71 protein-coding genes (2 of these 71 running past the window's edge) are annotated in these 115,343 nt (G+C 71.0%); 28 read left to right on the forward strand and 43 right to left on the reverse strand.

Annotation, left to right across the window (positions count from 1 at the left end; translation table 11 throughout):
• Positions 1–1,809, reverse strand: partial view of a type VII secretion protein EccCa gene (eccCa, locus tag ACQP2T_RS50325; protein WP_433511904.1) — the beginning only. Its footprint begins 2,190 nt before the window's first position; 1,809 of the gene's 3,999 nt are visible here — the first part of the coding sequence; its start codon is at positions 1,807–1,809; the stop codon falls past the left edge of the window.
• 130 nt (positions 1,810–1,939) lie between these two features.
• Here eccCa and eccD point away from each other — a divergent pair, with 130 nt between their 5' ends.
• From eccD to ACQP2T_RS50340, 3 genes are all read left to right on the forward strand, one after another.
• The gene (gene eccD, locus ACQP2T_RS50330) at positions 1,940–3,331 is read left to right on the forward strand and encodes a type VII secretion integral membrane protein EccD (RefSeq protein WP_433511905.1); all 1,392 of its coding nucleotides are present in this window, start codon (positions 1,940–1,942) and stop codon (positions 3,329–3,331) included.
• Between the two features lie 745 nt (positions 3,332–4,076).
• Entirely contained in the window at positions 4,077–6,428 is a 2,352-nt protein-coding gene (locus ACQP2T_RS50335) for a DNRLRE domain-containing protein (protein WP_433511906.1), read from the forward strand.
• A 147-nt stretch (positions 6,429–6,575) separates the two neighbouring features.
• On the forward strand, positions 6,576–6,833 hold the full coding sequence (locus tag ACQP2T_RS50340; protein WP_433511907.1) for a hypothetical protein: 258 nt from the start codon (positions 6,576–6,578) through the stop codon (positions 6,831–6,833).
• A 437-nt stretch (positions 6,834–7,270) separates the two neighbouring features.
• Here the strand turns inward: ACQP2T_RS50340 and ACQP2T_RS50345 are convergent, their stop codons facing one another.
• Positions 7,271–7,708: an NUDIX domain-containing protein gene (locus ACQP2T_RS50345; RefSeq protein ID WP_433511908.1), complete on the reverse strand. Its 438-nt coding sequence runs from the start codon at positions 7,706–7,708 to the stop codon at positions 7,271–7,273.
• A gap of 636 nt (positions 7,709–8,344) precedes the next feature.
• Here ACQP2T_RS50345 and ACQP2T_RS50350 point away from each other — a divergent pair.
• The 4 genes from ACQP2T_RS50350 to ACQP2T_RS50365 all read left to right on the forward strand — a co-directional run bounded on the left by ACQP2T_RS50350 (position 8,345) and on the right by ACQP2T_RS50365 (position 14,180).
• A complete protein-coding gene (locus tag ACQP2T_RS50350) occupies positions 8,345–8,728 on the forward strand; it encodes a YbaB/EbfC family nucleoid-associated protein (protein WP_433511909.1) in 384 nt (127 codons plus the stop codon).
• A 59-nt stretch (positions 8,729–8,787) separates the two neighbouring features.
• Positions 8,788–12,240 (forward strand): zeta toxin family protein, encoded by a 3,453-nt coding sequence (locus tag ACQP2T_RS50355; protein WP_433511910.1) that lies wholly within the window; start codon positions 8,788–8,790, stop codon positions 12,238–12,240.
• 65 nt (positions 12,241–12,305) lie between these two features.
• Positions 12,306–13,346 (forward strand): hypothetical protein, encoded by a 1,041-nt coding sequence (locus ACQP2T_RS50360; RefSeq protein ID WP_433511911.1) that lies wholly within the window; start codon positions 12,306–12,308, stop codon positions 13,344–13,346.
• 129 nt (positions 13,347–13,475) lie between these two features.
• The gene (locus ACQP2T_RS50365) at positions 13,476–14,180 is read left to right on the forward strand and encodes an endonuclease/exonuclease/phosphatase family protein (RefSeq protein ID WP_433511912.1); all 705 of its coding nucleotides are present in this window, start codon (positions 13,476–13,478) and stop codon (positions 14,178–14,180) included.
• A 141-nt stretch (positions 14,181–14,321) separates the two neighbouring features.
• On the opposite strand, the gene ACQP2T_RS50370 is transcribed toward ACQP2T_RS50365, so the two are convergent.
• Positions 14,322–15,260, reverse strand: a complete 939-nt coding sequence (locus ACQP2T_RS50370) for an RNA ligase family protein (protein WP_433511913.1) — start codon at positions 15,258–15,260, stop codon at positions 14,322–14,324.
• Between the two features lie 168 nt (positions 15,261–15,428).
• Between ACQP2T_RS50370 and ACQP2T_RS50375 the strand changes: the two genes are divergently transcribed.
• Positions 15,429–17,258 (forward strand): ABC transporter ATP-binding protein, encoded by a 1,830-nt coding sequence (locus ACQP2T_RS50375; protein WP_433511914.1) that lies wholly within the window; start codon positions 15,429–15,431, stop codon positions 17,256–17,258.
• Here ACQP2T_RS50375 and pta read toward each other — a convergent pair.
• From pta to ACQP2T_RS50395, 4 genes are all read right to left on the reverse strand, one after another.
• Positions 17,220–19,301, reverse strand: coding sequence for a phosphate acetyltransferase (gene pta, locus ACQP2T_RS50380; protein ID WP_433511915.1), 2,082 nt, complete (start codon positions 19,299–19,301; stop codon positions 17,220–17,222). The genes ACQP2T_RS50375 and pta overlap by 39 nt on opposite strands.
• 116 nt (positions 19,302–19,417) lie before the next feature.
• On the reverse strand, positions 19,418–19,549 hold the full coding sequence (locus tag ACQP2T_RS50385; RefSeq protein WP_433511916.1) for a DUF397 domain-containing protein: 132 nt from the start codon (positions 19,547–19,549) through the stop codon (positions 19,418–19,420).
• A 273-nt stretch (positions 19,550–19,822) separates the two neighbouring features.
• Positions 19,823–20,038: a DUF397 domain-containing protein gene (locus tag ACQP2T_RS50390; RefSeq protein WP_358536576.1), complete on the reverse strand. Its 216-nt coding sequence runs from the start codon at positions 20,036–20,038 to the stop codon at positions 19,823–19,825.
• Positions 20,023–20,862: a helix-turn-helix domain-containing protein gene (locus ACQP2T_RS50395; RefSeq protein WP_433511917.1), complete on the reverse strand. Its 840-nt coding sequence runs from the start codon at positions 20,860–20,862 to the stop codon at positions 20,023–20,025. Before ACQP2T_RS50395 ends, ACQP2T_RS50390 begins: the two co-directional genes overlap by 16 nt.
• A gap of 242 nt (positions 20,863–21,104) precedes the next feature.
• Here ACQP2T_RS50395 and ACQP2T_RS50400 point away from each other — a divergent pair, with 242 nt between their 5' ends.
• Positions 21,105–21,512 carry an ATP-binding protein gene (locus tag ACQP2T_RS50400; protein ID WP_433511918.1) on the forward strand — a complete coding sequence of 136 codons (408 nt, stop codon included), beginning with the start codon at positions 21,105–21,107 and terminating at the stop codon, positions 21,510–21,512.
• Between the two features lie 155 nt (positions 21,513–21,667).
• Here the strand turns inward: ACQP2T_RS50400 and ACQP2T_RS50405 are convergent, their stop codons facing one another.
• Positions 21,668–23,671 carry a leucine-rich repeat domain-containing protein gene (locus tag ACQP2T_RS50405; protein WP_433511919.1) on the reverse strand — a complete coding sequence of 668 codons (2,004 nt, stop codon included), beginning with the start codon at positions 23,669–23,671 and terminating at the stop codon, positions 21,668–21,670.
• Positions 23,672–24,113: 442 nt separating this feature from the next.
• Here ACQP2T_RS50405 and eccB point away from each other — a divergent pair, with 442 nt between their 5' ends.
• The gene (gene eccB / locus ACQP2T_RS50410; RefSeq protein WP_433511920.1) at positions 24,114–25,511 is read left to right on the forward strand and encodes a type VII secretion protein EccB; all 1,398 of its coding nucleotides are present in this window, start codon (positions 24,114–24,116) and stop codon (positions 25,509–25,511) included.
• A gap of 62 nt (positions 25,512–25,573) precedes the next feature.
• Here eccB and ACQP2T_RS50415 read toward each other — a convergent pair whose 3' ends face one another.
• From ACQP2T_RS50415 to ACQP2T_RS50425, 3 genes are all read right to left on the reverse strand, one after another.
• A complete protein-coding gene (locus tag ACQP2T_RS50415) occupies positions 25,574–26,668 on the reverse strand; it encodes a transglycosylase SLT domain-containing protein (protein ID WP_433511921.1) in 1,095 nt (364 codons plus the stop codon).
• Complete coding sequence (locus tag ACQP2T_RS50420) at positions 26,665–26,955, reverse strand: hypothetical protein (RefSeq protein ID WP_363997234.1); 291 nt, start codon at positions 26,953–26,955, stop codon at positions 26,665–26,667. Before ACQP2T_RS50420 ends, ACQP2T_RS50415 begins: the two co-directional genes overlap by 4 nt.
• Before the next feature lie 69 nt (positions 26,956–27,024).
• A complete protein-coding gene (locus tag ACQP2T_RS50425; protein ID WP_433511922.1) occupies positions 27,025–28,023 on the reverse strand; it encodes an ArsR/SmtB family transcription factor in 999 nt (332 codons plus the stop codon).
• A 453-nt stretch (positions 28,024–28,476) separates the two neighbouring features.
• On the opposite strand from ACQP2T_RS50425, the gene ACQP2T_RS50430 reads away from it, so the two are divergent.
• Genes ACQP2T_RS50430 through ACQP2T_RS50470 form a run of 9 tightly spaced genes read left to right on the forward strand, consistent with a single transcriptional unit; the run spans position 28,477 to position 37,507 of the window.
• Positions 28,477–29,439, forward strand: coding sequence for a DUF6772 family protein (locus tag ACQP2T_RS50430; protein WP_433511923.1), 963 nt, complete (start codon positions 28,477–28,479; stop codon positions 29,437–29,439).
• A gap of 7 nt (positions 29,440–29,446) precedes the next feature.
• Complete coding sequence (locus ACQP2T_RS50435; RefSeq protein ID WP_433511924.1) at positions 29,447–29,776, forward strand: hypothetical protein; 330 nt, start codon at positions 29,447–29,449, stop codon at positions 29,774–29,776.
• A gap of 14 nt (positions 29,777–29,790) precedes the next feature.
• Positions 29,791–31,347 (forward strand): ABC transporter substrate-binding protein, encoded by a 1,557-nt coding sequence (locus tag ACQP2T_RS50440; RefSeq protein WP_433511925.1) that lies wholly within the window; start codon positions 29,791–29,793, stop codon positions 31,345–31,347.
• 33 nt (positions 31,348–31,380) lie between these two features.
• Positions 31,381–32,433 carry a LacI family DNA-binding transcriptional regulator gene (locus ACQP2T_RS50445; protein ID WP_433511926.1) on the forward strand — a complete coding sequence of 351 codons (1,053 nt, stop codon included), beginning with the start codon at positions 31,381–31,383 and terminating at the stop codon, positions 32,431–32,433.
• Positions 32,430–33,356 carry an ABC transporter permease gene (locus ACQP2T_RS50450; protein WP_433511927.1) on the forward strand — a complete coding sequence of 309 codons (927 nt, stop codon included), beginning with the start codon at positions 32,430–32,432 and terminating at the stop codon, positions 33,354–33,356. Before ACQP2T_RS50445 ends, ACQP2T_RS50450 begins: the two co-directional genes overlap by 4 nt.
• A complete protein-coding gene (locus ACQP2T_RS50455; protein WP_433511928.1) occupies positions 33,353–34,231 on the forward strand; it encodes an ABC transporter permease in 879 nt (292 codons plus the stop codon). Before ACQP2T_RS50450 ends, ACQP2T_RS50455 begins: the two co-directional genes overlap by 4 nt.
• A gap of 2 nt (positions 34,232–34,233) precedes the next feature.
• Positions 34,234–35,271: an ABC transporter ATP-binding protein gene (locus ACQP2T_RS50460; RefSeq protein WP_433511929.1), complete on the forward strand. Its 1,038-nt coding sequence runs from the start codon at positions 34,234–34,236 to the stop codon at positions 35,269–35,271.
• Positions 35,249–36,277: an ABC transporter ATP-binding protein gene (locus ACQP2T_RS50465; protein WP_433511930.1), complete on the forward strand. Its 1,029-nt coding sequence runs from the start codon at positions 35,249–35,251 to the stop codon at positions 36,275–36,277. Before ACQP2T_RS50460 ends, ACQP2T_RS50465 begins: the two co-directional genes overlap by 23 nt.
• Positions 36,278–36,328: 51 nt before the next feature.
• Entirely contained in the window at positions 36,329–37,507 is a 1,179-nt protein-coding gene (locus tag ACQP2T_RS50470; protein WP_433511931.1) for a phospholipase D-like domain-containing protein, read from the forward strand.
• A gap of 54 nt (positions 37,508–37,561) precedes the next feature.
• Here the strand turns inward: ACQP2T_RS50470 and ACQP2T_RS50475 are convergent, their stop codons facing one another.
• The 3 genes from ACQP2T_RS50475 to ACQP2T_RS50485 are packed head-to-tail and all read right to left on the reverse strand — an operon-like array spanning position 37,562 to position 40,248.
• Positions 37,562–38,998: a lanthionine synthetase LanC family protein gene (locus ACQP2T_RS50475; RefSeq protein ID WP_433511932.1), complete on the reverse strand. Its 1,437-nt coding sequence runs from the start codon at positions 38,996–38,998 to the stop codon at positions 37,562–37,564.
• Between the two features lie 57 nt (positions 38,999–39,055).
• The gene (locus ACQP2T_RS50480) at positions 39,056–39,535 is read right to left on the reverse strand and encodes a DUF1707 SHOCT-like domain-containing protein (protein ID WP_433511933.1); all 480 of its coding nucleotides are present in this window, start codon (positions 39,533–39,535) and stop codon (positions 39,056–39,058) included.
• A complete protein-coding gene (locus tag ACQP2T_RS50485) occupies positions 39,532–40,248 on the reverse strand; it encodes a phosphotransferase (RefSeq protein ID WP_433511934.1) in 717 nt (238 codons plus the stop codon). The genes ACQP2T_RS50480 and ACQP2T_RS50485 overlap by 4 nt, the downstream gene beginning before the upstream one ends.
• Positions 40,249–40,542: 294 nt before the next feature.
• On the opposite strand from ACQP2T_RS50485, the gene ACQP2T_RS50490 reads away from it, so the two are divergent.
• From ACQP2T_RS50490 to ACQP2T_RS50510, 5 genes are all read left to right on the forward strand, one after another.
• Positions 40,543–41,379: an ABC transporter ATP-binding protein gene (locus ACQP2T_RS50490; RefSeq protein WP_433511935.1), complete on the forward strand. Its 837-nt coding sequence runs from the start codon at positions 40,543–40,545 to the stop codon at positions 41,377–41,379.
• Positions 41,369–42,190, forward strand: a complete 822-nt coding sequence (locus ACQP2T_RS50495) for an ABC transporter permease (protein WP_357942111.1) — start codon at positions 41,369–41,371, stop codon at positions 42,188–42,190. Before ACQP2T_RS50490 ends, ACQP2T_RS50495 begins: the two co-directional genes overlap by 11 nt.
• An 84-nt stretch (positions 42,191–42,274) precedes the next feature.
• The gene (locus ACQP2T_RS50500; protein WP_433511936.1) at positions 42,275–46,987 is read left to right on the forward strand and encodes an SDR family NAD(P)-dependent oxidoreductase; all 4,713 of its coding nucleotides are present in this window, start codon (positions 42,275–42,277) and stop codon (positions 46,985–46,987) included.
• Positions 46,984–50,853, forward strand: coding sequence for an SDR family NAD(P)-dependent oxidoreductase (locus tag ACQP2T_RS50505; protein WP_433511937.1), 3,870 nt, complete (start codon positions 46,984–46,986; stop codon positions 50,851–50,853). The genes ACQP2T_RS50500 and ACQP2T_RS50505 overlap by 4 nt, the downstream gene beginning before the upstream one ends.
• Complete coding sequence (locus tag ACQP2T_RS50510) at positions 50,850–52,010, forward strand: acyl-CoA dehydrogenase family protein (protein ID WP_433511938.1); 1,161 nt, start codon at positions 50,850–50,852, stop codon at positions 52,008–52,010. Before ACQP2T_RS50505 ends, ACQP2T_RS50510 begins: the two co-directional genes overlap by 4 nt.
• 11 nt (positions 52,011–52,021) lie before the next feature.
• Here the strand turns inward: ACQP2T_RS50510 and ACQP2T_RS50515 are convergent, their stop codons facing one another.
• Genes ACQP2T_RS50515 through ACQP2T_RS50565 form a run of 11 tightly spaced genes read right to left on the reverse strand, consistent with a single transcriptional unit; the run spans position 52,022 to position 91,642 of the window.
• Positions 52,022–52,702, reverse strand: coding sequence for a 4'-phosphopantetheinyl transferase family protein (locus ACQP2T_RS50515; protein ID WP_433511939.1), 681 nt, complete (start codon positions 52,700–52,702; stop codon positions 52,022–52,024).
• Positions 52,699–53,484 carry a thioesterase II family protein gene (locus tag ACQP2T_RS50520; RefSeq protein ID WP_433511940.1) on the reverse strand — a complete coding sequence of 262 codons (786 nt, stop codon included), beginning with the start codon at positions 53,482–53,484 and terminating at the stop codon, positions 52,699–52,701. The genes ACQP2T_RS50515 and ACQP2T_RS50520 overlap by 4 nt, the downstream gene beginning before the upstream one ends.
• A gap of 6 nt (positions 53,485–53,490) precedes the next feature.
• A complete protein-coding gene (locus ACQP2T_RS50525) occupies positions 53,491–54,549 on the reverse strand; it encodes an HAD-IIIC family phosphatase (protein WP_433511941.1) in 1,059 nt (352 codons plus the stop codon).
• Positions 54,546–55,703 (reverse strand): acyl-CoA dehydrogenase family protein, encoded by a 1,158-nt coding sequence (locus ACQP2T_RS50530; protein WP_433511942.1) that lies wholly within the window; start codon positions 55,701–55,703, stop codon positions 54,546–54,548. Before ACQP2T_RS50530 ends, ACQP2T_RS50525 begins: the two co-directional genes overlap by 4 nt.
• Complete coding sequence (locus tag ACQP2T_RS50535) at positions 55,700–55,951, reverse strand: acyl carrier protein (protein ID WP_433511943.1); 252 nt, start codon at positions 55,949–55,951, stop codon at positions 55,700–55,702. Before ACQP2T_RS50535 ends, ACQP2T_RS50530 begins: the two co-directional genes overlap by 4 nt.
• A 21-nt stretch (positions 55,952–55,972) precedes the next feature.
• Entirely contained in the window at positions 55,973–56,818 is an 846-nt protein-coding gene (locus ACQP2T_RS50540) for a 3-hydroxyacyl-CoA dehydrogenase family protein (protein ID WP_357942093.1), read from the reverse strand.
• 40 nt (positions 56,819–56,858) lie between these two features.
• The gene (locus tag ACQP2T_RS50545) at positions 56,859–66,563 is read right to left on the reverse strand and encodes an SDR family NAD(P)-dependent oxidoreductase (RefSeq protein ID WP_433511944.1); all 9,705 of its coding nucleotides are present in this window, start codon (positions 66,561–66,563) and stop codon (positions 56,859–56,861) included.
• Positions 66,564–66,604: 41 nt separating this feature from the next.
• Complete coding sequence (locus tag ACQP2T_RS50550; RefSeq protein ID WP_433511945.1) at positions 66,605–71,743, reverse strand: beta-ketoacyl synthase N-terminal-like domain-containing protein; 5,139 nt, start codon at positions 71,741–71,743, stop codon at positions 66,605–66,607.
• Between the two features lie 32 nt (positions 71,744–71,775).
• Positions 71,776–77,181: an SDR family NAD(P)-dependent oxidoreductase gene (locus ACQP2T_RS50555; protein WP_433511946.1), complete on the reverse strand. Its 5,406-nt coding sequence runs from the start codon at positions 77,179–77,181 to the stop codon at positions 71,776–71,778.
• 27 nt (positions 77,182–77,208) lie between these two features.
• On the reverse strand, positions 77,209–82,920 hold the full coding sequence (locus ACQP2T_RS50560; RefSeq protein ID WP_433511947.1) for a type I polyketide synthase: 5,712 nt from the start codon (positions 82,918–82,920) through the stop codon (positions 77,209–77,211).
• Positions 82,910–91,642 carry an SDR family NAD(P)-dependent oxidoreductase gene (locus tag ACQP2T_RS50565; RefSeq protein ID WP_433511948.1) on the reverse strand — a complete coding sequence of 2,911 codons (8,733 nt, stop codon included), beginning with the start codon at positions 91,640–91,642 and terminating at the stop codon, positions 82,910–82,912. The genes ACQP2T_RS50560 and ACQP2T_RS50565 overlap by 11 nt, the downstream gene beginning before the upstream one ends.
• Before the next feature lie 366 nt (positions 91,643–92,008).
• Here ACQP2T_RS50565 and ACQP2T_RS50570 point away from each other — a divergent pair, with 366 nt between their 5' ends.
• Positions 92,009–93,382: a condensation domain-containing protein gene (locus tag ACQP2T_RS50570; RefSeq protein WP_433511949.1), complete on the forward strand. Its 1,374-nt coding sequence runs from the start codon at positions 92,009–92,011 to the stop codon at positions 93,380–93,382.
• Positions 93,383–93,535: 153 nt separating this feature from the next.
• On the opposite strand, the gene ACQP2T_RS50575 is transcribed toward ACQP2T_RS50570, so the two are convergent.
• From ACQP2T_RS50575 to ACQP2T_RS50585, 3 genes are read right to left on the reverse strand one after another with little or no spacing between them, the layout of a single operon-like run.
• A complete protein-coding gene (locus ACQP2T_RS50575; RefSeq protein WP_433511950.1) occupies positions 93,536–94,759 on the reverse strand; it encodes a pyridoxal-dependent decarboxylase, exosortase A system-associated in 1,224 nt (407 codons plus the stop codon).
• Positions 94,756–96,309, reverse strand: coding sequence for an acyl-CoA ligase (AMP-forming), exosortase A system-associated (locus tag ACQP2T_RS50580; protein ID WP_433511951.1), 1,554 nt, complete (start codon positions 96,307–96,309; stop codon positions 94,756–94,758). Before ACQP2T_RS50580 ends, ACQP2T_RS50575 begins: the two co-directional genes overlap by 4 nt.
• A 9-nt stretch (positions 96,310–96,318) precedes the next feature.
• Positions 96,319–96,558 (reverse strand): phosphopantetheine-binding protein, encoded by a 240-nt coding sequence (locus ACQP2T_RS50585; protein ID WP_433511952.1) that lies wholly within the window; start codon positions 96,556–96,558, stop codon positions 96,319–96,321.
• A gap of 262 nt (positions 96,559–96,820) precedes the next feature.
• Between ACQP2T_RS50585 and ACQP2T_RS50590 the strand changes: the two genes are divergently transcribed.
• Genes ACQP2T_RS50590 through ACQP2T_RS50600 form a run of 3 tightly spaced genes read left to right on the forward strand, consistent with a single transcriptional unit; the run spans position 96,821 to position 100,627 of the window.
• Positions 96,821–98,527: a condensation domain-containing protein gene (locus ACQP2T_RS50590; RefSeq protein WP_433511953.1), complete on the forward strand. Its 1,707-nt coding sequence runs from the start codon at positions 96,821–96,823 to the stop codon at positions 98,525–98,527.
• A gap of 21 nt (positions 98,528–98,548) precedes the next feature.
• Positions 98,549–99,433: an LPD16 domain-containing protein gene (locus ACQP2T_RS50595; protein ID WP_433511954.1), complete on the forward strand. Its 885-nt coding sequence runs from the start codon at positions 98,549–98,551 to the stop codon at positions 99,431–99,433.
• Between the two features lie 39 nt (positions 99,434–99,472).
• Positions 99,473–100,627 (forward strand): cysteine desulfurase family protein, encoded by a 1,155-nt coding sequence (locus ACQP2T_RS50600; RefSeq protein WP_433511955.1) that lies wholly within the window; start codon positions 99,473–99,475, stop codon positions 100,625–100,627.
• Positions 100,628–100,680: 53 nt separating this feature from the next.
• On the opposite strand, the gene ACQP2T_RS50605 is transcribed toward ACQP2T_RS50600, so the two are convergent.
• The 15 genes from ACQP2T_RS50605 to ACQP2T_RS50675 all read right to left on the reverse strand — a co-directional run.
• The gene (locus ACQP2T_RS50605; RefSeq protein ID WP_433511956.1) at positions 100,681–101,676 is read right to left on the reverse strand and encodes a hypothetical protein; all 996 of its coding nucleotides are present in this window, start codon (positions 101,674–101,676) and stop codon (positions 100,681–100,683) included.
• Between the two features lie 106 nt (positions 101,677–101,782).
• A complete protein-coding gene (locus ACQP2T_RS50610) occupies positions 101,783–102,931 on the reverse strand; it encodes an ABC transporter permease (protein ID WP_433511957.1) in 1,149 nt (382 codons plus the stop codon).
• Positions 102,928–104,106 (reverse strand): ABC transporter permease, encoded by a 1,179-nt coding sequence (locus ACQP2T_RS50615; RefSeq protein ID WP_433511958.1) that lies wholly within the window; start codon positions 104,104–104,106, stop codon positions 102,928–102,930. Before ACQP2T_RS50615 ends, ACQP2T_RS50610 begins: the two co-directional genes overlap by 4 nt.
• A 2-nt stretch (positions 104,107–104,108) precedes the next feature.
• Positions 104,109–105,047 (reverse strand): ABC transporter ATP-binding protein, encoded by a 939-nt coding sequence (locus tag ACQP2T_RS50620; protein WP_433511959.1) that lies wholly within the window; start codon positions 105,045–105,047, stop codon positions 104,109–104,111.
• Entirely contained in the window at positions 105,044–106,036 is a 993-nt protein-coding gene (locus tag ACQP2T_RS50625; protein WP_433511960.1) for a right-handed parallel beta-helix repeat-containing protein, read from the reverse strand. Before ACQP2T_RS50625 ends, ACQP2T_RS50620 begins: the two co-directional genes overlap by 4 nt.
• A complete protein-coding gene (locus tag ACQP2T_RS50630) occupies positions 106,024–106,593 on the reverse strand; it encodes a hypothetical protein (RefSeq protein ID WP_433511961.1) in 570 nt (189 codons plus the stop codon). Before ACQP2T_RS50630 ends, ACQP2T_RS50625 begins: the two co-directional genes overlap by 13 nt.
• A complete protein-coding gene (locus ACQP2T_RS50635) occupies positions 106,590–107,378 on the reverse strand; it encodes an alpha/beta fold hydrolase (protein ID WP_433511962.1) in 789 nt (262 codons plus the stop codon). Before ACQP2T_RS50635 ends, ACQP2T_RS50630 begins: the two co-directional genes overlap by 4 nt.
• Positions 107,379–107,389: 11 nt before the next feature.
• On the reverse strand, positions 107,390–108,250 hold the full coding sequence (locus tag ACQP2T_RS50640) for a nuclear transport factor 2 family protein (RefSeq protein WP_433511963.1): 861 nt from the start codon (positions 108,248–108,250) through the stop codon (positions 107,390–107,392).
• Between the two features lies 1 nt (position 108,251).
• On the reverse strand, positions 108,252–108,677 hold the full coding sequence (locus ACQP2T_RS50645; RefSeq protein WP_358177345.1) for a phosphopantetheinyl transferase: 426 nt from the start codon (positions 108,675–108,677) through the stop codon (positions 108,252–108,254).
• The gene (locus tag ACQP2T_RS50650) at positions 108,674–109,579 is read right to left on the reverse strand and encodes an ACP S-malonyltransferase (RefSeq protein WP_433511964.1); all 906 of its coding nucleotides are present in this window, start codon (positions 109,577–109,579) and stop codon (positions 108,674–108,676) included. The genes ACQP2T_RS50645 and ACQP2T_RS50650 overlap by 4 nt, the downstream gene beginning before the upstream one ends.
• A 52-nt stretch (positions 109,580–109,631) precedes the next feature.
• The gene (locus ACQP2T_RS50655) at positions 109,632–110,498 is read right to left on the reverse strand and encodes an alpha/beta fold hydrolase (protein WP_357647221.1); all 867 of its coding nucleotides are present in this window, start codon (positions 110,496–110,498) and stop codon (positions 109,632–109,634) included.
• Positions 110,495–111,736: an NAD(P)/FAD-dependent oxidoreductase gene (locus ACQP2T_RS50660; protein ID WP_357942045.1), complete on the reverse strand. Its 1,242-nt coding sequence runs from the start codon at positions 111,734–111,736 to the stop codon at positions 110,495–110,497. The genes ACQP2T_RS50655 and ACQP2T_RS50660 overlap by 4 nt, the downstream gene beginning before the upstream one ends.
• A complete protein-coding gene (locus tag ACQP2T_RS50665) occupies positions 111,733–112,497 on the reverse strand; it encodes a nitroreductase family protein (RefSeq protein WP_433511965.1) in 765 nt (254 codons plus the stop codon). Before ACQP2T_RS50665 ends, ACQP2T_RS50660 begins: the two co-directional genes overlap by 4 nt.
• Entirely contained in the window at positions 112,494–114,803 is a 2,310-nt protein-coding gene (locus ACQP2T_RS50670; RefSeq protein WP_433511966.1) for a beta-ketoacyl synthase N-terminal-like domain-containing protein, read from the reverse strand. The genes ACQP2T_RS50665 and ACQP2T_RS50670 overlap by 4 nt, the downstream gene beginning before the upstream one ends.
• Before the next feature lie 29 nt (positions 114,804–114,832).
• Positions 114,833–115,343: the end of an aminomethyltransferase family protein gene (locus tag ACQP2T_RS50675; protein ID WP_433511967.1), read on the reverse strand. Its footprint extends 554 nt past the window's final position; the window shows 511 of its 1,065 coding nt (coding positions 555–1,065); its start codon lies off the right edge, out of view — the gene reads right to left on this strand; its stop codon occupies positions 114,833–114,835.

Genomic DNA, 115,343 nt, shown 5'->3' on the forward strand with positions numbered 1-115,343 from the left:
GCTGAACTCGTCCAGCACGATGAACAGCGTCGGCAGCGGGCTCAGCCGGGCGCCCTGCTCGCGGGCCTGCTCGTAGTCGCGTACCGAGGCGTAGTTGCCGGCCGAGCGCAGCAGTTCCTGGCGGCGTACCAGCTCGCCGTGCAGCGCGTCGTGCATGCGGTCGACCAGCGGGAGCTCGTCCTCCAGGTTGGTGATGACGGCCGAGACGTGCGGCAGCGTGTCCAGGCCCAGGAACGTCGCGCCGCCCTTGAAGTCGACCAGGACGAAGTTCAGCACCTCGGAGGAGTGGGTGATCGCCAGCGCGAGCACCAGCGTACGCAGCAGCTCGCTCTTGCCGGAGCCGGTGGCGCCGACCACGAGCCCGTGCGGGCCCATGCCGCCCTGCGCGGCCTCCTTGATGTCCAGCTCGACGGGCCGGCCGTCGGCGCCCAGGCCGAGCGGCACCCGCAGCCGGTTCCTGACCGGCCGGGCCTGCCAGGTCACGGCGGCCGAGATCCGGCGGGCGTCGCCGATGCGGAGCAGGTCGGTGAGCGTGGTGTTGGTGGCGAACGCGTCGCCCTCCTCCTCGGCCCCGCCGGCCGCGCCGGCCCGCATGGGCGCCAGCTGCCTGGCCAGCGCGCCGAACGCGGGCAGGCCCAGCACGTCGGGCCGGCCGAGCGCGGTCCTGACCTGCTTGCCCATGTCGTCCTCGACGACCCGGACCACCTCGTCGGCCGTGACGTCGAGATTCAGCGAGAGCTGCGCGGGCGCCTGTCCCGCCGACCCGCTGAGGTCGATCACGGTCACGCCCTCGATGGCGTCGGTGCCGAGCTGACTGCCCGCGGGCACCCGGCCGCCGTCCAGGATCACCAGGTGGTACGGCAGTACGTCCTGCGACAGGCCCCTGCTGAACCTCGGCCGATCCTTCAGCTCGAACCCGAGCAGGTCGTCGAGCTCCCCGAGGTCCCTGGTGACCAGCCTGACCGGGCCCGCCCCGTCCTCCTCCTCGGGATGGAAGGCGTGCGGCAGCCACTTGACCCACTCCCACTCGGCCGCGTGCTCGGGCCCGGTGCACACCGAGACCCGCAGGTCCTCGGGCGAGTGCAGGGCCACCGCCTGGGCCAGCGCGGCGCGGACCAGGCCGCGGACGGCCTCGGGCTCGCCCGCGAGCGTGATGCGGGCGAAGGAGTGCAGCGCCAGCGCGACCGGCAGGCCGGGGACCGTGGCGTGCGTACGGACGAAGCGGCGCAGCGCCCCGGCGGACATCGGGTCGAGGTCCTCGATCGGCCTGCTCTCCGGCGGGATGAGCGGCAGCGCGAGGCGCTGCGCGGAGGTGGCGATCCGCAGCTGGCCGAAGTCGTCGTCGCGGGGGCGCCGCTCCCACAGCCGCGAGGTCATGACCAGCGACCACAGTGTGACGGGGTCGGGATGGTTCCAGGTCATGGCCTTGCGCTGCTGCTCGGCGGCCTTGCGTACGCGCTTGCGCACCTGCTCCAGGTAGCGGTAGTAGTCGCGGCGCTGGCCGTTGACGCGGTTCTTGCGCTCGCCGGTGTTCCTGAGCATCTGGCCCATCGTCATGCCCACCATCGAGACGGCGAACAGGCCGCTGGAGACCATCATGATCGGGTTGCCCGTGCCGCCGCCGGTGAACATGAGCGCCATCGCGCCCGCCCCGGCGATCATCGGCAGGTACGTCAGGATCTGGGTCAGGCCACCGCCCGTGACCGTCTCGGGGATCTCGGGCGGCGGCTCCAGCAGTACCTCACCGCTCGGCTGCTCCGGCGGCCTGCGCCGGTCGGGCCGACGCACCACCCATGTGTTGCCGCTCACCGCACCTCACCGAACGGGCCACCAAACAACCCTCATAAAAGCCCGTCAGACCACGTATTCAGCGACATTTCAAATTTTCTCGACATATTTACGGCGGCGCGGCGGGGAGCCAGTCCATACACTCCTCCAAGTGAGCGCCACCGGAACCGATCTGTGCCGGGTCACGATCGTCACCCCTCGGGGGTCCCTCGATCTCGGCCTGCCCTCGGACATGCCGCTGGCGAGCATGCTGCCGACACTGCTGCGCATCGCCGGCGAAGGGCTGGCGGAGGCCGGGCTGGCCCACGGCGGCTGGGTGCTCCAGCGGGTGGGCGGGCAGCCGTTCGACGTGAACGTCACGCTGTCGGATCTGGCCGTGCACGACGGGGAGCTGCTGCACCTGCGGCCACGGGGACACGAACTGCCCGAGACCGTCTTCGACGACGTGGCCGACGCCGTCGCGACCGGCGTACTCGAACGCACCAGCCGGTGGCAGCCCGCCGTCACCAGGTCGTACGGGCTGCGGACCGCCGCGGTGGCACTGGGCGCGGGCGCCGCCGTCCTGCTGTTGACCGGCCCGCCGTGGACGCCCGCCGCCATGGTCGCGGCGGGGATCGCGCTGGTGCTGCTGCTGGCCGCGACGGCGCTGTCACGGGCCCTGGGCGACGCGGGCGCGGGGGCGGCGATCGGGTACGCGGCCTTGCCGTACGGATTCGTCGCCGGGCTGCTCGGACCCGATTCCCCGACCGGGCTGACCGGGCTGGGCGCGCCGCACCTGCTGGCGGCGTTCGGGGTCACGTTGATGCTGGCCACGGCCATCGGGTTCGCTGTCGCCCAGGGGTTGCCGACGTTCCTCGGGGTGGCCTTCGCCGCGTTCTGCGGCCTGCTCGGCGCGCTGGCGGTCATGGTCCTGGCCGTACCGGCGGCCGGGGTGGCGGCGTTGCTGGCCACACTGGCCGTGGGCATGACGACCGTGGTGCCGTCGGTCTCGTTCCGGCTGGCCGGACTGCCGCTGCCCGCCCTGCCGACGACCGCCGACGAGCTGCGCCGCGAGGGCGGTGACCTGGACGGCCGGATGGTGATCGACCGGACGATCGTCGCGGACGCCTTCTGCACGGGCCTGCTCGGCGGGGTGTCACTCCTCACGCTCGGCGCCCAGATCCTCCTGGCGGTGACGGGCACCTGGCCGGCGATCGCGATGAGCCTGTCACTCTCAGCCGCCCTGCTCCTGCGCGCCCGCGTCTTCGAAGGCCGGACCCAGCGGATGTGGCTGCTGACCTCGGCCCTGCTCGGCTCGGGCCTGCCGATCCTGGCCGTGGCGGTGGGGTCGTCGCGTGAGGTGGTGCTGTTCGGGGTGGTGCCCGGGCTGGTGGTGCTCGCGCTGCTGGTGGCCGGGGTTTCGCTCTGGCTCTCGGCGTCGCGGCCCACTCCGTTCTGGGGGCGGCTGGCCGACATCCTGGACATCGTGCTGATGATCGCGCTGCTGCCGTTGGCGCTGGCCGTACTGGATGTTTACGAGACGATCCGCGGGCTGGTCAGCTGAGGCGCGGGGCCTATTCGCAGGCCCGGATTCCTGCCTCGACTCCGATCACCAGAGCGGGGCGTTCGACGGCTCAGCAGGCCCTCTCACCCTCATCTGACACTCCAATTTGCCTATGAGACGGTCGGCGTTTTGCCTGGCCTGCCGGTTATATGCTCGATGTAGAGATTCGCCAATCTTTACTCGCCTATTGCACAGTTGTGAGCTTTATTGTAATTTTACGGGGCCCTTACAAGATCACCGAAAGGCCGATTGAATGGGGAACCTCTCCACGCCTCAGCGTCGACTGTTACAAGCCGTAGCTGGAAGCACTCTTCTAGTAAGCGCCCTGGCAATCCCACAGATTCCAGCGTCAGCGAGCCCGGCCCCAGGTGTCCGCCTCGTAGACGAGAATCCAAAGCAGCCTGTGGAGTTACTCGGAGCAGCGACCGAAACGATGCGCGCCGTCCGTCATCCAGATGGACGCATCACAATGGAAACCTGGTCCCAGCCTGTACGTGTCAAACAGTCCGCAGGAGCGTGGGCATGGATTGACACCACTCTGACCGAGCAAAACGGGATCCTCAGTCCCAAGGTCGCGAAGGCGGCTTCGGAATTCTCCGCTGGAGGTTCGGGGCACCCGCTCGTCAACTTCAGCCCGAATACCAAACAGTCCGTGAGCCTTAGCTGGCCCACCCCTCTGCCGCGCCCTACCATCGTGGGCAATAGGGCAACGTATGCCAATGCCGCAGGGGCAGGAGCCGATCTGGTGCTCACCGCCCTGCCTATGGGGTATCGGCAGGAGATCGTTCTTCGCGCGAAGCCTGCCAAGCCGATAGAGATCAACCTCCCTGTGAAGGCGAAGGGCCTGAAGTTCCAGACGCGCAGAGACGGCCGCGTCGAACTCGCCGACGCCTCCGGCCATCAGGTCGCGCGCCCCTTCAGCGCAAGCCTCTTCACAGGATCAGCGGATGGCCGACGAGCCCTCGCCACCAAGAGCAAGCCGGGACGAGCCAATCCCACACTGAAGACCGCCGACGATGGCCAGTCGCTTATTGTCGGGGTTGACAACTCCCTGCTCCAGGACCCGACGATCACCTACCCACTCACCATCGCGGCCACCGTCACGACGAGTAATGCCGATGCCGACGTGGCGGACGACGGTGCCGCCGCTGATCCGACGCGCCAGATCCTGACCGCTGGCACGATCTTTGGCGTCCCCAACAGGGTCTACCTGAGTTTCGACACCAAGGGCCTGATCGGCAAGAAGGTGGTGGATGCAAAACTGTCCCTGCTTAACACCGATGCGCCAGCTTGCGGAGATCCAGTCGGCGACGGCATCCAGGTGCGCCGGGTGACCAGCAGGTGGGACGCCAACAATCTCACCTGGGCGAACAAGCCGTCCTCGGCGGATGAAGGCGCACAAACAGTCACCAAGGCGTATGCGTCGGACTGCGGGCCTGACCAGCTCGAATGGCCTGTCACTGACATCATGCAGAGCTGGACTCTCGGCGGGAACTTCGGCCTCGAACTCCGCGCCGCCAACGAGACCGGTCCGGACGACAACTGGCGCTCACTGGCTTCGGCGGAGTATGGCGGACCGGACACGACGCCGAAGCTGACGGCCACGTTCGAGAGCTTCGGCAAGCCGACGATCGTCTACCCGGCAGGAGCAGACGGTGTCGAGGTGTTCACCGCCCCCGACCTGTGGCGTCGCGGCATGCCGATCGCGGAGGCCCAGGCTCACGCCCTGGACGTCGCCGACACGCGTGTCGAGGCAGGCTCGGACGCGCTCGCGCCGCCCCTGGTTGACATGGTCACGGGAGAGGTGGTGACACCGGCGGTCACTACCGGGGGCCGAGACGCCGCGTCCCAGCCGCTGATCGGCACGGCGTATCTGAGTAACGGCGGCGCGGAGTGGAGCTATGACAGCGGCTACGACGGCGCCGACGAAACAGACGAAGACGGCGACGGTGTACAGGGGGTTACCGAACCCTTCACCTTGAACTCCCGCGTTCCAATGGTGAGTAACAGCTCTGCCCGGCTCAAGACCATCGCCAGCGAAATCCTCACCTTGGACGGCCAGATCCCCGGCGCCGACAAGCTCATCGAAAGCTCCATCTGGGCGGCACGCAACCAGGTCATGGTGCAAGCCAGCGAGGTGACCCCGGAACTGCGGCTCGGCCTCGCGCAGCGTTACGGAGCAACAACGGTTTCCATCTGGCTGCGCCCAGGTCTGGAACACCCCACCCGCCTGATCGCGGGACCGCACGACCCCGACCCGGACGTCCGCACCTTCAAGTGTTCGAACGACAGCAAGGGCAAGGAGCTCGACTGCCGCTTGAAGGATGGGATCGTCAATAATTCTCGATGGAGCCTCGGTTTCGACTTCTACATCAACGGCGGCAGCCGCTTCAGAACTCCGACCGGAGGATCATGCAGCACCGGCTTCGCCTGGGGCACGAAGACCGACAACTTCTATCTCACAGCTGGACATTGCCTCCCCACCAACCTGCCGGCGGCCCAAGCGGCCAGGCTGACCGACTATGGCTTCGTCGCAGGCGATCGCATTCTTGGTGATCAGGCGGGCACCACGTATACCGACGGCAAGGGATCCGTTATCCGTCCGGCACCGCAAGGCGGCTTCCACGGAGACCTGGCCCGAATCAAGCTCACCGCGCGCACGCAGACGGCTTCCATTTTCACCAGCGACAACAAGTCGGACAGCGAGAAAACTCCGGTAGCCGGAAAGTGGAGCCGCAGCCCCAGGGAGAACGACGAGTACTGCACCGGTGGCTACCGAACGGGGCAGGAGTGCGGGTGGGTGGTCAATGATCCCACGGCAACAGCGGAATACCAGGCAGCCCCGGGAAGCCCCGTCGAGCAGGTGGTGCCCGTGGTGTCCGGTGGCCGGATAGGAACCTGCACCTGGCCCGGCGACTCAGGTGGACCCGTATACACCATCATCGGCAGCGGACCCGCCCAGGGGTACATTACGGCCAAGGGCATCATCAGCGGTGGGACCGATAAAGAATCCGGAATCTGCACCCAGTACTTCACTGATATCAGGCTGGCGACCAAGGCGTTCGGCGGCGACATCAAAAAACGCAAGATTACCTGAGGGAAGCCGGAGTCGATCATGGTGAGTCGCCTGGGAATGGCGTTAGCGGCTATCAGCGTTCTGCTGACTTCCGGGTGCGCCCGGCAGCCACACTGGTATCCCATCGAGTCCGCTATAGCCGACCCTGGCGGTCACACGATAACCGCCGTGATCCTCACCGGCAGGCCAGGCTCCGATGGAAGGTTCTGTGTGCAGGTCACCGATACCGAGGTCTCAGAAACCTCGGAGCAGGTTGTCCTGGGAGTCAAGGTTCGCGACGATTGTGAGCCCACCTTCCCATGGGAAGGTGGTCGCACATCAACGAACTTTGGCTTTGAGCGCAAGTATCAGTTCCACCTCAAGGCATCACTTGCAGGGCGCCATTTGGTGGACTCGGCAACTCAGCAGGAAATTCCCATTCTGTAGAACCAAACATGCCGTGCGGGCGACACGTCGAGCGCCCGCACGGCACATTCATTGCGTTCACGTCCAGGGAGATGGTGTGCGGGTGATCTAACCCAATGCCACTTGGTTGGCGTGGCAGCGGATCTGCATCCGGACAGACGCTAGTCGGAGGACGGCACGTGGGACAAGATCTTCGCGGCCGTCCTGTTTGGTCGAAAGGTCATGGAATCGGTCGGGGAACAGCTCACAGGCGGCCGGGTCGGGCTGCGGCTCGCTGATGACGGCAAGGCGGAAACCAGCGGCTCGGCGTCGGCATCCGCCTCGTCGCCAACGATCCGGACCGACCGACGCCGGTCGATCTGGTGGCCGGGCTGCTGGGCGAATGGATGAGCAGCCTGGCCGAGCGCAGTCTGTCCTTGAGCGTGCTGGACGGCCGCTTGGTGGCGGCGTTCACGCGGTCACAGGCCGATGTTGGCTTTGGCGCCCATGTAGGAGCCGGCGCCGGGCCATCCGGCCTGCGCCAGCTCGACGAAACGAGCGGAGAAGCCGATCGTCGGCAGGTCGGCCAGTGGCACGAACCGCACGCCGCGGATCGGCGTGGTGTCGGCGCCCTCGGTGACCGTGCCCACGGTGCCGCCGACTCGGGTGGCCTCGAACGTCAGGTGCACGACGTGGCTACCGCCACCGGGCAGGTGGTCGCACACGTACAGGAGCCGGCCGACCTCTACGTCGATGCCGGTCTCCTCGCGCATCTCCCGCACCAGGGCGTCGCCGATGGGCTCGCCGGGCTCGACCTTGCCGCCGGGCAACGACCAGGAGCGGCCGGTGTCGGTGTCCTGGTCCAGCAGCAGGATTTGGTCGTCCTCGATGACGACGCCCGTGACACGTACCTTCACGTCTGCATGGTCATCTGCCGTACAGGTGTCTCTGAGGTGAGCTTCTCGCAGATCCGCAGCATGTTCAGGTTCCCTGGGTTACGCAGCCGCACATACCCCTGCGGCGGGTGGAAGGCGCCGAGGTCGGCGCGTAGTACTCGGCTTGCAGCGCCATGAGGATCGGCTCCGTGTCGACCGTCCCGCTGTCGCTGAGCATGGCCTCTTGCATAAGGTCCCCTCCACGGGATGCGCCTGGCGAGTGCCTGAGGAAACCTATGGTGCCCTGTGGTTGCTCTCCGGCCGGCAGGATCGCTCACCTTGCTGAGCTGGCCGGGGCCTGTTACGCCAGTTTCACCCGGGCCTGACCCTGATCTGCCCCTCCAAGCCGAGCTGGCTGGCATACCCATCCCATGGGAGGTGCCGGGGACCGGTCGCTCGGGACCAACTAGGTCTAAGGCGCCAGGGCGAGGTTCCCGTCATCTATGCCTAAACAGGATTTTGATTGCAGAGTGGTCGAATCCCATACACCACGATTTTGAACCCCAAATGAACGCAGAGTAGGCATATGGCCTTTTTTGCGCGAATATGAGACGGAAGCCACCCGCATCGCTACAGTGCCATCCTGAATTGTTTCCTGTTGCCACCATCAGGAGTGCTGTGACAGATGCGTTTCGGGCAACGGTCGAGGAACTGGCTGGGGAGTACAATCAGCAACTCCTGCGAGTCCAGGAGGCGTACGGGCAGCTCGACCAGCTCCAATCCGTGGCCCGCTCCAAGGACGGCATGGTGGAGGTGACGGTCGGACCGCACGGTCAGATACGTTCTCTCGACCTGGACCCGCGCGTCTACCGCAAATTATCGCCCTCCGAGCTGACCGAAGCGATCATGGAGCTGATCGCCGAGGCCACGGGGGAAGTCGCCGAGCAGACCAGGCGGCTCATGCAGCCGCTGATGCCGGATGATCTGCCGTTCGAGCAGGCTTTCGGGGAGAACGCCACACTGGAGGCGTTCCTGCCCCGTCCGGTGGATCCGTCGACGTGAGCGACCACTCCGACCAGGGGTCGGCACTGCGCGGTCAAAGCGGTGGGGCTTGAGCGCCTGTGGGGTTCGACGGGTTTCTGGTGCCCGACTGCGTCAAGCCGTACGTCGGCTGGGTCGTGGGGATGGACTGGCCAGAAGGGGACGAATCTGGCTGCTTCCGGTTAGCGGACGCCTGCGTGACCGCCGCGCACCGACTGGTCGAGGGTTCGCCGGCCGACCAGCCGTGGAGTGCCACCAAGATAGGCGCTGACTGGGAGGGCGACGCCCATCTGGCCTTCGCCAAGCATGTCTCCACCGTGGTCGGCGGCCAGGTGGCCGACCTGGTCAACCAGCTGATCAACACCGCGGTCGCGCTGAACAACATCGGCGTACAGATCCAGTACGCCAAGTACATGATCGAGATCACGGTATGGCTGCTGGTCGGCCAGATCCTCTATCTGACGGCGGCCGCTCTGGCCAGCTCCGGGGCCAGCCTGGCGCTCATCCCGCCACGCGTACAGCTCGCCCGCCTGACCGTCGCCCAGATCGCCAAGCTGGTCCTGCGCAACATCGCCATCTTCGCCGCAATCGTGGCCGCCATGGACGGCGGTGTCCAAGGGTTGCAGATGATCCAGGGGCGTAGAGACGAGATCGACCTGCGCCAGCTCGGCGTCTCCGCGCTGACCGGCGGGGCGATGGGCGGCCTCATGGGGCTCCTGTCCGGCGGCCTGACCCGCCTGGCCACCCCGGCGCTGCGCGCGGGACTCACCCGGTCGGAGCTGAGCGTGGCGGAGAAGCTGCTGGCCGCCGCCAGTTCCTCCCTGTACGGCCAGGCCGCTCAGTACGCGGTGACCGGCGGCATCACGACGGCCGGAGCCATGCTGGCAGAGGGCGACTTCAGCTGGGACCTGCTGGCCAAAGGCATCACCTCCAGCGCGCTCGGCGCGGATGGCCAGCATGTGACCACGTCCCTGCATCATGGCGGCTTCGACGGCGGCTCGTCCGCGACCAGAGGCACGTCGCCCGACGGCGGCTCGCCCTCGGCCGGAGGCCCGTCTCCTGACGGTGGCTCGCCCCCGAACAGAGGCACGACCCTGAGCCAGGTCAAGGATCACGTCGCGGAGCCCGTTCACCAGGCTCCGCCGCCGCGACCCGAAACCATCGAGCCCCGCCAGGCGACCGATCAGGGTGGTGGAGCCGCCTCCCACCAGGCGACGGATCGGGGCAGCAACGGAAGCTCACCACGCCAGGAACCCGGGCGACCTCCCGTCAGCCGGATCGAGCGACTGCTCAACCACGACGCCACTCCGGCACGGCCGGACGCCGGACCCGACCACCCCTCATCCCGAGCCGACGCCCAGGACTCCACCTCGAGCCTGGAAGGCCGGGCGAACCAACCGCCCGCTTTCCACCATGCCCCCACCGAGCGGGAACTAAAGACGATCTTCGAAAAGCGGATCGTCCCCGAGATGCTCACCGGCGCCACGCGTTCAGCGGAACCCACCATGATCGTTGTCGGCGGGCAACCGGGCGCCGGCAAATCCACCACGATCGCCCGGCTGCACGACGGATTCCACGACCGTGGCGGCGTCCTGCAAATCATCGTCGACGAGTACAAGCAGTTCTATCCCGAATACGACCGGCTACGGGCCTGGAACGACATCGCCACCAACTCCATCGTCCAGCCCATCGCCAAGAAATGGCAGTCGATGGCCTTCGACTACGCCATCGCCAACGGATACAACGTGATCGTCGAAGCCACCCTGGGCAACCCCAAGGAGGCCGCCGCCTTCATCCGCCTTTTCCAGGATCACGGCTACCGCATCGAGACGGAACTCGTCGCGACCCCCCGAGCGCAGAGCCGATTATCGATTCTCACCCGCTATCTGGACGAGAAGGTGAACGAGGGCGCCGGCCGCCTGGTGCCCGGAAAAGACCACGACGTCAGATTCTTCGGATCCGCCGAGGTCATCGGCAGCCTGGAGTCGAGCAACCCACCGGCGGTGGTCGACGCGGTCCGGATCCGGCTGCGCAGCGGCGAAGCGGTCTTCGCCAACGAACGCGGCCCCGACGGAGCCTGGACCGGGGAGACCGGCGCGCAGGAGGCCCTCCGCGCCGAACGGGAACGGCCCTGGACTGCGACCGAACGGGCCGAGTTCACCCGCCGCCTGAACAACCTGCGCGCCATGCTCGAGCACCAGCAACGAGAGCATCCCGAAGACGCCCCGACCTATGACCGCATCTCCCGCGAGGCCGACGAGGTACAGGCCATGGCCGAGCCGTGGCTCAATCACGCGGGCGCCGGAGACTACCTCCGCGACCTCCTCGGGATGACACCCGGAACCGGGGACTGGTCACCGGAGAGGTCGCTGGAGTTCGAGCGCCGGATCGGGGACGTACTCTTTCACGACCCCGAGGCCAATGCCGCCGCCGACCGTACACTCGGCCGCCTGCGAGAGGTCCTGACCGCCCTGAACCGCGAGCTTTATCCGGAACTCCCGGAAGCCCGTACCGAACAGACCTTCTTCAAGGACGACCCGAGCAGTCCGGGCCAGGTCGGCCGGGACGCGGTCTCCTTGACCGACTTACGCCGGGACGGCAACCTGCGCATGCTGATGACCGCCATCTACAACGCCGGGTTCTACGGCAAGGACGAGCTAGCTCTGCAATGGAGTCTGTTCGAGCTGCGCACCGACCCCGACTGGCGCGCCATCGCCGCCCGCGCGGGTCTGGACGTCTCCCGCCTGGAACCCGTCATGGAAGGCGAGATCAACGTCCCCAGAGACGTCTTCGAGGTCTCCACTCTGGGCACACACGCGCCGGAGGCCGGCCGCGCCGCGAGGGAGTTCGAGGAGAGCCAGGTCGCCAGATGGTCACGCACCATCGAAGATCGGGAAGCGTACCGCATGACGCCCCAGGATTTCGTGGACCGCGACATACCCATGCACGCCCTCGAAATCGCCGCGCACCAACGCCACTTGAGGTCGCAGTTCGAGGCCACGGCGGCGGAAACCGGCGCGCCGCGCGCGGAACCGGCGTCCACCGAGGACGTACGTAACCTGTTCGACGATCCGGCGGAGGAGGAGAACTGGTCACGGCTCACCGACCCGCCGCGGAATGACGACAGCACAGATCCGCAGGCCCCGCTGGAGTGGATGCTGGGCACGGCCCGTTACGGAATGCATACCGATCACCCATGGGTGCGGCAGATATCCGGTGAAAGCCATCTTCCCCTTATCGCCGGGATATCGGGGACCGCCGCCCGGCTGCATTCACTTTTCCGTTGGATACGGCCGGAGGGCGTCACTGAGGAGCACTTCACCCGCGCTCTCCTCAGCTGGATGCTCTCCACGGAAGACCACTCGATCTACGAGATCGTCCGGGGCATCGAAGTGGCATCGCCGCACTTGTTCGGCGATCCCGATATACCGTATGTCGACGCCATCGATCTCTACAGACGCATCCTTCCGCTGGAAACCCTCGCCGATATCGCCGCCGGCATGAATCCGGCCGGCAAAGACACCGCCCGATGAGAAAGGGAACCAGGGTGGATCAGTATTCGTACCGATCTCCGCGGCTTGTCGCGGAGTGTCATGCGATGCTGCTCCGGTTGTCCGGCCGGATACCGGATGGGCTGATCAGCGAGGTCAGGGATCGGCTCGTCGCCGAGGATCTGCAGAGCCTGGCCAGAACCGTCAGTCTGGCCGTGGTCGAGCGCGGCGTCCCGCTGACCGGCCACGACGCCGACCTCCTCGGCAGCCTGCTGACGGGCTCCGGCCTCGATGCCGGCCCCTTGACCAGGGTGCCGCGGCAGACAGAAGAACCCGTCCCCACGTGGGATTTCGCCCCCGCGCCACTGAGCGCGTTGCGGACCGGCCAGGACCGGATCGGGCGCTGCCTCGATCTCACCGACGACCAGGACCGGGTGATCTCGGATCAGCTGCTCGACGAACGGGACCAGGCCATGATCGAGCTGTTGGCCGGTCGGCCCGGATGCCTGGGCCTGTGGCGAGCGTGGCGGTTTCCGGGCGTCGGCTCACCGAGATCATCCGCCCGACGGATCTACCTGGTCGAGGTGACGCCCCGGACCGACCCGTCGGTGCTGGCCCTGCGCGTTCAGGTCGAGCTGAGCGAACGAGGAGAGATCCACCCTCAGGTCGAGACCTACGTCAGCGGGTCCCCCCTGCCGCTCTACCAGCGGACCGCCCGCGACTGGTCGTCGCTGCTGTGGGCTCCTGACCCGCCGCGCCCCATCCGCCGCGCGGCCGTGTACGACGCCGTCGACGCCGAGACCGGCCCCCGCTTCGACCCCGGCCATCCGCTGCTGACCGACGCGACGCTGCGTGAGCGGCTGACCGGCTATCTCATGTCGGCGACGCTGATCCGGGCGAACGGAATCCGCCGGGACGACATCCTCGACCGTTCACGCCACGCCGTCGTCCCCTGGAATTTCCGCACCGACGGGGCGTGGATCTGGTCGGAAGCCCTCCCCTACTATCTGCGCGAGCACGGCCTGGCGCCGACCGGCGACTTCCTCGACCACCTCCGCGCCACGCGCTCCCGGCCGCCCGTGCTGGACTCAGTGACGACGTTCCGCGCGAGAGCGACCCTCTGCCGCAAGCGGCCACCCACGGCATGAGGGCCTTCTCCGGACTACTGCGGCTTCAGCCGCCCACGTGTGATGGAATTATCGGTGATGATCAGATATCTCGTGATCGCCGGGCTGTTATCCCATAACCTGTTTGTGCAAGCCCCCGTACTCCACGTGATGACGTGGAATGTCTGCGCGGGCACGAACAGCAGCTGCCCGCTCTTCCGCCGCTCAACCGCCGAGATGGCCTGGCACGTCGCCGTGCTGGCGACCAAGGCGGACGTGGTCTACCTCCAGGAGTTCTGCACAGGCGCGGATGCCGACCTGGAGCGCGAACTGGAGATACGCACCGGCCGAGCGTGGAGCGTCAAGTCGGCCGGGCTCACGCACCCGGACGGCTCCTCGTACCAGTGCTACCCCGACTGGAACGGCAGGCCGCGCGGAGTGCAGAGCGTCACACTGGCCGTGGCCGCGCAGGACGCTCGTTTCGAGGTGCATGCGTTGACCTCGCCGCCGTGGAGCGCCCGCAGGTACGCGGTCTGCACGGCTGACCGGGCGTTCTGCACCTCGCACTTCTCGTCGGGCGCGGAATACGACGACAGGCAGAAGGGCGCGCCCTACCGGCGCGCCCAGCTTCGTGAGCTGTTCAAGCTCGGCCGAGGTGTAGTCGGCGGCGACCTCAACCTGGTGCCGCGCGATGCCGCCATCGCCTACAAGGGCCGCGACGAATGCGACCCACGCAACCGCTGGACCTACGTCACACGCAAGCGGAAGATTGATTACCTGTTCGCCGACGACGGCCGCATACGAGGTTGCTTCGTCGACTACGGCAGGAGTAGGTGGTCCGACCACGTTCCGATGCACGTGTGGGTGGCGCGATAGGAGCGCGGTCGCGCACGTCCTCGCGGTCGGCCCGGTCCCACTCCACGTCGATCGCTCGCAGGAAACGCAAACCAGCGCAGCAGCGCGAGCGCGTACGACCGGACGCTGCTGGTGCCGTTGCCGGGCCCGGTGCGACTGTTCTCATTCGTGACGCGTCTCTTGGACGACCTCTCGCAGGTACGTGTGCAGTTCGTCTTCTTCGCCACCGCCGAGGGCGGCCATGGCCGAGGGGAAGGCGTCGGTGAGATCGACCATGACGTCGAGCACGACCTCGTCCATGAACTCGCGGAAGGACCCGGTCCCTGTCTTGGACCGCGCGCTGTCCAGCCGCGGTTTGTTCACCATGGCCCGGGCGAGTCGGCGTAAGTCGCCCAGAGCAAGCCGCGCGTGCGGGTTCCAGGGCCGGCTCTCGTCGAAGCGTTGCTCGTCGAACTCCTCGATCTTCATCTTGATGATCGGGCGCTGTTCCGCCGTCGCGGAGATGTCAGGACGCATGACGATCCCCTCCGCGAAGTTGCCCGGAATGTCCGGCAGGCCGTGGAGGTGTGGCACTCGAGTGGGGAACCGCGGCGACAGGGCGTCGAGCTCGTGTCTGGGACCCCTGCCGAGCAGGGGCACGACGTCGAGTCCGGCAGCCGCCGCCACGGCTGCCACATCGGCATAGGGCAGCAAGAGGCCGGCGTCGTCCGGATGGTCGTGCCGGAGCACGTCGAAGAGCGCGAAACGCGGGCCCGGGCTGTACCAAACCCCGGTCTGCACCGCGCTTACCCCGGGCACCGGGTCGACGTCGGCGTGCGGATAGTGACCGCCGTACAACTCTCCATAGATGCGCACGACCGTGCCGCCCAACGACAATGCCGCTGTGGCCGCTCGCTCCAGTGCGCCGCGCAGCAGTTGCCAGCCGAAGAAGGCCTCCTGCCCGCGCAGCCATGCCTTGCGCTTGCCGATGCGGAATTCCCGGCCGTCGTAGGCGATGACGAGCTGCGCCCCGTGGATCTTCTCAGTCGCGATCCAGATGCCGCCGGCGGCGACGGCGGCGCTCGACGCAGCGGGGATCTTGGGGAAAGGCACATGACGCATGGCAGAAGTCTCAGTGTCCACCCGACGTTCCCGAAACTGTTTTTGGCCGGCGGGGTCGGGCCGGATGCGAGGGGTGAGACCGATCCAGGTGGCCGGAAAATCAGTCGACCCCGGGTACCCCCTGCGGCAGCATGGTCACGGCCGGTTGTCGGGGTTCGGGAGGGGCGGATGGCTGTGCTCGGATCGCTTCAGGGCTCCGAAGGCGTTTCATCCGTACGAAAGTCGGCGGTCCTGCTCGCGCTGCGTCACTACTGCGGTGAGCTGGTGCGCCAGTGGCGCGTCGCGGCGCTCGCGCTGACGATGCCCGCGCTCGGCAACATCTGCCTGTTCTACCTGGCGCCGCTGGCGGTAGCCGGCATTGTGGGGCAGCTGTCCGCAGGCGGCGACGGCTCCGTCGGCGCACTCCTGCCGTACGTGCTCGGCTTCGCCGGGTTGCTGCTGGCCGGTGAGGTGCTATGGCGGATCGGGCTGCATTTCCTGAACCGTACGGACGCCCGCGGCATCGAGCACCTCGGCGTGGTGGGCATGGACGAGTTGCTGACCAAGGACACCGCGTTCTTCCACAACAACTTCGCCGGATCGCTGACCAAACGGGTGCTGGGGTTCTCCTCCAGATTCGAGGACTTCGTCGACACGCTGACCTTCTCCATCATGGCCAAGGTGGTGCCGATCGTCTTCGCCTCGGTGGTGCTGTGGACGTATCACCCGCTGCTGGTCTTCGTTCTGGTGGGCCTCATCATCTTCACGGGCTTCGTCGTCGCGCCGCTCATCCGCCGCCGCCAGGCGCTGGTCGACGAGCGTGAGGCCGCCAAGGTGCGGGTCTCGGGCCACGTCGCCGACGTCCTGGCGAACATGGACACCGTACGCGCGTTCGCCGCCGAGGACCGCGAGGCCACAGAGCATCGCGTCAGGGTCGCCGAGCTGCGGAAACTCTCGCTGCGCTCCTGGGACTACGGCAACCTGCGCGTGGACACCGTGGTCGCCCCCATCTCGGTTCTCACCAGCGCCCTCGGCCTGCTGCTCGCCGTCGCGCTCCGGGGCGGGCTGGGCGTGGAGGCCGTCGTGGTGACGTTCACCTATTACTCCAACACGATCAGCGTCATGTTCGAGTTCAACCAGGTATACCGGCGCATCGAGAGCGTGCTCACCGAAGCCGCCCAGTTCACCGAGTTGCTGCTCGTACCGTCGACTGTGGTCGATCCGGCCGACCCGCAGCCGCTGCGCCGGGCGGACGCGAGCGTCCGCTTCGACCGGGTGACATTCGCGCACGGCGGTGGCTCGTCCTTGTTCGAGCGTCTGGATCTGGACATCCCCAGTGGCGCCAAGATCGGACTGGTCGGTCAGTCCGGCGGCGGCAAGACCACGCTCACCCGGCTGTTGCTGCGCCTCATGGACGTCGACGGCGGCCGGATCCTGATCGGTGGCCAGGACATCGCCCGCCTGCGGCAGGCCGATCTGCGCAGCCTCATCGCGTACGTGCCTCAGGAACCGGCCATGTTCCACCGGTCGGTGCGCGACAACATCGCCTTCGCCCGGCCGGGCGCCACCGAAGCGGAGATCATGCGGGCCGCGCGGGCGGCGCACGTCACGGAGTTCGTCGAGTCGCTGCCGAAGGGATTCGACACCCTGGTCGGCGAGCGTGGCGTCAAGCTGTCCGGCGGCCAGCGGCAACGGGTCGCCCTCGCCCGCGCCATTCTGCGCGACGCCCCGATCCTGCTGCTGGACGAGGCGACCAGCGCCCTCGACTCGGAAAGCGAGATCCTCGTCCAGGAAGCCTTGTGGGAGCTGATGCAGGACCGCACCGCGCTGGTGGTCGCGCACCGCCTGAGCACCGTCGTCCGCATGGACCGGCTCGTCGTACTGAACCAGGGCGAGATCGTGGAGCAAGGCACCCACGGCGAGCTGCTCGAGTCGGATGGCTCCTACGCCCGGCTCTGGCGTCACCAGTCCGGCGGTTTCCTAGTGGAGGACGACACTCCCGACGCGCTCCGCCGATGAAGGGTCGTCCGCGTCGTCGTCTCGCACCTGGGCGGCGGTGATGGCCACGGTGGTGACGATGTCGGCGACGGTGGCACCGCGAGACAGGTCGTTGACGGGCTTACGCAGTCCTTGCAGCACCGGTCCCACCGCGACGGCGCCGGCGCTGCGCTGGACGGCCTTGTAAAGGTTGTTGCCGGTGTTGAGGTCGGGCACCACGAAGACGGTGGCGTGGCCGGCCACCTGGCTGCCGGGCATCTTGGTCCGCGCCACCGAGGGGTCGACCGCGGCGTCGTACTGGATCGGCCCCTCCACCATCACGTCAGGACGGCGCTCGCGGACCAGCTCGGTGGCGGTGCGGACCTTGTCGACATCGGCGCCGGCACCCGAGGCACCCGTCGAGTACGAGAGCATGGCGATCTTGGGGTCGACGCCGAACAGGGCGGCGGTGCGAGCCGAGGAGATCGCGATGTCGGCGAGCTGCTCGGCACTCGGGTCGGGGTTGACCGCGCAGTCGCCGTAGACCAGCACCCGATCGGCCAGGCACATGAAGAACACGCTGGAGACCAGCCCCAGGCGCAGGATCTCGAACGCCGGCCTGATGGTGTGCGCGGTGGTGTGCGCCGCGCCCGAGACCATGCCGTCGGCCATGCCGGTATGGACCATCAGCGTGCCGAAGTAGGACACGTCGGTGACGGTGTCGCGGGCCAGCTCGGTGGTCATTCCCCGGTGCGCCCGGACCTTCGCGTACTCGCGGGCGAACCGCTCGCGCAGTCGCGCGTCGAACGGGCTGAGCACCTTGGCCTCGTCCAGATCCAGGCCGAGCTGGGCGGCCTGTACTCTGATCCGCTCCTCGTCGCCGAGCAGGGTGAGCTCGGCCACGCCGCGGCGCAGCAGGACGTCGGCCGCGCGCAGGATGCGCGGCTCCTCGCCCTCTGGCAGCACGATGTGCCGCCGCCGGGTACGTGCCCGATCCAGCAGTTCGTACTCAAACATCAGCGGCGTGACGACGTCGGTCTTGGCGATGGCCAGCCGATCGAGCAGCAGCCGGCCGTCGACGTGCTCGGCGAACAGCCGCAGCGCTGTGTCGATCTTCCCGCCGGCTTCTGGTGTGAACTGGCCCTCCACGGCCGACAAGCGGGTCGCGGTGTCGAAGGTGTCATGGTCCGTGGCGATGACCGGCAGGGGAATGGCCATGCCGCTCAGCAGCCGGTCGACCGGGGCGGGCAGATCCGTGCCACCCGTCATGATCACCGCCGACAGGGCGGGGAAGCCCGGCGCCGCGTGTGCCGCGATCAGTCCCGGGAGCAGCGCGGCGGCCCGATCGGACTGGATGATCACCGCGGCGCCCTCGGTGTAGCGGTCAAGGATGCCGGGCAGTGACATCGCGCCCACCATCAACGCGCTCGTCTCCCGGCCCAGCCCGTCGCGCTCGCCGAGGAAGAACCTGCCGTCGCAGGCATCCAGCAGGTCGGCGACGGTGGGGGCGCGCAGGGAGGGAGTCTCGGGCAGTACGAACACCGGCGTAGGGTGATCGATCGCGATGCGCTCGGCAGCCGCCCGGGTGACCACGACCGCCAGTTCCTGGGCGTGGTACTGCGCCAATTGCCGGGACGACAGCTCGACCGCGGCGCTGATCTCCGCGACCGTCCTGGCTCTCCCGCTCACCACGTTCAGCACGGGCGTTCCCAGGTCCGCGGCAAGCCTGGCGTTGAACTCGAACTCGGTCGGCGCGCCCACATCGGTGTAGTCGGTCCCGACCACGACCACCGCGTCGCATCGCCCCGCCAGCGCACGGTAACGAGCCACGATGTCACCGGCCGCACGCTCGGAGTCGGCGTGCACCTCGTCGTAGGTGACGCCGGCGTACGTCTCGTAGGGCAGGCCGAGCTGGAACCTGCTCCGGACGGTGTTGATCAGGTTGTCCTCACGGCCTGCCCGCACCACCGGACGGAACACGCCCACGGTCCCCACCTGCCGGGACAGCAGCTCCACCATGCCCAGGGCGACCGCGCCCTTGTTGCTTCCCGCCTCGCCCGCCGCGACGTACACCGCACGTGTCATGTGCACTATTGTCCGTTGGCTCCGTCTCGATCTCGGCAGCGGGCTGCGGGAACATACGCTGACTGGTCATGCGCAGCGGGGAGCCTGGCCAAAGGCCAGACCCCCTCCACCGATGTCTAGAAGTCGAACACTCCCTCTTTCACCCCACCGGCGAACGCCTTCCACTCTGGATCGGTGAACACCAGAGCAGGCCCATCGGGGTCCTTGCTGTCCCTCACCGCGACGCGTCCGGCCGACAGAGGAGCCACCTGTACGCAGTTCCCCTGGCCGTCCGAGAGAGGACTCTTCCGCCACACCGCGTTCCTGAGTTCTTCGCTCAGTGCCAGATCCATTCTTGTGCCAGCCTCTCTTCGATCAGCGCCATCGAGTCTGCCTGGGACAGCGCATCCGCCCTGATCGTCCTCGGCTGCGGGCCGTCGGCAACGGCCGCATGCTTCAAGCCTGTGAAGCACGACAGACGCCCTGTTGCTCCAGACCCGGCAAGGAGCCTGACCAAAGGCCAGACCCCCCTCCACCGGTGCCTAGAAGTCGAACACTCCCTCTTTCACCCCACCGGCGAACGCCTTCCACTCTGGATCGGTGAACACCAGAGCAGGCCCATCGGGATCCTTGCTGTCCCTCACCGCGACGCGTCCGGCCGACAGAGGAGCCACCTGTACGCAGTTCCCCTGAGCGTCCGAGAGAGGACTCTTCCGCCACACCGCGTTCCTGAGTTCTTCGCTCAGTGCCAGATCCATTCTTGTGCCAGCCTCTCTTCGATCAGCGCCATCGAGTCTGCCCGGGACAGCGCATCCGCTCTGATCGTCTGAAACCAAGCCTTCAGCATCTCCACAGACTCGAGCCGGTCCACCATGCGGCCTCCGTCAGGGGTGTCGATGAAGACGGCTTCGTCGCCATCTCCAGCGATCCGAGCGATCACGAACCCTGCCACCAGGCCACGCGTAGACATAGCGCGTAGGGGGACGATCTGAATCACTATGTTCGGACTTCTACCCATCATGAGGAGATGTTGAAGCTGATCCCGGGTGATTTCCTCGCTTCCTACCGGGCGTAGCAGTGCGCATTGGTCGAGAACGGCATATAGAAACGGAGGGTTGTCCCGGCGCAAAATGGCTTGTCGTTGCATCCGCGCCTCTACGGCTTCTTTCACCTGCTCAGGGGTTGTACCGGGCCTGCCTTGACAGACAGCTTCCGCGTACTCCCGAGTTTGGAGCAGGCCCGGAATGATCAGCCCTTCATAGGCGCACAGTTCCGTGGCCCGCTTCTCCCTGTCCAGCCACGGCAGGAAGTTGCGAAAGGTCACGTTGCTGCGAGACCTACGGGGAAGGTGTTGCACGAGATCACCTGGCGGGAGCCCCATGGCTTCCTCGCACCGGCGCGCCCTGCTCTCATCCATCCGGCGGTCGGCCCGCTCGATGTTGCCGATCTGCTGACCCGTGAGAGCGACCCGGGCCCCCAGCTGAGCCAACGTCAGTCCCGCCTCTTTGCGCCGTTTACGCAATTCAAAACCATATCGCGCTTCTGGGCTTGTTTCGGGGTCTAGATTTACCTCGATTCCCACAGCGAATCCCCCTTACGAACAACTGCGGTGAAACTCTGCAGCCGGGAAACCGTGTCGCTACAGACTTTGGCGACTACTGAGAAAAATACCGCGCCGGTGCCATTCTGGCTAGCGGTTCACCACATCCTCCACCTGTGGTGACACAGCCTGAAGAAATCCAGAGGCGAGCACAGTAGAGACAAAGTCGGTGAATAATCATGAATGCGGCACTCCACTCCCCCGCCCCATGGCACACCTTCGAAATGAAGGATCTGGATCCTCGTCTGGTCCCCGCCAGAGCGCGCGAAGCCATCACGTCGTGGGTGGGAGCGGACCACCCCCGGGCGTATGACCTTCAGACGCTCGCCACAGAGCTGGTCACCAATGCCATCAGGTACGGCCTCGGGACCATGCCTGCGGCGCGGTGGGTGCGCATGAGGCTGGAGCCCGAGAAAGGCTTCATCCGCCTGGTCGTGACCGACCCTGGACACGCCAATACCTTTCCGCGGCTCCGGCAGCCCGTGAACGACCCCGGGCCCGACGACGAGGACGCGGCGATCGAGTTCGGCCGTGGGCTGCACGTAGTGCACGAGATCACCAACGGCTCGTGGGGTCACTACTACAACACCCAGAACGAGCAGGTTGTTTGGGCTCTGGTGTCCCGCCGCTAGGCATCCCCACGGTCGGCAAGAAGGTGCCTCTGTCTGCCGTGGGAGGGAGCAACCTTCCCGCCCCTTCCATTGGGGGCTACCTGGGCAGATCCAGGTGGTCTCGGGTCGTCCCAGGTATGCCCAAGCACACCTACTTCAGGAGAAATGCGGCCTTGCTAGTCCTCATCCTCGTCCCAGTCCTCATCGTCCTCCCAGTCCTCATCGTCGGTCAGCCAGTCGGGCTTTGTGATGAGGGGGTTGCCGTCCACACGAAGCTCTGTGGGGGTGAGCTGGTCCAGCCACTCGGGCAAGACGGTGATCATGTTGTCGCTCAGGTCAAGCCCGTCGAGCGCCGTGAGGCTGCTTAGCCGTTCAGGTAGCTCGGTGAGATCGTTACCGCTCAGGTCGAGCTCGATGAGGGCAGTGAGGTTGCCCAACGTGTCAGGCACCGTGACGAGCTGATTGTCGCCCAGACTGAGGTCAGCGAGGTTGGTGAGGTTGCCGATGCTGTCAGGCACCGTGGTGAGCTTGTTGACCGCCAGGCTGAGCGTGATGAGCTTGGTGAGGTTGCCAATGGCGTCGGGCACCACGACGAGCTCGTTGGCCGCCACGTTGAGCCCGACAAGGTTGGTGAGGTTGCCTAAAGTGTCAGGTAGCGCATTGAGGCTGTTGTGCGGCAGCCTAAGGCCGGTGAGGTTGATGAGGTCGCCGAACGAGTCAGGCACCGTGACGAGCTGATTGCCATACAGGTTGAGTGTGGTGAGGTTGGCGAGCCGGCCGAACATTTCCGGCAAGACAGCGAGCTCGTTGTGCGACAGCTCAAGCTCGGTGAGGCCGGCGAGGTCGCCGAACGAATCAGGCAGCATGGTTAGCCGATTACGGTCCAGCTTGAGCGTGGTGAGGCTGGTGAGCCCGCCGAACGAATCAGGCAGCATGGTCAGCTGGTTACCGTCCAGCTTGAGCGTGGTGAGGGCGGCGAGCCGGCCGAACGTATCCGGCAGCATGGTGAGCTTGTTCTGCGACAGCTCAAGCTGGGTGAGGTTGATGATCCCGCCGAACGAATCAGGCAGCATCTCCAGCTGATTGTTGTTCAGCTCCAGCTCGGTAAGGTTGGTCAAACTGCCCAGCCATTCGGGCAGGACACTGAGCCGGTTGCCGAAAAGATCGAGCTTGGTGAGACCGGTGAGCCTGGACAACCCGTCCGGCAAGACGGTGAGGTCGTTGCGCTGAAGGTCGAGTTCGGTGAGGTTGCTCAGCGTATCCGGCAGCGCGCGAATCCGATTGCCCGAAAGATGGAGCTTGGTGAGATTGGTGAGATTGGACAATCCGGCCGGCAAGGTAGTGAGCTCGTTGTCCGACAGGTCGAGTTCGGTGAGGTTGCTCAACGTATCCGGTAGCGCGGTGATCCGATTGGCGCTCAGGTACAGTTTCGTGAGATTGATGAGGCTGCCGAACGTGTCGGGCAGGACAGTGACCCGGTTATAAGCCAGGTACAAAGTCGTGAGGTTGGTGAGATTGCCCAACGAATCCGGCAGCTGACGCAACTGGTTGAGGCTTAAGTCGAGCTCACCGAGGTTGGTCAGGTTGCCCAGCGTTTCTGGCAACACCTTGATCGGATTGCCGCCCAGGGTGAGCTTGGTGAGGTTGGTGAGCCTGCCGAATGTGTCCGGCACGGCGCCGAGCTTGTTGTGCCACAGGTTGAGCTCGGCGAGGTCGGTGAGGTCGCCCAACGTGTCGGGCAGAGCGGCGATGTTGTTGAAGGCCAGGTCGAGGACTGTGAGGTTGGACAGCTCGTTCAGCCACTCGGGCACGCGGGTGATCCTGTTGTCGCGTAGCTTGAGCACAGTGAGATTGGTCAGGCCACGCAGCCACTTGGGAAAGCCGGTTAGCCGATTACCACCTGGAAAAAGCTCAAGCGTCGTGAGGTTGGTGAGGTTGCCCAAGGTGTCAGGCAATCCGGCGAGCCTGCTTCCCGACACCCTGAGGTCGGTGAGCTCATTGAGGTTGCCCAACCACCTGGGTAATTCAGTGAGCCGATTACCTTTCAGGTTGAGCTTGGTAAGTCCGGTGAGGTCGCCCAGCGCCTCAGGCAAGATATCAAGACCGAAGTCAGAAAGGTCCAATTCAGTAGCGCCGCTATCCAGCGCTGCGGCAATCCGCCCGTCAACCTCTGAAGGCACTCCAGCCCACCTCATTTCGATGTCTTGCCATCAAGTTCCATGCGTCCGATAAAGCGGCAATTGGACGATGATCGACAGACAATATCGCGTGATCGTCCATCGGTCGCGTAAGAACCGCCTCGGGCGTGGTGGCGCTCCGACGGTCATGCCGAGGGTGCCGGTTCCACGGGCCGGTGCGGGTGCCGCTGTCAGGGGTGCCCGCCAGAGTGGATGCTCAGGCAGGGGCCGCAGCACGACCACACGCAGCCCAGGCTCGCGCCGACGCACGACGTCCCCAGCCCAAGACCGGCAGGATCGGCGCCAAACCGAAGTCGCGGGTCCAAACGCCTGGTGGCGGCCGAGGGGGCGCGGTGCGCATGTCCATTACAGAACTGTTGAAGTATCGCGCTCTGCCCGTTCTTATCTGGATAAATTAGGCCGGGCGAATTCCGGGGAGGTGGGCGTGCACAGCCAGCGCGACCTCTACCAGGCGTACCGGCTCACGGTCCAGCGCATCGGCCTGGCCCTGATGCGAGCCCAGCCGAACCAGCCCGAGTGGCCGCTGCGCCGCCAGAACATCGGCTTCATGGCCGGGGCCATGGTCGCCGTGTTGCTGGGTGTCGGGTTCGCGGTCGTCGGGCTGCTCCGGCCCAGCGGCACCAAGGCGCTGCGGGACCCTGGGACGCTGATCATCGAGCGCGAGACCGGCGCCCGCTACGTCTACAGCCAGCCCCAGCGCAGGCTGATCCCGGTGGCCAACTACGCCTCGGCCCGGCTCGTGCTCGACTCGCCGCAGATCACCGAGCGCGTGGTCGCCAGGGAGGCGCTGAGCTCGTACGAGCGCGGCACGCCGGTCGGCATCCCGGGGGCGCCCGACTCGCTGCCGGCCGCCGATCGGCTCGCCTCCGGCCCCTGGTCGGTCTGCGTACAGGAGCGCGAGAGCGACACGGGGCGCAAGCCGTACGTGACGCTGATCGCCGGGCGGCAGGTCGGCGACCGGCCGCTCGCCGAGGACAGCGCGATGCTCGTGGACGTCGGCGGGCAGACCTGGGCGATCTGGCGCGGCGCGCGGATGCGCGTGCCCGCCGGGATCGCGCGTGGCCTGAGCGGCACCGACCCGGCGGCCGTGCCCGTGGCCTGGCTGAACGCGCTTCCGGAAGGGCCCGACCTGGCCGCGCCGGCGATCGAGGGGCGGGGCCGGCCGGTGACCGGGCCCGGTGGTGAGAAGGCCGCCGTGGGGCAGGTCTTCCGGGCCACGGCCGTCGCCGGGGGCGAGCCGCGCTGGTACGTGCAGCTGGCCGACGGCTTGGCGCCCGTCACGCGTGCGCAGGCGACGCTCCTGCTGAGCGACCCGGCGGCGTACAGCGGCGGCACGACCGCCGAGGTCAAGATCGACGCGGCGACGGCCAACGCCGCCCCGCGCTCCCGCACCAAGCTCCCGGCCGACGGCCTGCCCGCGTCGATGCCGAAGATGACGGCCTATGACCCGGCGAGCCCGCTCTGCGCGGTCTACGCCGACGCCGCCAAGGGCTCGGCCCGCGCCCGGCTCATGTCGGGCGGCATGCTGCCCGCGCCACGCGGCGACGCCACGGATCTGGTACGTCTGCCGCCGGGCCGGGCAATCGTCGCCGGTGTCCTGCCCGGTGACGGCCAGCTCGACGCGGTGCAGTCGTACTACCTGGTGACGGACGAGGGACGGCGCTACGCCGTGCCGAACGCGGACGTGCTGGGCAAGCTGGGGTACGACGCCAAGCGCGCCACCCCGGTGCCCGCCAACGTGCTGCAGCTCATCCCCGAAGGGCCGGTGCTGGACCCGGCGCGGGCCGCCAAGCCGGTGGCCGCCTCCTCGTCGACTCAATAATCGCGGCAGTCCCGGTGATGCCGGTGGCCACCGGCTCACCAGCTCAGTAGCCCCGGGTCGGCTCAGTAACCCCGGTAGCCGCCGCCGGTCTTCGTGCCGACGACGCCGGGCACGTTCGAGACCGAGCCGTAGCGCTCGATGGCGTAGCGGACCCCGGCGATGATGTTGTCGACCGGGTTGTAGATGTTCTCGTGCCCCGGCAGCTTCCACCGGTTGAACGTGGGGTCGATCGTCTGCATGAGTCCCTTGGACGGCGTGCCCTTGGCGGCGTTGGAGTCCCAGTTGTTGATCGCGTTGGGGTTGCCGCCCGACTCGTGGCGGATGATGGTCCAGATGTCGTTGGCGTTCATCTTCTCGACCGGGTAGCCCTGCGCCTTGAGGACGTTGACGGCCTGCGTGATCCAGTCGGCCACCTGTCCCTGCGGGGCCGGTCCACCACCCGCCGGGGGCGGACCACTCGGCCCATATCCGCCAAAACCCGGCAGACTGGGCGAATGGCCCCTCGGCCCGCTCGCCTCGGCGAGGGTCGTCGCGCCGTTCTGTTGCCGCGACGGGGTCCAGTCCAGGGCCTTCCCCGGCCCCGGGGCGAAGGGCTCCGTGTCCGGCTCCGGCCAGTTCTCGGTGGATCTGCCCAGCCCGCCCAGCAGGCCCCGGATGCCGGTCGCGGCCGTGCCCAGAGCGTTGTTCGCGGTCGTCCGCTGCTCTTCCAGTTGCTTGCGGGCGTCGCCGACCAGCCCCTGCACGCCTTGCAGGATCTGGTCCTGCGTCGCCTGCGGGTTCCTGGCCTGGAAGTCGCGTACGGCGGCGGCGTAGTTCTGGCAGATCCCGTTCGCCGTGGACTCGGCCGTCCGCAGGGCCTCGGCGGCGGTGGCCAGGTGCGTGGCGCACTGTAACAGCACGCTCTGCAGCGTGTCGCCGATCTTCCCGGCCCGGTCCATGTACGTGACGAACGCGTCGGCGCTCGCCCCCTGCCATGCGGCGTCCAGATCGCCGACGGCCGACCTGACCGCGGCGGTCTGGCCCCGGCCGGTGTCGGCCGCCGCCTGCCACGCACCGACGACACGACCCACAGCGCCGGGGTCGCCCACCACCGTCGCGGCCAGCGTGGCCAGCTCGGCCCCGCCGGGGACGCCCCGCACGTCGTCGATGGCGCTCACCGGCGCACCGCGGCCCCGTCGGCGTCCGTGAACGTCCGCTCCACGGCGTCCAACGCCTGCTCCACCGCCTGGAGATGGCCGCCGAGCGTCCGGGAGGTGGTCCCGGCGGCCGCGTTCAGCTCGCTCACCGCCGCGGCCAGCGCTCCGGAGTTGTCGAGGCGGCCGAAGGCGGCCTGGTCGATCGCCGCGCCGGACACCGACCCGGCGACCTCGGCGAAGGCGCCGGACGCGTTCTTCGCCGCCGTTCCGCACCCGTCGAGCGCTTCACGGTGATATTTCAGGACCACAGCAGATCTCCTCGGTCGGAACTCAGCCCTCTCGACGTCGCAAGCGCAGGCGTCTCAGGGTCAGCCCTCTCAGCGGCGGAAGAGCGACAGCAGTTCCTCCGCCCGGTCGGTGCGGGCGATCCAGACCTCGCGTCCCCGCCGCTCCCTGCTGATCAGCCGCGCGGCGTGCAGCCGGTCGCAGTGATAGGTGATCCCGCTGGGCGCGATCTTGACGTTGGAGGCCAGCATGCTCATCGTCATAGGCTGGTCCAGCTGGCAGAGCAGTTCGGCGCGCACCGGGCCGACCAGGGCGGACAGCTCGTCCACGGCGGGCGCGACGGGCCGGCGCCACAGCGACTCTGCGCCGGGGACGGGGTAGGCGATCCACACCGCGTCGGGATGGTCCAGGCTGACGATCACGGCGTCCTTGCCGGCCAGCATCGGCACCAGGATGATCCGCCGGTTGCCCAGCTCGTACGTGCTGGCCTCGATGTCGGCGATCAGCAGGCCGCGCTCGCCGTACCGGATGCGGTCGTTCAGTGCGCCCAGCAGCAGCTCGGGGCCGCCGCGGACGGAGGTGATGCCGACGCGCTCGATCTCCCGGTCGAGCAGCGGCCGCGCCCGCTGCCATAGCGGCTCGGTGGTGTGCCAGACGTCGTTGAGCGCGGTGGCGTACCCGCGCAGCCAGCGGCCGGGCCGCTCGGCGGCGGCCCTCCAGTGCGTCGGCAGCGATCCGTCGCCGAACGCCTGCTCCAGGTCCTTGATCAAAGACTCGGGCGGTATGTCGCTCAGCGCGCTCACCTGGGCCGCCACGGACATGTCGTCCATGGGGGTGATCGGCGCGACGCTGTCGGGCACGACGGAGTAGCCGGGAGCGGCGAGCGGAAGAACCGCCTCGCGTCCCAGCGGGCTCACCCTCGACTGGACCGCGCGCCGCCACAGCTCGGGCAGGCCGCGCCGGCGGCCGGCCAGCGCGTCGGCGATCATGGCGAGAGCGGTCAGGTTCGGAGAGATCGACACGGACAGCTGAGGAGCGGAGGTCACTCGTAGCTCGCTCCACACGTTCGTTCTGATTACCGGAGCCCCCACGGGTCGTACTGTAGGCAAAGCTGACATATCTGGATCGATGCTTCAAATAAGCTCGAAAGATCCGTTGGCACAGGTCGCATGAGGTGGGGGCCGGACCTGCACCTTCCGGCCCCCACCGGCTATGTGGTCACCCTCATGCTCAGGTGATGCGGACGCTCTTGGTCGTCAGTCGCATTGGATGCGCTCCGTTCAGGAAGTTCCGCCTGTGCTTGGTGCATAAGGAACGTAAGCCTCAACGCTCACATCTGACTTACAAGTCACTTACAGCCCCACGAGCGGCCCCAGGTAGATGATCATCACCCTCGGCCCCGCGAGCGCCAGATGTCCTGTTCCGTCACGAACATCCCTTGACATCGCGGATGTAACGAGTTAGCTTCCTCGAAACCCAGGATTAACGTTCACGTGAACGTTCATCCTGGCGGCTGAAAGCGTCTACGGAAGGACGTCTTGGGCGTGGAGACGACTCATGATCCGGCCGGGGACCTGCGTCGCGCGTTGATCGCGGCGGACCCCAGACTCTCGAAGTTCAACCCCCTCCCCCGCATACTCGCCTTCGACGAGTTCAACACCGGAACGCACGGCTGGACCGAACTCATCGGCAACCACGACGGCTACGGGAATCTCGACAAGGTCGACGTCCACATGCGCGACTTCCGGCCGCCGCAGCTCAGCTCATGCGATTTCTTCGACATCGGCACCCACGGCGCGATGAGCGGCAACTACGCGCTGAAGGTGGCGACCAGGCCGGTGACGGGTCACACCGCAGTGGCGATCCGCCGGCTGACCATGGCCCAGCGTGGGGTGGTGCAGTTCGAGACGTACTTCACCTACAAGAGCGAGGCGGCGACCGCGGAGACCTCGCTCGGCGACACCTTCGGCGACGTGGCCTGGGACGGGAACCTGCACCCGTCGGAAGCCCAGTTCGGCGCGTTCACGGTGGCCACGGACCTGTGCGACGGCGAGGGCATCCGCTACCACTGCGTCGCGCGCTACCAGAACACCGACCTGAACAACAAGCTCACCCGGCGCTGGGTCTACCCGGTGGTGCCCGAGCCGACGCCCAGGGACAACCTGCACAACCAGGAGAACCTCTCCCCCACCGAGGACTTCACGGCGCCCAACCCGGACGACTGGCACGCCTTCGACGAGGATCCCCAGAACCTCTGTTACAACGAGGTCCCGACCAAGGTGAATTGGCATTATCTGCGCTGGCAGTTCGACACGCGTACCCGGACGAACATCGAGCTCCAGGTCAATGACCGGGTCATGGACATGCGCCGGATCCCGGTGCCGCAGTATCCGGACAAATACGAGGGCCTGGAGAACCTGCTCAACTTCTATGTGAGCGTGCGCACCCATTCTCCGGTCCGCAACTTTCTCTTCCTCGATTCCGCACTGATTTCCGTGGATTGGTGACACCGGCATGAAGCACGCTCTTACCGCGGTTCTGGAGCGGAACACCACGTTCACCGACGACTTCACGACCGAGCCGTACGAGGCCGGCTGGGCGACCGAGGCGCGCTGGTTCGTACGGACCCTGGGCCTGGAAGGCGAGCTGCACCTGGTCACCCAGGTCTCCCCCGACGGGCTGCACTGGTGCGACGACGACGAGACCCCCGAGCAGGTGGTCACCGAGCCGGGCCAGGTGACCTGGCGGGTCCGGGAGTTCGGTCACTGGCTGCGGCTGCGGGCCCACCTCACCGGGGGCGATCCCCAGGCGAAGATCCTCGTCTACCTGGCACTGAAGAGCTGACGGGAGCAACCGACATGGCAGCAATGGACGAGGTGGACAGGCGCCGGTTCCTGTCCCTCCTCGGGGCCGGGGTCGCCGGGGTCGCCGGCGTCTCCCTTCCCGGCCTGGTCGCGGGGTGCGCGCCCGGCGGCGCCGGGGCCGGATCGGCGTCGGGCAAGAGCCGCCCGCTCAGCGCCGCGTTCAACCAGCCGATCAACGACCTGGACCCGCACGGCGCGAGCGCGGTGGACGAGGCGTCGCTGCTGGCCAACCGGCAGATCTACGACACGCTCGTCACCAGGAACGGGACGGAGCTGGCCCCGAAGCTGGCCAAGTCCTGGACCCAGCCCGACGACAAGACCTGGGAGTTCACCCTCCGCGACGACGTCACCTTCCACGACGGCACGAAGCTCACCTCGGCCGACGTGAAGGCGTCGCTGGAGCGGCTGGCCAAGTCCGACGGCCCGCAGAAGCCGCTGTGGACCGCGATCGACACCGTGGAAGCGCCCGACCCGCACACCATCAGGATCACCACCACCGATCCGCTCGGCACCCTGCCGACGAACCTCACGCTCGCCTTCATCCTCCCCGCCGCCCAGCTGGGCAAGGCCGACTTCTTCCGCAAGCCGATCGGCAGCGGCCCGTTCGCCGTCGAGTCGTTCACCCCGTCGTCCCAGTTGCTGCTCAAGCCGGTCACGAACTACTGGGGCGGCGCCCCCACGCTGCGCGGCCTGCGCCTGCCGTACATCCCGGAGACCTCGACCCGGATGACCTCGCTGCAGAACGGCGAGGTGGACGTCACCTGGATCATCCCGCCGGACGAGCTGAAGCGGCTGGCCGGCGTGGACGGCGTGCGCGTCGAGAGCAAGCCGGGCGTGAACTACTTCCTCGCCTGGTTCAACTGCGGCCGCAAGCCGTTCTCGGACGCGCGGGTCCGCCGCGCGCTCTACCACGCGCTCGACATCAAGGGCATCGTCGCGAGCCTGTACGGCGAGGCGGCTACGGTCATGGACGCGCCGATCCCGGCCGCGGTGTTCGGCCACGCGAGCCAGCAGCCCTACCCGTACGACCCGGAGCTGGCCAAGCGAGAGCTGGCGGAGGCCGGCTACGCCTCGGGGATCCGTACCTCGATGATGTGGTTCAAGGACACCGGCCCGCTGGCCACCGAGCTGGCGCAGTCGCTCATCTCGGCCTGGGCCAAGGTGGGCGTCATCGTGGAGCAGCAGCAGATCGAGAAGGCGGCCTGGATCAAGCGGCTGACGGCCCTCGACTGGGACATCGAGCTCCAGGTCAACACGGTCACGACCGGCGACGCCGACTACACCCTGGGCCGGCTCTACACCAGCACGGCCAACCGCATGGGCTACGCGAACAAGGAGCTCGACGCCATCCTCGCCGAGGCCCGCTCGACCGCCGACCAGGACAAGCGGAAGTCGCTCTACGGCCAGGCGTGCGAGATCATCTGGCGGGACGCGGTCGGCGTCTTCCCCGCGGCACTGTCCAGCACGTACGGGCTGCGCTCCACGGTCAGGGGCTTCACCCCGGCGGCCAACAGCCAGCCCGAGTTCCGCACGGTGTCGACCGCGGAGTGATGCCCGTGCACCTCCATCGAACCTGGGGACACCATGCCTGAGGGACACCGGACGACCCTGAAGGACATCGCCGAGAGTCTGGGCGTGTCGGTCAACACCGTTTCGCGGGCGCTGTCGGACAAGGACAGCGTCGGCGTGGAGACCAGGAACCGCGTCAAGGCCGAGGCGGAACGGCTGGGCTACGTGCCCAACGTCACGGCCCGCTCGCTGGTGCTGGGCTCCGCGAGCACGCTGGGCATGGTGATCACCAATCCGTCCAACCCGTTCTACGCGCAGCTCATCAGCGGCATGGAGCAGCACTGCCGTAAGCACGGCTACTCGCTGCTGCTCATGGCGACGGAGGAGAGCCTGGACAACGAGCGGCGCGCGGCCGAGGAGTTGCTGCGCCGCGGCGTCGACGGGGTGCTCGTGGTGACAGTGCAGGAAGGCGCCGAGCACTGGCGCCGGTTCCGGTCCGCCGGGGTCCCGCTCGTGCTGATCAGCCGGGACGTCCCCGAGCTGAACACCGATCTGGTGGGCGTCGACCACGTCCTGGGCGGGTACGAAGCCGCCCGGCACGCCATCGCGCGGGGCGCCAGGAAGATCTGCTTCCTGGAGGAGGACCTGGGTGTCTCGTCGGTCACCGACCGCGTGGCGGGCTACCGCCGGGCCATGGCCGAGGCCGGGCTGCCCGTGGAGCCGGACACTGTGATCAAGGTGCCGACCAGGCGGCTGGAGCAGAGCGCCATGCCCTGGGATCCAGGGGAGGCGTACCGGCTGGCCAAGGACGTGGTCCGGACGGCGCGACGGCCGATGGCCTTCGTCGCGGGCAACGACTACTTCGCGCTGGGCGTCTACCGGGTGGCCGACGAGGCCGGTCTGCGGATCCCGGAGGACGTGCTGGTGGTCGGCTACGGCGGCCACCCGTTCGCCCCGTACGTCATCCCCTCCCTCACCACGGTCGAGCTGCCGGCGGCGGAGATCGCCGTGTCCGCCGTGGACCACATGCTCCGGCGGCTGAAGCGGCCACCGGCGGAGGGGCCGCCGGAGAAGATCCTCTTCCCGCCCCGGCTGGTCGAGCGGGCGTCGAGCGGAGGCGGCAGATGACCGGCTTCGTCGGGCGCCGCCTGGCCCAGGCGCTGCTCCAGATCTGGGGCGCCATCACCATCGTCTTCGTCGCCCTCCGGGTGCTGCCCGGCGACCCCGCCGAGCTGATCCTGGGCAGCCAGGCAACGCCGGAGCAGCTGGCCGCCTTACGGGCGCAGCTGGGGCTCGACGATCCGCTGCCGGTCCAATATCTGCATCACCTCCAGGGCCTCCTGAGCCTCGACTTCGGCCAGTCGTGGCGGCAGGGCGTGGGCGCGCTCGACGCCTGCCTGGAGCGGCTGGGGCCGACCCTGGTCCTGTCCGCCTGGGCCATGGTGTTCACCGTGGTGCTGGGCTTCCTCACCGGCTCGTACGCGGCCCGGCACGCCAACTCCCTGGCCGACCGCCTGATCTCGGTGTCGTCGCTGGTCGGCCAGGCGTTGCCGCCCTTCTGGATCGGCATCATGCTCTCGCTGATCTTCGCTCGGGGGCTGCAGATCCTGCCCAGTACGGCCGACGGCACCATGGCGAGCCTCCTCCTGCCCGCCTTCACGCTCGCGCTGCCGTTCGTGGGCTGGCTGGGCCGGCTCGTACGGACCGGCGTGCTGGAGGAGATGAACCAGGACTACGTCCGTACGGCCCGCGCCAAAGGGCTGAGCGACCAGGTCGTCTTCTACATCCACGTCCTGCGCAACACCCTGGTCCCGGTGGTGACCATGCTGGGCCTGCTCATGGGCAACTTCATCGCCAACGGCGTCATCGTCGAGGTGGTCTTCGCCTGGCCGGGGATCGGGAGGCTGCTGGTGGACTCCATCACCTTCCGCGACTACGCCGTGGTCGAAGCCGTCCTGACCGTGATCACGCTCTGCTACATCACGCTCAACCTGCTGGTCGACGTGCTCTACGGCTACCTCGACCCCAGGATCCAGTTGGAGAACGCATGATGCCGCCGAAACTCCACGGCCGGCCCGGAGTGGCTCTTCAGCGGCTGGCCGGGCTGCCGCCGCGCGCCCACCTCGCCCTCGGGATGGTGCTGCTGTTCGTGGTGGCGGGTGTGCTGGGGCCGCTGTTGGTGCCCTTCGACGCCGCCGCGACCAGCCCGCCCGACCGGCTGCTGCCGCCCGGAACCCGGCTGTCCGACGGCGCCGTGGCCTGGCTCGGCACCAACCAGGTCGGCCAGGACATCCTGGCCGCGGTGCTGGCCGGGATGCGTACCTCACTGACCGTGGCCCTGGTCACCGTGGTCGTCGCCGGGTCGGTCGGGCTGCTGATGGGCCTGCTGGCGGGCTACTTCGGCGGCTGGGCCGACGGGATCATCTCCCGGCTCGGCGACATCCAGCTCGCCTTCCCCAGCCTGCTGCTGGCCATCATGCTGGCCGGCGTGCTGGGCCCGAGCATGACGAACGTGATCATCGCGCTCGCGGTGACGCGCTGGGTGATCTTCGCCAGGGTGGTACGAGGTTCGGCGCTCGCGGTCCGCGACCGGGAGTTCGTGGACTCGGCTCGGGTGATGGGCGCCTCGCACGGGCGGATCCTCCTCCACTACATCCTGCCGTCGTGCCTGCCGCCGCTGCTGGTGGCGGCGACCGTGCAGATCGGCCTGACCATGGTCGCCGAGGCGTCGCTGAGCTTCCTCGGCCTCGGCGTGCCACCCTCCCAGGCGTCCTGGGGATCGACGATCGCCCAGGGCCGTGACTACCTGGCGTCGGCGTGGTGGATCGCGGCGGCGCCCGGCGCCGCTCTGGCGCTGGTGGTGGTCAGCATCGGCATCCTCGGTGACCTGCTCCGCGACGCTTCCGACCCGATGACGGAGCTGTGACGATGACACCAGACGCCGTGATCCCACTGTTGCGAGTGGACGACCTGGCCGTGGAGTTCGACACGCCGAAAGGGCCGCTGCGGGCGGTCCGTGGGGTGTCCTTCCAGGTGGACGAGGGCGAGACGCTGGCGATCGTCGGCGAGTCAGGCAGCGGCAAGAGCGTGACGGCGCAGGCGCTGCTGGGGCTGGTGCCGCCACGGGCCCGGGTCACCGGGGGGCGCGTCGTGATCGAGGGCCGCGACGTCACCGGGCTCCCGGACCGGGAGTGGCAGCGGCTCCGCGGCGAGCGCATCGCGATGATCTTCCAGGACCCGCTGAGCGCGCTGAATCCGTCGCTGACGGTGGGCTACCAGATCGCCGAGATGTTCCGCAGGCACCGGGGTCTGGGCCGGGCGGAGTCCCGCCGCCTGGCCACGGAGCTCATGGTCCAGGTGGGCATTCCGGACGCCGCCCGGCGCCTGGACGACCATCCGCACCGGTTCTCCGGCGGCATGCGCCAGCGGGTCATGATCGCGATGGCGCTCGCCCTGGACCCCCGCCTGCTCATCGCGGACGAGCCCACCACCGCGCTCGACGTCACCGTGCAGGCGCAGATCCTGCGGCTGCTGCGGCAGCGCCAACGGGCCGAACGGCTGGGGATGATCCTCATCAGTCACGATCTCGGGGTGGTCGCGCGGGCGGCCGACCGGGTGGCGGTGATGTACGCGGGGCGGATCGCCGAGGTGGGCACCGTGGCCGAGGTGTACGAGCGGCCCGCGCACCCGTACACGCTGGGTCTGATGCGCGCCGTGCCCGCGCACCCGCACACGCGGGACGTGCCCGCGCCGCGCGACGGCGGCGGGCCGCTGGTGGCGATCGACGGCCACCCGCCCGACCCGACCGCGCCGCCCGCCGGCTGCTCCTTCCATCCGCGCTGCCCGTTCGCCCGTGACAAGTGCCGGGAGGTCGAGCCCGAGCCACGCGAGGTGGCACCGGGCCGGACCAGCGCGTGTCACTTCGCCGAGGAGGTGATGGCGGGTGTCCACACCGACGCTCGCTGAGTCCCGCACCAGGGACGACGACGGCCCGCCCCTGCTGGAGCTGGTCGATCTGGTCACCGCCTACCGCCTGCGCGGCGGGCTCGGCCGCTCCGGCGCCGAGGTGCGCGCCGTGGCCGGGGTGAGCCTCGACGTACGGGCCGGGGAGACCGTTGGCCTGGTCGGCGAGTCCGGCTGCGGCAAGTCCACGATCGCCAGGACCATCGTCGGCCTGGTGCGACCGTCCAGCGGTCAGGTGCTGTTCGAGGGTCGCGATCTGGCGACCCTGCCGGCCAGGGAGCTGCGCGGACTCCGGCAGGACGTCCAGCTGGTCTTCCAGGACCCGTACGCCTCGCTCAACCCGCGAATGACCGTGTCCGCCCTGATCAAGGAGGCCTGGCGGATCCATCCGGGGATCGTGCCTCGGGAGCGGTGGGACGAGGAGGTGCGCGGGCTGCTGGATCGCGTCGGCCTGCGTCCCGAGCACGCCGGCAGGTATCCGCACCAGTTCTCCGGAGGCCAGCGGCAACGCATCAGCATCGCCCGCGCGCTCTCCGTGCGGCCGCGGCTGATCGTCTGCGACGAGGCCGTGTCCGCTCTGGACGTGTCGGTACGGGCGCAGATACTCAACCTGCTCGAAGAGCTGCGGCGCGACCTGGGGGTCGCCTATCTGTTCATCTCCCACGATCTGGGCGTTGTGCACCACATCTGTGATCGGGTCGCGGTGATGTACCTGGGCAAGATCGTCGAGATCGGTACGAAGGAGAGCGTCTACCTGCGGCCGTCCCACCCGTACACACAGGCCCTGCTGTCGGCGGCGCCCAGCCTCGACGACTGGCGGGACGGCGGGCGGGAGGAGATCGTCCTGAACGGTGATGTTCCCTCACCGTTGAACCCGCCGTCAGGCTGCCGTTTCCGGACGCGCTGCTGGCGGGCCCAGGATCGATGCCGGGTCGAGGAGCCGCTGCTCCTCGACCGCGGCACCGGCCACCCCGTGGCCTGCCATTTCCCCGAGACCGACCCGTCCTGACGAGCCCCCGGCGGACGGGACGGATCCGGCCGCCTCGTGAAGGAGCGATCGATGTCGAACAGAGTCCTGTCCGCCCTGGTGGGCGCCGTCATACTGACGGCCCTGCTCGCCGGCGGCCGCCCGGCCACGGCGAGCGCCGCCACCTGCGCGGACGCGCCGAACGAGCCGGTCGCCAAGGGCGCGGTCTTCAACGACCCGGTGGGAGGCGACCCGACCGCCATCGTCCGGCGCCTCTGCGGCCTGATCCACCAAACCCCCGCCGGCGCCCGGATCCAGGTCGCCCACTTCGTCATGTCCGGCCAGGCGGGCACCGACTTCGCCGGCGAGCTGATCAAGGCGCATCAGCGGGGTGTCGAGGTGCGGGTGGTCCTGGACGGCGACACGCGCGGCGCGACCGTGGCCACGCAGCTCGCGACCGCGCTCGGCACGGACATCTCCGCGCGCTCCTACCTGCACGTCTGCACCGGCCCGCCGTCGGGCGGCACGGCGGCCTGCGTCGGCAGCAAGGGCCAGCACAACAAGTTCTACCTGTTCTCGCGGACCGGCAACGCCTCCGACGTGGTGGTGCAGGCGTCGGCCAACCTCACCGACCTGAACTCCGCGACGTACTGGAACAACGCCGTCATACTCCCCCGGGACAAGAAGCTGTACCAGGCGTATGACAGCTACTTCCAGGACCTGGCGGCGGAGCGGAAGAACCCCGACTACTACCGCACCACCACGACGCGTTCCGGACAGGCCTGGTTCTTCCCCCGCGCCGGGACGGACGCCACCACCGACACCGTCGCCGAGCACCTCGCGAAGGTCCGCTGCACTCCCGGTACGAAGATCCGCGTTGGCATGTCTGAATGGGACACGTACCGCATCGCCATTCCCGAGAAGCTGCGCGACCTGGCCGTCCAGGGCTGCTCGGTCCAGATCGTCTACGGCATCATGGCCGACGAGGTCAAGCGGCTGCTGCTGGCCGAGCCCCGGATCGAGCTGCGCACGCTGGGCACCGGCGACGCGCTGCCCGGCCGGATCCACTCCAAGTACCTGCTCATCGAGGGCTCCTTCGAGGGCCGCCCCCACGCCCAGGTCGTGCTGACGGGCAGCCACAACTACATCGAGAGCTCGCTGCGCCGCAACGACGAGACCCTGCTGCGGCTCGACGACCGGGCGATGTACCGGCAGTACGTGGCCAACTTCGAGAGGCTGCGCGCGGTCGCGCCCCTGGCGGCCACGTCCTGACCCGCTCTGTCCCTGTCCCGGCCCGCGCTGTCTTATGACCTCCTCCGCATGCCGTCAGCCGTCCGCTCCGGGACGGGCCAGACGGTGCGCGGGCACGGGGATCGAGGGGAACGGGTTGTCGGGCAGCAGGATCACGCGACGGGCTTGGTCGCCCTGGAGGGCGGCGTCCAGGTGCAGGAGCGCGGCGCCGATGCCCGCCGCGCCGACCATGTAGCCCGTGTCCGCCGACACCTCGCCGGGGCGCAGCCGCCGATACGCCTGGTACCAGCGCAGCCCCCGCCCGTCGTGGTCGACCGCGCGGCCGATCAGGTGCTCGGCGAGCACGCTCGCGAAGTCCAGGTACGACTTGCGCCCCGTCGCCGCCCACAGCCCCACGAACAGCTCCACCAGCCCGGCCGTGCCGCAACACTGACAGGAGACGTTCCAGAAGCCGGGGGTACGCCGGTGCGGGACGCCGCTCTCCACGATGCCGTGCGCCAGTCGCTCGCACCAGGCCAGGTCGTCGGCCTCGCCCGTGACCCGGTACAGCTCGTAGAACAGCCGCGCCACCCCGGCCGAGCCCGAGCAGAAGCCCAGGTAGTGCAGCCCCCGGCCCTGCGGCACGTGGTGCGGCACGGCGACGCACCTCCCGGCCTCGACGCTGACCATCCGGACGAAGCCGGCGCCTCTGCGGGCCGCGTCGATGAAGAGCGAGTCGCCGGTGACGCCGTACAGGCGGGCGAGCAGGAACGCCGTGCCCGCCGTGCCGGACAGGAAGCCCGGGATGACGACGTCCACCGGCAGATCGGCCCGGCCACCGGCCGCGTCGCCGGGCTTTCCCGGCAGGTCGGAGCAGTCACCGGACCAGGTCTGCGCGTCGGGCAGGGTCCCGTCATCAAACAGGGTCCCGAACCGGTGGCCGGGCACGGCCAGGCGGGCGATGCGGGCGCCCGCCTCGACGGCCAGGTCCTGGTAGGCGGGCATGCCGAGCATCGAGGAGGCGTGCAGCAGGCCGAGCACCACGCCGCCGTCGCCGCTCTGCGCGGGATCCCGCGACCAGCCGGGGCCGCCGTCGAGCGGGCGGGCGGAGCGGACGATCCGGTCGGCGGCGGCCACGGCGGCCTCCTCGAACTCCTCATCCCCGAGCACCCAGCCGGCCTCGGCGAGCGCGACCACCGTGCCGGACAGACCGTGATAGAGCGACAGACTGGTCTGGTTCGTCCAGGTCGCGGAGAGGTAGCGGGCGCCCGCGCGGGCCTCCTCAAGGTACGCCTCGTGGCCCGTCGCGGCGGCCAGCTCCAGGAAGAACAGCACGATGCCCGCCGCCCCCGCGTAGAGCGAGGCCGGTTCGGCGGCGAGGGCCGATCTGCCCCGGGGGTCGGGGTTGGCCCGCCAGTGCCGGCCGCGCTCGTCGTCGACGGCCGCCGAGCGGATCCAGCGGCCGGCCATGATGGCGGCGGTCAGCGGTGTCTCAGCACGCTCGCTCGATGAGCGCGTCCGATCCAAGCTCATGCCGCCATTATCCCACACATTTGGTAGGAAATTAAGGGTTGTCGGCGATACTCCCCGTCAGCTGCCGTCGAGAGGCGAGGGCGTCGCGGCGGCTTCCACAGGGACGCGGCCACGGCGCATCATGGTGGTCGCGGCAGACAGCCCGAACAGCGCGGCGCCCGGCGGCCCGATGATCCACATGGGCCAGAAGTACACCAGGGACGCGTCGGAGACGCTGAGCATGACCCAGACCACGAGGTTGATCGACACCTTCACGGCCCAGATCGCCCAGAGGATCCTGAGCCATCTCGGCAGCGTCGCCAGCAGTCCGGCCGGTACCGCCGCCCCACGCGGCGCGGGCTGCGGTTTCGCCTTCGCACGGGGCAGGTCGCCCAGGAGGTCCGCCAGTTCGCCGTACGTCACCGCCTGGAAGGCCCGGCCCAGCCGGTCGTCGTACTCCTGCATGCTGAGGCGGCCCTCGGTCAGCGCGGCGCTGAGCCGCTCGGCGACCACCTCGCGATCGCCGTCCGACGCCCGGATCTTTCGCCGCTCGTTCATCGGTTCTCCTTGAGCGTGGAGTCTTTCGGCGTGAGCCGTGGGGAGGATGTCGCGGTCTCGCGGGCGAGCAGGCGGTCGATGGCGGCCCGCTCGGCGTCGTGGGTGTTGTCGTCGTCGCGGCGGCGCTCGGCCATCGCGGTCAGGTACGGCAGCACGGCCGGCCGGTCGACGGCGTCCGCGAACGCCTTCGTCATGAGGAGACGCCCGGCCCGCCGGACCGGCCCGGACACGGGGGCGGCGGCGATGATGAGCCAGGTGCACGCCACGTCGGCGGCCGGCGCGCCACGGCCGGCGTTCGCCCAGTCGATGACCCGGGGGCCGTCGCCGGTGACGAGCACGTTGCCGGGGTGCAGGTCCAGGTGGAGCAGGTTGTTGCCGGGCGCCCCCTCGGCGGCGGGCAGCCAGCCGGGCGCGCGTACGGTGGACAGCCGCTGGAGCAGCTCCACCAGGAGGCGCCCGTACGCGGGCGCCCGCCACGGCCGCCGGGTGGCGTCGCGTGACACGCTGACGCCCACGACCCGCTCCATGAGGATGTCGGCCCCGTCGGCGTCGAAGACCTCGGGCGCCGGAAAGCCCTGCCTGCGGGCGTGCCGCATGACCGACGCCTCGCGTTCGAGGCTGCGGCCGTCGCGGGCCCGCCGGATCACCTTGCCGGTCCCGGCCTCGTACACGTCGCAGTCCTGCCCTGCCGCGAGCAACGTTCCCACACGCATGGTGGTCAGATTATGCGGTAAAGGTGAGTCATTCTAGTTGTGCGATAACCGGTGCACTGGCAGCAAATTACCGTCATTTGATGACAGCGGGCCTGTAGTGCGGATTCACCAGTTATTGCGACAGAATCCCACAGGAGGTCAGTGGCCTACTCTTTCCGGAACTTCCTGCCATCGGTCACCTAGGTCAGCTACCGCTATCGTAGCCACCAACACCAGTTAATCGTATTCAACCGATTAATTTCCGACAAAGAGCAGACGTCGCATTCGGTGTGAATACCTGGAGGAGGTGACACATTGCTGGAGGCAATCGATCTTGTCAAGTGTTATGGCCCGGTCAGAGCCCTCGACGAGTTCAGCCTGAGCGTGGCCGCGGGCGAGATCGTCGGGCTCGTGGGGCACAACGGCGCGGGCAAGACGACCTTCGTGGAGATCGTGTCGTACCTGACCCGACCGGACGGCGGCCACGTCACCATCGACGGTAAGCCACCGTCCGCCGCCAAAGGCCAGGTCGGAGTCGCACCACAGCACATCGCGCTCTATCCGTCCGTCAGTGTCAGGGAGCACCTGGAGCTGTTCGGCAAGCTGGCCGGGCTGCGTGGCCAGGCGCTCACCACCGCCATCGACGACATCGTGGTCGCCCTGCGGCTGACCGACTTCATCGACCGGCACGCGGCGGTCCTGTCCGGCGGTCAGCAGCGCAGGACCCAGGCGGCCACCGCGCTCATCCACCGGCCGGCACTCCTGCTGCTCGACGAGCCGACGGCCGGCGCCGACCTGGAGACCAGGCAGGCGATGCTCGACGTGGTCAAGCAGCGCGCGGGCGAGGGCGCCGCCGTCGTCTACACCACCCACTACCTGCCCGAGCTCACCGAGCTCAAGGCCACGATCGCGGTCGTCAGGGACGGCCGGGTCATCGCCAGGGGAACCCACGAGGAGCTGGTCGACGGCCTGCCCGGCGAGGTGCAGCTCACCTTCGACAACGAAGAGGAGATCACGGTCTCGACGACCCACCCGGCCAACACCCTGATCGACCTGCTCAGCCGTGCCGACCGCCCGATCAGCACCGTCGACGTGCGCAACCCCTCCCTCGACGACCTCTACAGATCCCTGGCGGTCAGCAATGCTCCTTGACACCCCCCACACCCAGCAGCGGATCGAACCTCCGCCGCCCGCGGGCCTGGTCGAGAACCTGCGCGGCGCCGCGTACCGCATCGGCGCGCTGGCCAAGCACAACACGCTCATCCGGCTGCGCGACCCGGGCCAGATGATCAGCTACGTCGCCATGCCGATGGTGCTCATGCTGGTGCTCAAGCCGCTGTACGTCCGGGCCGTCGAAGGCGGCGCGACGCAGGTGGCGACCGGGCTGATGGTGATGTTCTCGGTGTTCGCGATCTCCATCGCGGGCAACGCGATCCTCGTCGAGCGCACCTGGCGCACCTGGGACCGCCTGCGCGCGAGCCGCGCCCCGGCGACCGAGCTGCTGCTCGGCAAGACCATCCCGATCTTCGTGGTGATGGTCGTGCAGCAGTCGATCCTGCTGGTGTACGGCTGCCTCGTCATCGGGCTGCCGATCCCGAGGGCCCCGCAGTACGTGGTCTTCGCCATCGCGATCTGGGCCTTCGCGCTGCTGTCGATCGGCGCTGCACTCGCCACGATCGTCCGCAGCCACGGGGAGCTCAGCGTGATCTCCGACGTCGGTGCCCTGACGCTCAGCTCGCTGGGCGGCGCTCTGGTGCCGCTGAGCATCATGCCCGAGTGGGCCCAGGTGGCCGCGCACATCTCGCCCGGCTACTGGGCCCTGACGATGATGCAGGCCGCGGTCCGCGGAGACGCGGCCGGCACCTTGGCACCGGCCGGGGTGCTGCTGGCGATCGGCCTCGTCGCCGGCACGTTCGCCGTCCGCAGGCTCACGCGCGGTTGGGGGCGTGGGCACCTGCTCTGAAGTGCCGACCCGCGGTCAGGGGGCCGCGGGTCGCTCGCCTTTCTATCGGTAATTCAGTGACATGTACGGAATTGAGGCATGTTGATGGATCAGCAGCATTCACCCGGCGACTCGAAACACTCGGCGGACGAGTCGAATATCGCGATCATCGGCATGGCCGGCCGATTCCCCGGGGCGGACAACGTCGAGACGTTCTGGCGCAACATCAGCACCGGCGTGGAATCTTTCACCCGATTCTCCGACGAGGAGCTGATCGACGCGGGGGTCAGTCCGGCGACCTTCCAGCAGCCGAACTATGTCAGGAGCCGGCCGATCCTCGAGGACATCCGGGGATTCGACGCCGGATTCTTTGGTTACAACCCGCGTGAGGCGACCTTGGCCGATCCGCAGCAGCGGATCTTTTTGGAGGTCGCTTGGGAGGTCCTCGAAGCCGCCGGTTACGGCTCGCCCGACGCGCGGGGCAGCGTGGGCGTGTTCGCGGGCACCAACATCAGCGGCTACCTGCTGACCCGGCTGAGGGCGTTCGAGATGGGCATCGACCCGTCCGCCCTGATGATCGGCAACGACAAGGACGCGCTCACCACGAACGTCTCCTTCCGCCTCAACCTCTCGGGCCCGAGCGTGGCCGTGCAGACGTTCTGCTCGACCTCGCTCGTCGCCGTGCACCTGGCGAGCGACGCGCTGCGCCGGGGAGACTGCGAGATCGCGCTGGCCGGCGGCGTGTCCGTACGCATCCCCGACCGGGTCGGGTACCTGTGGGAGGAGGGCGGCCAGGAGTCGCCCGACGGCCATGTGCGTACGTTCGACGCCGAGGGCAAGGGCAGCATGTTCGGCGACGGGGCCGCCGTGGTCGCGCTCAAGCGCCTCGACCGCGCGATAGCCGACCGCGACACCGTGCTCGCCGTCATCCGCGCCTCCGCGATCAACAACGACGGCGCGCTCAAGTTCAGCTACCTCGCGCCCAGCATCGACGGGCAGCGCAGGTGCGTCAGCAAGGCGATCGAGCGGGCCGGGGTCGACCCGTCGGAGATCTCGTACGTCGAGGCGCACGGCACCGCGACCGAAGTGGGCGACCCGATGGAGGTCGCCGCCCTGACCAGCGCCTTCGGCCCCACCAAGGACAAGCAGTACTGCCTGCTCGGCTCGATCAAGCCGAACGTCGGCCACCTCGACCGCGCCTCGGGCGTCACCGGGCTCATCAAGGTCGTCCAGTCCCTGCGCAACGAGCGCATTCCGGGCACCCTTCACTACACCTCCCCGAATCGGGAGATCGACTTCGACAGCAGCCCGTTCCGCGTCACCTCCGAGGTCACGCCGTGGCCGCGTGACGACGACCGGCCCCGGATCGCGGGCATCAGCTCGCTCGGCATGGGCGGCACGAACGCGCACGCCATCGTCACCGAGGCCCCGCGGCCCGAGCGGCGCCCCGAGCGGCCCCGCCGCTGGCAGGTGCTGCCGCTGTCGGCCCGCTCCGAGTCGGCCGCCGAGAACGCCTGCGTCAGGCTCGCCGACCGGCTGGACATCGACTCCGACCTCGAACTGGGCGACGTCGCCTACACGCTGCAGGTCGGCCGCAAGGTCTTCAACCACCGCAGGGTCGTCGTGGCCGACTCGACCGGCAAGGCCGCTACCCTGCTGGCCGACCCCGCCGGGCGGCTGGGCCGTAACGACGCGACCGTGGGCCGCCGGGTCGGCTTCCTGATCGCCGGGGTCGGCGAGCAGTACCCCGGCATGGTGGCCGCGCTCTACGCCGACGAGCCCGCCTTCCGCGACGACGTCGACGAGTGCCTGACCGTCCTCGGCCTCACCGAGGCCGCGCAGCTGTCCGACGTCTTCGTGGCCGCCGAGCGCCAGGACACGGGCGGCGACCTGGCCCGGCTCCTGGGCCGCACCGGCGACGCGGCGGCCCGCTCCACGGCCGAGGCGCACCTGATCCAGCCCGCCGTCTTCGTGGCGGAGTACGCGCTGGCCCGCCAGCTCATCCGCTGGGGCATCGCCCCCGAGATCATGGTCGGCTACAGCCTCGGCGAGTACGTGGCCGCCTGCCTGTCCGGCGTGCTCTCGCTCCCCGACGCGCTGCGGCTGGTCGCCTACCGGGCCAAGCTGATCACCTCGCAGCCCGAGGGCGCCATGCTCGCGGTGGCCGCCGACGAGCGGCGGCTGCGCGCGGTGCTCGGCGACCTGCGGGCCCGCGATCTGGACGTGGCGGTGCGCACCGGCTCACAGCTGGTCGTGGCCGGGCCCGTCGCGGCGGTCGACGCGGCCGGTGCACTCCTGCTGGACGCGAAGATCGGCTGCCGCCGCCTGGACACCACTCACGCCTTCCACTCCCGGATGCTGGAGCCGGTGGCCGCCGAGCTGACCGCCTGGATCAGCGACAACGTCACCCTGCACCCCCCGGTGATCCCGTACGTCAGCAACGTCACCGGCCGCCTGGCCACCGCGGACGTCGTCACCGACCCCGGCTACTGGTCGCGGCACATGTGCGAGACCGTGGAGTTCGGTGCCGGGCTCGCGCACGTGCTCGGCTCCGGCGATCTCGCCCTGGTGGAGATCGGCCCCGGCCAGTCGCTCGGCGCGCTGACCCGTGGCCACCCGGAGTGCGACCGCGCCCAGTGGCCGCTGATCGTCACCACGCTGCCCGCCGCGAACGACCGCCTCGACACCCACGCCGCCACCGCCACGGCCGTCGGCAAGCTCTGGCTGGCCGGCGTCTCCGTCGACTGGGCGGCGCTGCACACCGGCTGGGCACCCGGGCGGATCCCGCTGCCGACGTACCCCTTCGAGCACCAGGACTACTGGCTGGAGATCGACCAGACCGCGGCGAGCACCGGCGCGCCCGCGATCGACGACAGCGACCCCACCAGCATCCTGAACGCCCTGCCCCGGCTGCCGGACGAGCGCTGGATCAACGTGCCGACCTGGCGGCAGACCGCGCCGCGCCCGGCACGCGAGGAGGAGGCGGGCCGCTGGCTGGTCTACACGGACGCGGGCCGGGCCGACACGCTGGCCACCGCGCTGCGCGCGCACCTGGAGGCGGCGGGGCACCAGGTGGTGCTGGTCCGTCCCGGCGAGCGGTTCGCCGCCGGGCCCGACGGCCTGGTGGTCCGGCCCGGCTCGCCGGAGGACGCCGTCAGCGCGCTGCGTTCTCTGGCCGAGCGGGACTTCGAGCCCGAGCGCGTGGTGCACCTGTGGACCGCCGAGGAGAACCCCGACTCGACCGACGAGTGCCTGCGGCGCGGCCTGCACACCCTGGTCGCGCTCGCGCGGGCCGCGGGCGACATGGGCATCACGCGGTGGTCGCTGGACATCGTCACCATCGGCGGCCAGCGGGTGCTCCCCGGCGACCGGGTCATCCCGGAACGCGGCACCCTGCTCGGCCCGACCCGCCTGATCCCGGTCGAGTACCCGCGCGTGCGCACCCGCCTGATCGACATCGACACGGCGTCGTCGCCGCGCGACCTCCTCACCGAGCTGCGCGCCGAACCCGCCGACCAGGTCGTGGGGCTGCGGAGTGGCCGGCGCTGGGTCCCCGAGTACGAGGTGCTCGACGCGTCGTGCATCGACCAGGACTCCCCCAAGGCCCAGGTACGCCGGGGCGGCACGTACCTCGTGACCGGCGGCCTCGGCGGCATCGGCCTGGCCATGGCCGAACGGCTCGCCGAGCACTACCAGGCCCGCCTCGTCCTGATGGGCCGCACCCCCGTGCCGCCCAAGGACCAGTGGGGCCCCATCCTGGCCTCGGAACGCACGGCCGACGAGGTGCGCAGGCGGATCGAAGGGCTGCGGCGGCTGGAGGCCGCGGGCATCGAGGTCATCACGGTCGCCGGTGACGTCTCCCAGCCCGATGACGTACGGCGGGCGGTCGGCGCGGCGATCGACACCTTCGGCGAGCTGAACGGCGTGCTGCACTGCGCCGGGGTGCCGGCCGTCGGCCTGATGCAGTTCAAGACGACCGCCGACATCCAGCGCACACTGGCGCCGAAGGTGGCGGGCACGCTGGCCATCGGTGAGGCGTTAAAGGACGTCCCGGTGGATTTCGTGGCTTTGTTCTCCTCCACCACGTCAGCGACCGGCGGCGGCGCCGGTCAGGTCGACTACTGCGCGGCCAACGCCTTCCTCGACGCGTACGCGCTGAGCGACCCGCTGCCCGGCGTGAGCGTGACGTCGATCGACTGGTGCGAGTGGACCTGGAACGGCTGGACCGACGGCCTGGAGAACTACGACGAGGGCTCCAAGCACTACTTCACCTGGTATCGCGAGAACTTCGGCCTCACTTTCGACCAGGGCTACGAGACGCTGCTGCGGGTGCTGGCCAGCGGCGAGGCCCACGTGATCACTTCGACGCAGGACTTCGCCCCGCTGGTCGCGATGAGCCGCCGCTCGTCGATCGAGAGCCACCAGGCCACGGTGAAGAAGATCCGCGACGCCTTCGGCCGCCACCCGCGGCCCGAGCTGTCGACCGCGTACGTCGAGCCGCAGTCACCGGCCGAGGAGGCCATCACCGCGGTCTGGGCCGAGGCGCTCGGCCTGGAGCAGGTCGGCATCCACGACAACTTCTTCGAGCTCGGCGGCAACTCGCTGCTCGGCATGGAGATCATCGCCGAGGTCCGCAAGGCCCTCGAACTGTCCTACCTGCCGCCGCACATCCTCTACCAGTCGCCCACGGTCGCCTCGCTCGCCGAGGCCGCGACCTCGGGCGGCGAGCAGGACCAGCAGACCCTCGGGGCCCTTGACCAGCGGCGGTCCCGCATCGAACAGCGACGCAACATGCTCCGTGGGAAGGCGGCATCATGACGGAGGAGACTGACTACGACTCGGCGGTCGCCCTGATCGGCATGTCCGGTCGCTTTCCGGGAGCGAGCAGCGTCGGCGAGCTGTGGCGCAACGTCCTGGCCGGGATCAAGGGGCTGCGCGAGATCACCGACGAGGAGCTGGCCGAGTCCGGCGTCGAGCCGGGCAAGGTGGCCGACCCGCGCTACGTCCGCGTCGGCGGCCCGATCGACGGACTCGACCAGTTCGACGCCACGGTCTTCGGGATCAACCCGCGCGAGGCCGAGACGATGGACCCCCAGCACAAGCTGTTCCTCGAATGCTCGTGGGAGGCGCTGGAGAGCGCGGGCTACTGCCCGACCGACACGCCGGGGCAGGTCGCCGTCTTCGCCGGCTGCGGCTTCCCCGACTACATCGTCCAGAACATCCAGCACCTCGCCGGTCAACCGGGCGGCGCGCTGCTCATGGCCACCGGCAACGAGCGCGACTCACTGGCCTCGACCGTCTCCTACAAGCTCGGGCTGCGCGGCCCGGCCGTCACCGTGCAGACCTTCTGCTCCACCTCGCTGGTGTCGGTGCACCTGGCCTGCCAGAGCCTGCTGACGTACGAGTGCGACATCGCGCTGGCGGGCGGCGCGTTCACGCCGCTCCCCCAGCCCGCCGGTTACCTGTACGAGCAGGGCGGCATCATGTCGCCCGACGGGCGGGTGCGCAGCTTCGACGCCGAGGCGGGCGGCACGGTCATGGGCAGCGGCGTCGGCACGGTCGCGCTCAAGCGCATGTCCGACGCGCTCAAGGACGGCGACGTCATCCACGCGGTCATCCTCGGCTCCGCGGCCAACAACGACGGCCGGACCCGCGCCGGATACACCGCGCCCGGCGTCGACGGGCAGGCCGAGGTCATCGAGTCCGCGCTGGGCGTGGCCGGGGTCAAGCCCGACACCGTCGGCTACGTCGAGTGCCACGCGACCGGCACCATGCTGGGCGACTCGATCGAGCTGGCCGCGATGAACCGGGTGTTCGCCCAGCCCCGCGAGACGCCGTGCGTGCTGGGCTCGCTCAAGCCCAGCATCGGTCACCTCGACCGCGCCTCCGGCGTCACCGGGCTGATGCGCGCCGCGCTCACCCTCAAGCACGAACTGCTGCCGGGCACCCCGCACTACGAGACGCCCAACCCGGCGCTGGCGACGGCGCGGGACCGGTTCACGGTGCTCACCGAGCACCGGGCCTGGCCCGCGGGTCCGCATCCGCGGCGGGCCGGGGTCAGCTCGTTCGGGCTCGGCGGCACCAACGCGCACGTGGTGCTGGAGCAGGCGCCGGTACGGCCGTCGCGGCCGGCCCGGCCGGGACCGCACCTGCTGACGTTCTCGGCCGCCGACGGGCAGGCGTTGTCCGACCTCACCGGGCTGCTGCGGGAGCACCTCTCCGGCGACCTCGCCGACGACCTGGCGGACGTGGCGTACACGCTGCAGGTGTCGCGCGGCGGCTTCGCGACGCGGCGCGCGATCGTGGTCCGGGACCGGGAGGACGCGGTCGCGGCGCTGGGCGATCCGGCGCGCTGGATCGACGCCAAGACACAGCGCCGCAACCCCAAGGTCCGGCTGGTCACGCCCGGCGGTGACGTACCGACCGAATGGTGGGCGGACCTGCGGGCGGCAGCCGACCGGCTGACCCGGCCAGGCGCCGCCGGCGCTGCCGGGGTCGACCGACTGGCCCGCCCCGGAACCGCCGGCGCTGCCTCTCTCGGTGCCGCCACCCCCGAGGACGCGGTCGCGGCGCTCGCCGAGGCGCTCACCGCGCTCGGCGTGCGCCTGCTCCACGACGCGACCTCCGACACGTCCGGAGTCGAGGAGATCGCCGTGGCCCCCGCCGACGGCGAGAGCGCCGCCGAGTGGCTCCTGGCCACTCTGGGCAGGCTGTGGCAGGCCGGTAGCGCCGTCGACTGGGCAGTGCTGCACCAGGGCGCGGGCCTGCGGGTCGAGCTGCCCACCTACCCCTGGCAGAAGCGCCGGTTCTGGGTCAAGGCCAACCCGAGCATGATGGCCGCGCCCCCGAGCACCGGTAAGACGTTCGACCGCTCGAAGTGGACGCATCTGCCGACGTGGCGGCAGCGGCCCCTCACCCTCAACGGCCTGGACGAGCAGCTCAGGCTGGCCGGTCCCTGGCTGGTCTTCACCGACGACGCCCGGGGCGAGGCCCTGGTCGAGCGGCTGACCGAGGCGGGCGCCGAGGTGACAGCGGTGCGCCGGGGCAGCCGGTTCGACGAGGACGACACCGGACATTTCACGATTCGCCCCGACAAGGCGGATGACATGGCCGAGGTGCTCTACTCGCTCGTGGTCAACCCGCGCTCGATCATCCATGCCTTCAGCCTGTCCGCCGCCGAGGCGGGGCCGGACCCGGTCGCCCACTTCGACGCCGAGCAGAGCCGCGGCTTCTACTCCGCCCTCGCGCTGGCCCGCGAGCTGGTCGACAACACCGGCTCCGCGCCGCGTGCCGAGCTGGTCCTGCTGACGCCGGGAGCGGTGGGCGTGGTCGGCTCGGACCTGCGCCACCCCGAGCACGCGACGCTCGCCGCGCTGGCGCCGAGCCTGCAGCAGGAGAACCCGCGCCTGCGCTGCCGCCACATCGACGTCGGGTCCGACCTCGATCCCGAGCAGCTCGCCACCCAGATCCTGGCCGCCTCCGTCGCCCCGCACGAGGGGCCGGTCGCGGTGCGCTCGGGCGAGACGTGGCTGCGGCAGTACGAGCAGTACCCCATCGACGAGCCCGGCCCCGAGGAGCGGCCGTTCCGCGACGGCGACACCGTGCTGATCACCGGCGGTCTCGGCGACGTCGGCCTCGTGCTCTCCCGCCACCTGGCCGCCCGGTACGGCTGCCGCCTGGTGCTCACCGCCCGCGCCCCGCTGCCGCCCCGCGCGGAGTGGGACGCCTTCCTGGCCTCGGTGCCGCAGGGCGGGGAGCGTACGGCACGGCACATCCGCAACATCCGCGACCTGGAGGAGCGCGGCGCCACCGTGCTCGCCCTGTCGGCCGACGTGGCCGACGAGGCCGGGATGCGGGCGGTCGTCGAGGCGGCGGTCGAGCACTTCGGCAGGATCGACGTGGCCGTGCACGGCGCGGGCGTCCAGGACGGCGGCTACTTCAACTTCGCCCACCTCATGGACCGCGACCAGTGCGACGCCCACCTGGCCGCCAAGGTCAAGGGCTTCCACGTGCTGGAGGCCGTATTGGGAGAGCAGGCCCGCGACCGGCGTGTCACGCTGTCGTCGATCGCGGCGGTGCTCGGCGGGATGACGCTGGCGCCATACGCGTCGGCGAACGCGGCGCTGGACGCCTACATCCGCGTGGCCCGGCTGGGCGGCGGCCGGTGGGTCACCGTCGACTGGGACACCTGGAACATCGACCCCGACCGGCTCGAAGGCCACAGCGGCGCGGTCATCGACTACGCGATGACGCCCGCGGAGGGCGTGGACGTGTTCGAGCGGGCGCTGTCGGCCGCCGACCGCGTCGGCCACCTGGTCATCTCGACCGGCTCGCTGGAGGCGCGCATCGCGCAGTGGGTCACCGGTGACATCCACGACGCCGGCGACGACGATCTCGACGACGACCGCGAGCGCCACCCGCGCCCGGACCTGAGCACCCCGTACGTCGAGCCGAACGAGGGCACCGAGACCACGCTGTCCGGCATCTGGTCGAGGGTGCTGGGCATCGACCCGATCGGCGCCACGGACAACTTCTTCGAGCTCGGCGGCCACTCGCTGCTCGCGATCGAGCTGACCACCCGGATCCGCAAGGCCCTGAACGCCTCGGTGCCGGTCACCGGGCTGCTGGAGTGCCCGACGGTCCGTCAGCTGGCCGCACTGCTCGATTCGAGGGAGGACGCGTGAAGCAGCCCGAGTATCTGCGCAAGATCCAGAGTTTCGCCCGGCGCGAGCTGCTCGACAAGGACGCCTACCTGGACTCGCTGGCCGAGGCGCCGATGCCGCTCTACAAGCGCTTCGCCGACACCGGCCTGGCGAACTGGTGGCTGCCCAAGGAGTCGGGCGGGCTCGGGCTGGGCCTGGAGGAGAGCGTCCGCATCGTCTCCGAGCTGGCCTACGCCGACGCGGGCGTGGCGTTCACGCTGTTCATCCCGGTGCTCACGACGAGCATGGTCCAGTGGTACGGCTCCGCCGAGCTCCGGGAGCGCCACCTGGGCCGGATGGCGGCGGAGAACGGGTTCTGCGCGACGCTCGGCAGCGAGCACGCGGCGGGCAGCGAGCTGGCCCGGATCTCCACCACGGCGACCCGCGACGGCGACGAGATCGTGCTCAACGGGCAGAAGGCGTTCTCCACCAACACCGACTTCGCGCAGTTCATCGTGGTGATCGCGCGGGCCCAGGACGACCCGGCGGGCTACCTCGCGGTCCTGGTGCCGCGCGACACGCCCGGCATCCGGGTGGACAAGCGGTGGGACGTCATCGGGCTGCGCTCGTCGGCGACCTACCAGGTCTCGCTCACCGACTGCCGGGTGCCCGCGGCGAACGTACTGCGCGGCAACGGCCTGCGGCTGCTGGAGGTCGGGCTGAACGCCAGCCGCATCCTCATCGCCACGACCGCGCTCGGCATCGCCCGCCGGGTGCGCGACGTGTGCATGGAGTACGGCAAGTCCAAGTCGGTGAAGGGCTCGCCGCTGGCCAACAACGCGGTGTTCGCGAGCCGGCTGGGCCAGTTCGAGATGCAGATCGACGTGATGGCGAACCAGTGCCTGGCGGCGGCCCGCGCGTACGACGCGGTGGCGGCCCGGCCGGACGCCGGCGAGGAGTTCCTGCGGGTCGGGACGCTCAAGTCAGCGCTCACCGCGAAGATGTTCTGCGGGCAGACGGGGTGGCAGATCGCGTCCACGGCCTCGGAGATGTTCGGCGGGCTCGGTTACACGCACGACTCGGTCATCGGCAAGCTGCTGCGGGACGTGCGCTACGTGTCGATCGTCGAGGGCGGTGACGACGTACTGCGTGACCTGGTCTTCAGCCGGTACGTGGTGCCGGTCTCAAAGCGGTCATGAGCTCGAAGCGGTCATGAGGCGGCCGCGGTGGTGACGACCGCCGCGGCGTAGCCCGGCGCGACGTCCAGCCAGCGGACAGGCAGGGCGGCGCCGGGCGGCGAGAGCACGGCCCCATGGGTCGTGCTCTCTTCGCGTACCAGGACATCGCGGAGTCCGGCCAGGCCCACCCCGACGGCCTTGACGTACGCCTCCTTGGCCGTCCAGAGGCGGAAATATCCGGTACGGAGGCCGGAAGGGCCCGCCTCGCGCAGCCGGTCGACCTCCTCCGGCTGGTACATGCTGCCGGCCATCGCCAGGCAGTCGAGGTCCTCGCGGATCCACTCGACGTCCACGCCGACCCTTGAGCCCGGCGGCGCCACCGCCACCAGCGCCCACTCCTCGGAGTGGGACAGGTTGAAGTCGGGCGCTCCCCGGCCGTGGGACAGGTTGAAGCCGGTCGCGACCCGGCCGTGGGGCAGGGTCACGTACGGGCGGCCGCCGTCCTCCGTGTGGAAGGCCAGACGCGCGGCGCGCACGCCGCAGACCTCGCCGAGGATGGCGCGGAGCGCGGCGTGCGCGACCATGAACCGGTGCCGCTCCCGGGCCGAGCCGAGCCGTCGGGCCCGCTCGCGCTCGGCGTCGGAGAGCGACCGCCACCCGCCATGCCGCAACGGCCGGTCGAGGTGGATCTTCCACACTCTGGGCTGCGTCATACCCACGCGCGCAGCGCCTCCGAGACGTGCTTGTAGGTCAGCTTCGCCTGCTCGAAGACGGCGAAGTGCCCGCCGACATAGGTGTGCAGGTCGAACCGCCCGGTCGTCTGCTCCCGCCACGCGGCCACCAGCTCCCGGCCGGCCCGCGGGTCGTCGGTGCTCGGCAGCGCGGTGATCGGGACGTCCAGCGGGGGCTCGGAGTAGTACGTGTAGGTCTCCTTGACGCTGAAGTCGGCCTGCATGGCGGGCAGGATCATCTCCAGCACGGACGGGTCGTTCAGCAGCCAGTCGGGGGTCCCGCCGAGCTTGCGCAGCAGCTCCACCAGCTCGGCGCTGCTCATGCCGCGCACCGGCGGCCCGTCGTCGAACGACCGGTGCGGGGCGACACAGCCGGAGACGAACAGGTGCACCGGCTCGGGGCCGCCCCGGCGGCGGATCTCCCTCAGCAGTTCGAAGGAGACCAGCGCGCCCAGGCTGTGTCCATAGACGGCGTACCGGCGATCTCCGCTCACCTCGGCCAGGATGACGTCGGCCAGATCGGCCACCAACGGCGCCATCCGTTCGTACGGAGGTTCGCGCAGCCGGTTCTCCCGCCCGGCCGGCTGGACCGGCAGCACCGCCACACCCGGCAACCGGTGCTGCCACGCCCGGTAGGCGGAGGCCCCGCCCCCGGCGTGCGGCAGGCAGAACAGCGCGAGCGCGTCGGCCGCCGCGCCGGTCTGGGCCCGGAACGGCAGCCACCGCTGGACCGCGTCTTCGCTGGTCACATCATTGACGGTCATCGTGCCTCAATCCAGGATCTCTAGCCGCACGTACGGCGGAGGCGGCTGCACGTTCGTCAGGTCGGCCTCCAGCACCACGTGGGCGCCGTTCCGCTCCACCTCCCTGAAACCCGCGAACGCGTAGGTGACCTGCATCATCCGGTTGCGTCCCGTCTCCACGAAGTCGGCCCGCACCGAGACGCCGGCCTCCTTCGCCAGCCGCATGACGTGGTTGAGCATGACCATCCCGACACCGCGCGACATCACCCGGCACGACATCAGCATCATGCGGAGCCGCCAGACCGTCTCCTCCTTCTCCACCAGCGCGAGCCCGATCTTGCCGTAGCTGCCGAACCGGTCCGTCAGCGAGGCCACCAGCAGCAGGTGGTCCGGCGACTCGCGCAGCTCGTCCAGCTCCTCGTAGGAGTAGGTGCGCCCGGTCGAGTTGAGCTGGTTGGTGCGTACCGTCAGCTCCTCGGCCCGCTGGAGGTCCTCCCGTTGAGCGGGCGCGATGGTGAAGGCCATCTTCAGCCCGGCCAGGAACTCCTCGTTGGTGCCGACGAACTCGCTCTCCAGCTCGTCCCTGGCGATCTGCCCCTGGTACATGCCGCGCCGCTGCGCCGACTCGTCGGTGACGAAGCGGGGGGTGAACTCCGGTCGTACCAGCGCCTCGTCCACGTCCGCGACGTCGACGCAGGTCACCTCCGGCACCTCGTGCGCCACCTCGGCGCGCTCGAACTCCTGGTCGTCCACGAACGCGAACGCGTCGAGCCCGAGGTTGAGCGCCTTGGAGATCTGGCGGATCGAGTCGGACTTGGCGTTCCAGTTGATGCGCGGGTAGAGGAACAGGTCGTCGAGGCCGAGCTCGCGCAGCTTGCCGAACGCCGCCTCATGGTCGTTCTTGCTGGCCACCGAGTGCAGCACGCCCATGCGGTCCAGCCGCCTGATGTGCTCGACGACCGCCGGGCGTACCTTGACGTTCTCGTCCTCCAGCAGCACGCCGTCCCACAGCGTGTTGTCGAGGTCCCACACGACGCACTTGATGCGGCCCTGCTTGGGCTTCTCGTGGAGTACGGCCACACTCACGACGTCACCTCCCGGTCCGCCTGGCCGGCGATCGTGATCCGCTGGATCTCGTTGCTGCCCTCGATGATCTCCATGACCTTGGCGTCCCGGTAGAAGCGGGCCACGGGATAGTCGGGGCTGCAGCCGTTGGCGCCGTGGATCTGGACCGCCTCCGACGCGTGCCTGGCGGCCGCGGTGGACGCGAAGTACTTCGCCACCCAGGTCGCCATGATCGTGGACGCCTCGCCGGCGTCCTTGAGCCGCCCCGCCTCGGCCAGCAGCAGCCGGGCCGCCCGCGCGTCGGTGACCATGTCGGACAGCTTGGCCTGGATCAGCGGCAGGTCCCGCAGCACCGAGCCGCCGACCTCGCGGGCCGAGGTGTAGGTCGCCGACGCCTCCAGGCACGCCTGGATGATGCCGACCGACCCGGCCGCCACGCTGTAGCGGCCGAGGTCGAGCGTGCCGGTGAGCACCATGCCCGCGGTGAACCCGCTGGGCCCGAGCAGCGCGTCGGCGTCGAGGCGCACGTCGTCGAACGTCACCTCCGCGAGCATCGACGCGCGGGTGCCCAGCATGTCGTCGATCGGGCGCACCTCGACCCCGGGACTCTCCCTGGGCACCAGGAACGCGCCGATGCTCGACGCGGTGCGGGCGAACACCAGGTACAGGTCCGCCCGCTGGCCGCCGGTGATCCACTTCTTGCCGCCGTTGAGCACCCAGCCCGTACCGGTCTGGACGGCGGTCGTGGTGATGCCCGAGGTGTCGCTGCCCGCGCCCGGCTCCGACAGGCAGAACGCGCCCAGGACCGCGCCCTTGGCCAGGGCCGGGGCCCACTTCTGCCGCTGCGCCGCGCTGCCCCACCGCTGCACCGCCCACGACACCATGGTGTGGACCGTGAGCAGGCTGCGTACCGACGAGCAGCCCCGGCCCACCTCCTCGTGGACCTCGCCGAGGGTGACCAGGTCCATTCCGGCGCCGCCCACCTCCTCGGGCAGGAAGGGGGCCCACAGACCGGCCTCGGCCATCCGGTCCAGCAGTTCCTCGGGGATGTAGCCGGCCTGGTCGTACGCCTCGGCGTACGGAACGATGAAGGTGTCCACGAACGCGCGGGCGCTGGCCCGGTCGGTGACCGGGAGCGTCTTCTGCGCGATCGGCGCCTGGGTGACGATCGTCACGCGGCCAGCTCCTCCGACAGCCGGCCCACCAGCTCGGCCATCGAGCCGGCGGTCCGGAAGTTGTCGATGCGCAGCTCCTCGTTCGGGATGGTGACCTCGAAGGTCTTCTCCACGAACATCACCAGCTCCATCGCGAACAGCGAGTTGACGAAGCCCAGGGAGAAGATGTCCTGGTCTGCGGTGATCTCGGCCTGCGGGTAGCGGCCGCGGACGAAGTCGAGGATCTGCGCCTCTGCGGTGTTCGACATAGCTGAGCTCCTTTGTTTGAGTTAGTTGGCGTAGGTGAAGAAGCCGCGGCCGGACTTGCGTCCGTGCAGACCGGCGTCGGTCATCTGCTTGAGCAGCGGGCACGGCCGGTACTTGCTGTCGGCGTAGTGCTCGTACAGCACCTCGACGCTGTAGAGGATGGTGTCGACGCCGATCAGGTCGGCGGTCTCCAGCGGCCCCATGGGGTGGCCGAAGCAGCTGCGGAACACCTCGTCGACGGACTCGGCCGTGGCCACGCCCTCGTGGACGAGGTAGGCGGCCTCGTTGACGGTGAGCATGAGCACCCGGTTGGAGATGAAGCCGCACGAGTCCTTGACGTCGACGGCCCGCTTGCCCATCGCGGCCAGCAGGTTCCTGGTCCGCTCGATGGTGTCGGGGGTGGTGTGGAAGCCGGGGATCAGCTCGACGGCCGGCTTGGCGGGCACCGGGTTCATGAAATGTACGCCGATGACCTTGTCGGGACGGCCCGTCACGGCGCCGACCTTGGTGATCGGGATGGCCGAGGTGTTGACGACGAACACGGTGTCGGGTCCGCAGGCCGCGTCGAGCGCCTCGTAGACCTCCCGCTTGACGTCCCAGTTCTCGGTCACGTTCTCGATGACGATCTCCGCCTTGGCCAGGGCGTCGGCGCCGACGGCCGTGGTGATCCTGGCGAGGATCGCGTCCGCGTCCAGGGCCGGGCCGCCCATGAGGCGGCTCATCCGGCTGTTGCGCTCGATGTTGGCGAGCGCCTGCTTGAGGATCTGCTCGTCCTTGTCGACCAGGACCACGTCGTGGCCGGTCTGGGCCAGGTTCTGGGCCACTCCCACGCCCATCACACCGGCGCCCACTACGCCGATCACTGTCATGACTGCTCCATTCGCTGTGTTGGTCTGCTTTGTTTGGGTCTCACCGGCCGCGTCTGCGGGCGGCGGAGGCTTCGAGTCCCGATCGGCGCAGCTGGGCACGTACGTGGCTGCCGCCGTCGGCGCCGGTCCCGAGCGCGTGCGCCGCGCCCGAGGACATGGCCTCGATGGTCTGGCCGAGAGCCGACACGGTCGGCGCCTCGTAGAGGATGTGCGGCGGCAACTCGTCCAGCTCGAACGCCCGGCGCATCGCGGCCACGATGCTGACGCCGAGCAGCGAGTTGCCGCCGAGCTCGAAGAAGTTGTCCAGGACGCCGACCCGGTCGAGCTTGAGCGAGTCGCACCAGATGCCGGCGATCTGCTCCTCGGCCGACCCCGACGGCTCCTGGTAGGGGGTGACCAGCTCGGGACGGGGATGCCGCTCACCGCTCACGCCGCCCACGGCGGGTGAGGTGACGGCCTCCAGGTTGAAGCGCGAACTGCCGAGCACCACCGTCGGGAAGTCCTGCGTGGACACCACGACCCGGGGCTCGCCGCTGGCCAGCGCGCGCAGCAGCGCCCGCCAGCCGTCCTCGAAGTCGATGCCGACCCGGGCCCGGTTGTCGCGGAAGAACTGCTGCAACGCGCCGTCGTACCCGGCCAGGCCCTCCTCCCAGGCGTTCCAGGTCCACTCGCCCCAGTCGATGGCCAGGACCCGCCTGCCAGTGTCGGCGAGCTGGTGGGCGTACCCGTCGAGGAAGGCGTTGGCGGCGCAGTAGTCCACCTGCCCTGGCCCGCCACCGGTCGCCGAGGTGATGGAGGCGAACAGCACCAGGAAGTCCAGCTCGACCTCATCGGGCTTGCCCATACGCAGCGCCTCGGCGATGGCCAGGGTGCCGCCGATCTTCGGAGCGAGCACCTGGTCCAGCTCGTCGGACCGCTTGAACTGCATCAACCCCATGCCGGGGACACCCGCCGCGTGGAGGACACCGTGGAGGGCACCGAACCGCTCGACCGCCGTGTCCACGGCCCGGCGGACGTCCTCGGGCTTGCTGACGTCACCGGTGACGATCTCGACACGGGCGCCGAGCTTCTCGATCTCGAGCACCTGGGCGATCCGCCGCCGGGTCGCCTCCTCAACTGTGCCCGCGCTCGCCAGGATGCGGGACCACTCCGATCGGGGTGGCAGGTCGCGGCGGGCGAGCAGGACGAGGTTGGCGTGGCAGTCGCGGGCCAGCCGTTCGGCCAGGCCGAGGGCGATGCCGCCGAGCCCGCCCGTGATCAGGTAGACACCGCCTTCGCGGAGCGTCTCCAGGTCTGGATCGGCCGCCATGGTCTCGTAACCGGGCACCCAGCGCCGGCCGTTGCGCAACGCCACGATCCGGTCGGCCTGCGGCCGCCGCAACTCGGCCACCAACCCACCGACCACCGAACCGCCCCTGCCGCTGGTTGCCAGGTCGATGAGGCGGGTGGCGACCTTCGGGTATTCCAGGGGGATCACCAGGCAGGGACCGATCAGCGTCGCGCCGTCCGGGTTGGACACGTCGTCGCCCAGCACCTGCTGCGTGCCGGTGACGGCGACGTCCAGGGACCAGTCGTCGGTGCCGGACTCCGCCGCCGCCCTGGCCAGCGCGACGAGCGTGTGCAGGCCGTACCGGATGGTGGTGTCGCCGGTGGCGGCGTCCAGCGTCCAGAGGTGGACGACCCGCTCCAGGGGCCGACCGGCGGCGCGCAGGTCGCGCAGCAGCGAGAGCGTGTCGCCGACGCTGCCGGGCCGCACCGTGTAGCCGTCGGGGGTGGCGGCGTACGCGTCGCCGGGGCGTACCAGCGTGACCGTGGCGCCCGCCGTCCGCCGCAGCTCGGCGGCGACCTGGTCGGCGAGCCCGTCGCGCGTGTAGACCAGCCACGAGCCCGGCTGCTCACCCGGCGCCGGCGCGGCGGTCTGCCGCCATACGGGCAGGTACATCCACTGGTCTTCCGGCAGCCTGGGCAGGTTCGTGATCGCCTCGAACAAGTTGTCCGGGTCGAGCGCGGGCAGTGCGCCGACCGGCTGCCGCCGCGCAGGGGTCGCGGGCGGGTCGATCCAGTAGCGCTGGCGCTGGAAGGGGTACGTCGGCAGCGGAATCCGCCCCGGCAATCCGGCCCCAGACCCTGTGGTGAGCCCGGTGTTCCGGTTTCTGCCGTGGTGGGCGGCCCAGTCGAGGTCGGCGCCGAGCAGCCACAGGCGGGCCAGGCAGCCCGCGAGCACCTCGTCGTCCGGGCGGCTGTCGCTGCCGCCGGGCAGCGCGTTGAGGATGAGCGGCCACCGCTGCGGCGGGCATCCGGCGGCGCGCACCAGGGCGCCGAGCGACTGCCCCGGGCCGATCTCGACCACGGCCAGCTCCGGGTCGGCGAGCAGCGCGTCGACCCCGTCCGCGAACCGTACGGTCCCGCACATGTGCCGGGCCCAGTAGCCCGGCTCGCACACCAGGTCCGCGTCGGCGATCCCGCCGGTCACGTTCGAGATGTACGGCAGGGCGGGCGGGTTGAGCTGGACGTTCGCCTCGACCCAGGCGGTCAGCTCGTCGCTCAGCCGGGCCAGCATCCTGGAGTGGAAGGCGTGGGTGGTCTGGAGCGGACGGCACGGGATCTCGGCCCGCCGCAGGTCGGCGAGGAGCCCGTCCATCGCCTCGACCGGACCGGCGACGACCGTCACCTGCGGGCCGTTGACGGCGGCCAGGTCCAGCCCCCGCTCGTCGAGCCTGAACCGGCGGCGCAGCTCACCGGCGGGCAGCGACACGGCGGCCATCGAGCCGGGCGGCACACCGTCGATCAGCTTCGCCCGGTACGCCACCAGCGCGATGGCGTCCGGCAGTGACAGGACTCCGGCCAGGCAGGCGGCGACGTACTCGCCGAGGCTGTAGCCCAGCATGATCCGCGGTTGTACGCCCCAGGTCATGAGCGTGCGGGCCAGGGCGTACTCGACGGCGAACAGGGCCGGCTGGACGACCTCCGTACGCTCCAGCAGGCCGACCCGCTCGTCCCCACCCGAGCCAACGGAACCGCCCGAGCCCGCAGACCCGTTCGAGCCCGCAGACCCGTTCGAGCCCGCAGACCCGTTCGAGCCTGTGCGGCCCAGCAGGGCGGCGAGGTCGGGGGCGGTGCCGCGGCCGCCCGCGAGCAGGTCCGCGAGGTCCACGTCGCCCAGCGGCCCGCGCAGGAGCTCCAGGCATTCGTCGAGCGCCGCGCGGAACTCCGGCTCGCGCCGGTACAGCTCAGTGACCAGACCGGGATACTGTTCCCCCGCGCCGGCGAACAGGAACGCCACCGGACGCCCCTGGACCGTGTCGACCCGGCTCAGCACGCCAGGGTTCGCCGACCGCACACCGGAGTTCGGCGACCCCCCGTTCAGCGCACCGGAGTTCGGCGACCCCCCGCCCAGCACGGCGGCGGCCGACTCAACGCTGTCGACGACGGCGACCCGCCGGTGCTCGAACGTCTTGCGCCCCACCTGGAGCGTGAACGCCACGTCCGCCAACCGAATACCGGGCGAGGCCGCCAGGTGCCGTCCAAGGCGCTCGCCCGCCTGGTCGGCCGCCGTGGCGTTACGCGCGGACACGGGCAGCACCTGGTACCTGCGGGAGGACTCGGGCGAAACCGGCGGTGCCGGGGGCCGGACAGGCGCCTCCTCGACGACCATGTGCACGTTGGTGCCGCCCATGCCGAGCGAGTTGATGCCCGCGATGCGCGGCCGCCCGTCGCGGGTCCGCCATGGGGAGAGCTCGGCGTTGACGTAGAAGGGGCTGTTCTCGAAGTCGATCTCCGGGTTGGGGCTGGTGTAGTGCAGGCTGGCCGGGATCACCCGTTCGCGCAGCGCGAGCGAGGTCTTGATCAGTCCGCTCGCGCCGGCGGCGCGGTCCAGGTGCCCGATGTTGGTCTTCACCGAGCCGATCGGGCAGTACTGCGTCTGCTCGGTGTCGCCGAACGCCCGCGTCAGCGCCGCCAGCTCGATCGGGTCGCCGAGCTCGGTGGCGGTGCCGTGCGCCTCGATGTAGCTGATGTCCTCGCCGGTCACCCCGGCGTCGGCCATCGCGTCGGCGATCACCCGGGCCTGGCCGACCACGCTCGGCGCGGTGAAGCCGACCTTGAGCGCGCCGTCGTTGTTCATCGCCGAGCCGCGGATCACGGCCCAGATGTGGTCGCCGTCGCGTACCGCGTCCGACAGCCGCTTGAGCAGCACCACCGCGGCCCCGTCACCGAACATGCTGCCCCGCGCCCGCGCGTCGAACGTCCGCACGTGACCGTCGGGCGACTCCTGCCCCCCGGGCCCGAACTTGTGACCGACCCGGTCGGGCACCCGGATCGACACGCCGCCGGCCAGTGCCAGCTCGCACTCGCCGTTGCGCAGGCTCTGCACCGCCAGGTGCGCCGCGACCAGCGAGGTCGAGCAGAACGTCTGCACCGCGACACTCGGCCCGTACAGGTCGAACAGGTAGGAGACCGTCGTGGTGAGCGCGTCCTTGTCGTTGCCCATGATGATCTCGTAGTGGCTGACCTCCTCCTCGTCGTTCAGGAGGTGCTCGCCCATACGGAGCAGGTACGTGCTGATGTTGCTGCCGCCGAACACGCCGACCCGGCCCCTGCTCTCGGGCACCGCGTACCCGGCCTGCTCCAGCGCCTCCCAGCAGACCTCGATGAACGCCCGCTGCTGCGGGTCGGTGATCGCGGCCATCCGGGGGCTCAGGCCGAAGAACGCGGCGTCGAAGCCGCTGACGTCGTCGAGCACGGGGCGCGCGGGGACGTACGAGGGGTCGTGGATGAGGTCGGGGGCCACTCCGGCGGCCAGCAGCTCCTCCTCGGAGAAGAAGCTGATGGATTCGACGCCTTCGCGGAGGTTGTTCCAGAACGCACCCACGTCGGTGGCACCCGGGAAGTGGCCGGCCATGCCGACGATGGCGATCCGCCGGTCGTCGTCCATGTCGCTGCCGGAGCCGGAGCCGATGCCGGAGTGGTCGGCAGGTCCGGTGGTGCCTTCCACGGCCTTCTGGGCGACCCGCTTGGCCACCGTCGCGGTGCGGGCACTCGGCTTCGCGGTACGGCCGGCGCCCTTCTCGTCGAGGATTCCGGCGAGCGTGTGCACCGTCGGCGCCTCGAACAGCATCACCGTCGGTACCGCGAACCCGAACCGCTTCTTCACCAGAGCCAGCATCTGCAGCGCGACGAGCGAGTTGCCGCCGAGGTCGAAGAAGTTGTCCCGGGTCCCGACCGGCTCGATGCCGAGCACGTCGGACCACAGCTCGGCCAGCGCCCGCTCGGTCGCCGTCAGCGGCGGGCTGTAGGGCTGGGGCAGCTCGGGACGGGGGAACCTGGTGCCGTCCACCCCTGGCTCCGGCCCGCTCACCGCCCGGGGCAGCCGGTCGTCGAGACCGCCCGCCGCCACCACGAGGCTCGGCCGGTTGTCGGCCACCAGCCGGTCGAACGCCGCCAGCCCCTCCTCGGTGCTCATGGCGTGCGCGGCCATCGCGGCGCCGATGCCGCCTTCCATGCCTTCGAGCGTCCGCGACCATGTGTCCCAGCTCGCGGCGACCCACCGGGTGGGCGAGGCCGTGGTGTCGTGGGCGACCGCCGTGAGCGCGGCGTTCGCCGCCGCGTAGCTGCCGAACGTGATGCCGCCCAGCAGCGACGATGTCGAGGAGAACAGCAGGCAGAAGCCGGGCGCCCGCTCGGCGGGGAGGTCGGCGAGCACCTCACGCAGGACCAGCGCGCCCGTGACCTTCGCGCCGAAGTGCCGCGCGACGGCTTCCTGGTCGAGGTCGCGCATCGACAGGAACGTGTTCCGGCCGGTCTCGGCGGCGGCATGAATCACCCCGTCGAGCCGCCCACCCGCCCGCAGCACCCCGTCTGACGCCCCGCTTCGCGCGTCCCCGAGCACCTCGGCCGACGTCTCGGCTTGCGCGTCGCCGAGCACCTCGGCCAGCAGGGTGCGCATCGCGTCGGCGTCTGTCACGTCGGCCTGCGGCGTCAGTACCTCGGCCCCGAGCGCCCGCAACCGCTGGACGCCCTCGTGGCGCGGGTCACCGGCCGTGGCGGGCACGCCGCCCCGGCTGGTGAGGATCAGCCGGGCGGCTCCGGCCCGCACCAGGTGCTCGGCCACCAGCAGCCCGACATCCCCGAGACCACCGGTCATCAGGTACGTCCCACCGGGCCGTACCTCCAGACCGGCCGTCAGGTTTCCGCCCGACCCGACCGCCTGCGTACCTTCCGGAGCGGCCGTCTGTGCCCCGTCCTGGTCGGCGGGGACGTAGTCGCGGGTGTGGCGGCGTCCGTCGCGGTAGGCCACCAGAGCGTCGGTCGCCGGATCGCGGAGCTCGGCCACCAGGTCCCGGGCCGTCGCGGCGACGTCGGCTCCGGCCTCGACGTCCACGCAGCGGCAGTCGAGGTTGAGGTACTCCTGGTTGGCGACCAGCGGCAGCGTGGCGGCGGCGGCGTGGCCGGGGTCCGGCACCTCGCCGTCGCCGACCGCCTGGCCGCCCCGGGTGGCCACGATGATCCTGGTGCTGTCGCCGCCCTCGCTGCCCCAGGCGTCCAGCATCCGGGAGAGCGGGAGCACCACCTGACGCCCGTCGCCACCGGAGCCGGCGTGGTCGAGCAGCCGCAGGTCGAGCAGGACCGTCGGGGTCTCGCTCGCCAAACTCCTGGCCAGGGTGGCGTGGTCGGCCGCCGACTTGGGGTCGATCGTGTAGCCGCCGGTCATCTCGGCGAACGCGGCGCCCGGCCGTACCAGCACGATCTCGGTGCCGTCGGAGCGCAGCGACTCGACGACCGCGTCGGCGACACCGCCCGTGTCGGCGAGCACCACCCAGCGCCCCGCCGCGCCCCCTGCCAGCGAAGTCGCGCCAGAGACGGTGGTCAGGTCGGTCGCGATCCAGCGCGGAATCATGAGCTGGACGTGCGGTGCCGCCTCCTCGGGAGCAGAGGTAGGAGCGGCAAGGGCTGCGGCCAGGGCGGTCGTCGCGGGCCCGGCCTGGTGGCGGGGCGGGTCGATCCAGTAGCGCTCCCGCTGGAACGGGTAGCCGGGCAGCCCCACCTTGCGTACCGGGCGATCCTGCCGGTATCCGGCCCAGTCGACCGGCACGCCCGCCAGCCACAACCGCCCCAGCCCCTCGGCCAGCACGGTGCCGGCCGGGCGGGGGTCGGCGGCGGCGGGGAGCGTGGAGACCATCAGCGGCCAGCGGTCCCGGGGGCAGTCGCGGTGACCGCGGGCCATCGCCCCGAGCGACTGCCCGGGGCCGATCTCCAGCAGCGCGAGCTCCCCCTGGTCGAGCAGCGTGCCGAGCACGGCGTCGAACAGCACCGGCCCGCACATGTGCCGCGCCCAGTAGCCGGGGTCGGTCGCCTCGGAGGCGGTGATGAGGGCACCGGTGACGTTCGAGACGTAGGGGATGCGCGGCTCTTCGAGCGTGATGTGGGTGGCGATCCAGCGGGTCAGCTCGTCGCGTACCGGCTCCATCATCCGCGAGTGGAACGCGTGGCTGGTGGCCAGCGGCCGGCACGGCACCGACTCGCCCGCCAGGAACTCCCTGGCCGCCTCCATCGCGGCGGGCGGACCGGCGAGCACGGTGAGTTCGGGGCCGTTGACCGCGGCCACGTCCACGTCGGCGATGCCCGCCCGCTCCAGCCGGGTCCGCAGGTCGTCGGCGGCCAGCGGAACGGCGCTCATCGCGCCGGCCGGCAGCGCGTCGATCAGCCGCGCCCGGTGGGCGACCAGCGCCAGCGCCGAGTCCAGGGTGAGGACGCCCGCCAGGCAGGCGGCCACGTACTCGCCGAGGCTGTAGCCGGCCAGCAGCGCCGGTTCGATGCCCCAGGAGCGTACGAGCTGGGCCAGGGCGTACTCGACCGCGAACAGCGCGGGCTGCAACACGGCGGTGGGCATGGTGTCGACCGGCGCCGCCTCCCGCCCGAGCAGCCGGTCGAGCCCGGCGGCCTGGCCGGGCTGCCTGGGGCGCAGCAGCTCGGCGAGCGGGTCGACCCCGCCGAGGTGGTCGCGGAGCGTGGCCCGGCACTCGTCGAGCGTCTGCCTGAACACCGGCTCGGTCTCGTACAGGTCGGCGGCCAGGCCCGGGTACTGCTCGCCGGTGCCCGCGATGAGGAACGCGACGGGCCGGTCGGCGCGGCTGTCCGCGCGGGCCAGCACTCCGGTGTCGCGCAGCCCGGCGACGGCCTCGTCCACGGTGGCGGCGACCAGCATCCGGCGGTGCCCGAAGACCTGCCGCCCGGCCTGCAGCGTGTGGGCGACGTCGGGCAAGTGGGGGGTTTCGGAGTCGGCCGCGAGGTGGTCGGTTGCCGCATCAGCCGTGGCGGATGCGAGGTGGTCGGCGAGGCGTTCGGTCATGGCGTCGGCCGCGGCGGCGGACCGCGCGGACCACACCAGCAGCTCCGGACGCGACGCCGCAGCCGAAACCGGAACGGAGGGCACCGGAACAGCGGGCGCCTCTTCCAGCACCACATGCGCGTTGGTCCCGCCGATGCCGAACGCGCTCACTCCCGCCCGCCGGGTCCGGCCAGGCCTGCGCGGCCAGGCGATGAGCCTGGTGACCACCTCCAGCTCGGCCTCACCGGCGCTGAGCTGCGGGTTGGGCTCGGTGAGGTTGCGGGTGGGCGGGATCTCGTCGTGGCGCAGGGCGAGGGCGGTCTTGATGAGGCTGGTGACGCCGGCCGCCCGGTCGAGGTGGCCGAGGTTCGTCTTGACGGAGCCGATCAGGCACGACTCGTCGTGGAACACCTGCTGCAACGCCGCCAGCTCGGCCGCGTCGCCGAGCGCGGTGCCGGTGCCGTGCGCCTCGACGTAGTCGATGTCGGCGGGCATCAGCCCGGCGCTGGCGAGCGCCTCGGCCATGACGGCGGCCTGGCCCTGTACGCCGGGAGCGGTGAAGCCCACCTTCCTGCCCGCGTCGTTGTTGACGGCCCAGCCCCGGATGACGGCGTAGATCTGGTCACCGGCGGCCAGCGCGTCCTCCAGCCGACGCAGCGCCACCACGCCGACGCCGCTGCCGAGCGGGCTGCCGAGGCCGCCCGCGTCGAAGGCCCGGCACTCGCCGTCGGGCGGCGCGATGCCGCCCTGCTGGTACAGGTAGCCGACCCGGTGCGGCACGTTGACCGCGACGCCGCCCGCCAGCGCCAGGTCGCACTCGAACCCGGCCAGGCTGGAGGCCGCCGCGCAGACCGCGACGAGCGAGGTGGAGCAGTAGCTCTGCACCGCGTAGCTCGGGCCCGACAGGCCCAGCGTGTGGGCCACGCGCAGGGTCAGCGAGTCCTTGTCGTTGGCCAGGCCGAGGGCCAGCTCGCCCATGGTGGCGGCGATGTCGTTCGGCATCAGGTTGTGCTGCAGGTACGAGCTCCAGCCGGACCCGCCGAAGACGCCGATCGCGCCGTCGAAGCGGGTGGGGTCGCACCCGGCGTCCTCCAGTGCCTCCCAGCTGTGCTCCAGGAACAACCGGTGCTGCGGGTCGAGGATCTGCGCCTCCTTCGGGCTGAACCCGAAGAAACCCGCGTCGAACAGCTCGACGCCGTCGATCACCGCCCCGGCCTTCACGTACCCGGGATCGGCCAACAGGTCCTCGGGCACTCCAGCGGCCCGCAACTCGTCATCGGTGAACCGGGTGATGCCGGAACGGCCATCACGGATGTTCGCCCACAATCCGGCCACATCGGCGGCGCCGGGGAACCGCCCCGACATCCCGACTATCGCAATGTCATTGCCGGAGACCTCACCGGCCAGCTCATCAGTCACGTCAACGGTCCTTATCTCGGGACTCAAGCTCAAGTCGGGCTTCATTTCCGTCCGCCCCCGGAACGGGCCCGGCGCCGTCGCTGCCCCCGAGCCGAGCTGGTGGTGAGTGCCTGCCGTGCGGAGCCGTCGTCCGACCGCTCCAGCGCGGTCGCGAACTCCGCGACCGTCGGGTGCTCGAACAGCACCGCGGGCGCGATGGCCACGCCGAGCTCCTTCTCGATGGCGAGCACCATGGCCATGCCGACCAGGGAGTTGCCTCCGAGATCGAAGAACGGGTCGTGCACGCCGACCTGCTCGATGCCCAGATAGGCACCCCACAGGTCAGCGATCTTGGTCTCGGTCTCGTTCCTGGGCGCCACGTACTCGGTCCGCAGCAGCGGCCGCGGGAACCGCTCCCCGCGCGGCGCCGACGCCGCACCGACCAAGGCGTCGAGGTCGATCATGGACGACCAGTCGCGCAGGACGTCCCGCAGCGGCTGGCGCGCGGCCAGGACGCTGCCGTGGCCGCCGGTCACGATCCGGTCGAGGAACGCGCAGCCCGCCTCCTCGGCGAACCCGTACCTCTCCCGGTAGGCGGTCACCCGCTGGGCGAGGCTGGAGGCGCCCTTGAGGGAGTCGGCCTGCCAGTCGTCGTGCTGCCACGGTCCCCAGGCAACTGACAACACCCTGGTGGACGGCGCGGTGGCCGCCAGCGCCTCGCCGTACGCGTCGAGCACGGTGTTGGCGGCGCAGTAGTCGCCCTCGCCGATGCCGCCGAACGCGGTCACGGCGGAGGAGTACAGGACCAGGAGTTCGGGCCGCTCCTCGGCAGGGGTGTCCGGGCCGACCAGCTCGGCGAGGGGTCCCATCGCCAGGACCTTGGGCGCGAGCACCGCCCCCGCCTCGGCCACGGTCCGCCGCTGCACCATCCCGCCCGCCGGGACGCCGGCCGCGTGGACCACACCGGTCAGCGTGCCGAAGTGCTCCCGGCACTGGCGCAACGCCCGCCGCAGCTCGTCGGGGACACCGGCGTCGGCGGTCAGCAACAACACCTCGGCCCCGGCCGCCTCCAGCTCGGCGACGTCCGCCAGACTCCGCGCCACCTTCCCGCCCGGTTCGGGCACATCCCGCGCGCTGGGTCCCGCCTCTGCGTCCGGCGAGCCGCCGTGCGGAGCGGCTTTCAGTGGGGTACGGCCCACCAGGGCGAGCCGCCGCGCTCCGGCGCGTACCAAGTGCTTGGCCAGCCCCATGCCGAGTCCCCGGGCACCACCGGTGATCAGGTAGACGCCGTCGGCCCGCCACGGGCTCCCGGTCGGTTCGCCCTGGTCCGGGACCTCGCCCCAGCTCTTCACCCAGCGACGGCCGCGCCGCCAGCCGGTCAGCCGGTCGTGCGCCTCGTCGGGCTCCCTGAGCAGCTCGTGGACGAGCTGCCCGGCCGCCTGCGCGTCGTCCTCCGGGTCGAGGTCGACACCGCTCCAGGTCAGTCCGGTGTACTCGTGGTGCGCCGCCCGCCCGAGCCCGTGCGTCACGGCCCGGTACGGTGCGAGCGCGTCGCCGCCCAGGATCTCGGCGGCCCCTTGGGTGACCGTCAGCAGCCGGACCCCCTGGCGCGCGGGCAGCTCACCCAGCGCCTGTACGGCCAGCAGCAGGCTGTCGAACCCGTACCCGATGGCCGCCCGCAGCTCCTCGTCGGTGGCGTACACCGGGGTGGCGGCGGTGGCGAGCCGGCTCCACAGATGGACCACGTGCACCGGCCCCGGCTCCGTGACGGCGGCGAACACCTGGGCGTAGTGCTCGGGCGCGGCGGGATCGATGACGATGCGGCGACCGTCCTGCCGCAGCCCGCTTCCGGCGACGACCTCGATCACCTGAGTCCCGGCTGCGGCGGCCGACTCGGCGAGCCCCGCACCGACCCCCGCCGGGTCGGCGAACACCACCAACGGCCCACTGAGCTCTACGGCAGGTGCGACGCCCCCAGGACGGCCGTCGCCAGAGGCGAGGTGCGCCGGACCAGGGCGGGAGCCGAAGTGCGGCGCAATGTCGCGAGAGGCCAGGTCCGTCGGGCCAGAGCGGGAGGCGAGGTGCGTCGGGGTGGGGCGGGTGGTGTCCTGCTGCCAGATCGGGGCGAAGGCGAAGTCGGCCGGTTTGGCGGGCCGGTCGGTTCGGGGGACGTCCCGGCCCTGGTCCGGCCAGAAGCGGGTGCGCTGGAACGGGTAGGCGGGCAGGTCGACGAGGCGGGCGCCGGTGGGCCGCGTGGGCTGCCAGTTCAGCGTGACGCCCAGCTCCCACAGCCGCCCGCACGCCTCCAGCAGCTCGGACCGCGCGTCCCGCCGCTCCCCCGCCGTCCACAGCGGCGGCAGGGTGCCGAGTACGGTGGCCGGCCGGTCGGACAGGTTCTGCCGGACCAGCCCGCCGAGGGTCTGACCGGGACCGAGCTCGACGAAGACGTCCACTTCCTGCGAGACGCAGTGCCGCACGGCGTCGGCGAACCGGACCGGGCTGACCAGCTGATCGGCCCAGTACTGGGAACTGGTGGCCTGTTCGGCCGTCAGCGCGACGCCGGTGAGGTTGGACACGATGGTGGTGGCCGGGGCCTGGCGCGACACGGAGTCGAGCAGCGCGGCCAGCTTCTCGCGGGCCGGCTGGAGCAGCGACGAGTGGAACGCGTGCGCGGACCGCAGCGGCCGACAGGCGACACCCTCGGCGGTGAGGCGCCGGGTCACGGCCTCGATGTCCTCGGGGCGCCCGCTGAGCACGGTCATCGAGGGCCCGTTGAGCGCCGCGACATCCACCTCGGCCTCGGTGCCGACGAGCAGTCCCAGTACGCGGCCCTCACCCTTGGCCGGCTTTTCCCGAACGCCGTCCTCACTCTCGTCGAGCAGTTCCCGCACACGGTCCTCGCCTGCGGCGACGGCGACCATGCGGCCCGCCGGGGCGGCGGCGATCAGGCGGGCTCGTTCGGCCACCACGTACAGGGCGTCCTCGAGGGTGAACACGCCGCCGAGGCAGGCCGCCACGTATTCGCCGAGGCTGTAGCCGATGAGCAGGTCCGGGGTGACGCCCCAGTGGGACAGGAGCCGGGCGAGCGCGTACTCGACGGTGAAGAGGAACGGGTGCGCGATCTCGGCGTGGCTGAGCGGATCGTCGGCCCGATCTTGCCCGGCGCCGTCACGGCCCAGCAGCGCGGCAAGGTCCCCGTCCGAGGGCCGTACCTGGTCGGCGGCCTCCTGGTGAATGGCAGGGTTCTCATCGTCGCTTCGGGGGCCGAACAGGGGGCGCAGGTCCACGCCGCACCGGTCGGCGGCCAGCTCGACGCAGCGGTCCACCGCCTCGGCGTAGACGGGCTCGGTGCGGTACAGCTCCCTGCCGAGGTCCGCGTACTGGTCGCCGACGCCGGGTAGCAGGAACGCGACCCGGGGACGGCCCTTCACCCGGTGCACGCCGCCCTCGATGGCGACGCGGCCCAGCAGGCGTACGGCGTCCGGGAGGTCGGCGCAGACCAGGGCGCGCCGGTGGTCGTGCTCGGCGCGACCGGCCTGCAGCGTGCGAGCCACGTCGGCCAGGGCCACCGCTGACCGGGCCGAGTCCGACCGCGCCAAGTCCGGCCGGGCCAAGTCCGGCCGCGCCGAGTCCGACCGGGCCGAGTCCGACCGGGCCGCCAACGCCGTGGCCAGGCGCCCGGCGTGCTCCCGGAGGGCCGCGTCGCTGGCCGCCGACACGGGCAGCACCAGCGCCCGAGCAACGCCGACCATGCCGTGCCCGGCGACGGCGGCTTCCGGCAGGTCGTCGGACGACCTCCCCGCATCGCCGAGCTCGGGGGCGGATTCCAGGATGACGTGGGCGTTCGTGCCCGACCAGCCGAACGAGCTCACCCCCGCCAGCCGCGCCCCCGCCCCCGTGAACGCCTGCGGCGTCCCGGCCATCGGCACTACGGTCCCATCCTCCGGGATCGCCGCCGCCGGTTCCGACAGGTGCAGGTTCGGCGGGATCAGCTCGTTCTCCAGCACCAGGATCGTCTTGATCAGCCCGGCCACCCCGGCCGCCGCCTGGGTGTGGCCGATGTTGGTCTTCACCGCGCCGACCCGTAACGGTCGCGTGCCGGGGCGCTGACCGAAGACGTCGTGCAGGGCCGACAGCTCGATGGCGTCCCCCAGGTGGGTTCCCGAGCCGTGCGCCTCCACGTACGAGATGTCATCCGGGGCGACCCGCGCGGCGGCCAGGGCGCGGCCGATCACGTCGGCCTGGGCGCCACGGCTGGGGGCGGTGAGACCGTTGCTGCGGCCGTCCTGGTTGACGGCCGAGCCGCGGATCACCGCGCGGACGCGCCGGCCGTTCTGGATCGCCTTGGACAGCGGCTCCAGCACCACGACGCCGCCGCCCTCGCCCATGACGTAACCGTCGGCGCTCGCGTCGAACGTCTTGCACTTCCCGTCCGCGCACAGCATCGACGCCGCGCACGCCTGGATGAAGGTGCTCGGGTGGAACGTCATCGACGCCCCGGCGGCTATCGCGAGGTCGCATTCGCCGCGCCGCAGCGCCTCCGCCGCGAGGTGGACCGCGATCAGCGAGGACGAGCACGCCGTGTCGATGGCCATGGTGGGGCCGCACAGGTTGAGCAGGTACGCGATGCGCCCGGCCGCGACGCTCATGGACGAGCCCTGGCCCAGGTACGGGTCCGCGAGCGCCTCCGCGCCGTGCCGTTCGAGCTGGAGCCTGCCGTACTGGAGGCTGTCCATGTAGCCGACCATCACGCCGGTACGGCTGCCCGACAGGCGCGACGGCGGCGCGCCCGCGTCTTCCAGGCCTTCCCAGGCCAGTTCGAGCAGGAGGCGCTGCGTCGGGTCCATCCTCAGGGCCTCGCGCGGCGAAAGGCCGAAGAACTCCGCGTCCCAGCCGGCGATGTCCGGCAGGAAGGAGCCGTACCTGGTGTACATGCCGCCGGGGGTGCGCGGGTCGGGGTCGTAGTAGTCGTCGATGTCCCAGCGGGAGGACGGCACTTCGGTGACCGCGCTGCCGCCGTCGCGCAGCAGGTTCCAGAAACCCTCGACCGTGTCGCCACCGCCGGGGTAGCGGCACGCCATCCCGATGATCGCGATGGGCTCGTGCTGACGATCTTCGGCCTCGGCGAGGCGGCGGCGCGTCTGGGTCAGTTCGACGGTGACGCGCTTGAGATAGTCGCGAAGTTTGTCCTCGGTCGCCATCGGACGAGCCTTTCCGGTAACGAGAGTCATGGTCAGAAGTCGTTGTCGATGAGCGCGAAGATCTCTTCATCGGTCGCGGAGTCGATCTTCTCCGCCGCGCCGTTCATGCCGTCGGGATCGGCTCCGAGCCTGGTCAGGGCACTCTGCAGAATCGGGATGAGCTTGCCGCGGATGCGCTCGGCGTCGCCGTTGGCGCGGGCGAGTATCGAGTCGACGCGTTCCAGCGCGCCGCGCAGCGTGTCCTCCGCCGAGGGGGCCGCCGGGGCGAGCTTCTTGAACAGGTAGCCGGCCAGCGCGGTGACGGTCGGGTGGTCGAAGACCAGGGTCGCGGGCAGCCGCAGCCCCGTTTCGGCGTTGAGCCGGTTGCGCAGCTCGACGGCGGTCAGCGAGTCGAAGCCGAGCGTGTTGAACGCGCTGCCGACGTCGACCGCGTCCACGCTGTCGTGCGCGAGTACGGCGGCGACGTGCGCGCGGATGACATCGGTGATCAGCCTGCGGGCGTCGGTCTCGGACAGGCTGGGCAGCCGGGCCGCCAGCCCGGGATCGCCCGCGTGCTGCCCGGATCCGGTACGGCGCGGCGCGCGCACCAGTCCGCGCAGCAGGGGCGGCAGGTCACCCGCCGCGGCCCTGGCCCGTAGCCCGGGACCGTCCCAGCCGGAGGCGACGACGAGGGTGTCGTCACCGCCGAGCGCCGCGTCGAACAGTTCCAGCCCCTCCGCCACACTCAGCGGCGCGACGCCCGCGCGGGCCAGGCGGGCGGTGTCGGCCGCCGTCAGCGCACCGGTCATGCCGGAGCCGGTGTCCCACAGCCCCCAGGCCATGGACACCGCGGGCAGGCCCAGCCCGCGCCGATGCGCGGCCAGCACGTCGAGGAACGCGTTCGCGGCGGCGTAGTTGCCCTGCCCGGCATTGCCCAGCACGCCCGCCAGCGACGAGAACACCACGAACGAGGTCAGCGGCAGGCCACGGGTCAGCTCGTGCAGGTGCCACGCCGCGTCCGCCTTCGGCGCGAACACCGCCTCCAGCTTCCGCTCCGACAGCCCCTCCAGGGTGGCGTCGTCCAGGACTCCGGCGGTGTGCACCACGCCGGTCAGCGGCCGGTCCTCGGGGATCGAGGCCAGCAGTACGGCCAGAGCGTCACGGTCGGACACGTCGCAGGCGGTCACCTTGACCCGCGCCCCGAGGTCTTCCAGGCTCGACACCAACTCGCCCGCCCCCGGCGCCTCGGGGCCGCGCCGCGAGACCAGCAGCAGGTCTCGGACCCCGTGCCGCTCCACCAGCCGCCGCACGACCAGAGCGCCGAGCCCACCGGTCCCGCCGGTCACCAGCACTGTGCCCGTGCCGTGGGCCGTGTCCGTGCCATGGGTGGACGATGCGGCCGGGCGGCGGGTCAGGCGGGGCGCCAGCGGCACTCCGTCGCGTATCGCCAGCTGCGGCTCACCGGCGTCGATCGCCGCCGCCACCAGGTCCCAGTCCGTGGCGCCCTCTTCCGCGTCCACCAGCGCGAACCGCCCTGGCTGCTCGGCCTGCGCCGACCGGACGAGACCCCAGACGGCCCCGGCGGCCACGGCCGCGGCGTCGACACGGTCCGTGGCCAGGACTCCCTGGGTGACGAACACAAGCCGGGCCCGCGCGTCGGCCGGCCAGCTCCGCAGCAGATCCAGCACCCGGCCGAACAACTCCCGCGCCCCGGCGGTCACGCTCGTGGCGGCAACCGAGCAGCGCACCGCGACGAAGTCCGCCTCCGAGAGGTCATCCTCATCCAGCCAGACCCAGCGCGAGCCACCGTCCTTCGGTGAAGCGCCGCCGGGCTCCACGGGCACCTTCACCCAGTCGAGCCCCTGCGGGACCGCCCCCGTCGAGGCCGACGGCTCGACCGGTACCGCCCTGGCCCGCAGCGACTCGATCGACAGCACCGCCCGGCCCGAGACGTCGGCCGCCTCCACCACGGCGTCGTCACCCGCCCACGCCAGCCGTACCCGCAACACCGAGGCCCCCGGCACACCCAGCCGTACTCCCCGGAACACGAACGGCAGCCGCAGCTCCCCGGAGCCGGAGCCGGAGCCCGCGAGCAGCAACGGGTGGAACGCCGCGTCGAGCACCGCCGGGTGCATCCCGTACCCGTCGAGCTCCACCCCATCGGGCGCCACGACCTCGGCGAACAGCTCCTCGTCACGCCGCCACACCGCCCGCACGCCCTGGAACGCCGGACCGTACTCGTAACCGGAGTCCGCCAGCCGCTCGTACCCGCCGTCGACGTTCACCGGCGACCCGCCTTCGGGCGGCCAGGCCGTGGCCCAGCCATGCTCTCCAGCGGAAACGGACGTTTCGAGGAGCGTGCCCGACGCATGACGTACCCACTCGGAGTCCGGCAGGGCGGAGAAGACGGTCAGCGCACGCCGCCCGGCGGCGTCGGACGGGCTCACCGTGATCTGCAGCCCGACCTCACCTGTCGCGGGCAGGACCAGCGGCGCCTCAAGCGTGAGCTCCTCCAGCAGGTCGCAACCCGCGACCGCGGCCCCCTCCAGCGCCAGCTCGACGAACGCGGCCCCGGGCAGCAGTACGCTCCCGGAGACCGAGTGGTCGGCGAGCCACGGCAGCGTGGTCGCCGACAGCCGGCCGGTGAGTAGGTACCCGTCGTCGGCCACCGGGACGACGGCGGTCAGCAGCGGATGCCGCGAGCCGCCGATCCCCGCGCCCCCCGCCTGCCGCGCGTGCCGCTCGGCGGTCTTGAGCCAGTACGTACGCCGATCGAAGGCATAGGTAGGCACGTCCACCTGCCGGTACGGCACGTCGGCCAGCACCGCCCGCCAGTCGACCTCGGCCCCGAGCACCCACGCCTGGGCCAGCGCGGCCAGGAACCGGCGCCAGTCACCGGCACCACGGCGCAGCGACCCGCAGACCCCGGCGGTAATGCCCGCTTCATGGCATATGTCCTCGATGTCGCCACCCAGCACAGGATGCGGGCTGACCTCGACGAACAGCGGCGTCCCGAAGGACTCGAACGCCCCGATGGACTCGCGGAAGAGGACCGGGTTGCGCAGGTTGTCGTACCAGTAGGCGGCGTCCAGCCCGGTCGGCTCGACGAAGGTGCCGGCCATGGACGAGCAGAAGGCCACGTCCGTCGCCTGCGGCGCGATCCCGGCCAGCGTGGCGAGCAATTCCTCGCGCAGCACTTCCATGTGCGGGGTGTGCGAGGCGTAGTCGACGGCGATCCTGCGCACGCGGACCGTCTCGCCCCACTCCGCCGCGAACTCGTCGAGCGCGTCCACGTCTCCTGCCACGACCGTGGCGGCGGGCCCGCTGTGCACGGCTGTCCACAGGCGGTCCGCCCACGGCTCCAGCCGGACCTCTTCGGCGGGCAGCGCCACGGCGAGCATCCCGCCCGTGGCGGCCGGCCCGCGCACCACGGCCTGGCTGCGCAGCGCCACGATCCTGGCCGCGTCGTCGAGCGTCAGCGCCCCGGCGACACAGGCCGCCGCGATCTCCCCCTGCGAGTGCCCCACCACCGCCGCCGGATCCACACCCAGCGACCGCCACACCTCCGCCAGCGACACCATCACCGCGAACAACACCGGCTGAATGACCTCAGAGCCCACCAACTCACCCGCACGCAGGGCTTCCACAACAGACCAGCCCGTGTACGGGGCGAGCGCGGTGTCACACCGGCTCATCCGCTCGCGGAACACCTCACTGGACTCCAGGAGATCAACCGCCATGCCCGTCCACTGCGAGCCCTGACCGGGGAACACGAACACCGGCCGCACATCCGCCGGCGCCGCACCACTGCTCACCGCCACGTGCGACTCACCCGCCGCCAACGCCGCCAAGCCCGCCACCAGCTCATCCCGGTCCGCGGCCACAACGACCGCCCGGTGCGCGAACCGCGCCCGCCGAGCGAGTACGGCTCCCGCGACGGCCAGATCCTCATCTGCCGCGGTGGCCGCGTACGTCCGCAAACGGCCCGCCTGCGCATGTAGCGACATTTCCGTCTTGGCGGACAACACCCACACCAGCGGGCCGGCCACCGTCACAGGTTCGGGCACCACCTCCGGCGCCTGCTCCAAGATCACATGAGCGTTGGTGCCACTGATGCCGAACCCCGAGACCGCGGCCCGCATCGGCCGCTCCGAGACCGGCCAGGCCACAGCCTCCGTCAGCAGTTCCACGGCCCCGGCCGACCAGTCCGCGTGCGGCGTCGGCTCGTCCACGTGCAGGGTGGCCGGCAGGGTCCGGTGCTCCAGCGCCTTCACCATCTTGATCACCCCGGCGACCCCGGCGGCGGCCTGGGTGTGGCCGATGTTCGACTTCACCGAGCCGAGCCGCAGCGGGCGGTCCGCCGGCCGGTCCTGCCCGTAGGCGGCGATGATCGACTCGGCCTCGATCGGGTCGCCGAGCCGGGTGCCGGTGCCGTGGGCCTCCACGGCGTCCACGTCGCGGGGTTCGAGCCGGGCGTCGGCCAGCGCCTGCCGGTACACCTCCCGCTGCGCCGGACCGCTCGGCGCCGTCAGGCCGTTGCTGGCGCCGTCCTGGTTGACGGCCGAACCGCGGATCACCGCGAGGATCCGGCGGCCGTCGCGCTGCGCGTCCGACAGCCGTTCCAGCAGGATCACCCCCGCGCCCTCGGCCCAGGCGGCGCCGTCGGCGGCGGCCGAGAACGCCTTGCACCGGCCGTCGGGCGACAGGGCCTGCTGCCGCGAGAACTCCACGAACGGGTCCGGCGCCGCCATCACCGTCACGCCGCCGGCCAGCGCCAGCGCGCATTCGCCGCGCCTCAGGGCCTGGACCGCCAGGTGCACGGTGACCAGTGAGGACGAGCACGCGGTGTCCAGGGTGACGGCCGGGCCCTCCAGCCCGAAGGTGTACGCCACCCGGCCCGACAGGACGCTCGGCGTGCTGGAGGTGAGCAGCGTACCCTCGACGGACTCGGGGATGGCTCCGAGGTAGCGGTCGGCGTAGTACTCGTACATGGTCCCCGCGTAGACCCCGGTCCTGCTGCCGCGCAGCGCGTCCGGGTCGAAACCGGCCCGCTCGAACGCCTCCCAGCTCACCTCCAGGAACAACCGGTGCTGCGGGTCCGTGGCCAGCGCGCCGCGCGGGCTCATGCCGAAGAAGGGCGCGTCGAAGTCGCCGGCGTCGTACAAGAAACCGCCGTGCCGCGTGTACGACTTGCCGAAGGCGTCGGGGGCCGGGTCGTACAGGCCGTCGAGGTCCCAGCCGCGATCGGCGGGGAACTCACCGATCGCGTCCACGCCCGAGGACACCACCTCCCACAGATCCTCGGGCCCGGCCACGCCGCCGGGGTAACGGCAGGCCATCCCGATGATCGCGATGGGCTCGTGGCGACGGTCTTCGATCTCGGCGAGGCGGCGGCGTGTCTGGGTAAGTTCGACGGTCACGCGCTTGAGGTAGTCGCGCAGCTTGTCCTCGGTCGACATCTGTCGCCTTTCGCAGGTACCGGTGATCTAGAGTGCGTTGTCGATCAGTGCGAAGATCTCTTCGTCGGAGGCGGAGTCGATCTTCTCCACCACGCCGTCCCCGTCGTTCGGACCGGCGCCGAGCCTGGTCAGGGCGCTCTGCAGGATCGTGACGAGCTTGCCGCGGATGGCCTCGGCGTCGCCGTTGGCGCTCGTGAGCATGGTCTCGACGCGTTCGAGCGCGCCGCGCAGCGTGTCCTCGGGTGACGGGGCGGCGGGGGCGAGGGTCTTGTAGAGGTGTTCGGCCAGCGCCGTGACCGTGGGGTGGTCGAAGACCAGGGTCGCGGGCAGCCGCAGCCCGGTGTCGGAGTTGAGCCGGTTGCGCAGCTCGACGGCGGTCAGCGAGTCGAAGCCCAGCTCGTTGAAGGCCCGGTCCACGTCGACGGCGTCCGCGCTGCCGTGCGCCAGGACGGCGGCCACGTGCCCGCGTACCAGGTCGGTGACCTGCCGCCGGGCGTTGGCCTCGGTCAGACCGGCCAGCCGCTCCGTCAGCGCGCCCGCTCCGCCCGCCCCACTCGGCGCGGCGCCGACCGTCCTGCGCGGCGCGCGGACCAGGCCGCGCAGCATCGACGGCAGGTCACCCGCCTCGGCCCTGGCCCTGAGCCCGGCCGCCTCCCACCTGGTCGCGACGACCAGCGGCTCGGACGCGTCGAGCGCGCCGTCGAACAGCTCCAGCCCCTGCTCGACGCTCAGCGGCGCGATGCCGGAGCGGGCCAGCCTGGCCGTGTCGGCCGCCGAGAGCGTGCCGCCCATGCCCGAGCCGGTGTCCCACAGACCCCAGGCCACGGACACGGCGGGCAGGCCGAGCCCGCGCCGGTGCGCCGCCAAGGCGTCCAGGAACACGTTCGCCGACGCGTAGCCGGCCTGCCCGGCGTTGCCCAGCACGCCCGCCAGCGACGAGAACAGCACGAACGAGGTCAGCGGGACGTCCCTGGTCAGCTCGTGCAGGTGCCACGCCGCGTCCGCCTTGGGGGCGAACACCGCCTCCAGCTTCCGCTCCGACAGCCCCTCGACCGTCGCGTCGTCGAGCACGCCCGCGGTGTGTACGACGCCGGTCAGCGGGCGGTCCTCGGGGATCGAGGCCAGCAGTACGGCCAGAGCGTCGCGATCGGACACGTCGCAGGCGGCCACGGCGACCCGCGCCCCGAGGCCCGTCAGGGTCGACACCAACTCAGCGGTTCCCGGCGCCTCGGGCCCTCGCCGCGACACCAGCAGCAGGTCCGTCACGCTGTGCCGCTCTACCAACCGCCGCGCGACCAGCGCACCGAGACCGCCCGTCCCCCCGGTCACCAGCACGGTCCCTCGGGAGAGACCCGTCCCCGAGGAGAGACCCTCGTCCTGGGAGAGTCCCGTGTCCTGGGAGGGACCCGTCCCATGGGAGCGGGACGTGTCGTGGGAGAGACCTGAGTCCTGGGACCGACCCGTGGCTTGGGCAGCGGCGCCGGTCTCCCTGCGCGCCAGGCGCGGGACGAGCACCTTCCCCTCGCGTACGGCCAGCTGCGACTCACCCGCCGCGACGGCGGCGGCCACCAGCTTCCAGGCGGAGAAGCCCGGCTCCACGTCCGCCAGCACGAACCGGTCCGGATGCTCGGCCTGCGCCGACCGCACCAGCCCCCAAGCCGCCGCGGCCACCACACTCCCGGCCCCGCCACCGGCGGGGTCGAAGACGCCATGGGTCGCGAACACCAGCCTGCTGCCGGCGAACCGCTCCTCGGTCACGCACTGCCGCACCAGCCCGAGCACCCGCCCGGTCAGCTCGCGCACCGCGACGGGCACCGGCGCTCCGGGAGCCGCCGCGAGGGAGACGACCACGACGTCCGGCACCGGCTCCCCGCCAAGCTGGGCGCGCCCGGCATCATCCCTGTCGTTCCCGGCACCGGCCCCGACCTCCCCGGCACCGAACCCGTCGAGATCCGGGTACGCGTCCAGCCCCGGTACCGGCTCCCCGGCCGAGACCCACCGGGCGCCGTCGTTGACCGGCTCGACCGTGACCTCGGTCCAGTCGACGCCGTGCGGCACGGGGTCCGTGCGGCTGCCGGTCGTACCGGACAGCGCCGCCGCCGGGACCGTACGGACCCGCAGCGACTCCATCGAGAAGACCGGACGGCCCGCGGCGTCGGCGGCCTCGATGGCCGGGCCGGACCGCGACAGGCGAAGCCGGAGCGCCCTGGCCCCGGCGGCGGGCAGCCGCACGCCGCGGAACTCGAACGGCAGCCGCAGCTCGTCACTCGGGTCGGCGATCAGCATCGGGTGGAACATCGCGTCGAAGAGCGCGGGGTGCAGGCCGAACCCGGCCACGTCCACGTCGTCGGCCAGCGCGACCTCGGCGAACAGCTCCTCGCCCTGGCGCCACACCGCACGTACGCCCTGGAAGGCGGGCCCGTAGTCGTAGCCCGCGTCGGCCAGCCGCTCGTAGGCGCCCTCGACCGCGACCGGCGAGGCGCCCGCGGGCGGCCAGGAGGTCGCCCAGGCGAGAACGCCCGCCCCAGGGGCGGTGTCCGCACCGAGCACGCCCGACGCGTGGCAGGTCCACGCGGCCTCCGGCTCACCCGCCCGCCGCGAGTAGATCGCCACCGGCCGGAAGCGGCCGCCTTGGGAGCCGCCACCTCGGGAATCGCCGCGCTGGGCATCGCCCTCCGAGCCGCCCTGGGAGCCGTCCTCGGGCCGCCCCACGACGACCTGTACCGCCACCCCGCCCCGCTCGGGCAGCACCAGCGGCGCCTCGAACATCAGCTCCTCGACCAGGTCGCACCCGAGCTGACCACCCGCCTCCAGCACCAGGTCCACGAGCGCGGCACCGGGCAGCACGGCCGCGCCGAGCATCACGTGATCGGCCAACCAGGACGCGTCGGCCAACGACAGCCGCCCGGTCAGCACCATCGCCCCGTCGTCGGCCACGTCGACCGCCGCCCCCAGCAGCGGGTGGCCGACCTGACGCAGCCCGGCCGACGAGACGTCGGCGGCGCGCGCGGGCGGGGCGAGCCAGTACCGCTCCCGGTCGAACGCGTACGTCGGAAGGTCCACCCGCGCCCCACCGCCGAACAGCGCGGACCAGCCGACCGCCACCCCCGCCACGCACGCCCGCGCCAGGCAGCCGATCAGCGCGTCGGCCTCAGGGAGCCGCTTGCCGTGCAGGGCGAGGATCGGGGTATCCGCCTCGGTGACGCACTCATGCGCCATGGCCGAGAGCACCGCGGCCGGGCCGACCTCCAGGTACGTGTCCACGCCGTCCGCTTCGAGCCGGCCGATCGTGGCCTGGAACATGACGGCCCGCCGGATCTGCTCCACCCAGTAGCCGGGCTCGGCCCAGGAGCCGTCAGGGAGGTTGGGGGCGTACGGGATGCGCGGCTCGTGGAACTCCACGCCCGCCAGCTCGGTGGCGAAGTCCGTCAGCATGGGCTCCATCAGCGGCGAGTGGAAGGCGTGGCTGACCGCCAGCCGCCTGGTCCGGCGGCCGAGCTCGCGCCAGTGCTCGGCGACCGCCAGGCACGGCTCCTCCGCGCCGGAGACGACCACGCCGGCCGGTCCGTTGACGGCGGCGACGGACACCAGGTGTTCCTGTCCGGCCAGCGTCGGCGCCACCTCCTCGGGGGTCGCCTCGATCGCGACCATCGCGCCGGGCGTGTCCAGCTCCTGCATCAGGCGGGCGCGCGCGGTGATGAGCCGGGCGGCGTCGGCCAGGGACCAGACCCCGGCGACGTACGCGGCCGCGTATTCGCCCACCGAGTGCCCGGCGACGTGGTCGGGCGTCACGCCGAGCGCCGCGAGCAGCCGGAAGGCGGCCACCTCGAAGGCGAACAGCGCCGGTTGGGTGTAGCGGGTCTCGTTCAGCAGGTCGGCCTCGGGGGTGCCGGGCTCGGCCCACACGATCTCGCGCAGCGGCCGGTCCAGGTGCTCGTCGAGCTCCGCCCACACCTCGGCGAGCGCTTCGGCGAAGACCGGCGACGCGGCGGCCAGCTCACGGCCCATGCCGATCCGCTGCCCGCCCTGGCCGGTGAACAGGTAGGCGAGCTTGGGCTTCTCCCGGGCGGTGCCCTCGACCACCTCGGCCACCGGGTGGCCGGCCAGGAAGTCGCCGAGCCGGGCGGCCAGGGCGTCCCGGTCCTCGCCGACCACGACGACACGGTGCTCGAACAGCGACCTGCCGGTGACCAGCGACCGAGCCACATCCGCCGCTTCAGGGGCGTCGGCCGAGGTGACGAGCTCGTGCAGCCGGGATGCCTGCGCGCGCAGCGACCGGCCGCCGCGGGCGCTGATCACCCAGGCGAGCGGGCCGTTGACGACGGGCGGGTCCTGGTCGGTACGCGGGCTCTCCTCGGCCTCCTCGATGACGAGGTGCGCGTTCGTACCGCTGATGCCGAAGGACGAGACGCCGAACCGGCGCGGATGCTCGCCGCGTACCCACTCCCTGGCCTCGGTCAGCAGCTCCACGCCGCCGGCCGACCAGTCGACGTGTGGGGTCGGCTCGTCCACGTGCAGGGTGGGCGGCAGCACGCCGTGCCGCATCGCCATCACCATCTTGATCACCCCGGCGACGCCGGCGGCGGCCTGGGTGTGGCCGATGTTCGACTTGACCGAGCCGAGCCAGAGCGGGCGGTCGGCCGCGCGGTTGCGGCCGTACGTGGACAGCAGCGCCTGGGCCTCGATGGGGTCGCCCAGCCGGGTGCCGGTGCCGTGCGCCTCGACGGCGTCGACGTCCCGCGTGTCGAGCCGGGCGTCGGCCAGGGCCTGCTGGACGACGCGTTCCTGGGAGGGGCCGTTCGGGGCGGTGAGGCCGTTGCTGGCGCCGTCCTGGTTGACGGCCGAGCCGCGGATCAGCGCGAGGATCCGGCGGCCGTTGCGCCGCGCGTCCGACAGCCGCTCCAGCACGAGCACGCCGGCGCCCTCCGACCAGGCGGCGCCGTCCGCAGAAGAGGAGAACGACTTGCACCGGCCGTCCGGCGACAGTGCGCGCTGCCGCGAGAACTCGATGAACGGGTCCGCCGTGGCCATCACGGTCACACCGCCCGCCAGGGCCAGCGCGCACTCGCCGCGCCGCAGCGCCTGAACCGCCAGGTGCATCGCGACCAGCGACGACGAGCAGGCCGTGTCGACCGAGATCGCCGGGCCCTCCAGCCCGAAGGTGTACGAGACCCGTCCGGACAGCACGCTGGAGGCGCTGGAGACCATCAAGACGCCCTCGACCGACTCCGGCACGGCACCGCCGGTGTAGCGCAGGGAGTAGTCGTTGTACATGTTGCCCGCGTACACGCCCGTCTGGGTGCCGCGCAGCGTGGCCGGGTCGATCCCCGCCCGCTCGAACGCCTCCCAGCAGGTCTGCAGGAACAACCGGTGCTGCGGGTCGGTGGCCAGCGCGCCACGCGGGCTCATCCCGAAGAAGGGCGCGTCGAAGTCGCCGGCGTCGGGCAGGAAGCCGCCTTGCCGGGTGTACGACTTGCCGAGGGCCTCCGGGTCGGGGTCATAGAGGTCCTCGTCCCAGCCCCGGTCGGTGGGGAGGTCACCTATCGCGTCCATACCGGAGGCCACCAGCTCCCACAGGTCCTCGGGCCCCGCCACCCCGCCGGGGAACCGGCACCCCATCCCGACGATCGCTATGGGCTCATGGCGACGGTCTTCCACCCCGGTGAGGCGCTGCCGAGTCTCCGTGAGCTCGACGGTCACCCTCTTCAGGTAATTGCGCAGCTGTTCCTCAGTCGCCATGGTCGGGCCTTTCCAGAGAGGACCTCAGAGGAGACGTCATTGTTTGGTCGTCGATCAACGCGAAGATCTCCTCGTCCGAGGCGGAATCGATCTTCTCCGCGGCGCCGTTGGACCCGGCGCCGAACCTGGTCATCAGCCCGGCACCGAACCTGGTGACGGCGCTCTGCGCGATGGCGACGAGCTTGCCGCGGATTGCCTCGGCGTCGCCGTGCGCGCTGGTCAGCATCGACTCGACCCGCTCGACCGCGCCGCGCAGCGTGTCCTCGGGCGACGGCGCGGCGGGGGCGAGGGTACGGAACAGGTACTCGGCCAGCGCCGTGACCGTGGGGTGGTCGAAGACCAGGGTCGCGGGCAGCCGGAGCCCGGTGTCGCTGTTCAGCCGGTTGCGCAGCTCCACCGCGGTCAGCGAGTCGAAGCCGAGCTCGTTGAAGGCCCGGTCCATGTCCACGTTGACCGCGCTGCCATGCGCCAGGACGGCCGCGACGTGCGAGCGGACCATGTCCGCCAGGTGGACGCGGGCCTCGGCCTCCGCCATCTTCGCCAGGCGCTCGGCCATGCCGGCCGCTCCCGCCCGCGTGGAGGCGCTCGTGGCGTTCGCGGCGGCGGCCGTCCGGCGGGCCGTACGGACCAGGCCGCGCAGTACGGGCGGCAGCTCGCCCGCCTCGGCCCTGGCGCGCAGCCCGGCGGTGTCCCACCTGGCGGCGACGACCAGCTCGGCCGGGGCGGTGATCGCGCTGTCGAAGAGCTCCAGCCCCTGCTCGGCGGTCAGCGGCGCGATGCCCGACCGGGCCAGCCTGGCCGTGTCGGCCGCCGACAGCGCTCCGGTCATGCCGCTGTCCGCGGTCTCCCACAGGCCCCAGGCCACCGACACGGAGGGCAGGCCGAGGCCGCGCCGGTGCGCCGCGAGCACGTCGAGGAACACGTTGGCGGCGGCGTAGTTGGCCTGGCCGGAGTTGCCGATCACGCCCGCCACGGAGGAGAACGTCACCAGCGGGACCTCCGGGACCAGCTCGTGCAGGTACCAGGCGGCGTCGGACTTCGGAGCGAACACCGAGTCCAGCCGCTGCGCCGACAGCCCTTCCACCGTGGCGTCGTCGAGGACGCCCGCCGCGTGCACCACGGCCACCAGCGGCCGCTCGGCCGGGACCTCGGACAGGAGTGCGGCGAGCGAGTCGCGGTCCGACACGTCGCACGCCGCGACGGTGACCCGCGCGCCGAGCGCCTCCAGCCGGGCCACCAGGTCGCCGCTCGCCTCGGGGCCGCGGCGGGAGGCCAGCAGGAGATCCTTGGCGCCGTGCCGCTCCACCAGGCGGTGCGCCACCAGCGCGCCGAGACTGCCGGTGCCACCCGTCACCAGGACGGTGCCCGTACCGGCGTCGAACAGCTCAGGGGCGTCGGCCGTACGACGGATCAGGCGCGGGACGAGGACCTTCCCATCCCGTGCGACCAGCTGTGACTCGCCCGCCGCGACCGCCGCCGCCACCAGACCCCAGTCGACGGTGGCCGCGTCGACGTCCACCAGCACGAACCGCCCGGGATGCTCAGCCTGCGCCGACCGCACCAGCCCCCACACCGGCCCGGCCACCACGCCCGCCACGTCCGCTCCCTCGGGCCGGAACACACCCTTGGTCACGAACACCATCCGGCACCCGGCGAACCGCTCGTCCCCCACCCAGCCCTGCACCAGGTCGAGCGCCTGGTAGATGCCGTCGCGCACGCCGTAGGGCACGTCGTCGGCGTCGGCCTCGGGCAGGTACGGCACCAGGACGGTGCTCGGCATCTCCCCGACGGTCATCTCGGTCAGGGACGCGAGGTCGTAGTAGCGCGGGGCGTCCACGGCCGCGCCGATCTCGTCGGCGAACTCGTCGTAGCCCACCACGGCCCAGCGCTGCTCGGCCGGGTCCATCGCGGACACCGCCAGGTCGATCCAGTCGAGCGTGTACGAGGCCGCGTCGGACGGGCCGCGCGTGACGGCCCCGTGCCTCGGCACCGGGCGCAGCGTCAGCGCGTCCACCCCGGCGATGCGGTCGCCCGCGCTGTCATGGATGTCGAGCGAGACCCGGTCGCCGTCCCCGGCCGCGATCCGTACCCGCAGCACCTCGGCGCCGAGCGCGGACACCCGCACCCCGCTCCACGCGAACGGCAGCAGCAACGCCCCGCTGTCCTCGGCCGACTCCAGCACCAGGAGGTGAAGCGCCGCGTCCAGCAGCGCCGGGTGGAGCGTGAACAGGCCCGCGTCCGTGCGGATCGGCTCCGGCAGCGCCACCTCGACGTACGCGTCGCCGTCCACGCGCCAGGCCGCGCGCAGCCCCTGGAAGGCGGGACCGTACTCGTAGCCGCGCTCCGCGAGCCGCTCGTACGCGTCGTCCAGGTCGATCTCGACGCCGTCCACGGGCGGCCAGTCGGCTAGCCGCTCGCCGGCCACGACCGCGCCCGTGGCCAGGGTGCCGCTGGCGTGGCGGGTCCATCGGGCCTCGTCGTCGTCCGCCGTCCTGCCGTACACGGTGAGGTCGCGGCGGCCCTCGGCGTCGGCGCCGCCGACCGCGAGCTGCACCTGGACCGCGCCTGTCTCGGGCAGCGTCAGCGGCGCCTCCAGCGTCAGGTCCTCGATCTCGTCGCACCCGGCCGTCGCGGCGGCCTCCAGGGCCAGCTCGACGAACGCGGTGCCAGGCAGCAGTACGCCGCCGTCCACGGCGTGGTCGGCCAGCCACGGCAGCGCGCCACGCGACAACCGCCCGGTGAGCAGGAACCCGTCGTGGCCCGCCACGGGCACGACCGCGTCGAGCATCGGGTGTCGCGGCCCACCGGCCCGTGGGCTCTCGTTGATCCAGTACCTGGTGTGCTCGAAGGGGTAGGTCGGCAGGTCCACGTGATGGCGTGGGGGGTTCGGTACGAGTCCGGCCTGAGTAGCGGCGGCCTGATCGACGGCCGCCCAGTCCACCTCGGCGCCCGACACGTACGCCTGGGCCACCGCCAGCAGCAGGCGCCGCCGGCCGCCGTCGTCGCGGCGGAGCGTCCCGGTGGCGCCGCCGGGGGCGCCGGTGGCCGCCAGGGTGTCCTGGATGTGGCCGGTCAGCACCGGATGCGGGCTGGCCTCGATGAACAGCGAGGCGCCGTCTCCGGCGACCGCCCTGATCGCCTGCTCGAAACGTACGGGATTGCGAAGGCTGCGGAACCAGTAGTCGGCGTCCAGCCCGGTCGGCTCGACGAAGTCGGCGGCCATGGACGAGCAGAAGGCCACGTCGGTCGGCCGCGGCGCGACCTCGGCCAGGCTGGCGAGCAGTTCGTCGCGGAGCACCTCGACGTGCGGGGTGTGCGAGGCGTAGTCGATGCCGATCTTCCGCACGCGGACCGTCTCGCCGCACGCCGCCGCGAACTCGTCCAGCGCGTCCAGTTCCCCGGCGACCACCGTACTGGCCGGCCCGCTCCGCACCGCCACCCACAGGCGATCGGCCCACGGCTCCAGCCGGACCTCATCGGCGGGCAGCGCGACGGCGAGCATGCCGCCGGTGCCGCCCAGCTTGACGAGCGCCTGGCTGCGGAGCACGACCACCTTCGCCGCGTCGTCGAGCGTCAGCGCCCCGGCGACACAGGCCGCCGCGATCTCACCCTGCGAGTGCCCCACGACCGCCGCCGGGTCCACACCCAGCGACCGCCAGACCTCCGCCAGCGACACCATCACCGCGAACAGCACCGGCTGGATGACCTCCGAGCCCACCAGCTCGCCCGCGCGCAGGGCTTCCACGGCGGACCAACCGGTGTAGGGAGCGAGCGCGGCGTCGCAGCGGGTCATCCACTCGCTGAACACCTCATTGGAGTCCAGGAGATCGACCGCCATGCCCGTCCACTGCGAACCCTGTCCGGGGAAGACGAACACCGGCCGGATGTCCGGCAGCGCCGTGCCGCTGGTCACCGCCGCATGCGACTCACCGGCGGCCAACGCCGCCAGGGCCGCCACCAGTTCGTCCCGGTCCGCGGCCACCACCACCGCGCGGTGCGCGAACCGGGCCCGGCGGGCCAGCAGGTGTCCGGCGGCGGCCAGGTCGTCTTGGGGTGCGTCGGTGGCGTAGTCGCGCAGGCGCGCGGCGTGGGCTTCGAGCGCGGCCGCCGACTTCGCGGACACCGCCCACACCAACGGCGCCTCGGCGGTCTCGGCTTCCGCACGCGCCGTCTCAGGGGCCGCGTACGCCGACTCAGGTTCCGCACGCCCGGTCTTGGGAGCCGCGGACCCCGTCTCGGGGACCGTGTGCGCCGTCTCGGGGGCCTGCTCCAGGATCAGGTGGGCATTCGTGCCGCTGATGCCGAAGCTGGAGACCGCGGCCCGAGTCGGCCGGTCGTCGGGCAGTTCGACAGGCTCGGTGAGGAGTCGTACCGCGCCGCCGCTCCAGTCCACGTGCGGCGTGGGCTCGTCGGCGTGCAGGGTGCGCGGCAGCGTCCCGTGCCGCATCGCCATCACCATCTTGATGACGCCGCCGACTCCGGCCGCGGCCTGTGTGTGGCCGATGTTCGACTTGAGGGAGCCGAGCCAGACGGGCCGTCCAGGATCGCGGTCCGCGCCGTACGCGGCGATGATCGACTCTGCCTCGATCGGGTCGCCGAGCCGGGTACCGGTGCCGTGCGCCTCCACCGCGTCGACCTCGGCGGCGGCGAGCCCGGCGTCGGCCAGCGCCTGCCGGATCACTTCCTGCTGAGCCTGGCCATTCGGTGCGGTGAGGCCGTTGCTGGCGCCGTCCTGGTTCACCGCGCCGCCACGGATCACGGCGAGCACCGGGTGCCCCAGGCGACGCGCGTCGGACAGCCGCTCCAGCAGCAGCATCCCGGCACCCTCGCCCCAGCCCGTGCCGTCCGCGCCCGCCGCGAACGCCTTGCACCGGCCGTCGGCAGCCAGCCCCGACTGGCGACTGAACTCGACGAAGATCCCCGGGCTGGACATCACGGTCGCGCCGCCGGCCAGGGCCAGCGAGCATTCGCCGCGCCGCAGCGCCTGCATCGCCAGGAAGATCGCCACCAGCGACGACGAGCAGGCCGTGTCGGCGGTGATGGCGGGTCCGCGCAGGCCCAGCGCGTACGCGATCCGCCCGGACGCGACGCTGAGCGCGGTGCCCGTCAGCAGGTGCCCGTCCACCGTCCCCGTGGCCTGGTGCAGCCGGGGGCCGTAGTCGGAGGCCATGGCGCCCACGAACACGCCGGTGGCCGAGCCGCGCAGCCCCGCCGGGTCGAGCCCGGCCCGCTCGACGGCCTCCCAGCTGACCTCCATCAGCAGCCGCTGCTGGGGGTCCATGGCGGTGGCCTCACGCGGGCTGATACCGAAGAACGCGGCGTCGAACCGGTCGGCGTCGTGCAGGAACCCGCCGTACCTGGTGTCGCTGGTGCCCGACCTGTCGGGACCGGCCGCGAACAACGCGTCCAGGTCCCAGCCTCGGTTGACGGGGAACTCGGTGATCGCGTCGGTGCCGGTGCTGACGAGCCGCCACAGCTCCTCGGGCGAGTCGGCCCCACCGGGATACCGGCACCCCATGGCCACGATGGCGATCGCGTCGGGGTCGCCGTTGAGGCCGCCGTCGGTATCCCCGACGAAATCGTCTGCGGACGCGTCGTCGAGGAGCCTGGGCGTGGCGGGGTCGCTCTGGTGGTTGGCGGTCGACGCTGCGGATCCGCCGTCGTCGAGAAGCGTCCGCAGGTGGGCGATCAGCAGATCGGGGGTCGGGTGGTCGAACAGCAGGCTGGTCGGCAGCCGGAGCCCGGTCGCGCTCCGCAGCCGGTGCCTGAGGTCCTCCGCCGTGGCCGATTCGAGCCCGAGGTCCTTGAACGTCCTGCCCGGCTCCACACCGGCCGCGTCCTCGTACCCGAGCAGCCCGGCCAGGAGGGTCAGCACCAGCTCACGCACCTCACGCCGCGAAAGCCCACCGCCTGCGGGGACCGTCTGCTCCGTCGAGCGCCGGGCGTCTCTGGGGAGGGTCTGCGCCGTGGAGCGCCGGGCGTCTCCGCCAACCGTCCGCGCCGTGGAGCGCCGGGCGTCTCCGCCGACCGTCCGCGCCGTGGGGCGCCGGGCGGCGGCGGGGAGTGACGGCCAGTGGCGTTCGCGCTGGAACGCATACGTCGGCAGCTCCACCAACTCCGCCCCCGCCACCGGATCGGGTCCGGTCCAGTCGACCTCGGCCCCTCGCGTGTACGCCTCGGCGAGCGAGCGCCGGAACCGCGTCAGCCCGCCCTCACCCCGCCGCAGCGTCCCGATGACCGCGGCCTCACGGTCCGCCTCCTCGGTCGTCTCCTCGATCCCGGCCCCCAGCACCGGGTGCGGGCTGCACTCCACGAACAGGCCGCCCTGGTGGTCGAGCGCCCGCCGGGTCGCCTGCGCGAACCTGACCGGCTGCCGGAGGCTGCGGTACCAGTAGCCGGCGTCGAGTTCGGCCGTGTCGATCGGCTCGCCGGTGAGCGTCGAGATGAACAGCGTCCCCGCGCTCACCGGCCGTACGGGTGCCAGCGCCGCCAGCACCTCGTCGCGGATCTCCTCGACCTCGGCCGAGTGCGAGGCGTAGTCGACCGGGATGATCCTGGTGCGGTACCCGTCGTCGGTGAGCCGTCTCCCCAGGTCGTCGAGCGCCTCAAGCCGCCCGGAGACGACCACGGATCGGGGCCCGTTGTAGGCGGCGATGGACACGTCCCCCGTCAGCGAGCGGATCGCCGACTCGACCACGTCCAGCGGGGCGGCGATCGACATCATCCCGCCGCGCCCGGCGATCCCGGCGATGGCGCGGCTGCGCAGGGCCACGACCCTGGCGGCGTCGGGCATCGACAGCGCGCCGACGACGGTGGCGGCCGCGATCTCGCCCTGCGAGTGGCCGATCACCATCTCGGGTTCGACGCCGTACGAACGCCACAGGCCGGCGAGCGACACCATGACGGCCCACAGCGCGGGCTGCACCACGTCGACCCGGTCGAGACCGGGCGCGCCCGGCGCCCCACGCAGCACGTCGAGCAGCGCGTAGTCGACGAACGGTTCGAGCGCCCCCGCGCACGCCTCGGCATGTGCCGCGAACACCGGCGAACCGGCGAGCAGGTCACGAGCCATCTCCGGCCACTGCGACCCCTGCCCCGGGAAGACGAACACCCGGCGACCACCGGTCACGGACCCGGCAACCACAGACCCGGTCACCACGGACTCGTCCAGCCGCCCGGCCGCCAGAGCCGCCAACCCCGCCTGCCGGTCGGCGCCCAGAAGCACCGCTCGGTGCTCGAACACGGCCCGGCTCCGCAACAACGCCAGCGCCACGGCCCCAGCCTCGACATCGGCGGGGCCAACGGGCGGGCCGACGTGGGCGAGCAGGCGCTCGGCCTGGGCGCCGAGCGCTCGGGCTGAACGCGCCGACAGCACCCAAGGCGTGTCCTCGCTCACCGACCGAACCCCGTACCCGCTCCGCGGCGCCTCCCCGAGCACCAGGTGGCAGTTCGTGCCGCCCATGCCGAACGAGCTGACGCCCGCGATGAGCGGCCGGTCGGCGCGCGGCCACGGGCGGGTGTCGCGTACGACCTCCAACCCCAGCTCGTCCAGCGGGATGTCCGGGTTGGCCGTCTCGAAGTTCAGGCTGGGCGGCAGTTCGCGCTGCTCCAGGCTCAGTACGACCTTGACCAGGCCCGCGATCCCGGCGGCGCCTTCGAGGTGGCCGATGTTGGTCTTCACCGACCCGACCAGCAGCGGAGACTCGTCATCCGCGTGGTCGGGGCCGTAGGCGGCGCCGAGGGCGGCGGCCTCGATCGGGTCGCCGACCTTCGTGCCGGTGCCGTGCAGCTCGACGTACTGGACGTCGCCCGGCTCGACGCCGGCGCGTTCGCAGGCCAGCCGGATGACCTCCTCCTGCGCCCGCCGGCTCGGCACGGTGAGTCCGTCGCCGCCGCCGTCGTTGTTGACGGCGCCGCCGAGGATCACGCATCGGATCGGGTCGCCGTCGGCGAGCGCCGCGGACAGCGGCTTGAGTACGACGAGCGCCCCGCCCTCTCCGCGAACGTAGCCGTTGGCCCGGCCGTCGAAGACGTAGCAGCGGCCGTCCGGCGACAGCGCGCCGAAGTCGCCGATGGCGGCGGTGGTCTCGGCCAGCAGGTTGAGGTTCACGCCGCCCGCGAGCGCCAGCCCGGTCTCGCCGCGCCGCAGGCTCTCGCAGGCCATCTGTACGGCCAGCAGCGACGAGGACTGCCCGGCGTCCAGCGTCAGGCTGGGCCCGCGCAGGCCGAGGAAGTAGGAGACGCGGTTGGCGATCATCGCCCGGTTCGCCCCGGTGTAGGCGTGTCGCCCGAGGCCACCCACCCGATCCTGCAACGCCGCGTAGTCGTTGGAGATCGCCCCCAAGAACACCCCGGCGCCGCTCCCGCTCAGCCGGCCCGGCACCAAGCGAGCGCTCTCCAGCGCCTCCCAGGCCAGCTCCAGCACGAGCCGCTGCTGGGGGTCCATGGCGGCGGCCTCGTTCGGGGAGATCCCGAAGAAGGCGGCGTCGAAGCGGTCCACGTCGGAGAGGAAGCCACCACGCCGGTAAGCCGCGGCCGACTCGTCCGGCCACCGGCCCTCGGGCACGGCCGTCACGGCGTCCACGCCATCGCGCAGCAATTGCCAGAACCGTCCGGGATCGGCGGCCTGAGGAAGCCGGCAGGAAACACCGACCACGGCGACAGGCTCCACGGCGGACGAAACGCGACCGGTCCGCGACCGGCCGGTTTCCCCGGCCGTCATGCCGTTTGGCTGAATCGACTCACCAACCATCAATGCGCCACCTCAAGCTTCGGGCATCACCAACAAGACAGTGCCGGTTTCCATAAAGACGATCGCTTTGAATAGTTGTTGTGACCCTAATCGCCGCGTCCTTTCCGGACCACGGTCGCGGACTGGCACATTGTTTCCGGCAGAAGCTGCCAGCGCGGGCGCGTTGACATAGGTGTATGCGGCTCAGATCCTGTGTAGGACAGGTAGCTACATTGGCCTGAGAGTTCTGCCGAGCCGAAATGGATAAAGCCATTTACAGGGGCCCGGTACGTGCGCGGTGGAGGGCCGTCGGCGGGGCCACTGTCAGCGGTCCGCAACAGCTCACGAGGAGACCACATGCCCGTCGACGCCCCCCTGAGCAACGGCCAGCTATGGAGCTGGCGAGAAGTGGAGCGCTACCCCGAGGACTGGATGCGGGACGCCAACCTGCCGACGACCTGGGACCTGCGCGGCCTCCCCCTGGACCGGGTCACGACGGCGTTGCGGCGCCTCGTCGACCGGCACGAATGCCTGCGCACCACCTACCACGTACGAGACGGGCAGCCCGTGCAGCGCGTCCACCGGACGGTGACGCCGCCGGTCGAGCACGTGGACCGCGCGGTCACCGACCGGGGCGACCCGGAGCGTACGAAGGAGCAGCTGGCCACGATCCCGTTCCCGATGACCGACGCGCTGCCCTGGCGCGGCCTGCTCGTCACGACCGACGGGGCCCCGATCTTCCTCGCGCTGTCGTTCTCCCACCTGATCGTGGACGTGTGGTCGATCCATCATCTGCAGGACCAGTTCCGCGCCCTGGTGGTCGACCCGGACGCTCACGCGCCGATGGGTCCCACCCTGCGCGAGCTGGCCCAGCGGCAGCGCGACGAGTCTTGGCGCGGCCAGCAGGAGAGCTCCGAACGCTACTGGCGGCGCGTGCTCACCGATGGCCTGATGGACGAGCTGCCCACGCTCCCCGCCCGCGCCGAGCGGAACCGGATCGAGGCCACGCTGCACTCACGCCGCCTGAGCGGGCTCGCCGCCGAGGCCGCCAAGCGCCACGGCGTGACACCGCCCGCGATACTGATGGCCTTCATCGCCGCCGGCCTGGCCCGGCACACCGACACCGACCGGGTCACGATGAGCCTGATGGCCTCCAATCGGTTCGCCGAGGAGCACCAGCACGTCGTCGGCACCATGAACCAGCTCATCCCGGTCAGCGCCACCGTCGATCCGGGCGCCACGCTGGCCGAGCACGTCAAGCGCTGGCATTGGGCGAGCGCGCGCACGTACCGCTATTCCTGCTACGACTTCGACCGCGTCGCCGCGCTGGCCGCCGACGCGGCCACGCACAGCGGGCAGGAGCCGGGGCACGACTGCTGGTTCAACCACCTGTTCCGCAGCTGGTTCAACTACATGCAGATCGACCGCGCCCCGCTGAACCCCGCCGATCCGACCCCCGCCGAGCTGGTCTGGACGCCCTTGGCGCAGCAGTACGGCCAGGCGTTCCGGGTGCGGGTGGCGGTTCAGGGCGGTCTCACCAGCGTGATGCTGCTCGCGGATCCGACGATCATCCCGCCCGAGGCCGCGACCGACATCCTGCGGGCGATGGCGCTCGGCGTACAGCTCGCGGCGACCGACCCGGAAACGTGCCTGAAGGACCTGTGGAGCGCCAGGAGCGAGGGCCTGCCGCCGTCGCTGTTCCCCTCTGAGGTACCGGCGCCGCCGCACTAGACGTCCGTGGGCCGGCCCGACAAGCCCCCGCCGCGCCGGCCCACGGATCCCACCGGACCAGCACCTCAAACCACGGACCCCGCCCGACCAGCACCTCAAAGCGCTCGCCAAAAGGCCCGCAGTGACAACTGCGGGCCTGCCGTCATCCCGGGCTCAGACCAGCACCTCGACCGGCGCCGGGTGGCTCAGGAACGCGGTGGGGCTCGCCGTCAGCCCGTACGCACCGGCCTGGAACAGCACGATCAGATCCCCCACCCCCACCTTGGGCAGCGAGACGTCGTCCCCCAGCAGGTCGAGCGGGGTGCACAGGCAGCCGACCACCGTCACGGTCTCCTCGGGCAGGTCGTCCATCCGGTTCGCCACCGCGAGCGGGTAGTTGCGCCTGATCACCTGGCCGAAGTTGCCCGAGGCCGCGAGCTGGTGGTGCAGGCCGCCGTCCACGACGACGAACACCTTGCCGCGCGACTCCTTGCGGTCCACCACGCGTGTGACGTACACGCCGGCCTCGCCGACCAGATAGCGCCCCAGCTCGACGACGAGCCGCGCCTCCGGCAGCCGGGGCCGGACCAGCCCGTCGACCAGCCGCGCCAGGTTGTCGCCGATCGGCCCGAGGTCGAGCGGCCGGTCGCGCAGCGCGTACGGGATGCCGAAGCCGCCGCCGATGTTGACGTAGCGCACGGGCCCGGGCGCCGCGTCCGCGAAGCCGAGAATCAGCTCGACGGTACGGCGCTGCGCCTCGCAGATGTTGTCGACCCGCAGGTTCTGCGACCCGGCGAACACGTGGAAGCCCTGGAAGTCGAGGTCGTCGCCGGTCAGCCCGGCCAGGACCGCGGGGATCCGCTCCGCGTCGATGCCGAACTGCTGCGGCCCGCCGCCCAGCCTCATACCGGACCCGCGGATCGCGAAGTCGGGGTTGACGCGGAGCGCGACCCGCGCGGGAACGCCCACGGCGGCACTCGCCGACCGGACCCGTTCCACCTCCAGCTCGGACTCCAGCTCGACGGTGACGCCGGCGGCGACCGCCTGCGTCAGCTCGGCCATGGACTTGCCAGGCCCGGCGAAGCTGATCCGTGAGGCGGGCGCCGGGGTGTCGAGGGCGTGCCGCATCTCCTGCGCGGAGGCCACGTCGAAGCCGTCGACCAGGCCGCTCATGTGCTGGAGCAGGGCGGGCATCGGATTGGCCTTGACCGCGTAGCTGAGCTCGACGTCCTCGGGCAGGGCGGCGCGTACCAACGCCACCCGCCGGTTGACGAGCTCCCGGTCATAGGCGAAGAACGGCGTGCTCCCCACCCGGGCGGCCAGCCGCTCCACAGGGATACCGCCCACGGTGAGCTGGCTGTCGTGCCTGCCGTACCAGCCGCTCGGGATGGCGGTCACCAGGTCACCGACCTGCGCAGCTCCGTACGGTCGAACTTGCCGTTGCCCGATCTCGGCAGCCGGTCGCGCACCACCACCCGGCGCGGGACCATGTAGCGCGGCAGGTCGCGTTCGAGCGCCTTGACCAGCGTCTCGGTGTCGCACGACGCGCCGCCCGGCCCGCTGACGACGAGCACGACCTGCTGGCCGAGCGTGTCGTCGGCGACGCCGAACGCCACCGCCTCGCCCACCAGCCCGGTGGCGTAGGCCGCCTCCTCGATCTCGCTGGGGCTGACCCGGTATCCGGAAGTCTTGATCATCTCGTCGGTACGTCCCACGAAGTAGATGAATCCCTCGTCGTCGCGGTAGGCGACGTCGCCCGACCAGACCGCGAGCTCGCTCCCCCACGGGCTGCCGCCCGGTGGATAGGGGCGGAACCGTTCGGCGGTGCGTTCGGGGTCGTTCCAGTAGCCGAGCGCCACGAGCGCGCCACGGTGCACGATCTCCCCCTTCTCGCCGGGCTCGCACACGCCGCCGTCCGGGCGTACGACGAGGATCTCCGCGTTGGGAATCGCCTTCCCGATCGAGTCGGGCCGGCGGTCGACCTGCTCGGGGTCGAGGTAGGTAGAGCGGAAGGCCTCCGTCAGCCCGTACATGAGGTACGGCCTGGCCTGCGGGAACGTCGCCCGCAGCGAGTCCAGCGCGGGCTTGGGCAGGCGCCCGCCGGTGTTGGCGAAGTAGCGCAGGCGACGGGTGGCGGCCTCGGGCCAGGTCTGCGCGGCGAGCTGCAGCCACAGCGGCGGTACGCAGGTCAGCCCGGTGACGCCGTGCCGCGCGCACAGGCGGACGACCGCGCCGGGCACCAGGTAGTTCATCAGGACGACGTGCGCGCCCGCGATGAAGGAGGTGGTGAGCTGGCTGAAGCCGGTGTCGAAGCTCAGGGGGAGCACGCCGAGCACCACGTCGTCGCGGGTGTGGCCGAGGTAGTGGGCGACGCTTTGGGCGCCGGCGAGCAGGTTGCGGTGCGACAGGACGACACCCTTGGGGTTGCCGGTGCTGCCCGAGGTGTAGAGGATCGCCGCCACGTCGGCGTCGATCACCCCCTCAGAGGGCGGTACCTCGTCGTCGGAGGCGCACAGCTGGGACCAGGTCGTGATCGGGCGCGGCTCCGGGACGCGCGGCCGGTCGCCGATGAGGATCAGGTGGCGCAGCGACTCCACCTCCTGGAGCCGGGCGCCGACCAGGCGGTGCCGCTCGACCGAGGTGACCACCGCGACCGCCCCGCAGTCGGCCGCCACATAGCCCACCTGCTGCGGCTTGAACAGCGGATTGACCGGGACGAACACCCCGCCGGCCATGGACACGGCGAACATGGCGACGACGGTCTCGATCCGCTTCTCCAGGTAGACGACGACCCGCTCGCCCCGGCGCAGCCCCAGACGGCGCAGGCCGCTCGCGGCGCGGCCGACGCGGCGGGCCAGCTCGCCGTAGCTGAGCGTTTCGTCCTGGTAGGTCACGGCGGGGCGGTCAGGGTCGCCGCACCGCACCACGTCGTCGACTCGCGTCAGCATCGGCGATCCTCACACTCGTAACGGCGCTCGCTCGCCACCGACGGTTCCTTGGGGGTCGATCAGCGCGGACAGGGCCTCCCACAGCGAGCCGACGGTGTCGAACGTCTCCTCGTTGAGGAGGTCGTCGGGCAGCTCGATGTCGTAGCGGTCCTCGATGTCGGCCAGCAACCGCACGACGCCCATCGAGTCGAGCCCGAGGCCCGCCAGCTCGTCGGACGCGGAGAAGTCGCCCGCGTCCGCGTACGGCAAATGCGAGCGCAGAATATTCTGAAACTCGGGTGGTATTTCCAACATAGTCACCGCGCCACCTCAGGCCGAAAGCCGAGCCGCTCCATGCTGTTCGCTCCGAGCTTGGCCGAATGGGCGACGACGCGTCAAGCGTGCCATTCCTGAATCCATTGGCAGGTAATCGCCTTCCGGAGCCGGTCATCGGCACCCGGTTGTCGCACCCCTGATCGGCGCAGATTATGAAGCACATTAACCGGCTACCGGCGCACATGGGGAGGCTGAGTTGTCCGCCGCGAAGAACGCGAATCTGTGCTGGGGCCAGCGTTACATGTGGCTGAAATACCACCGGCTGCCGCCGGGCGAACGGCATGACACGCACATCGTGCTGCGGCTCGCCATCCCGCACGACGTCACGGTGGCGAACTGCCGCGCGGCGATCAACTATCTGACGCGCCGCCACGAGTCGCTGCGGACCACGTACCACCTCGATCCCGGGCCGGAGCCGCGCCAGCAGGTGCACCCGCCGGCCGCGCTGCCGATCCTCCTGGCGACCACCGAACGCGACGGCACCCCCACCCCCGCCGAGATCGTCGAACGGCTCGGCACCACCGACTTCCGCCTCGACGTCGACTGGCCGATCCGCGCCTGCGTCATCACCACGGGCGGCGCTCCCAAGCAGATCGTCCTGGTGCTCAACCATCTGGCCGTGGACGCGTGGACGGTACGGGAGATCAAGCGCGAGCTGACCGTCCAGTGCGCCGGCTTCAGCTCCCGGCGGCCGGCCGCGCTGGAACCGGTCCGCAACCAGCCGTCGGACCTGGCCCGGCACGAGTCGTCGGCCGAGGCCGCCACGGTGGCGGCCCGCTCCCTGGCGTACTGGGGCACGGAGATCGCCCGCCTTCCGGCCGACCCGTTCGCAGGCCGTCGCGCCCCCGACCGCGAGCCGCTGACGCCCGACGGCGAGCCAGTCGCGCGGAGTGCGACCCTGACATCTCCTTCGCTGCTCGACGCCGTGCGGCGGATCGCCGCCGCGGACCAGGTGTGGCCGTCGCTGGTCCACGTGACCGCGTACACCGCCATGATGGCCGCCTACACCGGCCTCGGGACGGTCGCGCACCTGTCGTTCTCCGGCAACCGCGAGCCCGGCCCGTACGCGGGCGTGATGACGTGCATGTTCGCGCCGATGCTGGTGACCGTCGACTGCCATGACGACCCGACGTTCGCGGAGCTGCTGCGCCGGGTGGCCGAGCGTTTCGAGCTCGCCCGGACGCACTCGTCCGTGCCCTACGACCAGGTCGTGGAGCTGGTGTCGCGCGAGGGATCGCGGCGTGGCCAGCTCGTACGTCTCGGGTCAGAGGTCAACTTCATCAAGCAGCGCTCCAGCGAGGCGCGGGCCCGGCGCACCACGTTCGCCTGGAAGACGGTGCCGACGGCCTGGGCGTACGAGGAGATGGACACGTACTTCAGGATCGACGAGTGGCGTGACGCGGTCGTCGTCGGCTTCCACGCCCGGTCCTCGATCATGGGAGCCGGTGACATGGAACGCTTCCTGCGCGGCTACGAGACCGTCCTGCTCGCCGGGGCCGACATCCGGATCAGCGACGTCACGCGCCTCGCCGGCTTCAGCCCACCGGCGACCCACAGCACACCGACGGTCCCGAGCCCGCCCGCCCGCGACGAACCACCCGAGAACGCCCCTGAAGTCCGACCAGCGCTCGCCCCCGATGCGGAGCAGGCGCTCGCCGAGGTCGTCCGGCAGGTGAACGGGCTCGGCGAGGTGGACCTGTCCGACAGCTACACGCTCGCCGGCGGCCGGGCCCTGCGGATCCCCCGGGTCCTGGCCCTGCTGGCGGCCCACGGATGGGCGGGCGCCACCGTCCATCACCTGACCGGCCCCCAGCCACTGCGGGCGCTGGCCCGCGAGCTGACCCCTGAGATCACCCCGGAAGCCGTCATCGAGTCTCCGAGGCCCGTACTCACCCAGCCCTGACCCACCCTGGAGTGGTCCACCATGACAGACGCGCTCGCCGCCCGAGTATCCAAGAGCCACCAGCTCGTCGGCTCCGAAGAGGAGCTGCGCCGGCTGATAGACCGTGAACTGACCGCCTCCGGCATAGAGAACCTGGTCGTCATGGGCGGCCATTTCATGCTTTTCGAGGATCAGGGGAAGCTCGTCCCCGGCGTCATCGGGGCGCAAGAGTCCGAGGTGATGCGACGCCGGATCGCCGGCCGGGTGGGGATCTTCCCGGAGTACACCTGGCGGCTGTCGGCCGACCTCCTCAGGTCGTACGCGCCGACCCGCACCGACGCGCGGCTGCTCCTGCTGGTCAACGACTGGCAGTACGTCCCCACGTCGGGCCGCCCGGCGAGCGAGCTGCGGGCGGAGTTCTTCGAGCGCTTCACCGGGCTGCCCGGGGAGTACGAGCGGATCCTGGGCGAGGCCGGGTTCGGGACTGACCGCGTGCTGCCGAGCCGCAAGCACCCGCTGGCCTTCCCCGAGACCTGGCTCAAGTACCGCTTCCAGAAGGCCGCCGACCGGTTCGTCAAGCAGGGGCGGCTGGAGAAGCGCTACCTCGAGTCGGGCACGAAGGACACCGAGGTGGCCTTCCTCGACGACGAGGGCAACTACCGCACGCTGATCAGCTGCGGCATCACCGGATGCGCCGGCGAGATCACCGAGATGATCTCGGAGGTGCACAACGCCGGCTACCGGGCGATCGTCATCTTCGCGCCTGGCGAGTGTCTGGCACCCGTCCAGACGGGCGTCGACATCGCCCTGGAGCTCTACCGCCTGTCGGACATGCTGGTGATCATCGCCGACCCCGGCGGGAGCGGGGAGATGTCCACGGACGAGATCTACTCGAAGCTCGTGACGGTCAGCACGTTCAGGAGCTGACGCGGCGCGAGACGGACCACCGAAAGTGACGGGCCGCCCATGAAGATCATTTATCTGGACAACTGCGCCACCACCCGCGTGGACGACGAAGTGGTCGACGCGATGCTGCCGTACCTGAGAGAGGACTTCGGCAACCCGTCGTCGCCGCACGTCCTCGGCAAGCGGGCCCGCCGCGCGGTGGACCTCGCCGCCGTGTCCGTGGCCGAGCTCCTGGGCGCCGACCCGCGCGGCATCGTCTTCACCTCCGGCGCGACCGAGAGCAACAACATCGCGCTGCTGGGCATGTTCGCCCATGAGGAGCGCGCGCCCGTCAACGCGCTGTTCTGCCCGACCGACCACAAGTCCGCGCTGTCCATCGGCCGGGCGCTGGCCGGGCGGGGCATCGAGACCCGCACGATGGCGGTACGCCAGGACGGGGTGATCGACCTGACCCGGCTGGCCGACCAGCTCGACGTCCACTCGCGCGTCGCCACGGCCGCCCTGGTCAACAGCGAGATCGGCACCATACAGCCGATGTCGGAGCTGGCCGCGCTCTGCCACGAGGTCGGCTGCCTGCTGCACGTGGACGCCGCCCAGGCGGCCGGCCGGATCCCGATCGACGTGGTCGAGGCCGGGGTGGACACGCTGTCGATCTCCGGGCACAAAGTACGCGGCCCGAAGGGCATCGGCGCCCTGTACGTGCGGCCCGGCGTGCGCCTGCGGCCGATCACGTACGGCGGCGGCCAGTACGAGCTGCGCAGCGGGACCATCCCGACGCACCTCGTGGTGGGGCTGGGCAAGGCGTGCGAGCTGGCGCTGCGGCGGCTCGACGACGACTGGATGCGGGCCGTACGACTGCGCGAGGCGGCCCTCGAACTGCTCACCACCCGGCTTCCGGGTATACGGATCAACGGCGATCCGCTCAACGGAGTGCCTCATGTGCTCAACCTGGTGCTGCCCGGGGTCCGTGGGGAGAGCCTGGTCTCCAGCCTGCGTACCGTGGCCGTGTCCACCGGGTCCGCGTGCAACTCCGACTCCCAGGAGCCGTCACACGTCCTGACTGCGATCGGGGTGAGCGCCGAGGACGCGAACAGCTCCATCCGGATGTGCCTCGACCCGCGCATGGCGTTCGACGAGCTGGTGCGCGGTGTCGAGCTGGTCTGCGAGCGGGCCCTGGACCTGGCCGAGGTGTCGGTCGCGATGCAGGCCACATGACGTACGGCAGCGGGCCCGCCGGGGGCGGGCCCGCACAGACGACCGAACACTTGTCACGCGCCGTTGGGCAGGAACTTCCTGGCCGCCTGCACCCCGGCCTGGAAGCGGCTGGTCGCGTCGAGATCGCGCATCAGCGTGGCGATGTGCCGGCGGCAGCTGCGTACGGACATGCCCAGCTTGCGCGCCACGACCTCGTCGGTGTAGCCCTTGGCCATCAGCGCCGCGATGGCCTGCTGGAGGTCGTCGGCCACGTCGGCGTACCCGGCCTCGACGCCCTCCAGCGGCGTGGCCGTCTCCCACAGGTGGTTGAACAGGTCCAGCAGGAACTGCGCGACCCCGTGGTTGTGCACCCGCGCCACGTTGGTCTCCCCGTCCGACAGCCCGAACAGCACCACCAGCGACCGGTCGAACACCACGGCCGATCGCGGAATGTGGCTGACGGTGCACACCGAGGCCCCCGCGTCGGTCAGCTTCTTCATCCGCATCCGCGTCGCGAGGTCGGCCCGGTTGCGGTGCTGGCAGATGATGCGCACGGTGATCCCCCGCCCGAGCAGCGGTGAGTACGCCTGCGACAGCTCGTCCGCGTCGGTCAGGCTCGACTGGAGCACCAGCACCTCGTCCCGGCACGAGTCGCCGGCCGTCTTGAGGAAGCCCCGGACCTCCATCGACCCCACCAGATACTCGATCGCGCTGGGCGCCGAGGTCCTGCCCGTGTAGTCCTGCCGGAACACGTTGATCCGCTCGCGGATCTGGTCGATCAGCTCCCGGCGCTGGTAGATCTCCCGTTCGACGGAGGAGACCAGCGAGGCCGCGGCCACCTCGGGATCCACGGGGACGAACCGGCGGCCCGCCCTGTCCTCCATCATGAGCAGCCGGTTCTCCACCAGGTGGGCCACCGCCTCGTGCATCTCATGCAGGCCAATGCCGAGATCGACGGCGGCCACCTCAAGCGCCTCGATCGCGCCCTTGCGGGCCGCGTAACGGTAAACGTCTGTGGCGTGGTCGCCGCCCACGGGGGCCATCCCCGGAAAGAACGGAATAGTCGTCATCACGATCTCCCATCAACTCAACGGAATTCTTAGGTGAAGGTTGGGAAGCGGCGGTTGAAACGGAACGCTCAGGTGGGGTTCGGGTGCGGCGGTTGAAACGGAACGTTCAGGTGAAGGTTCGGGTGCGGCGGTTGAACAGGAACAGCGACAGGCCGAGCAGCGCCGCCGCCATCCCGGAGAGCACGGCGACCTCGGGGAGGACCGTGCCGATGCCCGTGCCCGGCTTGGTCAGCGCCAGCAGCGCGTCCATGCCCCAGGCGTGCGGGAACAGGTAGCCGAGCGAGTTGAGGAAGTCCCCCGCCGACTCCCTCGGCCACAGGCAGCCGCCCAGCATGCCGAGCACGATGCCCAGCGGCGGCCCGATGGCGGGCGCCTGCGAGGGCGAGCGTACGAGGCTACCGACCAGGATCGCGGCACCGGTGGCCACCAGCGAGAACGAGCCGACCACCGCGGCGACGCCCAGCGGGTCGCCCCACGACACGCCGAACACCAGCGAGCTGACCACCATGATCAACAGCGACTGCGCGACGGCCACGACGAACCTGCTCAGCGCCTCCCCCGCGAGCACCGACCGGCGCCTGACGGGGGCGGTGAGCGCGCGCTGGATCATCCCGAGCCGCCTGCTCTCGGCGAGCGCGGCGGCCACGGCCATGGAGTTGATGAAGGTGAACAGCAGCAGGTTGGCCGGGGCCGTGTAGGCGAAGCCCCTGGGTGTGGCGCCGGGCGTACCGGAGCCGACGACCGCGACGCGGCCCGAGTCGGCCTGTGCCTCGCGCACGCGCGCGGCGGCCTGCGCGGGCGTGGCGCCCGCGGCCTCGACGGCCCTGGTGGCTTCGAGTACGGCGGCCACCCGGCCGACCGCGACGTCTACGGCGCTGCGGGCCGCCATGCCGCTGCCGTTCATCTGCGTCATGACGAGTTCGAGCTTGGTCGAGCCGGCCGGGATCACCAGCCCGGCGGCGAGGGACCCTTCGCGTACGCCCGACTGAAGGTCCTGCTTGGTCGCCACGGCCGTGATGGCGAGGTCGGGGTGCGCGCGCAGTTCCTTGAGCACGGCGGCCGAGACGGGGTCGGAACCGTTGGCCACGACGCCGACGGGCAGCTTGGCGGCTCCCACGGCGCCGCCCCCGAGCGCCATGCCGACGAACACGATGTTGACGAACGGCATGATCACCATGAAGAACAGGCCGACCTTGTCGCGGGAGAGCCGCCGCAAATTCGCCGCTACCAGTGCCAAAACGGGACGTGGCCTCATCCGAGCAGCCCCTTCCTGAAGCCGGCCGCGGCCAGGCCGCCCGCCACCAGCGCGATCGCGCACAGCACGCCGATCGGGACGATCACCGTGGTCAGTCCCCCGCCGGAGCCCGCGAGCCGGATCAGCCCGGTCGACGTCCAGCCGTTCGGGGTGAGCAGCGCCACCTTCTGCAGGAAGCCGGGCAGGTTGTACAGCGGCACCAGGCTGCCGCCGAAGAACGCCATCACGAACGAGACGACCATGGTCACCCCGTCGGCCTGGGCGTCGGTCTTGGCCCGGCTGGCCACCAGCATGGTGATCGCGGCGGCGGCGAGCACGTGCGCGACCAGCAGCGCGAAGACCGCCACCGGGTCGCCCCAGCTGGTGCCGAAGATGAGCGAGGAGGACACCCAGGTGGCGACGACGCTGACCACACCCAGCCCGAACCCCACCAGGGCCTTGCCGGCGATCGGCGTCCACTGCGGGATCGGCCCGGCCCGCATCCGGTCGAGCGTGCCCTGCCGCCGCTCGGTGAGCAGGCTCCTGAACGAGGCGCCCACCACGAAGAAGGCGAACAGGGCGGCCATGCCGGAGCCGTAGTACACCGACAGGTCGATCTTGCCGCCCTCCATGGGGTCGTCGGCCAGACTCAGTCCGGGCCCGGCGGCGCCGTTGCGCTCCACCAGCTCCTTCACCCGGTCGCCGGGCACGCCGTACGCGAGCGAGGCGCGGACCGCGAGCGTGCGGGCGTCGACCACCGAGGAGATCCGGTCGACGATGGCGTTCGCCACCACGCCGGCCAGCGGCGACTCGGCGGAGGTGAGCACCGCGACCTGGCCGCCCGAGCCCGCGCCGACGCTCTTGGTGAACCCCTGCGGGAACACGATGGCCGACCCGATGTCACCGGCGTCGAGCGAGCGCTGCGCCTCCTGCCTGCTGGGCAGGTCGCGCAGCGTCAGCGTGCCCTTGAGCTGCTCGTTGGACATGACCTCCCGCCGCACACTGGCGGAGAACTCGCCGCGGTCGAGGTCGACGAAGCCGATCGTGGCCCGCAGCGGCGGGTCGTCCCCGCCCAGGGCGAGGCCGAACAGGGTGGCCAGCGCGATGGGCACGATCAGCGCGACCACCAGGGCCGTTCCATCGCGGACACGGGTACGCAGTTCCAGCGCGGCGACGGACAGAAGGGGTCTCAGCATGATCAGTCCCGCAGCTTGCTGCCGGTGAGGTGGAGGAAGGTGGCCTCCAGGTCGGGTTCGATGACCTCGACGGCGGTCACGGTGGCGCGGCCGTCCACGGCGGTGATGATCGCGGGCAGTACGTAGCGGCCGCCTTCCGCGAGCAGCCGCACCGAGCCGGTGCCGGTCCTGACCGCCTCGACGACGCCTTCCAGCGCCTGGAGCTTGTCGAACGCGCCGTCCACGTCGCCGTCGAGGATCAGTTCGATCTTGTCGGCGCTGCCGACCATGGCGACGAGCTCGTGGCGGGTGCCCTCGGCGACGATCCGGCCGTGGTCGATGATCCCGACCCGGTCGCAGACCCGCTCGACCTCCTCCATGTAGTGCGAGGTGTAGAGCAGGGCCATGCCGTCGGCGACCAGCCGCTCCACGCCGTCGAGGATGGCCTTGCGGCTCTGCGGGTCGACGCCGACGGTCGGCTCGTCCAGGATGAGCACCTCGGGCCGGTGCAGCAGGGCCGCGCCGATGTTGATCCGCCGCTTCATGCCGCCTGAGTACGTTCCGAGCTTGCCGTCGGCCCGGTCGGACAGTCCGACCAGGTCGAGCACCTCGTCGACGCGCGCGGCCAGCTCCCGTCGCGGCAGGCCGAACAGCCGGCCGAAGAAGCGCAGGTTCTCCCGCCCGGTCAGCTCCGGGTAGAGCGCGATCTCCTGCGGCACGTAGCCGATCTTCGCCTTGGCCGCCAGCGGCTCGGCGGCGAGGTCCGTGCCGCACACCGTCACGTTCCCGGTGCCGGGCTTGAGCAGGCCGACGAGCATGGAGATCGTGGTCGTCTTGCCCGCGCCGTTCGGCCCGAGCAGCCCGTACGCCTCGCCGGGGGCGATGGCGAACCCCACATCCTGTACGGCGAGCACGTCGCCGAACCTCTTGCTCAGGCCGGTACACGCCAGGGTGGCGGTCATCGGCCCCACCCGTCCGGCTCACCCTTGTCGCTGGTGTTCCCCGCGCAGACCTGGCGTTCGAGGTCGACGCCGAGCTGGTGGTCGAGCGGGCTGTTGCCGGTCACCCGGTTCCAGAGGATGTGGTTGTCCACGGCGTCGTCGCCTCCCCAGTCCTTGGACGAGCCCATGACGAACGCGGCGCCCATGACCGACTCGCCGCTGGGATGGTTGTCGTGGATCCGGTTGTCCACGACGCTGACCCGGTGCGTGCCGATCAGCGCCAGGCCCACGCCGGAGATCGGCGGGCCCGCGGCGCCCAGCGCGTCGGGGGCGTCGCCGCCCGCGGCCAGGCCGTTGCCGTACAGGTCGTTGCCTGAGACGAGGCAGTCGCGCACGCCTCCGTCGGGCTCGCCCTCGTAGGTCTGGTTGAGCATCAGCAGCCCGGCGGCGTTGCCGTGGCAGGTGTTGCGCAGCACCCTGACGCGGGAGGAGTTGTCGACGAAGATCCCGAAGGCGTTGGCGAAGCTCTCGTTGTCCGCCACGCCGCCGGACTCGGGGCAGAAGCTGAGCGCGATGCCGCCGTACTGGCTGCCCGACGTGGTGCAGCCGGTCACCTCGCACCGGCTCGACTCGCGTACATAGACGCCCCAGACGGCGTTGCCGGCCGTCTCGACGTTCCGTACGGTCAGGCCGGTCACGGTGTGGGCGTAGATCCCGGCGCCGGTCGAGCCGCGCACGCTCAGCCCCGCTATCGTGACGTCGCGGACGCCGTGCAGGCTGATGCCGCTGACGACGTCCGCCGCCGCGTCGTGCAGCTTCGGGATCCCCTCGGGGACGGAGTCTCCCGGGACCAGCACCGTGCGGCCCGCCCCCGCGCCGGTCAGCGTCACGCCGTCGTGCCTGATCCAGACATTCTCCGCGTACGTGCCCGCCGCCAGCTCGATCGTCGCTCCGGCGCCCGCCTCGTCCAGCGCCCGCTGGATCGACTCACCGGGCTTCACCTGGGACATCCTGGGTCTCCCTCCCTGTCGCCGAAACCGTCGCCGTAGACGTCGTCGAAGCCGTCCGCGTAACCGTCGCCGTACACGATCGCCAGGGAGACGAGCAGCCCCGCGCCCATCCCCCACCGGGCCGCCCCGGCCACCCGGCTCCGGCGCGGCGCCAGCCGTACCAGGGCCGCCTGCTCGCTCGCGCCCCGGACGGCATAGAACGAGCCGCCCGTCAGCGTGAGCCCGGTCGAGGCGGTCAGCTCCGCCGCCGCCTCGTCGAGCAGCCGCCGCGCCCAGGCGGCGGGCCGCCCGGCGCGGGCTTCGAAGTCGTGCCAGGTGAAGCCGGGCGGACGCCCGCCCACCGCCTTGATGAAGCTCTCCTTGACCGAGAAGGCCACCTCCTCCGCGCCCAGCTCGCGCTCGGCGGGCGTGGTGAGGTGGTCGGTGAACACGGCACCGCCGCGCCCGGCCGCCCTGGCGAGCCGGTCCGCGTCCACGATGTCCACCCCCACCAGCACGGGAGGAGACACGGGCGGGGCGGCCGGCCGCATGAGCTGCTGCCCGGCGAACAGCGTCATGCCGCGACCTTGGCGCAGCGGGCCACGAACGGTTCGAGCACCGCGTTGTACTCGTCCGGCCGCTCGATCATCGGAATGTGCCCACTCTCCTCGACCACCACCACGTCGTTCTCCGGATAGTCGGCCAGCAGCTCCAGCCAAGGGCCGACCGGCGTCATCCGGTCGTGCCTGCCCCAGACGTACAGGGACGGGCAGCGGACCTTGTCCAGCGCCGGCTTGACCTGGTAGCGGCGCGTGGCCTTGAGGCTGCGGGCCATGCTGACCATGGACTCCGGCTGCCGGAGCATGGTGCCGACCTCGTCCATCTGCTCCCGCGTGAAGTAGGGCTCCGTACCGTGGAAGAGCGCGGACACCATGCGGACCCCGAAGTCGTCGCCGAACGGCTGCACGCTGGCCCGCCGGTCGAAGCTCAGCCCGACGTCGGGGTCGGGGGTCAGCCCGGGGGCGCCGCTCACCACGATGCCCTTGATCCGCTCGGGGCGGCGGCCGGCCAGGTCGATGGCGACCAGGCCGCCGAGCGAGTTGGCGCAGAGGACCAGGTCCTCGACGCCGGCCTCGTCGCAGGCGTCCAGCAGCGCGTCGCCGAGCCGCTCGATCGAGCCGGCCACCCGGCGGTCGAGCGCGCAGATCGCCTCGTGCGTACGCAGCACCGGCACGCCGGCCGCCGCCAGGTAGCGGTAGGGGTGCTCCCAGATCCAGCCGCCGGCGAACAACGCGGACATGAAGACCACGGCGGGCCCGCCCTCGCGGTCGCCGAGCCGGTGCTCGGTGGTGAAGTCGGACATGAAGGCTCCAGTCACAGTAGGGAGGCGTCGCCCGGGACCCACCCGCAGCCGCAGGCGGCCTCCGGTCCGACCCGGACGACGGTGTCGCAGTCGGGGCAGCGGGCGTACTCGCGGATGTCGGAGGGGATCCAGACACTGGTGAGCACCCGGGTGCACAGGCCGCCCTTGAAGAAGCGGCGCATGCTCCGCTGATGCGGCCGGGCGTGCACCGCGCGGACGGACTCGGGGCGGTCGAAGGCGGTCACGGTGAACTTGCGGTCGCCGACGTCGAACGTCGCCAGGCCGAGGAAGCCCTTGGAGGCCCGCAGCGACTTGACGACCTCCACGCTGAGCAGGTCCACGTCCGCCGCCTCCGCGTCGTCGCGGACCTCCAGCCAGGTCAGGGTGAGCACGCCCGGCGGCTCGGTACGCCCGCTGGGGACGCGCGCGCTGACGCCGAACTGCCTGACCCCGCCCGTCTCCGCGTCGGCCGCCGGCACGAACCGGGCCGAGTAGCCGAGCGCCTCCGCGACGGCCAGCCGGTCGAAGCGGCGCCGCACGCGCGGACCGTCCGGGCCGAGGGTGACCAGGTCGGTCCCCTGGATGCCGACGGTCCCGCCGACGGCGGGCATGCCCAGGTAGGGGGCGCGGTGGTCGGCCTGGAGCGTCCACCAGAGCGTGACGGCCTCGCCGTCGCCGACGACCTCGTCCACGACGAACTTCGGCCGCTGGAAGCGGGTCAGCGTGGCGGCGGCGTGGGCGGCCAGCGCGGCCCCGCTCAGCTCGCCGCCGGAGTCGGGGTCGCTGTAGGAGGCGGCGGTGGCGGCCACGGCCTCGGGGTCACCGGCCTGCCACGCCTCAAGGTGCCCCTCGGCGGCCTTCCTGGCGTCCATGTCATGCCTCGTCTTCGTCTTCCGGCAGGCGCGCGGAGGCCACGGCCACCGCGAGCACCTTGCCGTCGGTGTGGCTGAGCGAGAGCCGGATCTGCTGGCCGGACCCCGCCGCCGCGCGCAGCGCCCCGGCGAGCCGGACGGCCGGCGGGTGCCCGGTGTGGCAGACGGCGGTCTTCGCGCAGTTGGCAGTGGGCCTGGGGAGCACCTCCGCCTGGCCGAGGTGCTCGGCCGTGGCGGAGACGCCGAGGAGGCGGAGCACCGCGTACTTGCCCGCCAAGCGCCCGGCCCAGTGCTGGAGCGTGCGGCCGTACCCCGACCTGAGGCGCTCGGCCGCCGTGTACACCTCTTCGAGGCGCATGTCGCCGACCAGCTCCTGCGGCCGGGAGAGCCCGGCGAAGCCGACCATCGCGCTGCCCCACCGGTTCATGCCGCGATCTCCCTGGACAATCGCCGGAGGGTGGCGGGCTCGGCCAGGCTCAGGCAGCGCGCGCCCGCCCGGCGCGACAGGCCCGCGAGCACCTTGCTGTCGCCCACCTCGACGCCGGGGGCGAACTCCTCCACCGCGTTCACCGTGTCCGTCCACCGGACCCGGCCGGTGAGCTGGGCGATCAGCGCGTCTCTGAGCGTGGCGAGGTCGGTGGTGGGCTCGCCGGTCACGTTCGGGACCACGGGTACGAGGGGCTCGCTCATCGGCGCGGCCCGCACCGCCTCGGCCCAGGCGGGCACGGCCGCCGCCATCAGCGGTGAGTGGAAGGCGTTGCCCACCCGCAGCGGCACGATCTTGCTGGCCCGGGTGGCGAGCTTGCCGAGCCGGTCCAGGGCCGGCAGCGCGCCGGAGACCACCACGTGGCCGGGAGCGTTCTCCAGGCCAACGACCAGCGGTTCGTCCGCGGAGCCCGCCTCGGCGGCCAGCGCCTCGACCTCCTCGACCGGCAGCCCCATCACCGCGTGCATCCCGCCCGTGTCACTGACCTCGGCCATCAGCCGGGATCTGAGCTCGACCAGCCGTACGGTGTCGGCGAGCGTGAGCACACCCGCCGCGTGCAGCGCGCTCAGCTCGCCGACGCTGTGCCCGGCGACCACGAGCGGCTCGAATCCCTCCTCCAGCAGCACGGCCAGCGCCGCCAGGTTGCACGCGGTCACCGCGACCTGCGCGTGCTCGGTCGCCACCAACCTGTCCAGCGGCCCGCGAGCGCACAGCGGGGTGATGGGCTGTGCGAGCAGCGCGTCAACCTCGTCGAGCCGCGCTCGCGCCACGGGTCTGCGACGCAGCCACGCACCCATACCGACACGGACCGTGCCTTGTCCTGGGAAGAGAAATCCAAGCATTCCGCAGCACTCCTTTCGCCCAAACTCCCTTTCGCCTGAACTCTCCTTTCGCCTACAGCCGCCTGCGCGGTCGCCTCTCCTCGTGCGCGGCCTGCTCGGTGCCGAGGAAGCCGAGGAGCAGCTTGTTCACCTCATCGGGGGCGTCGAGCGGGAGCCAGTGGCCCGCGTCCTCGACGCGCTCGTAGCGCCATGGCCCCTTCACGTACTTGCCGGAGGCCGACATGCCCTCCTCCAGCAGCGCCTTGTCCCCCGCTCCCCAGATGCCGAGCGTGGGCGCCAGCACGGGCGGGAAGGGGCGGGCCGGCCGCAGCTCGGCCTCGGGCGAGCGGTTGGCGCGGTACCAGTTCAGGCCCGCCGTCAGGGCGCCGGGCCGGGCCAGGTCACGCAGGTAACGGTCGTAGTCGCCGTCGCGGCCCATGATCTCCTTGAACAGCCGCCACCCGTTGCGCCGCAGCAGCTCCTCGCTCACGCCGGGGAACTGGTAGAAGAGCATGTACCAGGAGGCCATCCGCTGCTCCAGCGAAGGAGTCGCGAAGACGCCCGGGTGCCCGACCGACAGCACCGCCAGATGGTCGAGCCTGCGGGGCATCAGGAAGGCGTACATCCAGGCGATGGCCGCGCCCCAGTCGTGGCCGACGATGTGCGGGCGGCGGATGCCGAGCTTCATGGTCAGGGCGACGACGTCGTTGACGATCGTCTGCATCCCGTACGCCTCGATCTCCTGCGGCTTGCCGGAGTCGCCGAACCCGCGCAGGTCCGGCGCGATCACCCGGAAGCCGCCCTCGACCAGGGCCGGGATCTGGTGCCGCCACAGGTAGGAGGAGTCGGGGAAGCCGTGCAGCAGGATGACGGGATCGCCTTCGCCCTCGTCCACGTAGGCGAGCTCGACGTCGTTGACCTGGACTCTCTTCTTGTTCATGCCGTCTCCCTGAACAACCGCTCGGCGAAGAACTCGCTGAAACCGAACTCCGGCACGTCCTCGGGGGCGACCATGTTGAGCAGCCCGGTCACCTGCGCGGCGAAGTTCTTGGCCATGAGCTTGCGGACCCGGCGCCGCCGCTCCGTGGCCGCGGGCCCGAACTCCACGTGCAGCCTGCTGATGATCGACGCGCCGAAGTCGAGGCGCTCCAGGCGGAAGTCCCGCTCCTCCAGGTACGGCGCGAACGCCGCGGGCGACCAGTCGTCGCCGCCGAGCAGGATGTCGCAGACGGTACGGGAGTCGCGCAGGGCGCAGGAGAGCCCGGTGCCGAGCACGGTGTCGGCGTTGCCGGCCTCGTCGCCGATCAGCACCACGCCCTCGGTCAGCGGCGGCCCCTCGGGGACGCTGGACACCGACGGCCACACCGACAGCGGGCCCGCCGGTACGGCCTCGGTCACCGCCTTGCCCCTGTCGGGCAGGCAGTCGAGCTCGAAGGCGGCCAGGAAGCGCTCGACGCCGCCGGGGCCGCGGTAGCGGAGCTTGTTGACCGTGGGGAAGTTCAGGTAGAGGCGGGCCCGGCCGTAGCCCTGGGGGAAGACCATGAACATGACGTCGCCCTCGGTGCCCATGGCCTGGACGTCGGCGGGCCAGCCGTCCATGCCCTCGACCATCATGCCGCCGCCCCAGTGGTGCATGGAGTTGCGCATCCGGACGCCGATCTGACGGCCGACGGTGTTGCCCCGGCCCGTGGCGCCGAGCACCATCCTGGCCCGGATCTCCTGCGGACCCTCTTCGGTCTGGTAGGTCACCACGGGCTCGCGACCCGGCGTTACGGTGACCCGGGCCGCGTCCAGCACCAGCCGGGCGCCGCTGTCCACGGCCTGCGCCGCCATCAGCTCGCACACCTGGTGGTGCGGGAACGACATCGGCCCGCCGATGCCGGGGATGAAGCGGGTCATGTCCACCGCTTCGACCTCGTCCTCGGTGACGGCCTCGTCCCAGGTCATCCACTCCCGGATCTCCCAGCCGCCGCCCGCCCCGAAGCAGTCGTAGACGCCCAGCCGCTGCGCCTCCCTGATCCCCCAGGGGGCCAGCCACTCGCCGCGGACCAGGTCCCGGTACTCCTCCTGCTTCTCCAGCAGCACGACGGACAGCCCGCCGGCGGCCAGCTTGCAGGCCGCCGAGGCGCCCGCGATGCCGCCTCCGGCAATGACGACGTCGGCGTAGTCGACGGTCATGCCTCCCACCTCTCCCAGTACGTACGTTCGTGGGCCCCGTACCGATCCGCCGGCCGGAACTCGGTGCCGAGCGTGTAGGCGACCGGGATCAGGCACACCTGGGTGACCCCGGTCGGGATGCCGAGCAGCTCGCCCACCTGACGCTCGTGGGGGACGTGCATGCAGGTGATCGTGCTGCCGAGGCCCCGGCTGCGCAGCGCCAGCTGGAACGACCAGATCGCCGGGAAGATGGAGCCGTAGAAGATGCTCGCCCGCATCGGGCCGTGCTGGACCAGGTGTCCCGGGTCCTCGGGGACCTTGTCGGCCATCCGCCGGTCCCAGGCCGTGTTGATGGCCTCGATGTCCGGCGGGCGGCCCAGGACACAGGGCATGACCAGGACGGGCACCCGCCCGATGGTCTCGACCAGCGCCTCGGCCGAGTCGTAGTTCTTGCGGGCCTGCCGGTTGTTGCGGCGTCTGCCCGCGTTCGTCCACATGTCGTTGCGGTGGAAGGTCCAGGAGGTCGAGATCATCTCGGCGATCCGCTCCTTGACCGCCGGGTCGGTGATCACCAGCCAGCGCCAGTTCTGGTGGTTGTTGGCGGTCGGGGCCTGGACGGCGACCTCCAGAGCCTCCTGTACGACCTCGCGGGGCACGGGCCGCTCCAGGTCGAGCCGCCGCCGCACCGACCGGGTGGTGGTCAGCAACCGGTCCGTCTCGGCCACGTCGAAGGGCGGCGCCTGCGCGGGCCCCAGGATCGCGGGTCCAAGGGTCGCGGTCATGGCGCCCCCAGCAGTACGGCGCCGCGCACCGAGCCGGGCGCGGCGGTCAGCACCAGCGCCTGGCCGATCGGGTCGGGCAGGTCCGGCTTGGTCACGTACGAGGCCGGCTCGCCCGCGTGCGGCTCGACGAGCCCGGTGAGGGCGGGGGCGATCCCGTCGCGGATCGCCAGGGCGGCCATGGCGATGTTCATGGCGCCGGTGGCGGCCTGGCAGTCGCCGGTGAGTCCCGCCGACGTGGTGAGCACGGCGTCGGGCAGAGCCGTCAGCACAGCGGCCGACTCCTCGGCGTCGCCCGGCACCCCGGTACCCGCGCCGACCACCAGCTCGGGCCGGGCTTCGGGCAGCCGGGCGAGCACCCGCGCGACCAGGTCCGCGCCGCTCGCGTGGCCCGTCGTGGTGGGGTCCGTCGTGGTGGGGTCCGTCGTGGTCGGGTTCCCGCCGCTCGCGTGGCCGGTTCCCATGACCCGCGCGTACGGCCGCCCGCCACGTCCCGTGCAGTGTTCAACCGACTCCACCAGGAAGGCCACCGCCGCCGACCCCGGAACCGTGCCGGAGTGCCGCCGGTCGTACGGCGACACCACGGCGTCGCCGACGATCGGGGCGACCGTCTCGTCGGCCGCGACCACCACCACCACGTCCGCCTTGCCCGCCCTGATCATCTCCAGCGCGCAGTCGAGGGCGATCGAGGCCGAGGCGCCGCCGTTGCAGATCGTGGTGGTGGGCCCGCGCAGGCCGAGCGTCTGGCAGACCGCGCCGCCGGTGGCGTTCAGCACGACGTTGGAGAAGCTCAGCACGGCCGGTTTGTTCGGGTTGGCGGCGATGCTCTCGTCGAACCCGCCGGTGCTCTCCGCCGACCCGGCGCCCGTGGCGAACACCAGCCCGACGTCGTCGAGCTCCTTCCTGGGCAGTTGCAGCCCGGCGTCCTCCCAGGCCAGCCGGGAGGCGGCGATGGCCATCCTGGACAGGTGGTTCATGTGCCGCCACAGCGAGCGCGGCGCGAACGTCCGCCCGTCGAGCGACGGCGCCTGCCCGGCCGCCTGGCGCCCGGTGACGATCGCCTCGGCCACCTCGCCGATGCCGGTGCCCAGTCCGGTGACGGGTCCAAGACCGGTGATCACGGCCGCCGCCTCCGGCAGCTCGTCGTACTCCCGCGCGGGCCGTGGCGTCGTCAGCACGAGCGAGACGTTGTTGCCGCCGAACGCGTAGTTGTTCGACACCACGGTGTCGATCGGCAGCTCCCGTGCCACGTTGGGCACGAAGTCCAGGTCACCCGGTACGGCGTCGTCGTCGAAGCCGATGGTGGGCGGCGCGGTGCCGTGCCGCAGGGCCAGCACGCTCGCGACGGCCTCGACCGCGCCCGCGGCGCCCAGCGTGTGGCCGACGAACGACTTGATGCTGCTGGTGGGCACCCGTCCGGCCCGCTCGCCGAACACCACCCGCATGACCTTGGCCTCCATGGCGTCGTTGGCCGGGGTGCCGGTGCCGTGGCCGCTCACGTAGCCCACGTCGTCCGTGGTCAGGCCCGCGTCGGCGAGCGCCCGCCGTACCGCGCTCGCCCCTCCCCGCCCCGTGGGGTCGGGTGCGGTGGCGTGGTAGGCGTCGGCCGACAGGCCGTAGCCGGCTACCTCCGCCAGCGGCGTGGCGCCTCGCGCGAGCGCCCGGTCCAGCGGCTCCAGCAGCAGGAACGCCGCTCCCTCGCCGAGGTTGAGCCCGTCGGAGTGGCTGTACGGGCGGCACGGGCCGGTGCTGAGCGCCTTGAGCCCGGCGAAGCCCGCGTACGTGCCGAACAGCAACGGATCCACGCCCCCGGCCAGGACGACGTCGGCCTCGCCGGTGAGGATCTTGTCCTTGGCCAGCCCCACGGCGTTGCCGCCCGCCGCGCACGCGGTGGACACCAGGATGCGCGGGCCGCGCATGCCGAGCCGGTCCGCGACCACGTCCTCGGTGCGGTGCATGGGCTGGTAGCGGCCCACGGCGTCGGGGGTCGCCTGGCATTTGCCGAGGATGATGCCGAACCGGTCGGGGTCCGTACCGGTCAGGCCCGCCTGCTCGATCGCCTGGCGGGCGGCGATCAGCGCGAGCCGGGCGGTGCGGTCCAGGCCGGCGTCGGACTCCGGTAGCCCCCCGTCGATCCACTCGTCGGGCACCTGGCCCGCGTGCCGCGCCTCGAACACCGCGAAGTTCTCGTCCAGGACCGGTGTGAGACCGCCCGTGCCCGACACGAGCCGCTGCCAGAACTCCACGGGATCGCGGCCGATCGCACAGATGATGCCCAGGCCGGTGACGACGACAGGCCGCAGCGCCATGCTTCTCTCCTTCTCAGAAGGCCGGCCGATCAGATGATCGGGATGCTCCAGCTCTTGGGCACGATGTACGGGCTGGTCAGCGTGGTCACCTCGACGCCGTCCACGGTGAACTCCAGACCGGCGGCGGCCAGCTCGGCGTCGACCCTGGCCAGCCCGAGCGTGGCGCCCAGACCGGCGCTGCGCACCGCGTGCACCACCTCGCCGATGTCCTGGCCGCCGGCCAGCACCCTGGCGCCCGCCTCGGGGATGGCCTCGCCGCCGGTGAAGCCGACCGTGCGGCGGCCCTGCCCCGACTCGAACGCCGCCAGCACCGCCTCCCTGCCGACGAACTCGTCCTTGGTGACGTCGACCAGCCAGTTGGCGCCGATCTCGATCACGCTCGCGCCCGCCGTCGCCTCGTGGCGCGGGATCGGCTGGCGTACCTCCAGCATGGCCAGCTCCAGGGCCTCCTGGCCGGCCGCGCCCGCGTGCTCAAGCGCCTGGCACCACAGCTCGGCCGCGGACTCGATGGGCACGATCATCTGGTAGCCGTACTCGCCG

Origin of the sequence: Nonomuraea sp. CA-143628 (assembly GCF_050942315.1) — a bacterium.
In the GTDB taxonomy this organism is placed as follows: Bacteria; Actinomycetota; Actinomycetes; order Streptosporangiales; family Streptosporangiaceae; genus Nonomuraea.

What these genes read in the sequence shown, in the direction of transcription:
- ACQP2T_RS50625 (WP_433511960.1), bottom strand. Translation starts at nt 106,036, where the DNA reads ATGTCCCAGGTGAAGCCCGGTGAGTCGATCCAGCGGGCGCTGGACGAG.
- ACQP2T_RS50500 (WP_433511936.1), top strand. Translation starts at nt 42,275, where the DNA reads ATGGATCAGCAGCATTCACCCGGCGACTCGAAACACTCGGCGGACGAG.
- ACQP2T_RS50535 (WP_433511943.1), bottom strand. Translation starts at nt 55,951, where the DNA reads ATGTCGAACACCGCAGAGGCGCAGATCCTCGACTTCGTCCGCGGCCGC.
- ACQP2T_RS50505 (WP_433511937.1), top strand. Translation starts at nt 46,984, where the DNA reads ATGACGGAGGAGACTGACTACGACTCGGCGGTCGCCCTGATCGGCATG.
- ACQP2T_RS50550 (WP_433511945.1), bottom strand. Translation starts at nt 71,743, where the DNA reads ATGGCGACCGAGGACAAACTTCGCGACTATCTCAAGCGCGTCACCGTC.
- ACQP2T_RS50470 (WP_433511931.1), top strand. Translation starts at nt 36,329, where the DNA reads ATGTCGAACAGAGTCCTGTCCGCCCTGGTGGGCGCCGTCATACTGACG.
- ACQP2T_RS50400 (WP_433511918.1), top strand. Translation starts at nt 21,105, where the DNA reads ATGAAGGATCTGGATCCTCGTCTGGTCCCCGCCAGAGCGCGCGAAGCC.
- ACQP2T_RS50580 (WP_433511951.1), bottom strand. Translation starts at nt 96,309, where the DNA reads ATGCTGACGCGAGTCGACGACGTGGTGCGGTGCGGCGACCCTGACCGC.
- ACQP2T_RS50595 (WP_433511954.1), top strand. Translation starts at nt 98,549, where the DNA reads ATGACAGACGCGCTCGCCGCCCGAGTATCCAAGAGCCACCAGCTCGTC.
- ACQP2T_RS50520 (WP_433511940.1), bottom strand. Translation starts at nt 53,484, where the DNA reads ATGACCGTCAATGATGTGACCAGCGAAGACGCGGTCCAGCGGTGGCTG.
- ACQP2T_RS50375 (WP_433511914.1), top strand. Translation starts at nt 15,429, where the DNA reads ATGGCTGTGCTCGGATCGCTTCAGGGCTCCGAAGGCGTTTCATCCGTA.
- ACQP2T_RS50615 (WP_433511958.1), bottom strand. Translation starts at nt 104,106, where the DNA reads ATGCTGAGACCCCTTCTGTCCGTCGCCGCGCTGGAACTGCGTACCCGT.
- ACQP2T_RS50660 (WP_357942045.1), bottom strand. Translation starts at nt 111,736, where the DNA reads ATGACCGTCGACTACGCCGACGTCGTCATTGCCGGAGGCGGCATCGCG.
- ACQP2T_RS50630 (WP_433511961.1), bottom strand. Translation starts at nt 106,593, where the DNA reads ATGACGCTGTTCGCCGGGCAGCAGCTCATGCGGCCGGCCGCCCCGCCC.
- ACQP2T_RS50555 (WP_433511946.1), bottom strand. Translation starts at nt 77,181, where the DNA reads ATGTCGACCGAGGACAAGCTGCGCGACTACCTCAAGCGCGTGACCGTC.
- ACQP2T_RS50655 (WP_357647221.1), bottom strand. Translation starts at nt 110,498, where the DNA reads ATGAACAAGAAGAGAGTCCAGGTCAACGACGTCGAGCTCGCCTACGTG.
- ACQP2T_RS50475 (WP_433511932.1), bottom strand. Translation starts at nt 38,998, where the DNA reads ATGAGCTTGGATCGGACGCGCTCATCGAGCGAGCGTGCTGAGACACCG.
- ACQP2T_RS50650 (WP_433511964.1), bottom strand. Translation starts at nt 109,579, where the DNA reads ATGCTTGGATTTCTCTTCCCAGGACAAGGCACGGTCCGTGTCGGTATG.
- ACQP2T_RS50480 (WP_433511933.1), bottom strand. Translation starts at nt 39,535, where the DNA reads ATGAACGAGCGGCGAAAGATCCGGGCGTCGGACGGCGATCGCGAGGTG.
- ACQP2T_RS50455 (WP_433511928.1), top strand. Translation starts at nt 33,353, where the DNA reads ATGATGCCGCCGAAACTCCACGGCCGGCCCGGAGTGGCTCTTCAGCGG.
- ACQP2T_RS50460 (WP_433511929.1), top strand. Translation starts at nt 34,234, where the DNA reads ATGACACCAGACGCCGTGATCCCACTGTTGCGAGTGGACGACCTGGCC.
- ACQP2T_RS50370 (WP_433511913.1), bottom strand. Translation starts at nt 15,260, where the DNA reads ATGCGTCATGTGCCTTTCCCCAAGATCCCCGCTGCGTCGAGCGCCGCC.
- ACQP2T_RS50635 (WP_433511962.1), bottom strand. Translation starts at nt 107,378, where the DNA reads ATGTCCGACTTCACCACCGAGCACCGGCTCGGCGACCGCGAGGGCGGG.
- ACQP2T_RS50515 (WP_433511939.1), bottom strand. Translation starts at nt 52,702, where the DNA reads ATGACGCAGCCCAGAGTGTGGAAGATCCACCTCGACCGGCCGTTGCGG.
- ACQP2T_RS50450 (WP_433511927.1), top strand. Translation starts at nt 32,430, where the DNA reads ATGACCGGCTTCGTCGGGCGCCGCCTGGCCCAGGCGCTGCTCCAGATC.
- ACQP2T_RS50390 (WP_358536576.1), bottom strand. Translation starts at nt 20,038, where the DNA reads ATGGATCTGGCACTGAGCGAAGAACTCAGGAACGCGGTGTGGCGGAAG.
- ACQP2T_RS50440 (WP_433511925.1), top strand. Translation starts at nt 29,791, where the DNA reads ATGGCAGCAATGGACGAGGTGGACAGGCGCCGGTTCCTGTCCCTCCTC.
- ACQP2T_RS50610 (WP_433511957.1), bottom strand. Translation starts at nt 102,931, where the DNA reads ATGAGGCCACGTCCCGTTTTGGCACTGGTAGCGGCGAATTTGCGGCGG.
- ACQP2T_RS50435 (WP_433511924.1), top strand. Translation starts at nt 29,447, where the DNA reads ATGAAGCACGCTCTTACCGCGGTTCTGGAGCGGAACACCACGTTCACC.
- ACQP2T_RS50540 (WP_357942093.1), bottom strand. Translation starts at nt 56,818, where the DNA reads ATGACAGTGATCGGCGTAGTGGGCGCCGGTGTGATGGGCGTGGGAGTG.
- ACQP2T_RS50600 (WP_433511955.1), top strand. Translation starts at nt 99,473, where the DNA reads ATGAAGATCATTTATCTGGACAACTGCGCCACCACCCGCGTGGACGAC.
- ACQP2T_RS50445 (WP_433511926.1), top strand. Translation starts at nt 31,381, where the DNA reads ATGCCTGAGGGACACCGGACGACCCTGAAGGACATCGCCGAGAGTCTG.
- ACQP2T_RS50670 (WP_433511966.1), bottom strand. Translation starts at nt 114,803, where the DNA reads ATGGCGCTGCGGCCTGTCGTCGTCACCGGCCTGGGCATCATCTGTGCG.
- ACQP2T_RS50570 (WP_433511949.1), top strand. Translation starts at nt 92,009, where the DNA reads ATGCCCGTCGACGCCCCCCTGAGCAACGGCCAGCTATGGAGCTGGCGA.
- ACQP2T_RS50640 (WP_433511963.1), bottom strand. Translation starts at nt 108,250, where the DNA reads ATGGACGCCAGGAAGGCCGCCGAGGGGCACCTTGAGGCGTGGCAGGCC.
- ACQP2T_RS50565 (WP_433511948.1), bottom strand. Translation starts at nt 91,642, where the DNA reads ATGACGGCCGGGGAAACCGGCCGGTCGCGGACCGGTCGCGTTTCGTCC.
- ACQP2T_RS50560 (WP_433511947.1), bottom strand. Translation starts at nt 82,920, where the DNA reads ATGGCGACTGAGGAACAGCTGCGCAATTACCTGAAGAGGGTGACCGTC.
- ACQP2T_RS50495 (WP_357942111.1), top strand. Translation starts at nt 41,369, where the DNA reads ATGCTCCTTGACACCCCCCACACCCAGCAGCGGATCGAACCTCCGCCG.
- ACQP2T_RS50365 (WP_433511912.1), top strand. Translation starts at nt 13,476, where the DNA reads ATGACGTGGAATGTCTGCGCGGGCACGAACAGCAGCTGCCCGCTCTTC.
- ACQP2T_RS50665 (WP_433511965.1), bottom strand. Translation starts at nt 112,497, where the DNA reads ATGACCGCGACCCTTGGACCCGCGATCCTGGGGCCCGCGCAGGCGCCG.
- pta (WP_433511915.1), bottom strand. Translation starts at nt 19,301, where the DNA reads ATGACACGTGCGGTGTACGTCGCGGCGGGCGAGGCGGGAAGCAACAAG.
- ACQP2T_RS50360 (WP_433511911.1), top strand. Translation starts at nt 12,306, where the DNA reads ATGCTGCTCCGGTTGTCCGGCCGGATACCGGATGGGCTGATCAGCGAG.
- ACQP2T_RS50485 (WP_433511934.1), bottom strand. Translation starts at nt 40,248, where the DNA reads ATGCGTGTGGGAACGTTGCTCGCGGCAGGGCAGGACTGCGACGTGTAC.
- ACQP2T_RS50605 (WP_433511956.1), bottom strand. Translation starts at nt 101,676, where the DNA reads ATGACGACTATTCCGTTCTTTCCGGGGATGGCCCCCGTGGGCGGCGAC.
- ACQP2T_RS50645 (WP_358177345.1), bottom strand. Translation starts at nt 108,677, where the DNA reads ATGAACCGGTGGGGCAGCGCGATGGTCGGCTTCGCCGGGCTCTCCCGG.
- ACQP2T_RS50620 (WP_433511959.1), bottom strand. Translation starts at nt 105,047, where the DNA reads ATGACCGCCACCCTGGCGTGTACCGGCCTGAGCAAGAGGTTCGGCGAC.